We start from the raw sequence: 115,343 nt of genomic DNA on the forward strand, positions 1-115,343 counted from the left end.
CGCGATGGTTAACGAATCATGCATCACATACCTCTAAATAAAACTATCATTCTGTTAATAAGTTAATAATTAGCGCTAATTGCGCCAGGAAGCAACCGGTTTCTGCCTCTGAAAAGTACCAGATGGTACAGGGTAAAATCATTATCAATTGATTTATAAAGAATAAAAATTATAAGTGTAAATTTATTGTTAATCACATCACAAAATATTCACTTCTGTTTGCCAAACGTTTCCGCAAAGCATAAAAGATGATCATTAACATATTAATGAAATATCTTCGATTCCGAAATCAGCAGCAAAGGAGTGGTGAATGAAAGGTACCATCTTCGCCGTAGCGCTTAACCATCGCAGCCAGCTTGATGCCTGGCGTGAAGCGTTTCAACAGGCCCCCTACAAAACGCCGCCGAAAACCGCGGTCTGGTTTATCAAACCGCGCAATACCGTGATCGGCAACGGCGAGAACATCCCTTACCCGCAGGGCGAAACCGTACAGAGCGGCGCGACCGTGGCGCTTGTCGTCGGTAAAACCGCGCGCAAAGTGGCCGCAGAAGAAGCCGCCGCTTATATTGCAGGGTACGCGCTGGCTAACGACGTCAGCCTGCCGGAAGAGAGCTTCTATCGTCCGGCAATCAAGGCCAAATGCCGCGACGGCTTTTGTCCGATTGGCGAACTCGCGCCGGTCAACAACGTCGATAATCTAAATATCATCACCGAAATCAACGGTCGCGAAGCGGACAGCTGGAACACCGCTGACCTCCAGCGCTCCGCCGCCGAGCTGCTGAGCGCCCTGAGCGAATTCGCCACGCTCAACCCTGGCGACGCCATTCTGATCGGTACCCCGCATAACCGCGTCACGCTGCAACCCGGCGATCGCGTGCGCATTCTCGCCGAGGGCTTCCCGGCGCTGGAGAACCCGGTGGTCGCAGAAGGAGAGCTGGCATGAAACAAGCACGCATTGAATGGCAGGGACAGCAGCACGATGTTCAGGTTGATGAACGCGACCAGGTTCGCCTGGCTGACGGCAGGCTGCTAAACGAGGGCGAATTCCGCTGGTTGCCGCCCGCCGACGGCACGCTGTTCGCGCTGGGCCTGAACTACGCCGATCACGCCAGCGAGCTGGAGTTTAAGCCGCCCACCGAACCGCTGGTGTTTATCAAAGCGCCGAACACCTTTATCGGCCACCAGCAGGAATCGGTACGCCCGGATAACGTCGAGTACATGCACTACGAAGCCGAACTGGTGGTGGTGATCGGCAAAACCGCGCGTAAAGTCGCCGAAGCCGACGCCATGGAGTACGTCGCCGGGTATACCGTCTGCAACGACTACGCCATCCGCGACTATCTGGAAAACTACTATCGCCCCAATCTGCGGGTGAAAAGCCGCGACACCCTGACGCCGATCGGCCCATGGATCGTCGCGAAAGAGTCGATCCCGGATCCACATAACCTGGCGCTGTGCACCTGGGTCAACGGCGAGCTGCGCCAGCAGGGCACCACCGCCGATCTGATCTTCAGCATTCCGTTCCTGATCGCTTATCTCAGCGAGTTTATGACCCTGCAACCGGGCGACATGATCGCCACCGGTACGCCTAAAGGGCTGTCGGACGTGGTGCCGGGCGATGAAGTGATCGTCGAAGTGGAAGGCGTCGGTCGCCTGGTCAACCGTATCATCAGCCAGCAAGCGTATGAGGAGAAGCTGTCATGAAAAAGATAAACCACTGGATCAACGGCAAAAACGTCGCTGGCGCCGAGTATTTTCATACCACCAACCCGGCAACCGGTGAAGTGCTGGCGGAAGTCGCCTCCGGCGGCGAAGCCGAAGTCAATCAGGCGGTAGCGGCGGCAAAAGAGGCGTTCCCGAAATGGGCCAATCTGCCGATGAAAGAGCGCGCGCGTCTGATGCGTCGTCTTGGCTCTCTGATCGACCAGAACGTGCCGGAGATCGCCGCTATGGAGACCGCCGACACTGGCCTGCCGATCCACCAGACCAAAAACGTGCTGATCCCACGAGCGTCGCATAACTTCGAATTTTTCGCCGAAGTGTGCCAACAGATGAACGGCAAGACCTACCCCGTTGACGACAAGATGCTCAACTACACCCTCGTACAGCCGGTCGGCGTGTGCGCGCTGGTATCGCCGTGGAACGTGCCGTTTATGACCGCCACCTGGAAGGTTGCGCCGTGCCTGGCGCTGGGCAACACCGCGGTGCTGAAAATGTCCGAGCTGTCGCCGCTGACCGCTGATCGTCTGGGCGAACTGGCGCTGGAAGCGGGCATTCCGGCGGGCGTACTGAACGTGGTTCAGGGCTACGGCGCGACGGCGGGCGATGCGCTGGTGCGCCACCACGACATCCGCGCGGTGTCGTTTACCGGCGGTACCGCCACCGGGCGCAATATCATGAAAAACGCCGGGCTGAAAAAGTACTCCATGGAGCTCGGCGGCAAATCACCGGTGCTGATTTTTGAAGATGCCGATATCGAGCGCGCACTCGACGCCGCGCTGTTCACCATCTTCTCGATCAACGGCGAACGCTGCACCGCCGGCTCGCGCATCTTTATTCAGCAGAGCATCTATCCCGAATTCGTCAAACGTTTTGCCGAACGCGCGAACCGCCTGCGCGTCGGCGATCCGGCCGATCCGAACACTCAGGTGGGAGCCCTGATCAGCCAGCAGCACTGGGAGAAGGTTTCCGGCTATATCCGCCTCGGTATTGAAGAGGGGGCAACCCTGTTGGCAGGCGGCCCGGATAAACCGACCGATCTGCCTGCGCATCTGCAAAGCGGTAACTTCCTGCGCCCGACGGTGCTGGCGGACGTCGACAACCGCATGCGCGTCGCCCAGGAAGAGATTTTTGGCCCGGTAGCCTGTCTGCTGCCGTTTAAAGACGAGGCGGATGGTCTGCGCCTGGCCAACGATGTGGAATACGGCCTCGCCTCTTATATCTGGACCCAGGACGTCAGCAAAGTGCTGCGTCTGGCGCGCGGCATCGAAGCCGGAATGGTGTTCGTCAACACCCAGAACGTCCGCGACCTGCGTCAGCCATTCGGCGGCGTGAAGGCCTCCGGCACCGGCCGCGAAGGCGGCGAATACAGCTTTGAAGTATTCGCTGAAATGAAAAACGTCTGCATCTCGATGGGCGACCATCCGATCCCAAAATGGGGAGTCTGATATGGGAAAGTTAGCGTTAGCAGCAAAAACCACTCACGTACCGTCAATGTATCTTTCTGAACTGCCGGGTAAAAATCATGGCTGCCGTCAGGGAGCCATTGATGGGCATAAAGAAATCAGCAAGCGCTGTCGTGAACTGGGCGTCGATACGATTATCGTTTTTGATACTCACTGGCTGGTAAATAGCGCCTATCACATTAACTGCGCTGATCATTTTCAGGGCGTCTATACCAGCAACGAGCTTCCACATTTTATCCGCGACATGACCTACGACTACGACGGCAACCCGGAGCTGGGCCAGCTTATCGCCGACGAAGCGGTCAAGCTGGGCGTGCGCGCCAAAGCGCACAACATCCCGAGCCTGAAGCTAGAGTACGGCACGCTGGTACCGATGCGCTACATGAACGCCGATAAGCATTTCAAAGTGGTCTCTATCTCGGCGTTCTGCACCGTTCACGATTTTGCCGACAGCCGCAAGCTGGGCGAGGCCATTCTTAAGGCTATCGAGAAATATGACGGCACCGTGGCGGTTCTGGCCAGCGGTTCGTTGTCGCATCGCTTTATCGACGATCAGCGTGCGGAAGAAGGTATGAACAGCTACACCCGCGAGTTCGACCATCAGATGGACGAGCGCGTCGTGAAGCTGTGGCGTGAAGGTAAGTTCAAAGAGTTCTGCACCATGCTGCCGGAGTACGCCGACTACTGCTACGGCGAAGGCAATATGCACGACACGGTGATGCTGCTCGGCCTGCTGGGCTGGGATAAGTATGACGGCAAGGTGGAGTTTATTACCGAACTGTTCGCCAGCTCCGGTACCGGCCAGGTCAACGCCGTGTTCCCGCTGCCGGAACACGCCTAAGGAGAACACAGAATGCCGCATTTTATCGCCGAATGTACCGATAACATCCGCGAACAGGCCGATTTACCGGGTCTGTTCAGCAAAGTGAGCGAAGCGCTGGCGGCGACCGGCATCTTTCCCATCGGCGGCATTCGCAGTCGCGCCATCTGGCTGGATACCTGGCAGATGGCCGACGGTCAGCACGATTACGCCTTCGTGCATATGACGCTGAAGATTGGCTCCGGACGCAGTCAGGAGAGCCGTCAGGACGTGGGCGATATGCTGTTCGCGCTGATTAAAGCCCATTTCTCCGCGCTGATGGAGAGCCGCTATCTGGCGCTGTCGTTTGAAATCACCGAGCTGCATCCGACGTTGAATTACAAACAGAACAACGTGCACGCACTGTTTAAATAAGGCGCGCTCGGTCAGTCCCCTCACCCCTTTGGGGGAGAGGGTTAGGGTGAGGGGGGCTCTCTGCGGCCTGATGCCCTCACCCCGGCCCTCTCCCACAGGGAGAGGGGGAAAACCACCCCGGCTTCCGGCACATAACACAAAGCGACACGAACCGTAGGCCGGGTAAGACGCACTCGCGTCGCCACCCGGCGCAGCAGCACCGAACGACGTAACAGGAAGCAACTATGCTCGATAAACAGACCCATACTCTGATCGCTCAACGGCTGAACCAGGCGGAAAAACAGTGCGAACAGATCCGCGCTATTTCGCTGGATTATCCAACGATCACCATCGAAGACGCCTACGCCGTACAGCGCGAATGGGTCAACCTGAAAATCGCCGAAGGGCGCGTGCTGAAGGGTCACAAAATTGGCCTGACCTCAAAAGCGATGCAGGCCAGCTCGCAAATCAGCGAACCGGACTACGGCGCGCTGCTCGACGATATGTTTTTCCACGACGGCGGCGATATTCCCACCGACCGCTTTATCGTCCCGCGCATCGAAGTGGAGCTGGCCTTCGTGCTGGCAAAACCGCTGCGTGGCCCGAACTGCACGCTGTTCGACGTCTACAATGCGACCGACTACGTGATCCCGGCGCTGGAGCTTATCGACGCCCGCTGCCACAACGTTGACCCGGAAACCCAGCGCCCGCGCAAAGTCTTCGACACCATCTCCGATAACGCCGCCAACGCCGGAGTGATCCTCGGCGGTCGCCCGATTAAACCCGACGAGCTGGATCTGCGCTGGATCTCCGCCCTGCTCTATCGCAACGGCGTGATTGAAGAGACCGGCGTCGCCGCAGGGGTGCTCAATCATCCGGCCAACGGCGTGGCCTGGCTGGCAAACAAGCTCGCACCATACGACGTTCAACTGGAAGCCGGACAGATTATTCTCGGCGGCTCCTTTACTCGCCCGGTTCCGGCGCGCAAGGGCGACACCTTCCACGTCGACTACGGCAACATGGGCTCGATTAGCTGCCGCTTTGTTTAAGGGGAACATGATGAATAACGCCTTTAAAGACGCCTTAAAATCCGGTCGCCCGCAGATTGGTCTGTGGCTGGGACTCACCAGCAGCTACAGCGCCGAGCTGCTGGCCGGTGCCGGGTTCGACTGGCTGCTGATCGATGGCGAACATGCGCCGAATAATGTGCAAACGGTACTGACCCAGCTCCAGGCAATCGCCCCCTACCCCAGCCAGCCGGTGGTGCGTCCGTCGTGGAACGACCCGGTGCAGATTAAACAGTTGCTGGACGTTGGCGTACAAACCCTGCTGGTGCCGATGGTGCAGAACGCCGACGAAGCGCGGCTGGCGGTGAAGGCTACTCGCTATCCGCCTGCAGGCATTCGCGGCGTCGGCAGCGCCCTGGCCCGCGCCTCGCGCTGGAACCGCATTCCCGATTACCTCCATCAGGCCAACGACGCGATGTGCGTGCTGGTGCAAATCGAAACTCGCGAAGCCTTGAAAAACCTGGCGCAAATTCTCGACGTTGAAGGCGTGGACGGCGTGTTTATCGGCCCGGCCGATCTCAGCGCCGACATGGGCTTTGGCGGCAATCCGCAGCACCCGGAAGTGCAGGCCGCCATCGAACAGGCTATCGCGCAGATTCGCGCAGCGGGCAAAGCGCCGGGGATCCTGATGGCTAACGAACAACTGGCAAAGCGTTATCTGGAACTTGGCGCGCTGTTTGTCGCCGTCGGCGTCGATACCACCCTACTGGCGCGTGGTGCCGAAGCGCTGGCGGCACGATTTGGCGCGGAAAAAACGACCAACGGTTCGTCAGGCGTCTACTAACGCCGGGTGGCGCTACGCTCCTACAACAACATCGAACCGTAGGCCCGGTAAGCGCAGCGCCGCCGGGCAAACAGCAGTACCCTACAAAATTCCCATTAGAGGAAAAGACAATGAGCGACACATCATCAGCACTCCCGGAAGCGCAAGATCCTGCCAATCAGCATAAACAGCTAACGGCGCAGCAGCAGTCGGTTATCAACAAGCTGTTCCGCCGCCTGATCGTATTTTTGTTCGTGCTGTTTATCTTCTCGTTTTTAGACAGGATCAATATCGGCTTTGCTGGGCTGACCATGGGGCAGGATCTGGGCCTCAACGCCACCATGTTCGGCCTTGCCACCACCCTGTTTTACGCCACCTACGTGATTTTCGGCATCCCCAGCAACGTGATGCTCAGCATCGTCGGCGCTCGCCGCTGGATTGCCACCATCATGGTGCTGTGGGGCATCGCCTCTACCGCCACCATGTTCGCTACCGGGCCAAACAGCCTCTACATCCTGCGGATGCTGGTGGGGATCACCGAGGCCGGTTTCCTGCCCGGCATCCTGCTGTATCTGACCTTCTGGTTTCCGGCCTTTTTCCGCGCCCGCGCCAACGCGCTGTTTATGATAGCGATGCCGGTAACCACCGCGCTGGGCTCTATCGTCTCCGGCTATATTCTGTCGATGGACGGTATGTTAAACCTGCACGGCTGGCAGTGGCTGTTCCTGCTGGAAGGCTTCCCGTCGGTGCTGCTCGGCATTATGGTCTGGTTCTGGCTCGATGATTCGCCGTCGAAGGCCAAATGGCTGACGGCAGAGGACAAAAAGTGCCTGCAGGAGATGATGGATAACGATCGCCTGACGCTGGTACAGCCGGAAGGGGCGATCAGCCATCACGCCATGCAGAAACGCAGCCTGTGGCGCGAAGTATTTACGCCCATCGTGCTGATGTACACCCTGGCGTACTTCTGCCTGACCAATACCCTCAGCGCGATCAGCATCTGGACGCCGCAGATCCTCAAAAGCTTTAACGAAGGCAGCAGCAATATCACTATCGGCCTGCTGGCGGCGATCCCGCAGATTTGTACCATTCTGGGGATGATCTACTGGAGCCGCCACTCAGATAGACACCAGGAACGAAAACATCACACCGCCCTGCCGTTCCTGTTCGCCGCTGCGGGCTGGCTACTGGCGTCGGCCACCGATCACAGCCTGATCCAACTGTTGGGGATCGTGATGGCCTCCACCGGATCGTTTAGCGCAATGGCCATTTTCTGGACTACCCCGGATCAGTCGATCAGCCTGCGCGCCAGAGCGATCGGTATCGCGGTGATCAACGCCACCGGCAATATCGGATCGGCCATCAGTCCGCTAATGATCGGCTGGCTGAAAGATGTTACCGGCAGCTTTAGCAGCGGCCTGTGGTTCGTCGCCGCCCTGCTGGTGATTGGCGCGATGATTATCTGGGCTATTCCGATGAAAGGATCGCGTCCTCGCGCGACGCCGTAAGGAGCCGCTATGTGCCAGAGTCCTGTCACCAATATCGATATCAACAAAGAGTACGATGAGAGTCTTGGGACGGAAGATGTGCATTATCAGTCGTTTGCGCGCATGGCGGAGTTCTTCGGTCGTGATATGCAGGCGCACCGTCACGACCAGTATTTTCAGATGCACTTTCTTGATACCGGGCAGATTGAGCTGCAGCTCGACGAGAGTCGCTACTCGGTGCAGGCGCCGCTGTTTGTCCTGACGCCGCCCTCGGTGCCGCACGCGTTTATCACCCAGTCCGATAGCGACGGCCACGTGCTGACGATACGGGAGGATCTGGTCTGGCCGCTGCTGGAGGTGCTCTACCCTGGCACGCGGGAAGCCTTCGGCCTGCCGGGCATCTGCCTGTCGCTGGCCGACAAGCCCGAAGAGCTGGCGGCGCTGGCGCACTACTGGCGGCTGATTGAACGCGAATCGACCGCGCAGTTGCCGGGGCGCGAACACACCCTGATGCTGTTGGCGCAGGCAGTGTTCACTCTGCTGCTGCGCAACGCAAAGCTTGACGATCATGCCGCCAGCGGGATGCGCGGCGAGCTAAAGCTGTTCCAGCGTTTTAACCAGTTGATCGATAGCCACTACCACCTGCACTGGACGGTACCGGATTACGCCAGCGAGCTGCATCTGACCGAATCCAGGCTGACCGATATCTGTCGCCGCTTCGCCAACCGCCCGCCAAAGCGACTGATTTTCGACCGGCAGCTGCGCGAAGCCAAGCGGCTGCTGCTGTTCTCTGATAGCGCAGTCAACGAGATAGCCTGGCAGCTGGGCTTTAAAGACCCGGCCTATTTCGCCCGCTTTTTTAATCGTTTAGTGGGCTGCTCGCCGAGCGCGTTCAGAACGCAAAAAGTGCCGGTGTCATGATCCCCCTCACCCCGGCCCTCTCCCCAAAGGGGCGAGGGAGAAAACCAGATAGGCGCTGTATTAAATGCTGCATCGATCGGTCCCCTCTCCCCAAAGGGGCGAGGGAGAAAACCAGAGCGGCGCTGTATTAAATGCTGCACCGATCGGTCCCCTCTCCCTATGGGAGAGGGCCAGGGCGAGGGGCAATCGTACGCTATAACAAACCAAACGGCACTCGGATCACATAACTCAACCCCGCCCGAAAAGTACCCACCGTTGACCTAAAAGTCTCTTCACGAAAGCCGCGTTAACCGCTTCAATTGAACAACAAAAACAAAACATAAATTTAACATCACTTTCCGATTAATACTGAAGAGGTCATCCCTATGAAACCTGAAAATTTCCGTGCAGACGCTAAACGCCCGTTAACCGGTGAAGAGTACCTGAAGAGCTTACAGGACGGCCGCGAGATTTATATCTACGGAGAGCGCGTTAAAGATGTGACTACGCATCCGGCTTTTCGTAACGCCGCCGCCTCCGTCGCGCAAATGTACGACGCACTGCACAAGCCCGAACTACAGGACACCTTGTGCTGGGGCACCGACACCGGCAGCGGTGGCTACACCCACAAATTCTTCCGCGTGGCGAAAAGCGCCGACGACCTGCGCCAGCAGCGCGACGCCATCGCCGAATGGTCGCGCCTGAGCTATGGCTGGATGGGCCGTACCCCGGACTACAAAGCTGCCTTCGGCTGCGCATTAGGCGCGAATCCGGCGTTTTACGGCCAGTTCGAACAAAACGCCCGCAACTGGTACACCCGCATTCAGGAAACCGGCCTGTACTTTAACCACGCCATTGTTAACCCGCCGATCGATCGTCATAAGCCAGCAGACGAAGTGAAAGACGTCTATATCAAGCTGGAGAAAGAGACCGATGCCGGGATCATCGTCAGCGGTGCGAAAGTCGTCGCCACCAACTCGGCGCTAACCCACTACAACATGATTGGCTTCGGCTCGGCGCAGGTGATGGGTGAAAACCCGGATTTCGCACTGATGTTCGTCGCGCCAATGGACGCCGAAGGGGTCAAACTTATCTCCCGCGCCTCCTATGAGCTGGTGGCCGGAGCCACCGGATCGCCATACGATTATCCGCTCTCCAGCCGCTTCGACGAGAACGATGCGATCCTGGTGCTGGATAACGTGCTGATCCCATGGGAAAACGTGCTGATTTATCGCGATTTCGATCGCTGCCGTCGCTGGACCATGGAAGGCGGTTTCGCCCGCATGTATCCGCTGCAGGCCTGCGTACGTCTGGCGGTGAAGCTCGATTTCATCACCGCCCTGCTGAAGCGCTCGCTGGAGTGCACCGGCACCCTGGAGTTCCGTGGCGTGCAGGCCGAGCTTGGCGAAGTCGTGGCCTGGCGCAATATGTTCTGGGCGCTGAGCGATTCGATGTGCGCCGAAGCGACGCCGTGGGTCAACGGCGCGTATCTGCCGGATCACGCCGCGCTGCAAACCTATCGCGTGATGGCTCCAATGGCCTACGCCAAAGTCAAAAACATTATCGAGCGCAGCGTCACCAGCGGCCTGATCTACCTGCCGTCCAGCGCCCGCGATCTCAATAACCCGCAGATCAACGAATACCTGGCGAAATATGTGCGCGGATCGAACGGCATGGATCACGTCGAGCGCATCAAGATCCTCAAACTGATGTGGGACGCCATCGGCAGCGAATTTGGCGGCCGCCATGAGCTGTATGAGATCAACTACTCCGGCAGCCAGGATGAAATTCGCCTGCAGTGCCTGCGCCAGGCGCAAAGCTCCGGCAACATGGACAAAATGATGGCGATGGTCGACCGCTGCCTGTCTGAGTACGACCAGCACGGCTGGACGGTGCCGCATCTGCACAACAATACCGATATCAACATGCTGGATAAGCTGCTGAAGTAATTCGCAGCAGGAGGTCACAATGCAATTAGATGAACAACGTCTGCGTTTTCGCGATGCCATGGCCAGCCTGTCGGCCGCGGTTAACGTCATCACCACCGAAGGCGAGGCGGGCCGCTGTGGCATCACCGCCACCGCAGTCTGCTCGGTAACCGATACGCCGCCGTCGGTGATGGTCTGCATCAATGCCAATAGCGCTATGAATCCGGTGTTCCAGGGCAACGGCAAGCTGTGCATCAACGTGCTAAACCACGAGCAAGAGGAAATGGCTCGCCACTTCGCCGGAATGACCGGCATGACGATGGATGACCGCTTCGGCCTCTCCTGCTGGCAGAAAGGGACGCTGGGTCAGCCGGTCCTGAAAGGCTCACTGGCAAGTCTCGAAGGCGAGATTAGCCAGGTGCAGACCATCGGCAGTCATCTGGTTTATCTGGTGGAAATCCGCAACATTACCCTCAGCCAGCAGGGCCACGGGCTGATTTACTTCAAGCGCCGTTTCCATCCGGTAATGATGGAGATGGAAGTGGTGGCGTAGTTCGCCCACACTTCGCGCTAAAAAAACGTGTGTTGCATAAACACAAATCCCCTGACGATATCGCCAGGGGATTTTTCGTGTTATCCGGTACGTTGGAATATAAAGATTATCGCTCCGCAATCTTTACTTTATTTCGTGGAAGGGATTTTCTCCGCGTTTTACGATGGCAAAAAAATTGTATACGGAAAATACTATATCTCCATCGTCCTCCATAAATACCGCCTTATTAAGGAGTCGGAGGGCGTCATCAAAATAATTCCAGTTCCAACCCCATCCGCTACCATAGCTTTCACCAATATGTAAGTGCTCAAGATCGCAGAAGTCACCGCCTTCTATGTGAATAAATTCTCCTGAGTCTGACTTACGGGGCATATGGTGGTCATATGCCAGAATATAGGCAGTAGTGAGTTGGCCTTTTATCTCCAACGACCCGTCGTTATGCTCTCCGTAAATGCCGTATTTTATATTGGCGTTACCTTGTATTAACGTGTGGCCGTCGCCAGAGTAGAGATAATCGCAGGTGAGATCTTTCGTGACTGAAAGGACCGGCAGGTCGATAGTGACATCGCCTTCAACAACGAGGTTACCATCTATCAGGATGCCATAAAGATCATTTTTCCAGGTTATACCTTCGAACTGTCTCTCACACCATTCTTCATCGAGGTTTTCTTTAATATGAACATTTCCCTTATACAGCAACAGGCAGTCTTCATCTTCGTAGTAACCATCAGGGAATAAATATTTCCCTTTTATATCTTTGATAAGAACAATTTTCTTTTCGGGGATCGATTCTTCAACCTGGGTAATACTCAATTTACCTTCAGCAGTCAATTTTTTGAAATGGGCGGTAATTTTTGCTGCTTTTTGCAGAAAAGCCGTTTCCTGCTCTGAAAATTGCATAGTTCCCGTGTCAAAGTTATTTTTCCAGTCCTGATACTCCTTTTGTTTCTTGATATCAGAAAAATCAGAGAAGTTGGGTAGTTGTTGCAGGCAAGCAAAAACAATTTTAAAAGCTTCTTCTTTTCGACCCAATTTAAGTAAGATACGGACTTTAGTATCGAAAGCGTAAAAGTAATCAGGGCTGTCAATATAGTTACAGCCAAGAGATATTGTTTCCAGCGCGCGTTCTAGTTCATCGATACTATCTGAGTGTTCGTAGGAATACCATGCTATATTGTTTGTCGCATAGCGGATCACCTCTTCATAAAACTGCCCTGTATCGGTATAATGAAATATAGCACCAGTACTTATGGTGTCAGCCATCAACTCCATACATTTTTTAGCCTGCGACAGCGCCTTTTCCGACTCACCAAAATTGGAGTAAATCCATAATGCCTGATAATTAGCATATAAAAAGTCGTATTCCTCATCCTTGCTTACATTATATGCAGCTATTCCTGCCAGATATTTCTTCAATGCATTATTTGAGGCATCGCCTTCTTCCTGCTGAATAGCAAGAGCTTGTTTGATATAATTCTTTAACATTTTTGCATCCATTCATATTTTATAAAACATCACGTTCTTGATATTACTAATAGATTAAAGCTTAAGCACTTAATATTTCATTTTAAGCATTATTTATTGTTAAAAATCATTTTCATATGCTGTAATAAATGACCATGTATAAGCTGACTAATTACTATCCCTATCGATATCAATACAGCCTTATGACTTTGACGTTCATATTCAACCTCTATAAAAACCTGCCAGCCATATTTACGTGATCCCAATCACATATTCACACCCACTCGCACTCATCCCCAACCGCTTACCCCCGCAAGTGACCGCTTAACCCCACATACAACCACTCACAGATTTACCCAACTTTACGCGCGCAAAGATCTGGCAAGATCGTCCCCAGCATAGCGAATCAATACCTCCTCAAACCCTAACTTAAACCCAAACGGCTTCGGCCCATTATTCATCTCAATAAGCCAGGTTTTACTATGGATACTAAAAAGTTATTCAAGCACATACCCTGGGTGATTCTTGGAATCATCGGGGCATTTTGCCTCTCGGTTGTCGCACTGCGTCGTGGTGAGCACGTAAGTGCGCTGTGGATCGTAGTGGCGTCGGTTTCCGTCTACCTTGTCGCCTACCGTTATTACAGCCTGTACATCGCGCAAAAGGTAATGAAGCTCGACCCTACGCGCTCCACACCGGCGGTGATTAACAATGATGGTCTGAACTACGTCCCGACTAACCGTTACGTGCTGTTCGGCCACCACTTTGCCGCTATCGCCGGTGCCGGTCCGCTGGTGGGCCCGGTGCTCGCGGCGCAGATGGGCTACCTGCCGGGTACCTTGTGGCTGCTGGCAGGCGTGGTGTTGGCAGGGGCGGTGCAGGACTTTATGGTGCTGTTTATCTCCTCGCGCCGTAACGGTGCTTCACTGGGTGAGATGATCAAGCAAGAGATGGGGCCGGTACCTGGCTCAATCGCGCTGTTCGGTTGCTTCCTGATTATGATCATCATCCTCGCGGTACTGGCGCTGATCGTAGTAAAAGCGCTGGCAGAAAGCCCGTGGGGCGTGTTCACCGTCTGCTCAACCGTACCGATCGCGCTGTTTATGGGGATCTACATGCGCTTCCTGCGTCCAGGGCGCGTGGGGGAAATATCGGTTATCGGTATCGTCCTGCTGGTGGCTTCCATTTACTTCGGCGGCGTGATTGCCCACGACCCGTACTGGGGCCCGGCGCTGACCTTTAAAGACACCACTATCACCTTTACCCTGATCGGCTACGCGTTTATCTCCGCGCTGCTGCCGGTGTGGCTGATTCTGGCACCACGTGACTACCTCGCCACCTTCCTGAAAATCGGCGTTATCGTCGGCCTGGCGCTGGGTATCGTTATCCTCAACCCGGACCTGAAAATGCCGGCAGTGACCCAGTACATTGATGGTACCGGTCCGCTGTGGAAAGGCGCGCTGTTCCCGTTCCTGTTTATCACCATTGCCTGTGGCGCGGTCTCTGGTTTCCACGCGCTGATCGCTTCCGGCACCACGCCGAAGCTGCTGGCTAACGAAACCGACGCCCGTTTTATCGGCTACGGCGCGATGCTGATGGAGTCCTTCGTGGCGGTGATGGCGCTGGTAGCGGCATCAATTATCGAACCGGGCCTCTACTTTGCGATGAACACCCCGCCAGCAGGCCTTGGCATCACCATGCCGAACCTGCACGAAATGGGCGGCGAGAACGCCGCACTGATTGCCGCACAGCTCCGCGACGTGACCGCTCACGCAGCGGCGACCGTCAGCTCCTGGGGCTTTGTGATTTCACCTGAGCAGATCCTGCAAACGGCGAAAGATATCGGCGAACCGTCGGTACTGAACCGCGCAGGCGGCGCGCCGACGCTGGCGGTCGGTATCGCTCACGTATTCCACAAAATCATGCCGATGGCGGATATGGGCTTCTGGTACCACTTCGGTATTCTGTTTGAAGCGCTGTTTATCCTCACCGCGCTGGATGCCGGTACTCGTGCAGGCCGCTTTATGCTGCAGGATCTGCTGGGCAACTTCGTACCGTTCCTCAAGAAAACCGACTCGCTGGTGGCGGGCATTATCGGCACTGCGGGCTGCGTCGGGCTGTGGGGCTACCTGCTGTATCAGGGCGTAGTTGACCCGCTGGGCGGCGTGAAGAGCCTGTGGCCGCTGTTCGGTATCTCTAACCAGATGCTGGCCGCCGTGGCGCTGGTGCTTGGCACCGTGGTACTGGTCAAAATGCAGCGCACCAAATATATCTGGGTCACCGTGATCCCGGCCGCATGGCTGCTGCTGTGCACCACCTGGGCGCTGGGTCTGAAACTGTTCAGCACCAACCCGCAGATGGAAGGTTTCTTCTTTATGGCTCAGCAGTATAAAGAGAAGATTGCTTCCGGCGGCGAACTCACCGCGCAGCAGATTGCTAACATGAACCATATCGTGGTGAACAACTACACCAACGCAGGTCTGAGTATTCTGTTCCTGGTGGTGGTCTACAGCATCATCTTCTACGGCGTCAAAACCTGGCTCAACGTGCGCAACAATAAAGTGCGCACCGACAAAGAGACCCCGTACGTGCCGGTACCGGAAGGTGGCGTGAAGACCTCTTCGCATCACTAAACCTGATGCCGGATAGCGCAACGCCTATCTGGCCTACAGAACGAGCATTAACGTAGGCCGGATAAGGCGCAAGCCGCCATCCGGCTTTATTCGTTACATGGAACCTATATGTTTGGTAACTTAGGTCAGGCTAAAAAGTACCTCGGTCAGGCGGCAAAAATGCTGATTGGCATTCCGGACTATGACAACTACGTTGAGCATATGCAGACCAACCATCCGGATAAACCATACATGACCTACGAAGAATTCTTTCGCGAACGCCAGCAGGCCCGCTACGGCGGCGATGGCAAAGGCGGCGTACGCTGCTGTTAATGGAGGCAACAATGGCACCGATTGCAGTTACCCTGCTGACCGGCTTTCTTGGCGCAGGCAAAACCACCCTGCTGCGCCATATTCTCAACGAAGAGCACGGTTTTAAAATCGCCGTTATCGAAAACGAATTTGGCGAAGTTGCCGTTGACGATCAGTTGATTGGCGATCGCGCGACGCAGATTAAAACCCTGACTAACGGCTGTATTTGCTGTACGCGTTCGAATGAACTGGAAGATACCCTGCTCGATCTGCTCGACAGTCGCGATCGCGGGGAAACCGATTTTGACCGTCTGGTGATTGAGTGCACCGGCATGGCCGACCCCGGCCCGATTATCCAAACCTTTTTCTCCCACGATGTGCTGTGCGAACGCTATCTGCTGGATGGGGTGATTGCGCTGGTTGACGCGGTGCATGCCGATCAGCAGATGAATCAGTTCACCATCGCCCAGTCGCAGGTGGGCTATGCCGATCGCATCCTGCTCACCAAAACTGACGTGGCAGGCGACAGCGACAAGCTCCGCGAACGGCTGACGCGCATTAACGCCCGCGCGCCCATTTACACCGTGACTCACGGCGACATCGACCTGAATCTGCTGTTTAACACCAGCGGTTTTATGCTGGAAGAGAACGTGGTCAGCAGCAAACCGCGCTTCCACTTTATGACCGACAAGCAAAACGATGTTTCGTCGATTGTGGTGGAGCTGGATTACCCGGTGGATATCAGCGAAGTGTCGCGAGTGATGGAAAATCTGTTGCTCGACTTTGCCGAACAGCTGATGCGCTACAAAGGGATGCTGTGGATTGATGGCGAACCAAACCGCCTGCTGTTTCAGGGCGTCCAGCGGCTATATAGCGCCGACTGGGACCGTCCGTGGGGCGATGAGCCGCCGCACAGTACGCTGGTGTTTATCGGTATCAATCTGCCGGAAAAGCAAATTCGTACGGCGTTTGCAGGATTGCGTAAGTAACCCTTTGATTGCTGACAGAGTACAGCACTATTGGAATCACCCGGCGGCGCTTCGCTGGCACGGGCCGACAAAAAATCATAACCTGATGATATTGTGATTTTTATAAGCCGGGCAAGGCGCTAGCAGCCGCCCGGCAGAAATGTGAGCACTATGGAAAACCTGCCTGATGGCAGGTTTTTTGTATTCACACAGTTATTTATGCACCACTACCAGTTTCTGATTCACAAACTCTTTAATCCCCAGATCGGAAAGCTCACGGCCAAATCCGGAACGTTTGACGCCGCCAAACGGCAGCTCCGGCGCAGTATCGGTTAACCAGTTGATATAGACCATCCCGGTTTCGATCCGCGACGCCATCCGTTTCGCCCGTTCGATATCCTGGGTGAATACTGCGCCACCCAGGCCATAGTGCGAATCGTTAGCCAGTTTCACCGCCTCATCGTCATCTTTCACCACGTAAATTTGCGCCACCGGGCCAAAAAACTCTTCAAAATATGCCGGATTATCGCGGGTGATGCTGGTCAGAATAGTCGGCTCGAAAAAGCTACCTTCCCGCTGCGCGGGTTTGCCGCCCAGGTGCAGTTTGGCGCCATTTTTCACCGCCTCATCCACCTGTTTGGTCAGGGTTTCCAGCGCGTCTTTTGAGGAGAGCGGACCCAGCGTCGTGCTCTCGTCTAGCGGATCGCCCATCTTCACCTGACGGAACGCATCGGCAAATTTGCTGAGGAACTGGTCAGCAATTTTTTCATGGAGAATAAAGCGTTTTGCGGCAGTACAGACCTGTCCAGCGTTGTTGAGTCGGGCCTGAACACCAATCTTCACCGCTTTCTCCAGATTTGCGTCGTCGAGTACCACAAACACATCGTTACCGCCCAGTTCAAGCGTCGCTTTCTTGATGTATTTAGCCGCCTGCGCTGCTACCACGCTCCCGGCTTTTTCCGAGCCGGTCAGCGCCGCGCCCTGTACCCGATCGTCGGCGATAATCTTCGCCACCTGATCCTGAGAAATAAACAGATTAGTCCACGCCCCTTCTGGCACACCGGCTTCACGCACCAGATGAGCAAAAGTTTCCGCACAGTGCGGAACGATGCTGGCATGCTTGGCGATCACCGGATTCCCCGCCGCCAGATTTGGTGCCAGTACGCGCATTAGCTGGTAATAAGGGAAGTTCCACGGCTCTACGGCCATCAGCACGCCGACAGGATGGTGTTCGACCCACGCCTCGCCCAGCTCTGACTGATACTTCACCGGGGCCAGAAACTGTTTCGCGTTGTCGGCGTAGTAGCGGGCAATTTGCGCGCACAGCTTAACCTCGCCGCGGCTTTGCTCGATGAGCTTCCCCATCTCCTGGCTGGCGATTTTGGCCAGTTCGTCCACCCTGCTGTCAATCAGATCAGCCAGCTTACGCAGCACCGGCAGCCGCTGATCAATATCCCCTTTCGCCCATTCGGAATGATAAAGCGCATCTGCTTTTTGCAGCGCCGCCTCCACGTCCGCATCGCTGTGAGCGGGATACTCTTTGATGAGTTGGTTGTTCGCAGGATTCACCGTCTGGTAAGCCATATCGTATGTCTCCTTGTTATCGCTATTAATACAGTCATAAATGCTGCACTGGATATTAAGGGTAGTCGAGATGGCCAGGGATGAGTGTAAACTCAGGTATATCCGGAATTTTCCAGGAAAAGAATAACGATAATCACCGGACAGACTTTCTCCGGGGAACTCAACAGAACAGTAATGGATTAGTGATTATTGACCGTGATATCCGCTTCCGGCAGACCGGTAATTCTCAGCACCGTGTCCAGCGCCATGCCATCAGCAAGCATGGTTCGGGCAATGCGTAACGCTTCGGCGCGCTGGCCTTCTTCAACCCCTTCAAGGCGGCCCTCAAGCCGACCTTCCCGCTTGCCCTGCCTGCGCCCCACTTCACGTAATCTTTCGGCGATAGTCATTAACTTCTCCTTGTGCTGCGGCACCCGCTGGGCCACTTCGCGGATAAACCTACCCAAACGAAGCGCTTTGCTTGAGTGAATAAGATAATTAAACAGCGTTTTTAACTGCCTGTCATTAGCGTATCCGCTAAGCAAAATGGTCGTCAGATATTCAACAATACCCAGCAGATCGCGCTGGCGAATATGCTTTTGCATCAGCTCCAGCAACGCGATTCGTCGATGCTGCACAATTTCATCATCAGGTACAACCGTAATGTCCACCAGCGGAAATGGCGCAACATACAGCTGCTTCGCCAGCGCCGGGTCGGCAAACTTATCGAGCCAGGATAGCGAATAAGGATAGGGCGTCACCACGCCGTGATAAAAAAGAATCGGCACCACCAGCGGCAGCGTTTTATGCCCGTTATCCAGATGACGCTGCATGGCGGCGATAGCGTAGCGCATCAGCCTGAACGCCATGTGCGCATCGGGTGAGCTTTGATGCTCTATGACGACGTAGATATAGCCCTCGCCCGATGCGGTTTTCAGCCGCCAAAGAACGTCAGAGTAGTAAGCCCGCAGGCTCTCCTCAATAAAGCAGCTGGATTCCAGCGTTAACGAATCCAGGTCGCAAAGCTTTCTTAATGCGGGCGGCAAATGAATATCAAGAAAATCCCGCGCGGTATCGGCATGACGTAAAAACTGTTTGAAGACCGCATCATGCGGTGTCGACGTAGTACCCTTTTCCATGGTTATCCGCCTGCGTGAGAAATCCTGCCGCCACTCTACTGCGGTATTTCTCTCGCAACACGCCCTGATTTCGACGTTTAGGAGCCGCGGCGAAAGATATCTTCTCCCGGCTGCAAACGCGGCATTTTTATCGAAGGCGACTCGCATTTCTTCCTCGGCCTACAGGCGTGTTATAAACGAGTATCCCTCTACCAAGGAGACCTCCGTGAGCCATACGCGTGATATCCCGCAAACCTTCTGGCGTGACGAGCAGTTTCCCTGGCTTGAGCTGCGCAGCACCTGGCGCAGCCGTCAGGCCTATAAACGTCATCGCCATCCGCAGCTCTCGGTGGGAGCGATTATCGAAGGGGAAACACGCTGTATCTGCAACGGACGAGAGTCTCTTCTGCGCCCAGGTGAGCTGATTATTATCCCCGCGCAGGCGCCTCATAGCTGTAATCCGCTTAACGGCCAGCCGCGCAGCTATCATATGCTTTACCTTGATATCTCTTGGTGTCGACTACAGTTGGGAAACATTCCTCACCCGGCCCAATTGACAACACCGCAGTTAGTCATTCGCGACGCTGGGCTCTTCTCCCAGTATCAGCAGATTGTCGCGATGATGTGCCAACAGCAAACAACGGCGCTGTCCACCAGCATCGCGCGATTGCTCCAGGCTCTGCCCCTACACCCTGCCGTACCGCAGGCGTTAAGCAGAACCAGCTCACAGCTATTCAGCCGCCTGGCAACCAATCTGCAAGAACCGCCGACGCTGGATAGCCTCGCCAACGAGTTCGCCTTGCGTAAAGAGACGCTGATCCGCGCCTTCAAGCACGATACCGGCCTGACGCCCGCCAGTTTTATCAATATGGCGCGCATCGAGTTCGCCAAAACGCGCCTGCGCGCCGGGGATAATATTGCCGACGTTGGCTATCAGGCCGGATTTGCTGACCAGAGCCACTTTCATAAGACTTTTGTCAGCTACACCGCCGCCACGCCGCGCCAGTATGCGCAGGGCCGATCAATATCAGACAATAATTAGCCTCCGCGCTGGCGTAGGGTGATCTCAGGTTATTACTGAGGTTGCTATGGACATACTCGCTACGCTCTTCCCTCCCGCCTTCCCCGCGCTGGCGCTCTCCCATTTCGTCGCCCTGCTGAGCCCCGGCCCGGATTTTTTCCTGCTGGTAGGCTACGCCATCCGCTATCGCCTGCGCGGCAGCATCGGCCTGTGTATCGGGATCGCCGCCGGTAACGGGCTATATATTGTGCTGGCGATTATCGGCTGGGGGATCCTGCGCCACGCGCCGCTGCTGTTTACGATCATTGAATTGCTGGGCGCGGCATATTTACTGTGGATTGGCAGCCTGCTGCTAAGAAGTCGTCCGGCGACGCTGGATTTACACAGCGCCGCAGCATCTCGCCCGTCGCTGACAAAACAGCTTGTGCTGGGGATCGGTTCATCGTTGCTCAACCCGAAGAACGCCCTGTTTTATCTGGCGCTGATGACCTCGCTGCTGGGTCCGAACGTGACCCTGGTACAGCAGACCACCAGCGGAATCTGGATGACCAGCATGGTGCTGCTGTGGGATGTCTTACTGGTCTCGTTGATTGCACTCCCGTCGGTACAGCGTCGCCTTTCCGCCGTCGTCTGGCGAGTAGAGCGGGTCGCGGGCGGGATATTAATGGCGTTTGGCTGCTGGATCGTGTGGCAGTTTATTTTTAATTAGAATTTCGCCGCCATTGGATAATTACAAAGCCTCGCCGTTCTCTATTAGAAAACTAACGAGGCTTGAATCTATCACCATCTGAAATGGTTATTATTTTGGACTATTTGCTGTCATCATATCCATCGGTACAAATATCCATTGCTGAGCTTCCGAACCATTATACTCATACAGAATAATGGGATTGCCCGGTGCAGTACCTCGGTTATTACTATCAATAACAAAGTTCAGGTTTTGTTTACTTCTGATAAAGCGGCGAGTGCTGACTAGATCCCACCGCTGCGTCATTTTATTTGCCCGAACCTGTAGCTCGATGGCAGCACCGGAGCCCATTTGCTCCCTGCGAATGCCTAATAACAGCTCATCACTGGCGACCAGCGAGATCTCACCAGTTTTGTCATCAACCGACCACAAGATTTTATTTAGCGGTGAGGCCGCTGGTAATATAACGACCTGAGCCCCGCTTTGCTGGTCGCTAATACCTAACACCATCTCTTTCTTCGCTGCATATTTGAGTATACCAATCATGTTCAACTCCTTTTATAAAAAGATCAGTGACTGAAGAAAATAAACTTATTAACCATCTCCCTTGAAATAAACAATGCACCATTTATCTTCATATATAATGTGATTAGGATCACCGTTCCATAATTAACCTAAGAAAAATCTCATTATACATTCATGCAATAAATGAATTTAACATTAATTATTTATAAAAAGGATTTAATCTATGTATATTAAATTAACGCTCATATCTCCCCACTCAGCCGAAAAATTTATCATCCTCTGAATAGTGGCAGAACCAAAGGGGCATATTTTACGCATGCGCCGTCAGGTTATATGCTTAAGCTTATGGAAAAAATCGCTGAACTGAAACGCGCCAAACTGCTGGCGCTCTCGCTGCTGCTGATCGCAGTGGCCATTTTTATCACTACCCTCGTGCTGCCGCCGACGCCGTGGGTCGGTGCGCTAAAGGCTATTTCCGAAGCGGCGATGGTCGGCGCGCTGGCGGATTGGTTCGCGGTGGTGGCGCTATTTCGCCGCATTCCGCTGCCGTTCGTTTCGCGGCATACGGCAATTATCCCGCGCAATAAAGACCGGATTGCCGATAATCTCGGCTATTTCGTGCAGGAAAAATTTCTCGATACCCCGTCACTGGTGGCGTTGATTCGCCGTTACGAACCAGCGCTGATGCTGGGTAACTGGTTCAGCCAACCGGAAAACGCTCGCCGAGTGGGCCAGCATCTGCTGCAGGTGATGAGCGGTTTTCTCGAGCTGACCGACGATGCGCGCATTCAGCGCCTGCTGCGCCGGGCGGTACACAAAGCCATCGATAAGGTCGATTTAACCCAAACCAGCGCCATGATGCTGGAGGGGCTGACCCGCGATAACCGTCACCAGAAGCTGCTGGACTCACTGATTAGCCAGCTGATCGCCCTGCTACAGCGCGACAGCTCGCGGGCGTTTATTGCTCGCGGCATTATCCGCTGGCTGGAGACCGAGCATCCGCTGAAGGCCAAAATTTTGCCTACCGAATGGCTGGGCGAGCACAGTGCGGAAATGGTGACCGATGCGGTCAACACGCTGCTTGATGAGGTCAGTCAGGATCGCACGCATCAGATTCGCCAGGCCTTCGATCGCGCGACGCTAAAATTGATCGACAACCTTAAGTCCGATCGGCAGATGGCGGAAAAAGCGGAGAGCATTAAAGCGTATCTGAAGAACGATGAGACCTTTAACCGCTATCTTGGCGAAGTGTGGGCCGACCTGCGCGGCTGGATTAAAAATGACGTCAATAGCGAAGATTCACGCATCAAACAGCGTATTGCCGAAGCCGGGCAGTGGTTTGGCGAAACGCTGCTCCACGATGAGGCGCTGCGCGAGTCGCTGAACGAGCATCTTGAGCAAGCGGCCCATCGGGTGGCCCCGGAGTTTGCCACCTTCCTGACCCGCCATATCAGCGATACGGTCAAAAGTTGGGACTCACGCGATATGTCGCGGCAAATCGAGCTGAACATTGGTAAGGATCTGCAGTTTATCCGCATCAACGGGACGCTGGTGGGCGGCACGATTGGCCTGGTGCTGTGGTTGTTTTCACAAATCCCGTCGCTGCTGCATCTTCATATTTAATGTAAATAATTGTTTAAAATACATATTTATCATGAATACAAATTAACACCTAAAAAGGCATGGATATTTCTGTTGACCCTAAATTTATTGCAGTGTGAAGTGCTGGAATAGTGTGCGCCTGTTAAGCGTGCATCGCAAAACTCAACAAGGAGTTCCCTGATGTTGCAATGGATGACCCGCTTTTTTGCCCGCCATTCCACCACGCTGTTCTTCCCGGCAGCGCTGATCTTGTATGATTTCGCGGCTTACCTGACCACCGATCTTATCCAGCCGGGTATCATCCACGTGGTGCGCGATTTCGACGCAGATGTGGCGCTGGCTCCCGCGTCGATCAGCCTGTATATGGCCGGTGGCATGGCGTTACAGTGGCTGCTCGGGCCGCTCTCGGATCGGATCGGTCGTCGTCCGGTGCTGTTGACCGGCGCGCTGATCTTTACCCTTGCCTGCTTTGCGGCCATGTTCACCACCTCGATGGAGCAGTTCCTCGCGGCGCGCTTTATTCAGGGTACCAGCATCTGTTTTATCGCTACGGTTGGCTACGTCACCGTACAGGAAGCATTCGGTCAGACCAAAGCCATTAAGCTGATGGCGATTATTACTTCGATCGTACTGATTGCGCCGATTATCGGCCCGCTCTCAGGTGCTGCGCTGATGCATTTCGTTCACTGGAAAGTGCTGTTCGGTATTATCGCGGCAATGGGGTTTATTGCCTGGCTGGGGCTACTACTGAATATGCCGGAAACCGTGCAGCGCGGCGACCTTCCCTTTAGCGCCAGCGGCGTGCTGCGTGATTTCCGCGATGTTTTTCGCAACCGAATTTTTCTGTTCGGCGCCGCCGCGCTCTCGCTAAGCTACATCCCGCTGATGAGTTGGGTGGCGGTCTCGCCGGTGATCCTGATTGACGATGGCGGATTGACCACCTCAGAGTTCGCCTGGACCCAGGTTCCGGTCTTCAGCGCGGTGATCGTCGCTAACTTGTCGGTGGCGCGCTGGGTGAAAGACCCGACCCGCCCGCGCTTTATCTGGCGCGCGGTGCCCATCCAGATGACCGGGCTGGCCGTGCTGATCCTCGGTAACCTGCTGTGGCCGCACGTCTGGCTGTGGTCGGTAATAGGGACCAGTTTATACGCCTTCGGCATCGGGCTTATCTTCCCGACGCTGTTCCGCTTTACGCTATTTTCCAACGATTTGCCAAAAGGGACCGTCTCGGCCTCGCTAAACATTGTGATCCTCAGCGTCAGCGCCCTCTCCATCGAAGCGGCGCGCTGGCTGTGGTTTAACGGCGGCAAGCTGCCTTTTCACCTGCTGGGCGTCGTGGCGGGGATCGCAGCCGCCTGCTGCCTGGCGGGATTATTAAATCGCCTTCGCCAGCATCAACCTTCGTCGCTGGCGACAGAGAAATAAACCTGTTTTAGCTATGGTGCTCGCATTTTTGCCGGGTGGCGGCTAGCGCCTTACCCGGCCTACAAAATACTGTGGGGCGTTATTTATCAAGCAATACGAGTAAATCCGGCTTCCAGATCGGCAATCAAATCCCCCACATCCTCCAGCCCGATATGTACCCTCACCAGCGTCCCGCTGAAGTCGACATCCCCCGCCGGGCGAATGCTGTTCAGTTCCTCCGGCTGGTTTGCCAAAATTAACGACTCAAACCCACCCCAGGAATAGGCCATATGAAACAGAGAGAAATTATCGAGGAAATTCGCCATCTGCTCGTCGGTCAGTCTGTTTTTCAGCACAAAGGAAAAAAGACCAGAGCTTCCGGTAAAATCACGCTGGAAATATTCATGGCCCGGGCATTCCGGTAACGCCGGATGGTTGACTCGCGCCACTTCCGGCCTTGCCGACAGCCAGCGAGCAATATGAATACTGCTCTCCTGATGCTGCTTAAGGCGAACGGCCAGCGTACGCAGCCCACGGCTGCCGTTGTAAGCGGTGTCGGCATCCAGCGTTTGCCCCATGAGATATGAATTCTCACGCAGACGATCCCAGCAGCGAGCGTTGGAAACCGCGGTGCCCAGCATCCCATCGGAATGACCAATGGTGTACTTTGTTCCAGCCTGTATGGAGATATCGACGTCATAATCCAGAGCCTTAAACAGCACGCCCGCCGCCCAGGTATTGTCGATCATAATGATAATTTCAGAGTTAACCGCACGGATAGCTTTCACCATGCCGGGCACATCCTGCACTTCCATGGTGATGGAACTGGGCGATTCAAGAAACACCACCCGGGTTTCAGGGCGCAGAAGGTCCACAATACCCGCGCCAATCATCGGATCGTAATACGTGGTCTCAACATTGAATTTACTCAGGATCTTATTGCAGAAATCCTGGGTCGGTTCATAGGCAGCCCCGGTCATCAGGATATGATCGCCGCTTTCGACGAATGCCAGAATCGCGTTAGTCACCGCCGCAGCACCGCAAGGATAAAGCGCGCAGCCCACTCCACCTTCTAAATCACTCATCGCCTTCTGAAACGCAAAGTGGGTATAAGTCCCACGACGACCGTAAAACAGTTCTCCATTAGCGCGATTCGCAGTGGCAAATTTTTTGTCCTTCACGGTATCAAATACCAGCGAAGAGGCGCGCTGAATGACCGGGTTTACCGCCCCCTGAGTGTAGCGTTTGTCACGTCCAGCGACGATCAGTTGCGTTTCGAGCTTGATAGAATCGTTCATAATATCTCCTGTTAACTGCTTAATCCGTATGGAAAACCTACACCGCCGCGACCGGCGAGTTCGCCTCAGCAATCACCTGCTTTTTCCCGGCAAACCTCTCCACTATCTGCGCCGCGTTTAAATCGTGGATCACGTTGATAAGCGTCGCCGGAGCGTCCGTTATCGCCCCCAGCACCACCAGCATTGGGATGGCTTCCATTGGTAGCCCCAGCGTAGTGACAATAAAGATTTCCCCAAGAAATGCGCCACCCGGTACGCCGCCGACGATGATGGCGGAAAGCACGGCGATCAGCATCGTCAGGAAGAACGTCTCAGCGGTGAATTCCATTCCCAATACCGAGTAAATAAAGACAATTTTCAACGCCGCGATCATCGCCACGCCGCCTTTATTCAGGTTGACCAGCAGCGGAATTGAGACGTCGACGATTTCCGGGTTAATCCCCATCGCTTTACCGGCTCGTAGCGTCACGGGTAAGGTTCCTAATGAGGAACAGGTTCCCAGCGCGGTAACTGATGGCTCGATAGCGTTCCGCCAGAAAGCCTTCACCGCTGGAATGCCGCCGCCAATGTACGAATAAAAAATCGAGCCAAAGATGTAATAGACCAGCGTGGCTGCCATAAACAGGCCGATAGCACGGGCAAAGGTCAACAACAGCGCGGAGTCCTGGCTTGCCATCGTCGCAGCGAAATAACAGCCAAGCCCCACTGGCGCGACCTTCATGATGATGGAAACAATCTTCATAATGACGGTGTTGATATCTTCCAACAGCGACGCGATGCGTTTACCCGCCTGCTCCGATTGCCCAATGGCAATACCGGCGATAATCGCCATCACGATCAGCGCAAGAATATTGGACTTAGAGAACAGCCCGATAAAATCGCTAGTGGTGATCATGCTGACAAAGTCCATCTTTCCGCTCCCTGCCTGTACAGACTGAGAGAGATCGATAGTGACGCCTTGCGCTGGGTTATACCAAAGCGCGAGCGCTACAATCCCGGCTGCTGGAATAAACGCCATCGCGATAGAAACAATAAAGATAATTGCCATAATGCGCCCCAGCCTTTTCAGGTCGGTCATACTGGCAATAGAGGACATCACGCTGATACCCACCAGCGGAACGATAATCATAAATAACAGGTTTAGAAATATCTGACCGACTGGCTGCAATTTGCTTGCTAATGCTGGAGCGTAAATACCTAACAGCCCACCAGCAACCAGAGCGGATAAAAGAATAATAGAAGATTTGTAGGGTTCGAGTCGTGTCCACATAACCGGCACCTTTTAATTTAAATTATATTAAATGAGATTAAATTCACAATTTGATGATTTTTTGTCTTTCCTCCCTTCATTTTGTGATGCAACTCACTTAAGTTGTTATTTATTCACTTTAAACGCGTTTTATTTCCTATTAATCAATAATTACATGTTTAAATTGCCAATGTAACCGCCTATTCGTACCGTTTTTGCAAATCACTTGTGAATAAAAGGAAAAAATGAGCGCACAAATATCCCTAAAAAATTTAGAATTTTTTATCAAAATCGTAGACTGTGGAGGATTATCTGAGGCCGCGGCACAGCTCAACGTGTCGCCTTCGGCAGTCAGTAAAAGCCTGGCGGCAATGGAAAACTCGCTAGGAACCACCTTAATTAAACGTACGACCCGCAGTATTACTCTGACCGATGCAGGGCAATATTTGTTTAACCGCGCTAATAAATTACTGCAGGAGTTCGATGAAACGCTCAATACCACTTCCAGCTATGACCAAAATCCGCAAGGGGAATTACGTGTCACATGTTCAATTGCATTTGGTTATTCCCATCTGGTCAACCTGGTTGATAAATACCGCACGAAATTTCCGGATGTGAATCTTTATATCGACCTGAATGATAATTTTATCAATCTGAATGAAACTGATTTCGATATCGCTCTGCGTATCTCGACCGCACCGCCGCAAAACTACGCCATGCGCAAGCTGGTACCGATCCGCTGGGCATACTGCGCTTCTCCGGGTTATCTCGCTAAAAAAGGGATTCCCCAACGCCGAATTGATTTGGCAGGCCACGATTGCCTGGTGTACCCCGGCCTCACGCCAGTGCTGAAAATAGCTGACGAGCAGGATCGCATGCATCAATTGAAACTTCATATGCCTATTCAAGCGAACAGCAGCCTGGTGCTGTTGAAGTCCGTGTTAGAGGATCAAGGCGTCGCATACCTGCCAACTTATTTGATTGGCGGGCATATTCAAAAAGAGGAAATCACGCCGCTGCTGCTTGATGGCACTATTACGTGTGAAACGCACGCCCTGTATGCACTCTATTTTCCCAGCAAATACAGTAATCCGAAGGTGCGTTCATTTATCGATTTTCTGGTTGCGGAATTGGGAACGCTGCCCACATGGGATAACTGGATCCCCGGATGAACGTTTGCGCTCCCCGTCAGTCTTCGACCCTTACCTGATAAACACCAAACGCGCCGGACTACCGGCGCTCCAGCTACTGCTGTTGGCCATCGCGTTGGGGCGGTGCACTTTGGACAGGAAGAGCGTCTCGCGACCTCCTGGAAGCGCGCTACTCCACAGTCCAGGCTTCGCTAAAGCTCTCGTCGGCGAACAGCTCCGTCAGGCCGCTGATCTGTTTAAGGCGCAGTACCTCATCGGCATCCATACCGAGCTCTTCGCCAATGCGCCGATCGTCCCATCCCTGACGGTGCAAATCGCGGACGATATCCGACATCGCCGCGATCTGGTGCTTTCCTCTGGCGCGATTGTGACGAATAGTGGCGGCAATACGTTCTTTCTGCCCCTCGCGTTCAGCATTAATCAGGGTCACCGGAAGATAGCCATGCAGGCGTCGACTCAGCTCCGGACGCGTCTTACCAATCAGGTGGCGATGAAAACCATCCACGACCAGATGCCGCCGCTGCTGGCGGGCCACCACCACCGGTTGGGTGAAACCATCCAGTTCGATGGATCGCTCCAGAAGTTTCTTTTCCACAGTCGCCATCACGTTAGGATTATAGTCATTTGCCTCTACCGTTTTGGACTCGACCCACAGCACGCAGTCAACCGGTTCGCGACAAAACGGGCTGTGCTGATGAATCAGGCTCTTCAGCTCGTTAATCGCTTTGATTTTCAGGTCAAGATCGTCAAACGACTCAAGATATTCGATCACTGTTTTAGCCACATCCGGTGACATCAGAGCGTCCTCCACTCTTTACGTTTATTGCTCATAAGCCGACAGTACCGTTCATAGTGCTTAGGCTGCGTCGGGCTGAATGACAGCATCCGGCACCAGAAATCGTTTTTCAGCAACGTCTTGCAAATCCGCCGCCATGAGGGAACATCGCGATAGCCGAGATCTTTTTCCTGCTCATCGGGGATATCGTCGGGGAAACCACGGGTCTGGTACCAGTGCAGATAGATGGCGATTTTATTGCGGTAATGTTCAGCGGTTTTTTCCGGCATGCTGTCGAGCAGGAAGAGCGCATATTCGCGCCAGCTAAAGTGCGCGGGCTTGCGGATTTTCGTCTTCAGAGCAAAGTAGTCGCCGCTGGCGTTGGCGTAAATCGCGCCGCTATGCGCGCCGCATACTCGTCGGCACATGCGCTCCCACGTCTCCGGCTCCAGAATGTGATACAGCCATAGACCGCGCCGCTGCTCAGGGCCAAAAGGCTCGCAGACGCGCATATTCTTTAGCGGTACTCCGGCGCGATGCATCAGGTCATAAAGCGGGTTGTAGGGCAGCCTCGACTTGTGGTTAAAAATCCAGATATCGCGAGTACGCCAGTCATAGAGCGGATAGCAGGTATAGCTGAACCCCTCAGGCGAGGCGGTCGTCCAGGGCTTATCGTCCTCAAAACGCAGTTTAGTTGGCGAGGTCAGCGCCATATAGCGATGCAGCGACTCATCGGTACGAATGCCGATTAGCGAAGCGAGGCTCCGGCCCGCTGCCAGCCAGTGCGAGAACGCTGGAACAAAAGCTTCAAAGGTCATTTCGGGCTGATAAAAAGGGAAAAAACCGGCGTCGGTGATCGCGTCATCGGGCGGTTGCCTCACCCATTCAACGCCGGCCCGCCAGGCAACCCATTCCGGCTCATGCTGCGATACGCCGCTCACCGTCGTCATGGGCAGCGCCACCCAGTAGAACTGGCTCACCACGTCCTGATAGCGGTCTTTCATATTTTGCACGTGCTGGATAGTTAATAAATACTGCGCTTCCCAATCCACGAACAATACCGCAAACTTTTTCCCTTTTTGACGCGCAACGGCCGCTGCGAGATGAAATAATACCGTTGAGTCTTTACCGCCGGAAAAAGATAAACAAACCTGCTCGAAAGTATCAAATACCCAATCCAGGCGCATCAGAGCAGCGTCAAAAACATTCATATTCAGTTTTACGCGTTTCATCCTTCGCCCCTGATAAATGAATCGCTGTCAGAATATACTTATAGATAAATTCCGTAAGCCAGATGACCTTAAATCAGGTCCATAGATTATTCAAATAGATATCCACATGCTGAAAAAAAGCGAGCGCAACTAAATGTTATTCACATCGAAAAAAGATATTATCCCATTTAAATTCATAAAGTTACGATAACACCCCTTATTATCTTCATTTAACCCGCAAAGATGTGATCTCTATCACATTTACCCCTTGGGATATTGTATCGATATCATCCCTTCCAGGGAGAAAAACATCACACCTTAGCGCAACTGCATCGCCAATATCGGATATAATCCCGACCCTGTTTAACGCTAGCGATATTTATAAAGGAATGCTATGAGCGATATCGATCTCAGCCCGGCACAACGCGATCTTCTGCGCGAGAAGCTATGTAAATACTGCGAAGAGAATTTTGAACTAGAGCTGGAGCAGTTTGACGCCGAGTTTTTCGTCGATTTTATCGCCAAAGAGCTAGGGCCGATGTTTTTTAACGCCGGGATTGATACGGCAATTAGCACCCACGTCGCCTGGAGCGATCGAATTCAGGAAGAGATGGATCTGAAAAAAGTCTATTAGCGCCAACCGTCCAATAGCTCGACATGAGTGGGAGATCAATAAAGACTTACTATTAATATGGTTATAATGCGGGTTCTTTCATCATCTCCCGTGTACGGGGAAGGAAAACCATGTCGCTTATCACCGATCTACCCGCCATTTTTGACCAATTCTCCGAAGCTCGCCAGAAGGGCTTTCTCACGGTCATGGATCTTAAAGAACAGAACATTCCTCTGGTCGGCACCTACTGCACCTTTATGCCGCAGGAGATCCCGATGGCCGTGGGCGCAGTGGTGGTTTCACTGTGCTCCACCTCTGACGAAACGATTGAAGAGGCGGAGAAAGACCTGCCACGCAACCTCTGTCCGCTGATTAAAAGCAGCTACGGCTTTGGCAAAACCGACAAATGCCCCTACTTCTACTTTGCCGACCTCGTCGTCGGTGAAACCACCTGCGACGGCAAAAAGAAAATGTATGAATACATGGCCGAATTCAAAGCCGTGCACGTCATGCAGTTGCCGAATAGCGCCAACGACGACTCCTCCCGCGCGCTGTGGAAAGCAGAAATCCTGCGCCTGCAACGGGCGGTAGAAGACCGCTTCGGCGCGCCGATTACCGAAGCCGCGCTGCGCGACGCCATTATCCTTAAGAACCGCGAACGCCGGGCGCTGGCGAACTTCTACCGCGTCGGACAGCTCACCCCCCCTGCGCTCAGCGGCAGCGATATTTTAAAAGTGGTCTACGGCGCGACTTTCCGCTTCGACAAAGAGGCGCTGATTAACGAACTCAATAGCATGGCCGAGCGGGTTCGTCAGGAATGGCAAGAGGGCAAACGGCTGGAAGCGCGACCGCGCATTCTCATCACCGGCTGCCCGATTGGCGGCGCGGCGGAAAAAGTGGTGAAGGCGATTGAAGACAACGGCGGCTGGGTCGTCGGCTTTGAAAACTGCACCGGCGCCAAAGCCACCGAGCACTGCGTCGACGAAACCGGCGACGTCTACGATGCCCTGACCGACAAATACCTCGCCATCGGCTGCTCCTGCATCTCGCCTAACGACCAGCGCTTAACCCTGCTCAGCCAGATGGTAGAAGAGTACCAGGCCGACGGCGTGGTGGATGTCATTTTGCAGGCCTGCCACACCTATGCAGTGGAATCGCTGGCGATTAAACGCCATGTGCGTAACCAGCACAACATTCCCTATATCGCCATTGAGACCGACTATTCGACAGCGGATATCGGTCAGCTCAGCACCCGCGTCGCGGCCTTTATTGAAATGCTGTAGGGGGCATGAGTGACGTTTACCGTAGGGATTGATTCCGGCTCTACCGCCACCAAAGGCATCCTGCTCCAGGACGGCGCGATCCAGCGCCGTTTTCTCTGCCCGACGCCGTTTCGCCCCGCCGATGCCATCGTTGAAGCGTGGGAAACGCTCTGCGCCGGGCTGGATGAACGCCCGTTTTTAACCTTAACTGGCTATGGCCGCCAGCTGGTGGACTTTGCCGATAAACAGGTGACGGAGATCTCCTGCCACGGTCTCGGCGCCCGTCTGCTGGCACCAGAGACCCGCACGGTTATCGATATCGGCGGCCAGGACAGCAAGGTCATCCAACTGGATGACGACGGCAATCTCACCGACTTTCTGATGAATGACAAATGCGCGGCGGGCACCGGACGCTTTCTGGAGGTTATCTCGCGCACCTTCGGGGCCAGCGTCGAACAGTTGGATAGCATCACTGAAGGCGTCGAGCCGCATGCGATCACCAGCATGTGCACGGTGTTTGCCGAATCCGAGGTCATCAGCCTGCGTTCAGCCGGGGTGCCGCCGGAAGCGATCCTCGCCGGGGTGATCAACGCCATGGCCCGGCGCAGCGCCAATTTTATTGGTCGTCTGTCGGCGCAGGGCCCGCTGCTGTTTACCGGCGGCGTCAGCCACTGCGCGGCATTCGCGCGAATGCTGGAAGGCCACGTCGGCATGGCGGTGCATATCCATCCCGACGCCCAGTTTGCCGGGGCAATCGGCGCGGCGCTGATCGGTTTACGTCAAAGGAGCCGCCGATGACGGAATATCTGTTTTTATTTCACTCAACGGTGGGCGTGGTGCGCACCCGCAAAGCCTTGCAGGCAGCGGGAATGACCTTCCGGGTGAAGGACATTCCGCGCCAGCTGCGCGGCGGCTGCGGACTGTGCATTTACCTGAGCTGTGAATCGGGTGAGGAGCAGCGATGGGTTATTCCAGGCCAGACGGAAGCGATTTTTCGCGTCGAGGACCAGGAATTCCAACCATTGCACTCGTTCCCAGCTCAGCACATTACTGATAGTTGATGGTGAACTCTACCGCCGTATCAGCCTTACCTGCCCGCAGCGTACTTTCATTGTTGCGGGCATAGCGCGCTCTGAGCGGTATCGCGTAGCTGGCGGTGGTTTGCAGCAGCGTCAGGCCAGAGTCGGTCAGCGTATTGGCTTTAGAATTGGTTAACACATTCACGTTATCGCGATTTTGGATCTCCAGACACATACCTTTTGCCATATCGGTATCATCAGTCAGCGCTGCACACTCGCCGCCCGCGGCCAGCGTTTGATAGCCGCTCACCGGGTTAAGCAAAAAACCAATGCTATTCGGCTTATCCGGCCCAGCGATCGTATAATCACCTTTACTTGTCCAACGTATCACCGCCGTCGACGACGAATCCGACGCGTTGCGGTTATAGCGCCCATACATCGGCGGACAGTTCAGCAGATTGATGTTGAAATCCACCCATTCGGTCGTCGTCGATTGCGCAATTGAGTGTTCCCCCATTGGCACCGTCACATCCGGCGTCTGGCAGGTACCGGCAACAACATTCACACTACCTGAGATGTTCCAGCGGTAGCCATAGTCCTGGGTCACACCGGTGGCATTCGTGGCCTGAGCAGAACGAGTAATCGCTGGGTAGTTAAATGCCACCATCCAAACGCCTGGAGATATATCCCCGACTTTCACCAGCAGAAGTTCAAAAGCCTGATCGGAGAAAACCGTGCCAAAGCGCCTCGATTCGGTGTCAGGAATGTTCGTTCGAGTGGTAGAGGAATCCGGCAACCCATATAACGATGTTGAATTATTATTGTAGGTAACAGCGACAACCACACCAATCCCGGAAACCCCTGAACTGTAAACATTGAGCCCCTGGTACTGCCCGACAACAGCAGGCAGTGCGCCCTCAATATTTAATGAATGGACGAGTTGAATTAACTCCCCACCGGCCACGTTCGAAATACAGTCATCAACACCGATGACCTGCGTATCGGCATCAAAAATATACTGTCTGTAAAGTACAGACCCCACGGGTAAATCACGTAATGCCGAAACCATCAGGGCTTTGCCTAAAACCGAGACATTTTGCTCAACGTAAGACGTACGACCAGAATAGTTTTTCGTACAGGTAATGGACGCGAATGAAACAAACGGCAGCAGTAATAACCCTGCCAGCCCCCATCGTAGCCAGCTTTTAGTTGGCATACTTAGTCCTCCCTGGAAATTAGCGGCATTCAGCATTAATGTTTACGATCTCCGACGACGATGCCGGAAGCGAGTAGTTGATGGCGCAGGAATCCTCTTTCTCCGTTCCCCAGCGCACGCGCAGTTGGCCTGAAGCATGAGAAAGCCGGGCAAAAATACGTTGCCCCTGACCGACCACGCCAACCACGTTTTGCTCCGCATCCAGCACATCGGCGCCAAACGGAATTGCCTGAGCGTTAGTCAGTCGAATCATCGCCGCCTGCCCTTGTACGGTATCAAAACGCAGCTTGACCACCGCCCCGCTATAAGGCGCGATTTTCTGACTGGTGTTTTCCAGCTCAACGTTCTCCGAAATACCTTTTGGATCAATCTCAATCAGATTGTTTTGATAGGCATTCAGGTAAGGAACGATAGCGTAGCCAAAGCGGTCGACCGTGACGCCAGGATAACCACTCACTTTTGCCCCCTGAGCGCCTTTAGCCTCGACCAGCGCCATGGTGTCAGCGGTATAAGGGGTCAACGTCACGCCGCCGCTGTGCACAACCGCTCCGCCGCTCATGCCAAAAGAGTAGTTGCTGTAGTGTTTACCTGTTCCCGCCTGCGCCTGGAGCATCGCCAGCGAACTGCGTAACGAGGTATTCAGCGAACCGCTCGTTGAGCCACCGTTATTGGTATTTGATGCTGAAAGGCCATAGCTCAGCGAATTATCTTCCAGCGCCGTGCCGCTCACCCCAAGCTGCTCGCGCACTACGCCGCCGGGATCGTGATTCAGGTTCAGCGACATCTGGCTGAACGGCGTTGAACTGCCGAGCGGGATGCTCAACGTCAGCTGATAGTGGTTTTCATAATCACCATCGCCATTACGGTTACGGCTGACGCTTAGCCCGTAACTCACCCGTCCCAGGCTGTTGTTATAGCCAAACTGGTACTGGCGATCGGTGCCTTGATTGTTGTCCCAGTAATCCTGCTGCCAGGCATTGAGATAAAAATTTCCCCATCCCTCAGGCAGGTTCTGGCTGGCGCTGATGCTCAGGCGGCTTTTTGGACGGTGAATATCCCACGTACTCTCGCCATATTTCTGCGCATCGCGGATCTGCATCGCCGTCATAAAGTCCAGGTATTCTTCGGTCGAATAACGGTACGCCGCGACGTTAAAATTACTGCCCGTCGACATAATAAACTGGCTGTACTTCAACTGATAACTTTGCCCTGACATGCGTTTGCCATAGCCCAGCAAAGGCTTATCCAGCTGAGTTTGCGCCTGAGTGGCGTCAAGAGAGAATGTCCCCACAGGCGTACCCAGTGACATACCCAGGATACCGGCCTGATAATCTTCATTCCCCTGAAGCCCCGCATAGCCGGTAAAAAAATTGTTCAGTCCGCGGCTCCACGTCAGCTCACCGAAAGCAGGCTCACTTTCCACCTGATCTTTACGCAGCTTACCCATCGTCGCGCTGTAGTGGTTAGTGCCAGAACGCAGTAAATTACTGGTCGCCGCGTAGGGGATTATCTGCTGCTGCTCGGAGCCATCCGCTTCCTTAATCACCAGCTGCAGGTCGCCGCCGTAGCCCGTAGGATAGAGATCGTTAATTTCAAACGGACCGGGCGAAACGGCCGTTTCGTACAACAAACGCCCCTGCTGAAAAATTTGCACCTTCGCTGATGTGCGAGCGGTTCCACGCACAACTGGCGCATAGCCACGCTGGGAATCGGGTAGCATCTGCTCCTCATTCGCCAGCTGAATGCCACGAAATGCGAGGGTATCAAACAGCTCACCCCGGGTATTGCGATCCCCAATTGACAGACGGCCTTTTATCGCTGGAATATCGCGCTGGACGTAGGTGTTTAGCGCCTGGTAGTGGCTTCCCACATCATCCTGCCAGCTCCAGTTGCCATTGTGACGAAAATACCAGTTACCCAGGTTAAAACCCGTCGTGATCCCCGTATAGGCGCTGTCGTTTTCCGTTCCCCGATTTTGCTGGTGGTAATAGTTTGCGTTGTAGGTTAGCAGCCCTGCGGTTACACCGTTGTTCCATAACGCCGGGCTGACATAACCGCGTGGATTGCGCATCAGATAAAGCGTCGGGATCTCTAAATCCAGCGTCTGGTTGCCGGTATCAAACTCCATCTTTACCTGCGGAATCATCACCGTCACCGATAGGCAATCGTCATCAGCGCTATCGGCTAAAAGCCTCTGCGCGTCATCACTAAGCTTCTCAACATTCAGCGGTAGCGTGCGCCACGCCCCGGTCGTCAGGCAAATAGCGCCCGAATTAGCAGGCGGCGAACTTTCGCTCACCGTAATATCCTGAAAACCCTGATATTGATTATTAATTCGCAGTTCTACGCGGTATTTACCGGGTACGGCCCTGTTACGTTCGTAATGGGTCAGATTTATTTTTTTCTGGCTACCCTGGCTCATAAACGTGCTATTAAACTGCACTTCATCTGCGTCCTGCGCGACGGCAAAAGGGCTAAAACTCAGAGTAATCGCCATGGCCAACGGCGTCGGTTTAAAATAGCAGGAACGAATCATCAAAAACCCCGTTCTATTCCATTACTGTTTACAGGGCGGCGACGTCAATAAATACCGCAGCAATTTATTTCGTATCGGGACTCACCGGGCGCAATGCACCGTAGTCATTGATAATCATGGGGTACCAGCTAGGGGTCACGCGCTCCAATGTCCAGGTATGAGTTTCACCTGGTGTTAACATGCTGCCTGCCCCTAATCTTTTCTCCCCCTTTTCATCTTCCGAAAAGTAGGCCACCGTCACATGGTACGGCGTAGCATTGTGCGCGGTAACTTTATTTCCCTGGCGCTTCCAGACAACTTTTTCCGGTGCTTCACTCGCATTTTTAATTAATTTTTGTGGGCGATAAAAGAGTTTCAGCCGAGAGCGAAAGGCCATCGATAGCATATTTTTCTCTGCTAGCTCACCTTTCACCGTTGGCGGAATTTCAAGAACATTAAGATAAAAAATAGATTCTTTATCCTGCGGCAATACTTCACCTGTATAGCGAATACGTAGCGTTTGCCCTTTCCCGGCATTAACGCGATTAATCGGCGGGGTTAATACAAACGGCGCGGTTGCCGTATCCGGGGTTGAAGTTGGATCGCCATTATCCACCCAGGACTGGATAAGTACCGGCATACTGCCTTTATTTTCCATCATCACGGTGACTTCCCGCTCGGTTGCCGGGTAAATAACACGCGTTCCGGAGATAACCACTGAGCCCCAGGCAGGAAAGACCGCAGTTATCGCAAACAGCATAGTAAGAATGCTTTTTTTCATTACGGAATCCTTCCTGTTAACCGATGGAATTCCTTCCATCGGTGTTTCACATGTCATCCAATGACGATGAATTTACTGATAGTTAATGCTGAAGCTGACGTTGCTGGTTACAAGACCTGGAGTCGTTGCACCGGTCGCATAGTACTGAACGGCATAAGGCAGAATGGTGGTACCAGTACTCGCCCCGGCAGTATTCGGAATAACAACCGGCGTGTTGGTTGAACTTTGCGAGTTATGGCCCACCTTAATAGCGCTATCGCTTTGAACATCAACCAACTGCAGTTGGACGTTGCCAGCACCGGTTGAAGTGGTATTCACCAGGTTATTGGTAACGCTGTCTACAGTTGCGCCACCTTCAAAGTAAGCGGCCGCCGTAGACGTGGTTACCAGGCCGGTACAACCAGAAAGCTCGATATTAAATTGAGTACGACCACCAGTGGTGCCCGAAGTCGCCAAAGACGCGGTTGAAAGTGTCGGTAATACGACCGTAGCCGGAGATGCTGAACCATCAATAGCAATCTGGCAGGTAGAATCAGTTAAACTACCCTTGAAATTGATTTGCCCATCAGAGGCCTGAGCGCCCGCAGCAACCAGGCAGGAAACCACAGCGGTAGATAATAATAAACGCTTCATATTTAACTCCATGTTAAAAAAGTCCCTGGATAAGGGGATGTCATTTATAAAAAACACTTCCGTTGGAATTTAAACGCCAACATACACGGTCCCATAGCAGTCAATTATTTATTAGCACTGATATAGTAATATTAGTACTGATAAAGTTGCCACCTGGTTTATATATTTACAAAATAAATATCTGCACAACCAACAATCAAGATTGGTAGAGTATTTTTATATTATCAGAGGTAATTCTGTACCCTTTCCCAGGGATTCGCTCAATCATATTCTCGTCAACGCCAGCTAACATCAGGTTTTGCTTTAAGGCTGATATCACCTGCACTAATCTGGAATGTGACGAACTCAACCCATTTTTATCCCAGACATGATGCATAATTTCATTATCGGTAATAACTTCCTTTTGATGTTGCATTAGAAGAAAGAATAAAAGATTAGACATAGTACTACGTAAAGCAATAGGACTATCCCCATGCAACTGACTAGAAACACTAACAATTTTAAGTGGGCTATCGAAACAGAAAATTGCATCATCAATCAGAAAACCAAAAACAGAGAATGACATTCACATATCCTCATATAATTATCCATAATTATATATCAAGTGAATATAATTTTTTTCCCGGCGCAGCCTAATAATAATCTTATTTCCTGAAATGATTATAATCCCAATATTAAAAAAACCTCAAGATCCATTACTTTTAGAGTAAAACACTATTGAAACCAAAAAAATAAAGAGTAAAAAACTGATGAAATTCAGAATTGTGAAGTAAAAAACCAAAACACTTAAAGAATAATCTCAATGAGATAATGCAAAATATTAAAAACATAAAACTTTATTTAGCAAAATAATCAGGATAAAAAACCATTGCAAAAGAATGTAATTTAAAAATCAACAAATTACAAACACATGAAATGCCCGGATAAAAGTATGAACTAAATTCATTTTATGTAACAAAAACCAAAAGCATTCGTATTTATGATTGTTTACCAACCAAATATTCTTTTTATTTATTTAAAATAAGCTCGCTCTTATTCGATATTATTTTAGGGGGAATAAAAAAGACCTCCCCCTTTCATTTCCAACGAAACGTTAAACCAAAACTATTATTCCTAAGCCAAAATACGGATTACTCCGTCATCACAAACCGCGTCGGCGCAAAACAGTTCAGGATTCGATGCACCAGAAAGACCATAGTCAGCGTTGCCACCAGCGCGACGGTCACCGAGGTGATGCGATACAGATCGCTGAATATTAGATCCTGGTCCGGATGCAGGTTCTGGCCGAACATAATGCCGATGGTGGTGATGCTGGCGAAGCCCACGCCCGCGCCGACTTTCTCCATCACATGCAGGCGAGCGCTAAAGGCCAGGCCGAGGCCAATCAGCGGCATCATCAGCACCATATGGTTGCTGAAATCATAGATAACCAGCTGCACCAGCAGAATATAGAGACAGGCCAGCACCACCCCCACCACGCGCCAGATCGAGCTGATCACCGCGCCGCGATAGTGCATCGGGAAGAGAATCAAAATCCCCGCCATCAGCGCCGACAGGGAATCACTCAAATCGCAGACCTGGAAGATAACAAAGATCATCGTCGCCACGCTGCCGGAGAGCAGCGATTCATGGCGAATACGCGCGGCATCTTTTTCAATGCGCGGCGGTGGCTTGCGCGGTTCCACGTCCGGGATAAAGTAGTTCAGCAGCGCGCTGAGGGCCACCGCCATCACGCAGGCCTCCATGTTGGAGAACATCAGCGTGTGCCAGTTGCTGGTGGGATAGCTCATAAAGTTGAGCATCGTGCTCTGACACACCACGCCCATCGAACCCAGCAGAAACAACGGCCCCTGGCTCATAAAGCGAAAACGCATCACATACAGGCCAAACACGACCAGGGTCATAATCACTGGCCACTGCGAAAGATAGCCGACGATCAGCACCATTTCGACGCAGTTCACCGCTGCGCTAAATACAAACTGCCGCGCCACATGACGGTTAAATACCGGCACCAGCGACAGCAGCATCAGCGGGTAAACCACGAAAAAGACGCCGTACTGCACGTCGTAGAAAGTCGAAATGCTCAGCGCGATAGTTCCGGCGACGGCGATGCGCAGCGTCTGGCGAAAATCATTCGCCGTGTAGACGATATTGCCATGCGGGGTAAAGACCCGCGCCAGAGTATTAATAGACATAATGCAGCAGGCTCACCAGATGGATCTGCGCCCCAGCAAAGGTGCGGGCAAACGGGCCATCGCTATTATAGAGCTGCACCGTGGCGCGCGCGCCGGTGGGCAGCGGCTTGTCCAGCGGCTCCTCCAGCGCCACGTGGATACGCATGCGCTGGGCATCGCGCACCCAACGGGTGGACTGCTCAGGCTGCGACAGCTGGCCGTTGACTTCTTCCTGCCCGGCCAGAATCCCGGCATCGCTGCTGGTAACGCGCGCTTTAAAGACTTTACCCGGCAGCGCATCAAATACCACCGCCGCATCGGTATTCACGCCGGTGTGGCGCAGGCTCTTCTCGCGGAAATCGGCAACAATATCGGTGTGATTGCTCACCAGCGCCAGCAGCGGGGTGGCGGCAGTGGCGTACAGTCCGGGATTGAGCTGAAGGTTGCTTACCATGCCGTCAGTTTCAGCGCGAACCTGCGTCCAGCCGAGGTTAAGCTGCGCCTCTTCCAGCGCGTTGCGATACTTTTGCAGCGTCACGTTACGCGCATCATCGCGTTCGCCGCGCTGGATCAGCAGATTCTGGATGCTGGCGCTGAGCGCGCTGACCGACTGTTCGCTGGTCTGCCAGGTGGTGCGCACCTTATCCAGGTCCGACTGGGAGACGTTCTGCATGGTGCTCAGCCGCTGATAGCGGTCAAGCGTAACCTTGTCGTTGCGGGCGGTGTACTGGGCGGTGCGCAGGTTGGCGCGGGCAGAGGCGATCTGCGCGTCCAGCTGCTGGTTGCTCAGCTTCGCCTGCTCAAGAGCGATTTGCGCGGCCTCTACTTTGTTGATAAACGGCGTCGGGTCCAGCTCATAGAGCAGATCGCCCTTCTTCACCTGGCTGTTGTTATGGACATAGACATGGGAGACATAGCCGGAGACGCGCGATGATACCGGCGTGACCACGCGCATCACGGTGGAGTCCGGGGTGAGCGGGATCCAGATATCGGCAACGATAAACCAGGCGAATATCGCCAGGAACGCGGCAATACTCACCCTTACCCAACGGGCAAACTTCTGTTCAGGGGTCATCATAGTTTTTTAGATCTTATTATCTTCTTCGCGGATAGTCCGCAGATTGCAGGCGATGTGATTTAACGTGGCGCTGAAGGTGGCGAGTTCCGCCTCGGGAATGGTTCGGGTGACGCGATTTTGATAAGTCTCAATCACGCGGTTCAGCTCGTCCAGCCTCGAGCGGCCTTCCGCCGTCAGCGTCAGCAGGCGTATGCGTTTGTCATAGGGCGATGTAGAACGCAGCAGATAGCCCTGCTTTTCCAGCTGCGTGAGGGTGCGCATCAGCGGCGGCAGTTCAATGCCCTGCACCTCCGCCAGTTCGCTGACCGAGACGTTATCCCCCAGCTGATGCAGCTGCATCAGCACCGTCCAGCTTGACTGGGTCAGGCCGGTATCGGTAATGGCAGAATCGATAATCGCGCGCCACTGGCGCACCACCATCGCCATGCGCATCCCCATCGGGCGGCGGGCAAACAGGTCGTCTTCGGTCATCTTCTTTTCCTCATTTAACGATAAGGAAAATAATACTTATCATGGTAAGTATCAAGAAACGAAGGATAGAGAAGCATGAAATGATAAATTATGTGAATGTAAATTCCCGATAGAGTATCGGTTTGGTAACCCGGACAGGCGCGTCAAGCGCCGCCTCCGGGAAAACCCCGGTCGCGCTGACGCTTACCGGGGCTACGAACGCGCGCTGGGTGAAAAACCGCACGTTTTAATTGATCTGATCCCGGCGCAATCCGACGTCTCTCAACTGTTCATCGCTCATTCGCCGCAAGATCCGTCGCGTTTGCATCCGAAGCCACCATTTTCTGATCGCCCGCCCTAAAAATACGAAGCCGATAAACGGCTGTTTTGCCCGGTTCTCGTGAAATTCCATCCTCTGCCTCCTCGCCTTGCCAGAGGCTTTATCTTCGCGGATCCGGGGCCAGACAATACAGATTCACAAAACACTTTTCTTTAACATACAGATTGATTAAAACGATATCTGCGTGCGGTTTTCACCGCCTATCTGTACTGGTTTATCCATCTGTATGGCAACAAAAAGGGATACAGCATGACTCGCTACCAACATCTGGCCAATTTGCTGGCTGAACGTATTGAACAAGGTCTGTATCGCCACGGCGAGAAGCTGCCCTCCGTGCGCAGCCTGAGCCAGGAGCACGGCGTCAGCATCAGCACCGTCCAGCAGGCGTATCAGACGCTGGAGCAGCGCCAGCTGATCACCCCGCAGCCGCGATCCGGCTATTTTGTTGCCCCGCAAAAAGCCCTGCCTCCGGTACCGCCGATGTCGCGCCCGGTACAACGCCCGGTGGAGATAACTCAGTGGGATCAAGTGCTGAACATGCTTGACGCCCGCAATGACAAAACCATCATCCCGTTCGGCGGCGGCTCTCCGGACGTATCTCAGCCAAGTTTAAAACCGCTATGGCGCGAGCTCAGCCGGGTGATCCAGCATAATATTATCGACGTGCTGAGCTACGATGAGCTGGCCGGACGCCGCGAACTGCGCGAGCAGATCGCCCGCCTGATGCTCGATGGCGGTTCCGTCGTCACCGCCGACGAGCTGGTGATCACCAGCGGCTGCCACAGCGCGCTGTCGCTAGCCCTGCTCGCGGTGTGTCAGCCCGGCGATATCGTTGCCGTCGAATCCCCTTGCTATTACGGCACCATGCAGATGCTGCGCGGCTTAGGGCTAAAAGCCATTGAGATCCCCACCGATCCGAATAGCGGGATCAGCGTCGAAGCCCTGGAGCTGGCGCTGGAGCAGTGGCCGATCAAAGGGGTCATTCTGGTGCCGAACTGCAACAACCCGTTGGGATTCATCATGCCGGACGCCCGCAAACGCGCCGTGCTGTGTCTCGCCCAGCGCCACGATATCGTGATTTTTGAGGATGATATTTACGGCGAACTGGCGACCGACTACCCGCGCCCGCGCACCATCCACTCGTGGGATATCGACGGCAGGGTCATACTCTGTAGCTCGTTTACCAAAACCATCGCGCCCGGCCTGCGCATCGGCTGGGTCGCCCCGGGCCGCTACTATGACCGGCTTTTACAGATGAAATACGCCGCCAGCGGCACCAACGTCCCCTCAACTCAACTGGCGGCCTCCACCTTTATTCGCGAAGGCCACTATCATCGCCACGTGCGACGAATGCGGCAGATTTACCAGCGCAATATGGAGATCTACACCTGCTGGCTGCGGGAGTATTTTCCCTGCGGCATCTGCGTCACCCGTCCAACCGGCGGCTTTATGCTGTGGGTCGAACTGCCCGAGCAGGTGGATATGGTCTGCGTCGCCAAACAGCTGTGCCGCATGAAGATCCAGGTCGCACCGGGATCGCTATTTTCGGCATCCGGGAAGTATCGCAACTGCTTAAGGATCAACTGCGCCCTGCCGCCGATTGAGAAGCACCGGGAGGTGATGGTGCGGTTGGGGGAAGCGGTGAAGGTGGCGATGGAGTGGGAGGCGGAGTGAGATTATAGGGTGTAGCACTCGGTGAAAGTTGTTTTCCTGCGCTGCATCCAAGTTTTCATTGTTTATTCTCCACCCTCGTCGCCCTACCGTTACATTGCTTGATGGTTCACCCATATCACGAAAAATTGACTTTGCTGTATGCGATAAATTATCGGAAAACCAGGCGGTGATGACGCAAATCGCCAATAACACCCGCGAGCAGGCGATGATGATGCAATATTTGTCGAATCCGGTGCTGGCGAAAGGGTTTGCGCGCGTGGTGTTTGATTTACTGAAAGGGGTCTAATATTAAAAAGGCTGTGATAATTTTCGCAGCCTTTTATTTTTTAACGGATATTTTGCTTTTATTATCAGATGGCACTTTGCTTATCCGGCCTGAGTGTTCCACTCCACCCCTTTAATTTCTGAATAAATATTTCCAGTAACGTTTTTATTATTTTCTATTTTTATCTGGCTTTATTTTTATTTACTGGGTAGATTTACAGTTGTTATTTAGCGCGATGTAACCGTGCGGGAACACGGCCACATCGCTAATCACAATCCCTATCGACTGAGAATAGAGACTATGACTGACGCCGATTCTATTGCAGAACTGATTAAACCTGTAGTGTTTCCTTCGACCTTACGCAGTTATACCGTGTCGTATGTGACGAATTATCCAAAACACGACCGTGTACCCGCGCTGATTTTAAAAGGTCAGTGGCTTGAGAAAGCGGGTTTTACCCCCGGCAGAAAGCTGGAGGTACGGGTCATGGACGAGTGTATTGTGCTCACCGCCAAAGTGATGGAGCCCACGCTCGAGGATGCATTTCATCGTGTGCAGAATCTGTCAAAGCGCAAGCAGCAGCAAATCATGGAGCTGATCGCGATGGTGGAAAGCAGCAAGGGAACCTTCAGTTAACAGCCTAAACTGGCGGCTAGATATGGCCGCCATATGCATTACGCCCCGACTACGATAGCCAATATAAAACACGCTAATAATACCTCGTAAGAATATTAACGAATTGATTTATCAGCAAACATATATCGTTTGTGTTTATAAAATCTTGCGTAATTGCCTTCCCGGCATAATCCCGATACATTCACTGATTCCCCGCCAGGGGAAACTCTAAATATAAAAACACAACAATATAATCGGGATGAATGTCATGAAAATAACCAAAGACCAGGTGGTTTACGCCATGTCGCGGGATAACGCCCCTGTCGCCACCGTAAGTAGCGGTAGTGAAGTGCTGTTCGAAACCTGCGACTGCTTCTCTGATCAAATCACCTCTGCCGATGCCGTATTCAACGAGCTGGACTGGCAGCGTATTAACCCGGCGACCGGGCCGGTGTACGTTGAGGGTGCCGAGCCGGGCGATGCGCTTAAGGTTACGATCAAGCGTATTACCCTGACGGGTCAGCAAGCGGTGATGGTCACCGCGCCGCAGCTGGGCGTGATTGGCGACGAACTCGATGCCCCGAAGGTCACTATCGTTCCCATTGAAAACGACCATGCCGTACTGCCCGGTAACGTGCGCGTTCCGCTCAATCCGATGGTTGGCGTGATCGGTGTCGCCCCGGCTGGTGAAGCCATCTCCTGCGGCACGCCGGATAGCCACGGCGGCAATATGGACTGCAAAATGATTACCGCAGGCAGCACGCTGTGGCTGCCGGTCAACGTGCCCGGCGCGCTGTTCGGACTGGGAGATTTACACGCCGCCATGGGCGATGGCGAAGTCTCGGTCTGTGGTCTGGAAATCCCCGGTGAAGTGCTGGTGGAGCTGACGGTGGTCAAAAACCGCAAGCTACCGCTGCCGATGCTCGAAAACAGCGAAACGCTCTTCACCCTTGCCTCTGCCCTGACGCTTGATGAGGCCGCCGCGATGGCGACTCGCCATATGGCGCACTTTATCGCGGATAACACGTCCCTGACGCTGGCGGAAGCGATCAGCATCCTGAGCATCGCAGGCGATCTGCAAATCTGTCAGGTGGTCGACCCGCTGAAAACCTGTCGTTATGCCTTACCGAAATCAGTGGCTGAACAGCTCTCCCTGCGTATTGAAGGGGAGCAGGCATGAGCGTCGAACAGTTTGGCTATAAGCAGGAGCTGCACCGGGCGCTGACGTTCCGCGACCTGCTGGTCTACGGCATGATTTTTATGGTGCCCATCGCCCCGTTTGGCGTCTTTGGCTATGTCTGGGACGGCGCGCAGGGAATGGTGGCGCTGGCCTACCTCATCGGTATGGTGGCAATGTTCTTTACCGCCATGAGCTACTGGTCGATGTCGCGCGCCTTCCCGGTTTCCGGTTCGGTATACGCGTATGCTCAGCGCGGCATTCACCCCATTGTCGGCTTTTTTGCCGGTTGGCTGATCCTGCTGGACTATATTCTGGTGCCGTCGCTGCTCTATATCGTCAGCGCAGCGGCGCTGGCGCCCATGCTGCCTGGCGTTCCGGGCTGGCTGTGGATCGTCGGCTTTATCGCCATCAACAGCCTGATTAACCTGCGCGGCATTACCTTTACCGCTCGGGCCAATAACACGATTCTGATCGCCGAAATCGTGGTGCTGTCGGTGTTCGTCGTGCTGGGGCTGATCGCGCTCTATTCCGGCGCGGGCGCAGGCCATTTGACGCTCGACCCACTCTATAACGCCGATAAGTTTAGCCTGCCGCTGGTAATGGGCGCGGTCTCTATCGCCGTCCTCTCGTTCCTGGGTTTCGACGGGATCTCCACGCTTTCGGAAGAAACGAAAGGCGGCGTCGATACCGTGGGCAAGGCTTCGCTGGGCGCATTAATGCTGGTGGGTTCGCTGTTTATCCTGCAAACCTGGATTGCCGCCGATCTGGCACAGGGGATGACGTTCAGCAGCCTCGATACAGCTTTTTACGACACCGCTAATCTGGCGGGAGGCAACTGGCTGAAGTACGTCACCATGTGGTCAACGGTGATCTCCTGGGGGATTGCCAACGCGCTGGTGGCGCAGGCTGCCGTGTCGCGTATTCTGTTTGCGATGGCGCGTGATAAGCAGCTGCCGAAACTGCTGGCAAAAGTGCACCCCAGGCTGAAAACGCCTTACGTCAGCACCCTGTTTGTGGCGCTGATTTCCCTGGTTTCCGGCCTTTGGTTCTATGGTGATATCGATAATCTTAGCCGCCTGGTGAACTTCGGCGCATTGATGGGTTTCCTGGTGCTGCATATCGCCGTGATCAACCATTACATCATTCGCAATAAGTCACGCAATCTGGTGATGCACCTGCTGTTCCCGGTGGTGGGCCTGTGCATTATCGGCTTTGTTATCTATGAGATGGACGCTCAGGCGAAGGTGCTCGGGCTGAGCTGGCTGGCGGTGGGTGTCGTCTATTACGTCATGATGCGCCTGGTGCTCAAACGTAATATCGAACTGAACCTGGAAGGGTAGTATCTCCCCGGCTACGGGTTCATAGCCGTCTGCGGACCGGTAGCCCGGACAGGCGCGTCAAGCGCCGCCTCCGGGGAAACAATGCACAATGCAGCTTCAGATTATCTTCCCGGTGGCGCTGCGCTGACCGGGCTACGGGTTCCCAGCCGTCTGCGGAACGGTAGCCCGGACAGGCGCGTCAAGCGCCGCCTCCGGGGAAACAACGCGCAATGCAGCTTCAGATTATCTTCCCGATGGCGCGACTGTTAGTCCTCGCCAAAAAACACCATGCCTTTATAGGGTTTCTCCCGGCAGGCTGCCAGGCGCTGGGCGAGGCTGCCGACGTGCAGCTCCAGCTTGTGGCCATCCGGGTCGAGAAAGTAGTGCGATGCGCCTTCGCTTTTATTCACCTTCCATACCGGGACGCCAGCCGCATTCAAGCGCTCGGCAAAACCCGCAAAATCCTCTTGCGCAATACTAAACGCGTAATGGGTGTAATCGCTCTCCTCTGGCGGGGTGACGCGCCGCTGCGGGTCCAGCGACAGGCACAGCCACAGATCGCCGCAGGAGAGATACGCGCCGGTGTCCCAACGCGCGTGCAGCGTCATCCCCAAAAGCTGCTGATAAAACGCTACGCTCGGCGCCAGCTGGCTGACCGCCAGGGTCAGGTGATTTAATCCGCTTAACATGGCTTATCCTCTAATGACATGACGATTTGCTGGCGCAGCCACCGGTGCGCCGGGTCGCGGTGCCAGCGCTCGTGCCACAGCATCAGCATATCAAACCCGGCCACCGCCAGCGGCGGTTCGACAACCGTCAGGCCGCCTGCTCCACGTACCAGACGCTCCGGTAGCACCGCCACCAGCTCGCTATTGCGCAGCGTCTCCAGCATAAACAGAAAATGTGGCACCGAAAGGACAACCCGCCGCGCCAGCCCGAGGTTCGCCAGCGCGGTATCGGTTGCCGCGCTGAATCCCCCGCCGTCCGGCGAGACGATCACCTGATCCAACTGGCAGAACTGCTCCAGGCTCAATGTAGATTGCAGCGCCGGATGCCCCATCCTACCCGCCAGCACGTAGCGTTCGCGGAACAGCAGACGCTGATGCAACCCCGGCGGCGCGCCGTCATGAGTATGGAAAAACAGATCTACTTCATCGCGATCCGCCTGCTGAATCAACCGCGAGGGCTGTAGCTCGAACACCGCCAGACGGCTGGCCGGAGAAGCAGTACGCAGCGCGTTGAGCGCCGGCAGCAGAATCGCCGATGCCATATAGTCCGTTGCCGCCACCCGCCAGGTCTGCGCCGCCGTCGCCGGGTCAAATGCCTGAACCGGCGCGACCGCCAGCTCCAGCGCCAGCAGCGCATCACGCAGCGGTCCGCGCAGTTCATCGGCGCGGGCGGTAGGCTGCATCCCACGCGGCCCCGGCAGCAGCAGCGGATCGGCGAAAATCTCCCACAACCTCGCCAGCTGAACGCTGACCGACGGCTGCGACAAATTAAGACGCTGCGCCGCCCGGGTGACGTTATTTTCGCTGAGCAGCACGTCGAGGGTGCGCAGCAGGTTGAGGTCCAGACGCTGAATATTAATCATCACTATACCTGTCATTAAAGTAATTGATTTCTACTATAACGCCGCGCCCTCTACTCTGCAGCTCTCCATTGCTCAGAGGTTATTTCCATGAAAGTGTTACTGATTTATGCCCATCCCGAACCGCGTTCGCTTAACGGCGCGCTGAAAGATTTTGCCGTCCAGCATCTGCAAAATGCCGGTCACGAAGTACAGGTTTCCGATCTTTACGCCACGCGCTGGAAGGCGGGATTTGATGCCGATGACAGCAGCGCTTTGCCGGTCGGAGATGCCTGGCGAGCAACGCGGGATTCACAATATGCCTTTGCCCACGGCACGCAAAGCGCGGATATCACTGGCGAACAGGAGAAGCTGCTGTGGGCCGATACGGTGATTTTTCAGTTCCCACTGTGGTGGTTTTCCATGCCCGCCATTATGAAAGGCTGGATTGACCGGGTTTACGCTTACGGGTTTGCTTACGGCGTCGGCGAACATAGCGACAAACACTGGGGCGATCGCTACGGCGAAGGAACGTTTGCGGGCAAACGGGCGATGCTGATCGTCACAGCCGGGGGATGGGCGGAACACTACGCACCGCGCGGGATTAACGGTCCTATCGACGATATTCTGTTCCCCATTCAGCACGGGATGCTGTTCTACCCAGGCTTTGAAGTGCTGCCGCCGCTGGTGTTTTACCGTACCGACAAACTCGATGAACATCGCTTTAATACGCTGCGCGACGAACTGGCTCAGCGGCTGGATACACTCACCGAAACCGCGCCAATTCCCTTTCGCCGTCAAAACCACGGCGACTATCTGATCCCCTCTTTGGCTCTGCGCCCGGAGCTAGCTCCGGGTGAAAGCGGCTTAGGGGTTCATCTACACCATAATTGATCTATACGCGAAATAATTCGGCCTGCGCTAACCCCCGCAGGCCAACTCACGAGGTGGGAAGTTAGCATAAGCTAAAATCGGCCTGCGCCTGCGCCAGCTTTTTCGCGGCCTCTTGCAAAGGCTCGCGCAGCATCGACATCTGCCGCTCAGACTCCAGGCTAAAACGCTGCAGCTCTAACGCACCTTGAGTTAAGACAGCCTCCAGCGCCACCCGCCGTGCGGCGAACTTCGCCTTCACCGCACGGCGGGTACCGCTTCGGCCGCGTTGAAGAAAAAGCGCCGTTCGCAACTGGCCTTCCACTCCAGAACCGCCTGGGCCAGATGATTTCCAAAACCTTTAACTGTTATTAACTTTCGTTTGCTGACATCTGCCGCAGTTTTAATACCGGACGAAAGCAGCGCCGCCTTGCGTGTAGGGCCGACGCCGTGGATCGACGCAGAGGCAATCAGGCATGTTGCGAGAAATTTATTCCGTTGGCGTTCCCGCGCCGTTTTTTGCAGATCGTCAAGCTCTGCCTTTTCCGCTGCCGGCAGACCATCAAGTTCTTCTTTGCGCAGCATCAGCGCCGCGCGTTTGGCCATAAAACCTTCGGGCCCGCAAGAGTGCTGCGCCTGATTGACGAGCTGCCGATACTCATTTTCAGCAAGATCCATCGCCGTACGGCGCTGCCGTACTTCCTCTTTGCGCATCAGCTCACCGATATGTTTTACCCCCCAGACCGCCAGAGCGCCGCCAGTCAGCGACCAGAGCCATCCCTGCGACATATAGAAAACTTTCATCGTCACAACCATTATCACGATGGCAATAAACGCCACCACGAATTGAGCGACGGTAACCGCTTTTTTCCCTGGGATATTCTGCGGTAACGGGCGAGGCGTGACCTGATAATGTAAAGCGGAGGGAAGATTCAACGGCCGCGGCGGCGATGCTGCTGCGATCGCGCCCATCACCCTGGCCATAACAAAATTACCCGCTGACGTTCTAACGGTAACATTCAAATCGATAAAATAGCTTATTCCCTGATCTTCAAGCTCGCACCAGGGGCAGTGGGTTAAATGGCGGGGGAAAACATGCATTGCGGACGCGGCGCATTTTCTTAATTGCTGGCGCAGCTCATCCAGCGCGCTAACCCACTGCTGCGCCGTTGGACGCCCTTTTTCAACCCCTTGTTCGGTGAACGCCAGATGAAACATAGCGGCCAGCGAATGGGGAAGTATCGATATGGGAATCGAGCGCGGAGGCGGCCGAAAGCCTCGCTGCTGGTTATCTTTGGCGTAAGCGTAACGAAAATGCGCGATATCCGATTCCAGCGCATTACCCGCCTCTTTTAACAATGGAATACCGGAATAAGGGTGTCGACCGCCAAACAAAACATGAAAAATAAGCAGCGCCAGACCGAAGTTATCATGATTTGGCGTACGGCTAAAACCGGAGAAGGAAGGTAATGATTGCAGCTCTGGCGGGGTAAAATGCGCCACGCCGACCTCACAAAGGTGCAGCGTGCCCCGTTCATCAATCTGGAACGAATCACTGTCTATCAGGACAACCTTGCTGTCTTTCCCCACCATAAAGCTGTTCTGATTCACATCACCGACAATATGCCCGTGCGCGTGGACAGTTTCGAAAGAGGCGGCGATATTGCGAGCAACATACAGCAAAAAATCCCATGCTGAATCAGGGTAATGCTGCCGCCGATGCGCGGGGCTATAGACCATATGGATCGGCTCTTTTCCTGTGACTTTAGGCATCAGGAAGCCCACCACCTTACCTCCGTGCCCGGCGTGCAAGGTCGTCTGCGGCCAGGCAATATAACTAAATAGCTGCTCGTCTGCTGTTGCCGCCATAAAGCTCAGCTTAGCCTGCTTCAGGTTATCCGGCGGCGTGTGATAAATCTTGGCAACGCTGTCGCGAAAATCCTTAACCTCAAATACCGAGCCTTCACCACCCTTGCCTAACTCCCTCCCCAGCGTCACCGCATCGCCGGTGGATGTATATAAGTGTCCTTTCATGGCACCCACAACGCCAGCGCCAGCGTTTTATCATCATCCGTGCGTTCATTAACCGACGGGCTGCCCAAAAATTCGACCAACAGGTCCGGTAACATTGCCGCTTGCTGCGGTGAAACGCTGGCCATCACGTTGAAAAATGGCGTAAAAAAAGGCTCATGAGGAGTATTGTCCGTAAGATTAAGCGCCAGCCGCTGGATACCGTCGGTAAACGCCGCGACCTTCAGCGCCCGCGCTGGCATGAAATGCGTCTCCAGTACGTTCACCGCGTCTTCATCCGTCACAAACCAGGTCATATTGGCATACTCGCCGGTCATCGGTACCAGCGGAACCTCCAGCCCTTCGCCGCAATCCACGGCTACGCCGCCGTCGCCAATCTGCATGATAAGCGTCGCGTTTTCCATAGAGAGTACGCCCAAAAAGGTGCAGGCATAATCGCGCGCTATCAGTGAGTGGGCTGCGGCCACCGCCAGAATTCGTTCCTTTATGACCAGTACGATATCAACTGCTAACGCTTCATTAAGCTCAAACGCGCCCTGGCGTACTCTGTCAGACAGCCAGGCCGATGCAGCTTCAACGGCCTGTTCCGCCCCTTCACCGCCCCGCTGCGCGCTACCTGCGCCGTCGGAGACAAACAGTGAAAGCAGCGGCTGCCCATCGTTGAGCATATCAACCCTTGCCTGGCTGCAGTCCTGGCAAGGGGTTTGGGTGCTGAGATGAGACGTACCAACCTCGGAACCATAAACCAGACGCCAGCTCACACCGACGCCCAGCCCTTTGGTGATTCGAGGGCGACTTCAGTGCCCGGCGTCGATCGGGAAACGGAACGCAGCGAGCTGGAAAGCCAGCTAAACAGTTCACGGAACTGCAGTCCCTGTAACGATAGCGGCTGCCGTACGCTAATTTTCGCCAGCGTGTTCATATCCGCGCTTTGTACGCCAATGGAGAAAAAGGCGAACTTTTTGGCGGCTTCGCCTTCACTGACCATAGCCGCCGCCGACTGCCAGCTATCCGTCGGCCCGCCGTCGGTGATCAGAAAGACCCACGGGCGATAATATGAAATACCGTTGGCACGATATTCGCGCTTGCGCTCTTCAACCATGTTGAGCGCCTGAGTGATAGCCGCCCCCATTGGCGTATCTCCCTGCGCGTAGAGAATCGGCGGGAAGAAGCTTTCCGCGCTAGTGAACGGTTGTTCCACTTTTACCGGGCCAAACGTCACGATGCTTAAATCCACACGCTTCATCGCCAGCGCATCTGAAAGCAGTTCATCGCGAAAGGTCATCAGACCGGCATTGAGTTCATTGATAGGGCGGCCGATCATCGACCCTGAGACATCCAGCAGCAGTACGCAAGGGCAGCGTGGCTCTGGATTACTGGCAAAATCACTGGTACCAAAGGTAATTTGTTCGCTCATGAGAATTCCTTTCTTTATTTGAGTGGTGTCATCACAACGAGGTGGATAATCCATCCCATACCTAACGTTGGCAGAGGTGATAATAACCTGGGAAATTAAAAAAACAGTAAATAATAAATGGGTTAGCGCAGAGCAGGCGGCGAAGAATACCACCACAATTAATAAGGTGAATTGTGAGCCTCCACGCAATAACCGAATCCCGTCCCGGTGCGCCTCTTCGCATATTGATAGCGATCAAGAATAATCATACCGTCTGGTCGGTATGATTCGGGCCATGAATACAGAAGCCCAACATCGAAAGAAAGACCCCGTCCGTTTATACAAGCAGTTGCTGGAATCAGCGGCCACCATTGCCGGTCGGGACGGCATCGCCGCTCTCTCGCTGAACGCCGTTGCGCGCGAGGCGGGAGTGAGTAAAGGCGGTCTACTGCACCATTTCCCCAACAAACAGGCGCTGATTTTTGCCCTATTTGCTCGTCTGCTGGCGATTATGGAAGAGGCGATCGCCGAGCTGATGGCTGCGGATAATATCTCTTATGGCCGCTTTACCCGTGCGTATTTGCGCTATCTGTCAGCCCCTGAGCTGACGGACACCCAAGAGAGCCGCCAGTTAATGGTGCTGTCGCTGGCCATGCCGGATGAGCCGGTACTGCGAAAATGCTGGCGCGACTGGATGCTTGACCATCTGGCGAAGGGCGATGAGCTGGACAATAGCCATACCGGCACACTGGTGCGCTATGCGGCGGACGGCATCTGGCTATCGGAGTTAACTGAGGGGCGCACGATGAGCGCCGGGCACCGGCAGTCGCTGGTCAGCGATCTGACGAAGATGACGCTTCCTGCGTGAAGCATATATACACTAAATAATTCGCGTTGCAGGAAGGCGGCAAGGGAGCGAATCCCTGGGAGCATAGATAACTATGTGACCAAGGTGAGCGAGCGCAGCCAACGCACCTGCAACGTGAAGTATGACGTGATAGATTGAGGCCGCGATGCGTTATAACATCCATGGCCGTCTTATTTATGATGCAACGGACGGCACACTAACTCTACCGGGAAGCGATGAGGCGGACAGCCAGCTGTCAATTACCGCCAACGCGCTGCTGTGGTTTTTCCTGCGCCATACCGCCGTGGTTAGCCGTGATGAGGTGCTTAAAAAGGTCTGGGATGATAACGGGTTAACTTCGTCGAACAGCAATCTCAATCAGTATCTGAGCATGCTGCGCAAAACCTTTCGCCACTACGATATCGATAACATTATTGTCACCGTGTCGCGCGGCCTGCTGCAGCTCAATCCGGATCTCACCATCGAGATGCTGGACGCTATCCCTGAACCAGCACCGCCGCAGCCCGCTATCGATCCTGAGCCAGACCAAACCGCCGCGCCGCCAGAACAAAAGCCTGTTTCCACGCGGCACGCGCGCGGCACCTGCTGGTATCTCGCCGGAGGCTGCCTGCTGACCATCGCCCTGCTGCTGGTGGTGTGTAGCTTTCTTGGCACCAGCGAGTCGCGCCCCATCATGCTAACGCAAATGAGCCACAGCCAGTGCGAGCTGCTGGCCAGCGATGAGATGCTGCGCTCCGTTGCCGGAACCGCCTATGGCAAGAATTTTGATGCCGTACGCCAGCGCCTGAAGCTGGAGTGCAAACCCGGCGAACGCTTCGTCTTCTTCTATGGCGACCGGCTGGAAACCAACGGCCTGGGTCGCGTATTCCTCGCCCACTGCGCGATGCATGAAGATAACCCGTTCAGCTACTGCGATAACTATTTTTACTATTCATGGAAGCCGCAATGAGACTCGCCCCTCGCCCTTTTTTCGCTCTTTCCAGCCTGGTGTTTATTGCCGCCACTGGGTTCTGTGCCTGGAAGCTGCTGCCCGTAGACAATGGCGGGATCATGAGCTGTTCCACGAAGGCGATTATGCGCTTTGAAAACATGGAAAAAGAGAACGTGAACGGCAATATCCATTTCAATTTTGCCGCCAACGGTAAAGGCTCGATGGTGGTTGAAGGCTATACCGACTCCGCCGCCGGTTGGCTTTATCTGCAACGCTACGTCAAATTCAGCTACTCCAGCAAGCGCATCTCCACCACCGAGCGCCACTACCGCATCAGCAAGTGGGAATCCAGCGCCTCATCCATCGATGAGTCACCGGACGTTATCTTCGACTACTTTATGCGTGAGATGTCGGACAGCCACGACGGCCTGTTCCTCAACGCCCAGAAGCTCAATGAGAAAGCGATTCTGCTCAGCTCCATTAACTCGCCGCTCTACGTCTGTACGCTGAAGTCCGGCAGTAAACTTGACTAAGCTCACACCCTCTTTTCTTGCACCGCTGTTCACTTCGTAAAACCGCACTTTTTGCATTTAGCCTCACCGCCAAAACACGATCTTTCCCGCACTTCACGAAGGGTTAAATTACCCCTCTCCTGCAATAAATTAGCAACCTGTTAACATCTATCGGCTTCCGACTAAATGGTGAAAAAAACGCCATAACCGTCGCCAAATCTTCCCCTCAACTGCAGCACAAACAGATAAATACCAACCTCATACAACCTAAATCACAGAGTAAAAAACTAAAAATACCCGCCTCACGGATTTAAATTTCACTTCACCGCCCACGCCCTATAGTGAACCCCGAACACCGCTTCCGCGTCCTGACGCCGTTACGCGGACGGTTTTCCCGAATCACAAAACCTGTTCTGGAGGAGAAAACATGGGTGATGCATTAGGGCTTATCGAAACCAAAGGTCTGGTGGCCTGTATTGCCGCAGCGGATGCCATGTGCAAATCCGCCAACGTCGAGCTGATTAGCTATGAAAACATCGGCTCCGGTCTGGTCACCGTGATGGTGAAGGGCGACGTCGGCGCGGTGAAAGCAGCAATAGATTCCGGTGTGGAATCCGCGCAGCGCATAGGGGAAGTGGTGACGTCGCTGGTGATTGCGCGTCCACATAACGACATCAACAAAATTGTCATTAAACACAGGGCTTAAGGCCAGGAGAACGCAAATGGGTGATGCATTAGGTTTGATTGAAACCAAAGGTCTGGTGGCCTGCATTGAAGCGGCAGATGCGATGTGCAAAGCCGCCAACGTTGAGCTGATTGGTTATGAAAACGTCGGCTCCGGCCTCGTCACCGCGATGGTGAAAGGCGACGTCGGCGCGGTGAAGGCGGCGGTTGATTCCGGCGTGGAATCAGCGCAGCGCATCGGCGAAGTGGTGACCTCACTGGTTATCGCCCGCCCACATAACGACATCAACAAAATCGTCTCGCATTACAAAATGGCCGAATAACCGGAGAAAACCTGATGAAAGAAGCACTAGGGCTTATCGAAACCAAAGGTCTGGTGGCCTGTATCGAAGCGGCAGATGCGATGTGCAAAGCCGCCAACGTCGAGCTGATTGGCTATGAAAACGTCGGCTCAGGCCTGGTCACTGCGATGGTGAAAGGCGATGTCGGTGCGGTGAATGCCGCCGTGGACTCCGGCGTGGAAGCGGCAAAACGCATTGGCGAAGTCGTCACCTCTCGCGTCATCGCGCGTCCGCATAACGATATCGAAAAAATCGCGGCGCAGCACAAAGCATGACCTGACAGGGCGCGCCCCGTCTCCACTCTTTTAGTCTGATGAAGGATAGACTCATGATTGAACTGGATAACGATTTGCAGTCCCGGCAAAACGCCCGGGAGCTGGTGCGCAATGCCAAAAAGGCGCAGGCGATTCTGGCCACCTTTTCGCAGCAGAAAATCGACGCCATCGTGAAGAACGTGGCCCAGGAAGCGGCGCATCATGCCGAAGCGCTGGCGAAAATGGCCGCGGAAGAGACCGGTTTTGGCAACTGGCAGGACAAAGTGCTGAAGAACCGTTTCGCCTCGCTGCGCGTTTACGACGCCATCAAAGATATGAAGACCGTCGGCATCATTCATGACGATCAGGTGCAAAAGGTGATGGACGTGGGCGTGCCGCTGGGGGTGATTTGTGCACTGGTGCCGTCCACCAACCCGACATCCACTGTTATCTACAAAACGCTGATCGCCCTGAAAGCTGGTAACGCCATTATCTTCTCCCCGCATCCGGGCGCACGCCAGTGCAGCTGGAAAGCGATTGAAATCGTTAAACGCGCAGCCGAAGCGGCGGGCGCTCCGGCAGGCAGCGTCGACGCAATTAGTCAGCTGACCCTCGAAGCCACTTCAGAACTGATGCACAGCAAAGACGTGTCGCTAATTCTGGCCACCGGTGGTGAAGGCATGGTGCGCGCAGCCTACGCCTCCGGCACGCCGACCATCAGCGGCGGTCCGGGTAACGGCCCTGCATTTATCGAGCGCAGCGCCGATATTCACCATGCGGTGAAAGATATCATCACCAGCAAAACCTTCGATAACGGCGTGATCTGCGCCTCCGAGCAGTCAATCATCGTCGAACGCTGCATTTACGACGACGTTCACCGCGAGCTGGAAGCCCAGGGCGCGTACTTTATGAACGAAAGCGAAGCGGCAAAAATGGCGGCCCTGCTGCTGCGTCCGAACGGCGCGATCAACCCGAAAACAGTCGGTAAAACCGCGCTGTATCTGAGCCAGATGGCCGGATTCTGCGTTCCGGCCAGCACCCGCGTGCTGATTGCCGAGCAGACCACGGTATCGCACTCCAACCCCTATTCGCGCGAAAAACTGTGCCCGGTCCTCGGCCTGTACGTGGAAGAAGACTGGAAAGCGGCCTGTCACCGCGTGGTGGAATTGCTGACCAACGAAGGCCTCGGCCACACGCTGGTGATCCACACCCGCAACCAGGACGTTATCCGCCAGTTCTGCCTCGAAAAACCGGTTAACCGCATCCTGATCAACACTCCGGCGGCCCTCGGCGGTATCGGCGCGACCACCAATATTACTCCGGCCCTGACTCTGGGCTGCGGCGCGGTAGGCGGCGGTTCCAGCTCCGATAACGTCGGGCCGATGAATCTGCTCAATATTCGCAAAGTGGGCTACGGCGTGCGCTCCATTGATGAACTGCGCGCCCCGAGCAGCCGCCCGGAACCGCAGCCCACCATCGTCAGTCCGGCAGATAACCCGAACCGCAGCATCTTTGACGACGATCGCTTTAACTCCCCGGCAGCAGCAGCGCCAGTGGCTCACGCCACCAGCAGCGCGGATGACCGTTTTGCTACCGCAGCGACCGCTGGCGCAGACAGCGAGATCAACGAGCAAAACGTGGAGCGAGTCATTCGCCAGGTGCTGGAGCGCCTCGGTAAGTAACACATTGATATAAGGCGATAAAAACAATGATTCTCGCAAAGGTAGTTGGACATGTCGTCGCCACGCAGAAGTGCGATGAGCTACGCGGAAGCAACCTGCTGCTGATCAGCAAATTAGATGATGACCAGCAGCCGATGAAAGACCAGACCTGGGTTGCCGTGGATAGCGTCGGTGCCGGTATGCACGACATCGTGCTGGCGGAAGAGTATCTGGCGCTCAATAAAGACCGCTACAAGGCCATGTCGGTGGTCGCCATTGTCGAGAACGTGTTTCGGGACGCTTAAGGAGTCAATAACCCAATGAGTGAATTTTTGCTGAAACCCCGGATCCGCTTTGGTCAGGACGCGCTTTCTATCCTGAACGAGCTGCCCGCCCGCAACGTGCTGCTGGTCACCGACCAGGCGATGGTCAAATTTGGCCTCGCTGATCGCGTCACGCAGATCTTGCGCTCGCGCGGCATCGCCTTCCAGGTCTGGGATGACGTGGTCGCCGACCCGGATATCGCCACCGTGGTGCGCGGGATGAAACGGATGGATAACAGCTATCCGGATCTGGTTATCGCGCTGGGCGGCGGTTCGGTGATTGATGCAGCCAAAGCGGTTATTTTCGCCCTGGCGCAAACCCGTCCGGACGCTCACCGCGAGCCGCCTTGCTTCGTGGCGATCCCCACCACCAGCGGCACCGGCTCGGAAGTCACCGCCTTTTCGGTAGTGAAGGCCCACGCCGAGAAGCTGGTGCTGGTGGACCCGTCGTTGCTGCCGGATATCGCTATTCTCGACCCGGCGCTGGTGGCCTCGGTGCCGCCGGCAATCACCGCCGATACCGGAATGGACGTGCTGTGCCATGCGCTGGAGGCCTATGTCTCCCGCGCCGCCAGCGACTTTTCCGATGCGCTGGCAGAGAAAGTGGTGCAGCAGGTGTTTCGCTACCTGCCGACCTGTTGGCGCAACGGTCACGATCTGCTGGCACGAGAAAAAATGCACAACGCCTCCTGCATGGCAGGCATGGCCTTCACCAACGCATCACTCGGTATCACCCACAGCCTGGCCCACGCACTCGGCGGCGTTTTCCGCGTCCCCCATGGTCGTGCCAACGCGTTACTGATGGCGGAAGTGGTGGCCTGGAATGCGGATTATCACGGGCTGTGCGATACCGATGCCGCCCGTAAATACGCCCGACTAGCCCATCTGCTGGACCTGCCTGCGGCCACGACCCGCCAGGGCGTCGCCAGCCTGCTGGTCGCCATTCAGGCGCTAAAAGACGAAATGACCATGCCGGTCGGCATTGGTGATACCGGTGTTGATGCGGCTGATTTTGACCGTCGTCTGGCAGAGATGGTCGGCCAGGCGCTGCGCGACAGCTGTACGCCGACGAACCCACGCGCGCCGGACGCTCACGCACTTACCGAACTCTATCGCCGGGCGTGGACCGGCAACGCCGTTCAGGGCCACTGATAACAAGATTTGGAGAACCTTACCCATGGCACACTACAGCTTAACGCCGCGCGTCAAAGTGTTGGCAGAACGTTTACTCTCACAAAAAAGCACCCTGTGCACCGAACATGCCACCACGCTGAGCGCCCTTGATGGCGATATCGCGGGCATTCCCGCCGCCGTCAAACCGGCGCGCCGTTTCTATGAGCTGATGCGCCAATTACCACTGTGCATCAGCGCCGACGAACTGATCGTCGGCAACCAGACCCGTAAGCCACACGGGGCGATTTTCCACGACGAAAGCGCCGCCCAGCGCCCTTCTGCTTTCCAGTTCCTCAACCTGAACAGCGACCTCGATTCGCCGGACTACAAGCTGGTGGTAGAGAAAGGCGTGCTGGCGATTAAACACCAACTGGAAGAGAAAACCCGCGCGCTGGGCAGCGCCGTCAGCCGCAGCGGCATGGACGAAGTTAACGGATGTCGTGCAGCGATTTACGCCTGCGACGCGCTGATGGCGCTGGCGCAAAACCTGGCTAACAGTGCCGAAACGCTCGCTGCTGGCGAAACCAACGCTTACCGCAAGGCGGAGTTATTAGAGAGCGCCGCCATTTTGCACCACGTTCCGGCTCACCCGGCGCGCAGTTTCAAAGAAGCCTGCCAGGCATTCTACCTGTTCCAGCTGGCGCTCCAGTTGGACAACGGCAGCTACGCGGTCAACCCGGAAGGGGCCGACAAAGCCCTGCTGCCTTACTACCAACACGATATCAACAGCGGTGCGCTGTCTCAGCAGCAGGCGTATGAAATCGTCGAGTCTTTGTGGTTCAAATTGGCTGAACTGAGTGAAGTGCGCGCCGCCTGCGCTATCGACGGCTACCCGATGTTCGATGCCATGCTGCACGGCGCAAGCCTTGAGAATGCGCGCATCAACGAACTCTCCGACATGTTCCTCAGCGCCCAGCAAAACCTCAGCGCACTGCATCTGCCGGTACGTCTGTTCAACGGCGCGAAGCTCGTTTCCGCCGCACCGTTCGCCGCCTGTAGCGAAGCGTCGACGGCTGAAGGTTTAACCCCGCGTATGCAGCGCCTGCGCAACCACTACCTGACCGTACGCCCAAGCGTCTCCATCTACCGCGCGCTGGCCTTTACCGAAGTGGTGAAAGCCAACCCAGGGATGCCGACCATTCTGCTGCGCGCCAAAGCCTTCCGCCACGCCTGTGAAACCGCGCCGATTCTGATTCAGGACGACGAGCTGATCGTCGGCCACCCATGCGGCAAGCCGCGTGCGGGCGCGTTCTCGCCGGATATCGCCTGGCGCTGGGTTCGCGACGAGCTCGACACCATGAGCACCCGTCCGCAGGATCCGTTTGAGATCAGCGAAGCAGACAAAAAGACCATCCGCGAAGAGATCGTGCCGTTCTGGGAAGGCCGCTCGCTGGACGAAATCTGCGAAGCCCAGTACCGCGAAGCAGGCGTATGGGCATTCAGCGGCGAAACCTTCGTCAGCGACCTCTCCTATCATCAGATCAACGGCGGCGGCGACACCTGCCCAGGCTACGACGTGCTGCTGTTCACCAAAGGGATGAACGGCATTAAAGCCGATGCCGAGGCGCATCTCGCCAGCCTGAGCATGGAAAACCCGGAAGATATCGACCGCATTTACTACTACAAGGCGGCGATTGAAACCTGCGAAGGGGTCATTAACTATTCTCACCGCATCGCCGCGCGCGCCCGCGAACTGGCAGCTATCGAGCAGAATGCCCAGCGTCGCGCCGAACTGCTGACCATTGCTGAAGTGAACCAGAACGTCCCGGCTAACCCGCCGAAAACTTTGCAGGAAGCGCTGCAAAGTATCTGGACCGTGGAATCACTGTTTGAAATCGAAGAGAACCAGACCGGCCTGTCGCTGGGCCGCGTCGACCAGTACTGCTATCCGATGTTCGAAGCCGATATCCGCGAAGGCCGCCTGACTCACGATAGCGCGCTGGAGATGATGCAGGCGTTTATCATCAAGTGCGCCGAGCTGATGTGGATGTCCAGCGAGCTGGGCGCGAAATACTTCGCCGGTTATCAGCCATTTATCAACCTGACCGTCGGCGGTCAGAAGCGTTCCGGCGGCGATGCCTGTAACGATCTGACCTATCTGATTATGGACGCCGTGCGCTTTGTGAAGGTTTACCAGCCATCGCTGGCCTGCCGTATTCACAACCAGTCGCCGCAGAAGTACATGGAAAAAATCGTCGATGTGGTGAAAGCGGGGATGGGCTTCCCGGCCTGCCACTTCGACGACTCGCATATCAAGATGATGCTGCGAAAAGGCTTCGATTTCGAAGATGCCCGCGACTACTGCCTGATGGGCTGCGTGGAACCGCAGAAATCCGGCCGTATCTATCAGTGGACCTCCACCGGCTATACCCAGTGGCCAATCGCCATTGAGTTCGTCCTGAACCGTGGCCGGATGGTGCTGTTTGACAGCTATCAGGGGCTGGATACCGGCGACCTGCGCGACCTGCACACCTTCGAGGAATTCGACGCGGCGGTGAAAAAGCAGATTGCCCACATCGTGCGCCTGTCGGCTATCGGTACGGTTATCAGCCAACGCGTACACCGCGACGTGGCACCGAAGCCGCTGATGTCGCTGCTGGTGGAAGGTTGCATGGAGCAAGGTAAAGACGTCGCCGCCGGTGGCGCGATGGTCAACCACGGTCCGGGGCTGATCTTCTCCGGTCTGGCGACCTACGTCGACTCCCTCGCCGCGATCCGCAAGCTGGTGTATGAAGATAAAAAATACACCCTTGAGCAGATGCGCGACGCGATGCTGGCGAACTTTGAAGGCTATGAAGACTTGCGCCGCGACTGCCTGAACGCGCCGAAATATGGCAACGATGATAACTACGTTGACCAGTACGCGCTGGACATCACCGAGTGGACCGAGCGCGAGTGCCGCAAGTACCAGATGCTCTACTCGACCCTGAGCCACGGCACGTTGTCTATCTCTAACAATACGCCAATTGGCGAGCTGACCAACGCGACACCGAACGGTCGCCTGGCGTGGATGCCGCTCTCCGATGGTATCAGCCCAACTCAGGGCGCGGATAAGCAAGGCCCGACGGCGGTCATTAAGTCAGTAAGCAAAATGAACGTGGAGACCATGAACATCGGCATGGTGCACAACTTCAAGTTCCTCAAAGGGCTGCTGGATACCCCGGAAGGACGCCACGGCCTGATTACGCTGCTGCGCACCGCGTCGATTCTTGGCAACGGCCAGATGCAGTTCAGCTATGTCGATAACGAAGTGCTGAAAAAAGCGCAGCAGGAGCCGGAAAAATACCGCGACCTGATCGTCCGCGTAGCGGGCTATAGCGCCTACTTCGTCGAGCTGTGCAAAGAAGTTCAGGACGAGATTATCAGCCGTACGGTAATTGAGAAGTTCTGATAAAAAACACGGACGTTTTTGGACACGGATGTCCCGATCGTATTTCTGGAGGTAAATGTGAGCGCAAAACAAGAATTAACCGGGCGAATTTTCAATATTCAGAAATATTCGATTTATGACGGTGATGGAATTCGCACGCTGGTTTTTTTTAAAGGCTGCAATATACGCTGCCCGTGGTGCGCCAACCCGGAAGGGCTTAATAGCCAGTTTCAGGTGATGTTTTCGCAGGATAAATGCATTAACTGCGGTGACTGCGTCAACGTCTGTCCGGCGGGTATTCATTATCGGGCAGAAGAAAATGGCGAAATGAAGCACTTCGTCAACCGCAATAAAGATTGCATCGGCTGTCGCAAGTGCGAAGAAATTTGCACCCAGAGCGCGCTGGATATTATGGGCAAAGATGTCACCGTCAGTGAACTGATGGAGATAATCATGCAGGATTATGATTTTTATATCGCTTCCGGCGGCGGCGTCACCATCGGCGGCGGCGAGATGAGCCTGCAAACCGATTTTGCCGTCGCGCTATTTAGCGAATGCAAAAAGATGATGCTCAATACCGCTGTTGAAACCCAGGGTACAACCCCACTGGCTAATTATCAAAAGCTGGCGCCGGTAACCGATACCTTCCTGTTCGATATTAAGCAAATTAACAGCGAGCACCATAAAGCCTTATTTGGCATTGGCAACGAAGGGATTCGCCGCAATCTGGAATGGTTGGTTGATTCGGGCGCTAACGTGATTGTGCGGATGCCGCTGGTGCGCGGTTATAACGACTCATGGGAAGCCATTACCGGAGCAATTGATTATGTGCAGAAGCTGGCGAAGCGCGGCAATATCCGCCGCATCGACATGCTGCCGTACCACCAGCTCGGGCGCAAAAAATATGAGCGCCTGGAGATGCCCTACCCCATTACCCAGGACCCGACTTATTCCGCCGATGAGTTGAACCGGCTGGAAACGTTCTTCACGCAGTTTGATTTTGATATTCGCTTAGTTCGTCACTAAAGGAGCCGATAATGAAAAGTTTAGGCGTAATTGAAACGCGAGGGTTAGTTGCCGCCGTTCAGGCCGTGGACGCCGCCTGTAAAAGCGCAGGCGTGGCCTGCATCGGCTACCGTAAAGTCGGTTCAGGGCTGGTGAGCGTCTGCTTTGAAGGGGAAATCAGCGCGATTCACACCGCCATCGAGCGCGGCGTGGCCGTCGCTATCGCTATCGATTCGCAGGCCCGCTCGCTGGTGATCGCCCGCCCTGAGCGCAGCGTGGTCGAAGCCCTGAGCAGTTTAAAAGGCCACCCGCCGCGCGCTGAGGTCAAAGTCGACGCGCCGGTTGAAATGAAAGATGAAGTCGGAACTGCTGAGCCGCTCCCGGCAGAAAAAAAGGATGCGGAAGAACCCGTCGCCCCGCCCACAGCGCAGCCCGCACCGGTCCCGTCGGAAGATAAAAACCCGGCGATGAGGAAAGGGAAGAAGGCATGATCGATACTCTGCTACATGAAAAAATCGCCGCCCGCCTGAGCCATGTTTCTCCGGCTATCCCGGTCGGCATCTCTAATCGCCACGTGCATCTGGCGCAGCAGGACGTCGAAGCTCTGTTCGGTAAGGGTTATGCCCTGACGCCGTTTAAGCCGCTGCGCCAACCGGGACAGTTCGCCGCCCAGGAGTGCGTCACCGTGGTTGGTCCGAAAGGCTCGCTCACTAACGTTCGCGTCCTCGGCCCGACGCGCCCGGTTTCGCAGCTGGAAATCTCCCGTGCCGACTGCTTTACCCTCGGCGTCAAAGCGCCGGTTCGCGAATCGGGTCAACTAGAGAACGCGGGCAGCGCATTGCTGATAGGCCCCGCTGGCCACGTTGAACTGCGCTCTCAGGTGATCTGCGCCTGGCGGCATATTCATATGTCACCGCAGGACGCCCGCCAGTTGAACGTCGCTAACGGTCAAAAGGTCAGCGTGCGCAGCGACGGCGAGCGCCAGCTGACTTTCGATGAAGTGGTGGTGCGGGTGCGCGAAGACTTTGCGCTGGAGTTTCATATTGATACCGAAGAGGCCAACGCCGCCGGATTGAAAAACGGCGCGCAGGTCACGCTCATCGGTTAACGGAGGCCCGCCATGACTGACCAACAGATTGAATGCCTGGTTGAACGCATACTCCAGCGCCTGAAACCGCCGGTACTGGTAATGGTGGCCGCCGCGACGGGATATCGGCATGCCATTCGCCAGCGGCTGGCGAGCTGCGGCGAAAGTCTGCATCTGGCGCTGGATAGCGGGATTGAAGACGGCGAGCAGTGGCAGGCTCTCGGTAAAACGCTGTCTGCGGCCGACTGGCAAGATACGCTGCCTTCGGTCCCGTACAAAGCGCTGCTGCTGCCGTTTCTCGATTATCCGCTGGCAGCAGATCTGGTGAATGGCTCCCTGCACAGCCCGCTTGCCCGGCGCATGCATGACGCCCTGCTGAGCGGCCTGCCGGTGCTGGCCCTGCGCTACCATTGCGACCCTGCCAGCGAACTGAACCAACTGCTGGGCGCGCAGCCGAACTCCGCTTACGCCGGGCATATGCAGGCCACGCTGGCCCGCCTGGCGGACTGCGGCGTCACGCTGTGTACCATGAATGAGCTGCTGGAAAGACTGGCGTCAGGTAGCGAAGCAGCACCGGTACTGACGAGTACCACGCGGCGTTATCTCACTGTCACAGACGTGGTGAATAATCCGGCGCTGGCCTGCGCACCCGAAGCTCAGTTGACCGATGCCGCTATCGATTTTTTAAAAAACAGAAAAAAAGAACCTTACCTTAAATAGTAAACCCGGAGTTTAATTTATGTCTTCAAAAACAAAGTGTTGGCTATGGATGTTGTTGGTTATTGTTTCCGAAACCTCAGCCACGTCCACGCTCAAAATGTTCGGTAGCAGCGAAGGTACCACCAAAATACTGTTGCTCGGGCTGCTGATTGTTCTCTATTGCACCTGCTACTACTCGCTATCGCGGGCGGTCAAAGATATTCCTGTTGGCCTGGCCTACGCCACCTGGTCCGGCACCGGCATTCTGGTCGTCTCCACCCTGGGTATGGCTTTCTACGGTCAGCATCCGGACACCGCCGCCATTATCGGCATGGCAATCATCGCCAGCGGCATTGTGATCATGAACCTGTTTTCCAAAATGGGCAGCGAAGAGAGCGCGGAAGCGCCTGCTGAGCCGGTCGCTTCATCTATGGACAAAAAAGTCGCCAACTAACAGGAAAGGAAAAGCATATGTTTAATCTCGGATTTTTATGGCTGGCACTGTCTATCGGCTCCGAAATCACCGGTACGTCCATGATCAAAAAGACCAATGGCTTTAGCAAGTTGGCCCCGTCGGTGCTGGTGATTTGCGCCTACGGTCTGTGCTATTTCGCCCTCACCCGCGCGATGAGCACCATTCCGGTGGGAGTCGCCTACTCGCTGTGGTGCGGCTTTGGCATCGTCGGCGTCACAATTTGCTCGATGATCCTCTATAAACAAAAACCGGATATCCCGGCAATCCTCGCAATGGTGCTGATTATTTCCGGCGGCATCATTATGAACGTCTTCTCCAGCATGTAACGAGATTCGGGCTGCTTTGAGCGAACACGCAAAGAAGCAGTCCGAAAACGCCTACAACGTCGTCAAATAGTCGTTAACGCTTCGGAAATTCTCCTTATGATTGGTACAAACTCCCTCCTGCCACAGCGGCTGCAAATCCTTAAGGATGCGTACCTGTCGGCAAAACCCAGCATTACGATCAACAGAGCGCTGGCCTATACCGAAGTATTCAAGAGCCATCCCGAACTGCCGAGGAATTTACTGCGGGCAAAAGGTTTTCGCCGCGCCTGCGAAACCGCACCGCTGCTTATCCAGGATCGCGAGCTGATTGTCGGTCACCCCTGTGGTAAACCGCGCGCAGGCTCCTTTTCGCCGGATACAGCGTGGCAATGGGTCGCGGATGAATTAGAAACTATCGGTACCCGGACGCAGGATCCCTATTTTATCAGTGAAGAAGATAAACGGATGATGCGGGAGGAGCTATTCCCTTTCTGGCAGGGTAAATCTCTGGCCGAAGAGTGCGAAAAAATAATACGCAAAGAGAATGAAGAGTTATGGGAATTTGGCGCACAGGCAACCATTAGCGACCTGACTTACCATATTACCAGCGGCGGCGGCGACACCAGCCCAGGTTATGACAATATCTTATTCCCAAAAGGGATTTACGGCTTAAAAAGAGAAGCGGAGCTCTCTCTCGCTGAATTATCCCCAGAGAATAAACAACACCAGGATAAAATCGCTTTCTACCAGGCGGCGATAGAGTGCTGCGAAGGCATTTTAACCTATGCTGCCAGGCTCTCAGCCCATGCCCTTGAACTCGCAGCAAAAGAAACCGACCCAAAGAGAAAAGACGAATTAAAATCGATCGCGGCGGTGAATGCCCGCGTGCCCGCGCATCCTCCTGAAACATTCCATGAGGCATTGCAGGCAATATGGACGATTCAATCGCTATTTTTACTGGAAGAGAACCAGTGCAGCACCTCACTCGGACGCATTGACCAGTATGTTTATCCGTACGGTGATGCTTCCAATTAGTAGAACATGTGTTTTTCAATAAACGTCCCGATGACTTTTTCGTGGATCTCTACTGAACGCGAGAAGCAGATTGTTTTACGAGCCAAGCGCTTAATGCGGGTGCGCAGCGTCAGGTTATTGCGCTCAATCCGTTGGGTGAATATTTTTCCGGTCAGATGCTTATCCTTCGGCACCTCCCGGCCATAGCTGCCCCAGTCGTCGCTGGTGATCATGCCGATGTTGAATGGCGTAAGCAGTGCCAGTAGTTCCCGGCAGGTTTCATCGGTACGGGGACCAAAAGTGTAGGCCAGTACACCCCCTGTTTTGGTGTTATACGCGTACCAGAGCCAGTGTTGCCGGGCTTTACTGCCAACGAAACTCCATTGCTCATCAAGTTCGCAGATAAGCGCCACATCAGCATGAGCAACGGGCGAAGACGTTATTCGCTTTGGCGTGAGTTTTTTAAAGTCCGGATGACGGTGTTAATGCCAATTTTCAGTGTTCTGGCGGTATCGCGAACCCCGGCGCCATTGAAGGCCATTTCAGTGATCAGCTCTTTAATGCCCGGCTTACGGGCCTCATAAGTGTAAGTGAGCTGAAAAACGCGGTGGCAGTCACGGCAGCGAAATCTGTCATGGCCTTTAGGGTTCTGACCATGGCGGTAGACCTGTGCAGACTGACAACGAGGACAATGAATGTTAACGCTGGCCATGAAAGAACCTCAAAAGCCCGCATTATACATCAGATTCAACTAATTAGAGGCATCACCATCCGTACTTTGCCGCAGGAATAGCCTCAGGCAAAATGGATAACCAGCAGGCGCTGGAATTAATGGGCTGTTTCATTATCAAGTGCTCCGAAATGATTTGGTATACTCCAGGTGCGACAGCCAAGTATTTCGCGGGTTATATGCCATTCATTAATATGACCGTTGGCGGTCTGAAAAGAGAAGGCGGTGACGGCACTAACGACCTGACATATCTTATTATGGAAGCGGTTGAAAAAGTGAAGGTTTATCAGCCATCCCTCGCCTGTCGGATCCATAATCAATCTCCGCAACGTTATTTAGATAAGATTGTCGATATTATTAAAACTGGCATCGGCATGCCCGCGTGTCATTTTGACGATGCGCATATAAAAATCATGCTCAGAAAAGGCTTCGATTTTGAAGATGCCCGCGACTACTGCCTGATGGGCTGCGTGGAACCGCAAAGATCGGGGCGCATCCACCAATGGACTGCTGGCGGTTTTACCCAGTGGCCTATTACCCTTGAAATGGCGCTCAACCGCGGCGTACTCAAATCTTATGGTGACAAGCGCTGGCTGGATACCGGTGATGTTGATGCTCTGGCGACCTGGGACGAATTTGCCGCCGTGGTCAAGCACCAGCTTGATTACCTGATCGAGATGAACGCGATAGGCACCAATATCATTCAGGGCGTCTTCCGCGACATCACCCCTACGCCGTATATGTCTCTCTTCGTTGATGGCTGCATGCAAAACGGGCAGGACGTCACCGCCGGAGGCGCAGTGTTGTATGACGGGCCAGGAACAATTTTCGCTGGTCTGGGCACTTTTGTGGACAGCATGGCGGCCATTAAGAAACTGGTGTATGACGACAAAAAATATACCCTGGCCGAACTCAGGAAAGCGCTCGATGCAAATTGGGAAGGATATGAACATATCCGACGCGATTGTAAACATGCGCCTAAATATGGCAATGATGATAGCTATGCCGATGATATTGCCGTAGATATTGTTGATTACACTGAAAAGAGAATGAATCAGCATCGCTCCCTTTATGCCAGACATATCCACGGAACGCTGTCACAATCGTTTAATACTCCGCTGGGTGGCATGATCGGCGCAACGCCGGATGGTCGAGAGGCTTTTGCGCCGCTCTCTGATGCCATGAGCCCAACCCAGGGTGCCGATACCCAGGGCCCTACGGCGGTCATCAAATCCGTCTCCAGAATCAACGTCGAATCCATGAGCCTGGGGATGGCGCATAACTTTAAGCTCAGCCAAAGCGCGCTGGATACTCCGGAAAGTCGCAATGGCATTATTACTCTGCTGCGGACGGCCTCGGTGATGGGAAATGGGCAGATGCAGTTTAACTGTATTGATAACGCAACTCTGGTTAAAGCACAGAAATGTCCGGAACAATATCGTGACCTTATCGTTCGCGTCGCGGGCTATAGCGCGTTTTTTGTTGAGCTTTGCAAAGACGTGCAGGATGAGATTATTAGCCGTACCGTAAATCATTAAAAACTCAATGGGAATTAATCCTCAATAACCACGATGGCTTTAAAAACACAAAATGTTATAACAAAGCCTGCTATTTAAAAAAACAAGACCAGCGTCAAAGTTTAAGACTACGCTTATCTATAAATAATATTTTGTGATTTTAATCGTGGTTATTTTCTCATTTTTCTTTATTTTTATCACACCCCATCACACACAGAGGACGATGTAATGACGCAAAAATCGATTTATCGCCTCATTGCCCAGGGTGGCCTGGACGACTGGTATAATTTGGATCATCGTATCTCCAACGACTTCCCTCGTTAATTCTCCGCTGCTGCCTGCTCCCTAAAAAATTTATATCAACACTGCGTTTAGTCGCTATTTGTTGCGCCTGTCATTTGTCGCCGAATAGCCAAACGCGGCACAGCATCCCCATGGAGAAAATAAATGAAACGTATTCCTGAGCCGTTCCGTATTAAAATGGTCGAAAACATTCGCATGACCACCTTTGACGATCGCGTCAAAGCCCTGGAAGAAGCGGGATATAACCCGTTTTTACTCAATAGTCAGGATGTTTATATCGACCTGCTGACCGACTCCGGTACCGGAGCAATGAGCGACCATCAGTGGGCTGGCCTGATGATGGGCGACGAGGCTTATGCCGGGTCGCGCAACTATCAGCACCTGTGCGAAAAAGTCAAAGAGATCATTGGCTATCCGTATACCATTCCGACCCACCAGGGGCGTGGCGCAGAGCAGATCCTGTTTCCGAGCTTGATTGCCCGCCGCAAGTCGGCGCATCCGGTATTTATTTCCAACTTCCACTTCGACACCACCGCTGCCCACGTCGAGCTTAACGGCGCGAAAGCGATTAACGTGGTGACGCCAAAAGCCTTCGATACCACCTCGTGGTACGACTGGAAAGGTAATTTCGATATTGATTTGCTGAAGGCGACCATTGCCGAACACGGCGCGGAAAACGTCGCGGCGATTATTACTACTGTTACCTGTAATAGCTCCGGCGGACAGCCGGTATCGCTGGCCAATATGCGCGAGGTGTATCAAATTGCCCGCCAGAATAATATTCCAGTGGTGATCGACTCCGCCCGCTTCTGCGAAAACGCCTGGTTTATTAAACAGCGCGAAGAGGGCTACGCGGATAAATCGGTGAAAGAGATTATTCTCGAGATGTACGAATACGGCGATATGCTGACGATGTCCGCTAAGAAAGACCCGATGGTCAATATCGGCGGGCTATGCTGCTTCCGCGATGATGAAGACTTATTTAACGAAGTGCGCATCCGCTGCGTGCCGATGGAAGGCTTCGTCACCTACGGTGGTCTGGCGGGACGCGATATGGAAGCACTGGCTATTGGTCTGGAAGAAGGAACCAACGAGGACTACCTCGCTTATCGCATCAATCAGGTGGAGTACCTCGGCGAACGCCTGCGCGAAGGCGGCATTCCGATTCAATATCCGACCGGAGGTCATGCGGTATTCGTCGATGCCAAACTGCTGCTGCCGCATATCCCGGCAGAACAGTTCCCGGCCCACGCGTTGAATAACGAGCTGTACCTGGAGGCGGGTATTCGCAGCGTGGAAATCGGCTCCCTGCTACTGGGCCGCGACCCGGAAACCGGTAAGCAGAAAGCGTCGCCGATGGAGCTGCTGCGTCTGACCATTCCTCGCCGGGTTTATACCAACGATCATATGGACTATATCGCTGATGCGCTGATTGCCGTTAAGTCCCGCGCCGCAAATATTAAGGGTCTGACCTTTACCTATGAACCGCCTGTACTGCGCCACTTCGTCGCCAGACTGAAACCGGTGAAATAACCCAAGCCCTCGGCGCTCTCGCGACGGGAGCGCCTTAAACTTCAAATAACGACTAATTAGCTCAATCACTCGGGTTGTGCCTGGGTAGCCGTTTGCCCGCAGCCCGTTACTTAGAGCCTATCCCAGTAGGCGTAATTGGCGCCGACAGTTTGAACACGGCCAGCGCGCAAGAACCGGAGCGTACACGTAGTACGTGAGGATTCTGAGCACTGCCCAGGTTCAAAATGGCAAGCAAAATAGCCCTAATGGGATAGGCTCTTAATAGATAGCCACGTGAGGAATAACCTTATGGCTACATTATCGGTCTCAAAAGCGGTCTCAAAAAATACACCGTCGCTGATTGGCGGAGCGATGATTATCGGTGGTACCATTATTGGCGCAGGTATGTTCTCTTTACCGGTCGTCATGTCTGGTTCCTGGTTTTTCTGGTCGCTGCTGGCGCTTATATTTACCTGGTTTTGTATGCTGCACTCCGGATTAATGATTCTGGAAGCAAACCTGAATTATCATATTGGCGCCAGCTTCGATACTATTACTAAAGATTTACTGGGTAACGGCTGGAATATTATTAATGGTCTCACCGTCGCCTTCGTATTATATATTCTGACCTACGCCTATATATCCGCCAGCGGTTCGGTTATCCAGCATACTTTTGCGCAAATGAATCTCGCGGTACCGGCGCGCTTAGGCGGCCTGGCGTTCGCACTGGTGGTCGCCTTTATTGTCTGGCTGAGCACCAAAGCGGTAAGCCGGATGACCACTATCGTGCTGGGCGCCAAAATCCTCACCTTCTTTATGACCTTCGGCGGGCTGATGTGGCACGTCGAGCCCGCGATTCTGTTTAACCGCTCGGAAGCCAATGCGTCATATTTGCCCTACGTGCTGATGACGCTGCCGTTCTGCCTGGCTTCATTTGGCTATCACGGTAACGTCCCCAGCCTGATGAAGTATTACGGTAAAGATCCGCTAATCATTCGTCGCTGCCTGCTGCTTGGCACACTGATGGCGCTAGTGCTGTATATCATCTGGTTGGTCGGTACCATGGGCAATATTCCGCGCCCGGCGTTTATCGATATCGCCGAGAAAGGCGGCAATATTGACGTACTGGTGCAGACCCTAAGCGGCCTGCTGAACAGCTCCACGCTGGACTTACTACTGACCGTCTTTTCCAACTTCGCCGTCGCCAGTTCGTTTCTGGGCGTGACTCTCGGCCTGTTCGATTACCTGGCGGATCTGTTTAAGTTCGACGACAGCCCTAAGGGGCGTTTTAAAACCGCGCTGGTTACCTTTGTGCCGCCGATTGTCGGTGGGCTGCTGTGGCCAAACGGCTTTATTTACGCCATCGGCTTCGCCGGTCTCGCCGCCACCGTTTGGGCTGCTATCGTTCCCGCTCTTCTGGCACGAGCCTCACGAAAACGGTTTGGTAGCCCGAACTATCGGGTATGGGGTGGCAATGCCATGATTATCCTGATTTTATGCTTCGGAGGCGCTAACGCGATAATTCATATCTTATCCAGTTTTAACCTGCTGCCGGTTTATCGCTAAATAAAAAACCGCTTTTACTGCTACTGCTTTTCGTGGCAGGATAAAAAGATGAACAGAAACGTTGTCGTAACTCACCCTTGTCGTTGGTGGCTGCCTGCATAACAGGCGGCATGATTTAACGTTTCCCATATTCAGAGCCGCCGGAAGGCGGCTTTGTTGTTTCTGAGTGGCGCCTTTCGGCTTAATCACAGCATAAGGAGTCACTCATGAGTACGACACAAACTATTCTGACCGGCGACCGTCCAACCGGCCAGCTGCACCTCGGCCACTACGTCGGTTCCCTGCGCCAGCGCGTGCAGCTCCAACATGATCACCAGCAATTTATCCTTGTTGCTGATCTGCAGGGGCTGACCGATAACGGCAGCAATCCGCAAAAAATCAGCAGTAACATCTTTGAAGTGATGGCGGATTATCTGGCCGTCGGCATCGACCCACAAAAGACGACCATCTGTCTGCAATCGGCCCTACCGGCGCTGGCGGAGCTCAGCGCGCTATATATGAATATCGTCACCGTCGCCCGCGTTGAGCGTAATCCGACGGTCAAAAACGAAATCGCCCAGAAGGGATTTTCCCGCTCGCTACCGGTGGGCTTTTTGGCCTATCCCATCAGCCAGGCTGCCGATATCAGCGCCTTTAAAGCCGAACTGGTGCCGGTTGGCGACGATCAGCTACCGATGATTGAACAGACCAACGAGATCGTGCACAAAATGAATAGCCTGACGACGACGCCGATCTTACAGCACTGCAAAGCGCTACTCAGCGATGTCAGCCGCCTGCCGGGCATCGACGGCAATGCAAAAATGTCGAAATCGCTGGGAAATACGCTCACGCTTTCAGCCAGCAAAGAGGAGATCCACCGCGCGGTCAGCGCCATGTACACCGATCCGAATCACCTGCGAGTTGCCGATCCGGGCCAGATTGAAGGTAACGTGGTCTTTACTTATCTCGACGCCTTTCATCCCGATAAAACGTTGGTTGCGGATATGAAAGCACACTATCAGCGTGGTGGTCTTGGGGACCGACAGTGCAAGAATGAGCTGGAGTCCTGTTTACAGGAGCTGCTGGCACCGATACGCGAACGCCGGGCGACCTATATTCAGGATAAAGGCATGCTGCTGGAACTACTGCGCCGGGGAAGCGAACGGGCACACCAGTTGACTCAACAAACGTTGCATGAGGTAAAACGAGGTCTGGGGCTGCCGGTGCTGTTTTGAGAGTCAGAGATATCTTCGCAGGCTCCACGAGCTCGCAGCCTGATGCGGCTATCTCCCCGGTGGCGGCTGACGCCTTACCGGGGCTACGGATTCCCAGCCGTCTGTGGACTGGTAGCCCGGACAGGCGCAACGCGCCGCCTCCGGGAAGAACTCAGCCGCTTAATTGCCGTCGCCTTCATGCATCTTCACACAATTTCGCCCATCACGTTTGGCGACATACAGCGCGCTGTCGGCGTCGCGCAGCAGCAGGTTGTAATCCGGATGACCGGTGTGGACGGCGTAGCCAATGCTGGCGGTGATCGAAATTTCGGTCTCAGCACCGACGCTAAACGCCAGTTGGCTGATTTTTTTACGCAGCCGCTCGAGGATAGTAAAGGCTTCCGCCGCGCCGGTTTCCACCAGCACCAGCAGAAACTCCTCACCGCCGTAGCGGAAAATGTAGTCACTGGAACGAATGTTATCGCTGAGCAGCTCCGCAACGTGCTTGATCGCCCGGTCACCGACCATATGACCCCAGCTGTCGTTAATTTCTTTAAAGTGGTCGATATCAATGATCGCCACCGTCATCGGCAGCTCATACTCCATCGCCAGCGTCACTTCATGCTTAAGGACTACCGGTAGGTAGCGACGGTTCAGCAGGCTGGTCAGCGTATCTTTGCCGCTTTGCATCTGCGACAGGCTGCTAAACAGAACCCCAAGCTGGCTACCAATCTGCTGACAATGGATATGGATACCCTGTAGCAGACTTTGCGTATTTTTATACTCTGAATCGTCTGCCGAAGATTTCCAGGCGGATAACAGGGCATCCACCTTGCTAATTAAGTCGGCGATTTCCTGCATTTGCGGATTTTTATTAAAATAACGCACGCATTTATGGCGGAACCACAGGCCAAATTCTGACTCAGATAATAACGCTCCGTTAATATCTGTCTTATTATCGCTGACGATATTAAAAATAGCGGTATTTTCCCACCCAGAGAGCGAAGCCTGCTGCTTACCATATTCCAATGGCACATTATCCATCAGGCTATACAGGCGATAAGCCTCTTCATTTTTCGTCGCCCGATAGTGCGATAGGGTATAGGCGTGGCACATCATCTCGACCGCCATATTAATAGCCATGATGGCGTAGTAGATGGCGGCGACGCTGGTATCACGGTCAATCTCGCTATCGCGGATATTTTCAATCAGCCCGGCCTTAAGCTGCCGCGCGCCGCGCAGGACGGCCTCAGCCGGAATGCCAATTCGCGAATGGATGCTGCCGATCAGGTACTGCCGCTCCGCCAGCGCCTGCAGATTTTCCTTCTCGCTCATCAGGATATCTCTCACACACCCAGCGAGCGAGCTACTTAGCCGCTCCTGGACTAAATCATAGGTAAGGTGCCTGGCGATGTCCGGATCCTGAAAAATAAAGTCATAAAAACGGGTCGCTAACGCCTCCGCCTGCTGATCGGCAATATTTTTAAGAACTGCCTTCACTTCCGGCGTCAGGCTGTCGTACAGCGGCAACCATTCCTTAAAAATAATGGAGATATATTTCTGGCTTTCATCTTTCATTTGAATAAAGCGCTCGCCTGGCGTTAGTGTATTTTCAGGGCCGAAGATCATACAACAGTTCTCCGGGAGCAACCAGATTAAAAATGCGACAGCCCCCCACCAATAATACCCTCTGGTTATTAGCATTGAGAAATGGCTTATAAGTATGATGATTTAATGAAGAACGATGAAGATTGTATGAGCAAGGCCCGGAGCATTAACCCCAATAAGCATCATGGGTAATATTGCCTCACCGCGCCTCAGCTGTTTTTTTATGTTAACTCTGCGACAAGTCCATGTTTTGTATATGGACATATTCATTGCGGGTGTTAGTATTGCATTGACGGTAGCAATAGATATGCGTGTTTCATTTAAGGCGAGGATTGCTGATGATGACCACATTAATCGCACCTCTTTATGACTGGCCAGTAGCGTCGCAGGACGTCATGCGCCGGTTGGCCTTATCCCCCATCCCTTCTTTTCCTGGAAAGACGATACTTCGCTACGCGGAGGAGAAACGCGCACCACTCAGCAAACGGAGCAAAGCGAGTCGCGTATGGACAAAATCAAACGGCGTTGGACAGGATACGTTATTGGTTTACTGGTGGTCATTGCCGCCGCGGCATGGTGGATGTTGCGCCCACCAGGGCTTCCGGCAGGCTTTGCCAACAGCAACGGTAGAATCGAGGCGACCGAAGTCGATATAGCCACCAAAACCGCCGGTCGTATCGACTCGATTCTGGTCAAAGAGGGACAGTTTGTGCGTCAGGGCGAAGTCTTAGCCCGCATGGACATCCGCGTTCTCAATGAACAACGGCTGGAGGCCGCCGCGCAAATTAAGGAAGCGGAAAGTTCGATTGCCGCAGCAAAAGCGCTGCTCGATCAGCGTCAAAGCGAAATGCGCGCTGCCGAGGCGGTCGTGAAGCAGCGGCAGGCTGAACTCAATTCCGCCGCCAAACGCCATGTCCGTTCCAACACCCTGTCGCAGCGTGGCGCGGTCTCCGCTCAACAGCTTGATGATGACCAGGCGGCGGCGGAAAGCGCCAGGGCTGCTCTGGAATCAGCGAAAGCGCAGGTCTCTGCGGCCAGAGCAGCCATTGAGGCAGCCCGCACCAGTATTATTCAGGCGCAAACCCGCGTTGAGGCAGCTCAGGCTACCGAGCGGCGGATTATCGCCGATATCGACGATAGCGAACTGAAAGCGCCACGTGATGGCCGCATTCAGTATCGCGTTGCCGAACCGGGAGAAGTGCTGGCGGCGGGCGGTCGGGTGCTGAATATGGTCGACCTATCTGATGTCTATATGACCTTCTTCCTGCCGACCGAACAGGCGGGCCTTTTGGCGCTCGGCAGCGAAGCACGCATTATCCTTGATGCCGCACCGAATCTGGTTATTCCTGCCAATATCAGTTTTGTCGCTAGCGTGGCGCAATTTACCCCCAAAACGGTGGAAACCAGCGATGAACGGCTGAAGCTGATGTTCCGCGTCAAAGCCCGCATTCCGCCGGAGCTGCTGGAACAGCACCTTGAGTATGTGAAAACCGGCCTGCCCGGCATGGCCTGGGTGCGTCTGGATAGCCAGAAGGCGTGGCCTGAAGCGCTGATGGTGAGGTTGCCGCAATGAAAACCGTCGCCCGTCTGGAAAACGTGAGCCAGCACTTTGGCACGACCACCGCGCTAAAGGATATTACGCTGAACATTCCCGCCCGCTGTATGGTGGGCCTGATCGGGCCAGACGGCGTCGGCAAGTCCAGCCTGCTCTCGCTGATTTCCGGCGCGCAAGTCATTGAGCACGGTAACGTGATGGTGCTCGGCGGCGACATGAGCGATGTGCGTCACCGCCAGGACGTGTGCCCGAAAATCGCCTGGATGCCGCAGGGGTTGGGGAAAAACCTCTACCACACCCTGTCGGTCTATGAAAACGTCGACTTCTTCGCTCGCCTGTTTGGTCATGATAAAGCCGAGCGCGAAAACCGAATCAATGAGCTTTTGCAAAGTACCGGTCTGGCACCGTTTCGCGACCGTCCAGCGGGGAAGCTCTCCGGCGGAATGAAGCAAAAGCTTGGCCTGTGCTGCGCGCTCATTCACGACCCACAGTTGCTGATCCTTGATGAACCAACCACCGGCGTCGATCCCCTCTCCCGCGCGCAGTTTTGGGATCTGATCGACAGCATTCGCCAGCGCCAGCCGGAGATGAGCGTGCTGGTCGCCACCGCCTATATGGAAGAGGCTGAACGTTTTGACTGGCTGGTCGCCATGAATGCGGGAGAAGTTCTGGCGACCGGCAGCGCAGAAGAGCTAAAAGTGCAAACGGCGAGCCAGACGCTGGAGCAGTCATTCATCGCCCTGCTTCCCGAAGCCCAGCGCCTGGCGCATAAAGAGGTGATCATTCCACCGCGCAACGCAGAGGAGAGCGAAATCGCCATTGAAGCTCGCGGCCTGACGATGCGCTTTGGCAATTTTGTCGCCGTTGATCACGTGAACTTTCGTATCGCCCGCGGCGAAATCTTCGGTTTCCTCGGCTCCAACGGCTGCGGTAAATCAACAACCATGAAAATGCTGACCGGGCTGCTGCCGGCCAGCGAGGGCGAGGCCTGGCTATTTGGCCAGCCGGTCGACCCGAAGGATATTGAAACCCGCCGCCGCGTCGGCTATATGTCGCAGGCCTTTTCCCTCTACAGTGAACTGACCGTTAGGCAAAACCTCGAGCTACATGCCCGGCTGTTCCATATTCCGGATGCGGAGATCCCCGGCCGGGTCGCCGAAATGAGCCAGCGTTTTATGCTGCAAGACGTTGAAGACACCCTGCCCGCCTCGCTGCCGTTAGGTATTCGGCAGCGGCTATCGCTGGCGGTCGCGGTAATTCACCGTCCGGAAATGTTAATTCTTGATGAACCCACCTCTGGCGTCGATCCCGTGGCCCGAGATATGTTCTGGCAGCTGATGGTCGATCTGGCCCGTCAGGATCGGGTGACAATCTTTATCTCCACCCACTTTATGAATGAAGCCGAGCGCTGCGATCGCATTTCGCTGATGCATGCTGGCAAAGTGCTGGCCAGCGATACGCCGCAGGCGCTGGTCGAACAGCGCGGGTCGGCCAGTCTCGAAGAGGCCTTTATCGCCTGGCTACAGGAGGCAGCAGATGCCGCACAGCCGCCAACTGCTGAGGCTGCGCCGATTCCCATGATTGAACACAAAACCGAAACCATTGCTCCGCGTCAGGCGTTTAGCTTGCGCCGCCTGTTTAGCTACAGCCGTCGCGAAGCGCTGGAGCTACGTCGCGATCCGGTACGATCGACTCTGGCATTGCTGGGCACGGTGATCCTGATGTTTATTATGGGCTATGGGATCAGTATGGACGTCGAGGATCTGCGATTTGCGGTACTCGACCGCGATCAAACCGTCAGCAGCCAGGGCTGGTCGCAGAATATCGCCGGTTCACGCTATTTTATCGAACAGCCGCCGCTGCAAAGCTACAGTGAACTGGATCGGCGGATGCGCAACGGCGAGCTAGCGGTGGCTATCGAAATTCCGCCTAATTTTGGCCGCGACATCGCTCGGGGAACGCCAGTGCAAATCGGCGTGTGGGTTGATGGCGCAATGCCAAACCGGGCGGAAACGGTGCGCGGCTACGTGCAGGCGATGCATTTGGCCTGGCTTCAGGAGATGGCCGGTCGCCAGGCCAGCCCCAATCGCGATACCTCGCTGATTTCTATTGAAACCCGCTATCGCTATAACCCGGACGTGAAGAGTCTGCCGGCGATTGTTCCAGCGGTTATTCCGCTGCTGTTGATGATGATCCCGGCGATGCTCAGCGCGCTCAGCGTAGTGCGTGAGAAAGAGCTGGGCTCGATCATCAATCTGTACGTGACGCCGACCACCCGCAGTGAATTTCTTCTGGGCAAACAGGTGCCGTATATCGTGCTGGGGATGTTTAACTTCTTTCTACTATGTGCACTGTCGGTGTTTGTCTTTGGCGTACCGCATAAAGGGAGCTTCCTGACGCTTACGCTGGCCGCACTGCTCTATGTCACTATTGCCACCGGGCTTGGCCTACTGATCTCAACCTTTATGAAAAGCCAGATTGCGGCGATTTTCGGTACCGCGATTATTACGCTTATCCCGGCGACGCAGTTCTCGGGGATGATCGATCCCGTCGCGTCTCTGGAAGGGCCGGGCCGCTGGATTGGCCAGATTTATCCAACCAGCCACTTTCTGACCATTGCGCGAGGAACGTTTTCCAAAGCGCTAAATCTGACGGACCTGTGGGCATCCTTCATACCACTGCTTATTGCGGTTCCGCTGGTGCTGGGCCTGAGCGTGTGGCTGCTGAAAAAACAGGAGGGATAATGCGCGGATTACGCAATATTTATAATTTAGGCATGAAAGAGCTACGCAGCCTGCTTGGCGATAAGGCGATGCTGACATTAATTGTCTTCGCCTTTACCGTCTCGGTTTACTCCTCCGCTACCGTTATGCCGGGGTCGTTACATTTAGCCCCTATCGCTATTGCGGATATGGATAAATCGCAGCTCTCATCGCGCATTATCAACGGTTTTTATCGTCCCTGGTTTTTACCCCCTGAGCTGATTACCGCTGATGAAATGGACGCAGGGCTGGATGCCGGGCGATATACATTCGCGATTAATATTCCCCCTAATTTTCAGCGTGATGTTTTAGCCGGACGCCAGCCGGAACTGCAGGTAAACGTTGACGCGACGCGAATGAGCCAGGCGTTTACCGGCAATAGCTATATCCAGAATATCGTCACTGGTGAGGTGAATAGCTTTGTCGCCCGCTATCGGGATAACAGCACGTTGCCAGTCGAGCTAGCCGTCAGGATGCGTTTTAACCCGAATCTGGAACAGGAACGTTTCGGGGCCGTAATGGCGATTATCAACAATATTACTATGCTGGCCATCGTGCTTACCGGTTCGGCGTTGATACGTGAACGAGAGCATGGAACCGTGGAGCACCTGCTGGTGATGCCGGTGACGCCGTTTGAAATTATGATGGCAAAGATCTGGTCAATGGGTTTGGTGGTGCTGGTCGTTTCTGGATTATCGCTTATATTGATGGTCCAGGGAGTGTTGCAGGTGCCGATTGAAGGCTCTATACCGCTGTTTATGCTTGGAGTAGCCCTGAGCCTGTTTGCTACTACCTCAATTGGAATATTTATGGGAACCGTGGCCCGCTCGATGCCGCAGTTAGGGCTGTTGATGATTCTAGTGCTGCTACCACTTCAGATGCTATCCGGGGGATCAACGCCACGAGAAAGTATGCCGCAGGCGGTGCAGGACATCATGCTCACCATGCCGACAACTCATTTCGTCAGCCTGGCGCAGGCAATTCTGTATCGAGGCGCAGATTTTGCGATTGTCTGGCCGCAGTTTCTGACGCTGCTGGCTATCGGTGGCGTATTTTTTACTATTGCACTGCTGCGTTTTCGTAAGACTATCGGCGAGATGGCCTGAGTTTATGCCGCTACCGCTGGTAGCGGCTATCGATTTATTTATTGCGGTTCATAAAGCGACGCAGTAGCCAGGTAAATCCCATAGCCATGCTGAACAGAATGACCAGCAGCAGCACCCAGCAGACCGAGATTCGCAGTAACGTACTCATCGTCATAAATGGCTGAAGATACACGGTAAATGAGTGCTCAACAGGTTTTCCCAGCAGCATCATTATCCCATCAGCTAACCAGACAAGCGCCCGACAAACCAACCAGATGATAGCTGGCCAACAGAGCAAAATCAGAAAGGTGAAGCGCTCTTGTATATATTTTATAAGTTGACGCAAAGGAGACCAGTTGATCAGAATTTTCATTTATATTCTCATATTGCCAGCCGGTAACATGCATTATTCGTCTGAAGACGTTACCGGGTTAGCTTCCATACAGGCAATGCACCCTATATTTTTATCAAATTTGAATTAACTTAAACCAGATCGAGTTAACAAAGTGTTAAGAACACTAAGTCATTTGCCTGAAAAAGTCCAGCCATTATAGCCATTACCAGGTATAGAATGAGAATATCGCATCAGTTTGTTAATATAATTACATTAACGCAACTGAATATTTTAATAAAACTTATGATGAATTTAATTTAGACTAAGCATTAAGAAATGGGTTTATATTTACTTAAATTATATTAATAAAATTTAAATAATAAATAAAACAGTCCTCGCTCAATGAGTTTATTCATTTCATTACTTATTGGGCGATTATTTTCCGATAAAAATGATGTTGAAGTAAAAATTTCCCTTAATCGTAACTACTAACGATAACCTTTCGAGTTAAATCTCCTGGAACATTAACTGTTTTGGTGACTACACCACGTGAAATAGAAGAAACATATTTCGCATCAACAGGATACAAGTCATGACCGCATAACTGTCGCAGTTGCCCGGCAACAATATCAGTATGACAGGTAAGTGATACAACTTGCCCAGTGATGGTGAGTGTTGCGGTATCAGCAGCAAAAGTTGCTGAACTCACTCCATGAGCTAAAGTCAAAATCCCAATCAGCGCCATTTTCATTGGTTTTGTAGCTCGTAACAGGATAGTAATAGAAAGATAGAAGTAAAGTGATGATAAAACCAGACGTTATAAGGAATATAGTCGTGCTGTAGTGCCAGATAAAACATTCATGCCACCAACTGGCTTGAAGATTCCTCATACCATAAAAACGCAAAAAGCCCATCCGTCAGGATGGGCTCTTCACTTATTTGATGCCTGGCAGTTCCCTACTCTCACATGGGGAGACCCCACACTACCATCGGCGCTACGGCGTTTCACTTCTGAGTTCGGCATGGGGTCAGGTGGGACCACCGCGCTATCGCCGCCAGGCAAATTCTGTTTATCTGTATCAAGCTGAAATTCTCTCAATTCCGCCAAAACATCTTCGGCGTTGTAAGGTTAAGCCTCACGGTTCATTAGTACCGGTTAGCTCAACGTATCGCTACGCTTACACACCCGGCCTATCAACGTCGTCGTCTTCAACGTTCCTTCAGGACTCTCAAGGAGTCAGGGAGAACTCATCTCGGGGCAAGTTTCGTGCTTAGATGCTTTCAGCACTTATCTCTTCCGCATTTAGCTACCGGGCAATGCCATTGGCATGACAACCCGAACACCAGTGATGCGTCCACTCCGGTCCTCTCGTACTAGGAGCAGCCCCCCTCAATTCTCCAGCGCCCACGGCAGATAGGGACCGAACTGTCTCACGACGTTCTAAACCCAGCTCGCGTACCACTTTAAATGGCGAACAGCCATACCCTTGGGACCTACTTCAGCCCCAGGATGTGATGAGCCGACATCGAGGTGCCAAACACCGCCGTCGATATGAACTCTTGGGCGGTATCAGCCTGTTATCCCCGGAGTACCTTTTATCCGTTGAGCGATGGCCCTTCCATTCAGAACCACCGGATCACTATGACCTGCTTTCGCACCTGCTCGCGCCGTCACGCTCGCAGTCAAGCTAGCTTATGCCATTGCACTAACCTCCTGATGTCCGACCAGGATTAGCTAACCTTCGTGCTCCTCCGTTACTCTTTAGGAGGAGACCGCCCCAGTCAAACTACCCACCAGACACTGTCCGCAACCCGGATTACGGGTCCACGTTAGAACACCAGCCATTAAAGGGTGGTATTTCAAGGATGGCTCCATGCAGACTGGCGTCCACACTTCAAAGCCTCCCACCTATCCTACACATCAAGGACCAGTGTTCAGTGTCAAGCTATAGTAAAGGTTCACGGGGTCTTTCCGTCTTGCCGCGGGTACACTGCATCTTCACAGCGAGTTCAATTTCACTGAGTCTCGGGTGGAGACAGCCTGGCCATCATTACGCCATTCGTGCAGGTCGGAACTTACCCGACAAGGAATTTCGCTACCTTAGGACCGTTATAGTTACGGCCGCCGTTTACCGGGGCTTCGATCAAGAGCTTCTCCTTACGGATAACCCCATCAATTAACCTTCCGGCACCGGGCAGGCGTCACACCGTATACGTCCACTTTCGTGTTTGCACAGTGCTGTGTTTTTAATAAACAGTTGCAGCCAGCTGGTATCTTCGACTGATTTCAGCTCCGTGAGCAAGTCACTTCACCTACCATCAGCGTGCCTTCTCCCGAAGTTACGGCACCATTTTGCCTAGTTCCTTCACCCGAGTTCTCTCAAGCGCCTTGGTATTCTCTACCTGACCACCTGTGTCGGTTTGGGGTACGATTTGATGTTACCTGATGCTTAGAGGCTTTTCCTGGAAGCAGGGCATTTGTTACTTCAGCACCGTAGTGCCTCGTCATCACACCTCAGCGTTGAATGACGTTCCGGATTTACCTGGAACATCCGCCTACATGCTTAAACCGGGACAACCGTCGCCCGGCTAACATAGCCTTCTCCGTCCCCCCTTCGCAGTAACACCGAGTACAGGAATATTAACCTGTTTCCCATCGACTACGCCTTTCGGCCTCGCCTTAGGGGTCGACTCACCCTGCCCCGATTAACGTTGGACAGGAACCCTTGGTCTTCCGGCGAGCGGGCTTTTCACCCGCTTTATCGTTACTTATGTCAGCATTCGCACTTCTGATACCTCCAGCAACCCTCACAGGCCACCTTCAACGGCTTACAGAACGCTCCCCTACCCAACAACGCATAAGCGTCGCTGCCGCAGCTTCGGTGCATGGTTTAGCCCCGTTACATCTTCCGCGCAGGCCGACTCGACCAGTGAGCTATTACGCTTTCTTTAAATGATGGCTGCTTCTAAGCCAACATCCTGGCTGTCTGTGCCTTCCCACATCGTTTCCCACTTAACCATGACTTTGGGACCTTAGCTGGCGGTCTGGGTTGTTTCCCTCTTCACGACGGACGTTAGCACCCGCCGTGTGTCTCCCGTGATAACATTCTTCGGTATTCGTAGTTTGCATCGGGTTGGTAAGTCGGGATGACCCCCTAGCCGAAACAGTGCTCTACCCCCGAAGATGAGTTCACGAGGCGCTACCTAAATAGCTTTCGGGGAGAACCAGCTATCTCCCGGTTTGATTGGCCTTTCACCCCCAGCCACAAGTCATCCGCTAATTTTTCAACATTAGTCGGTTCGGTCCTCCAGTTAGTGTTACCCAACCTTCAACCTGCCCATGGCTAGATCACCGGGTTTCGGGTCTATACCCTGCAACTTAACGCCCAGTTAAGACTCGGTTTCCCTGCGGCTCCCCTATACGGTTAACCTTGCTACAGAATATAAGTCGCTGACCCATTATACAAAAGGTACGCAGTCACCCAACAAGTGGGCTCCTACTGCTTGTACGTACACGGTTTCAGGTTCTGTTTCACTCCCCTCGCCGGGGTTCTTTTCGCCTTTCCCTCACGGTACTGGTTCACTATCGGTCAGTCAGGAGTATTTAGCCTTGGAGGATGGTCCCCCCATATTCAGACAGGATACCACGTGTCCCGCCCTACTCTTCGAGTTCACAGCCTGTGCGTTTTTGTGTACGGGAGTATCACCCTGTACCCTGCGACTTTCCAGACGCTTCCACTAACACACAAACTGATTCAGACTCTGGGCTCCTCCCCGTTCGCTCGCCGCTACTGGGGGAATCTCGGTTGATTTCTTTTCCTCGGGGTACTTAGATGTTTCAGTTCCCCCGGTTCGCTTCGTTAAGCTATGTATTCACTTAACGATAGTGTGACGGATCACACTGGGTTTCCCCATTCGGAAATCGTCGGTTATAACGGTTCATATCACCTTACCGACGCTTATCGCAGATTAGCACGTCCTTCATCGCCTCTGACTGCCAGGGCATCCACCGTGTACGCTTAGTCGCTTAACCTCACAACCCGAAGATGTTTCGTAAAACACTTCGTGCTGCAAAAATTTGAGAGACTCGAACACACCATCATGCTGTTCTTATTTACGGAGAACAGACGCAGCGTGTCGTTTCAATTTTCAGCTTGATCCAGATTTTTAAAGAGCAAATATCTCAAACGTAACTCACTGAGTTAGTTTTGAGATATCGGTGGGTTGTGTCTTTCACTCACAGCCAGCAAGTGGCGTCCCCTAGGGGATTCGAACCCCTGTTGCCGCCGTGAAAGGGCGGAGTCCTAACCGCTAGACGAAGGGGACACGAGGTGTCGCGACTTCGCAGCCGTCTTGCTTCTTTACATTCATCAGACAATCTGTGTGAGCACTACAAAGGCAGGTTCTTTAAGGTAAGGAGGTGATCCAACCGCAGGTTCCCCTACGGTTACCTTGTTACGACTTCACCCCAGTCATGAATCACAAAGTGGTAAGCGCCCTCCCGAAGGTTAAGCTACCTACTTCTTTTGCAACCCACTCCCATGGTGTGACGGGCGGTGTGTACAAGGCCCGGGAACGTATTCACCGTGGCATTCTGATCCACGATTACTAGCGATTCCGACTTCACGGAGTCGAGTTGCAGACTCCGATCCGGACTACGACATACTTTATGAGGTCCGCTTGCTCTCGCGAGGTCGCTTCTCTTTGTATATGCCATTGTAGCACGTGTGTAGCCCTACTCGTAAGGGCCATGATGACTTGACGTCATCCCCACCTTCCTCCAGTTTATCACTGGCAGTCTCCTTTGAGTTCCCGGCCGGACCGCTGGCAACAAAGGATAAGGGTTGCGCTCGTTGCGGGACTTAACCCAACATTTCACAACACGAGCTGACGACAGCCATGCAGCACCTGTCTCAGAGTTCCCGAAGGCACCAAAGCATCTCTGCTAAGTTCTCTGGATGTCAAGAGTAGGTAAGGTTCTTCGCGTTGCATCGAATTAAACCACATGCTCCACCGCTTGTGCGGGCCCCCGTCAATTCATTTGAGTTTTAACCTTGCGGCCGTACTCCCCAGGCGGTCGACTTAACGCGTTAGCTCCGGAAGCCACTCCTCAAGGGAACAACCTCCAAGTCGACATCGTTTACAGCGTGGACTACCAGGGTATCTAATCCTGTTTGCTCCCCACGCTTTCGCACCTGAGCGTCAGTCTTTGTCCAGGGGGCCGCCTTCGCCACCGGTATTCCTCCAGATCTCTACGCATTTCACCGCTACACCTGGAATTCTACCCCCCTCTACAAGACTCTAGCCTGCCAGTTTCGAATGCAGTTCCCAGGTTGAGCCCGGGGATTTCACATCCGACTTGACAGACCGCCTGCGTGCGCTTTACGCCCAGTAATTCCGATTAACGCTTGCACCCTCCGTATTACCGCGGCTGCTGGCACGGAGTTAGCCGGTGCTTCTTCTGCGAGTAACGTCAATCACTGCGGTTATTAACCACAATGCCTTCCTCCTCGCTGAAAGTACTTTACAACCCGAAGGCCTTCTTCATACACGCGGCATGGCTGCATCAGGCTTGCGCCCATTGTGCAATATTCCCCACTGCTGCCTCCCGTAGGAGTCTGGACCGTGTCTCAGTTCCAGTGTGGCTGGTCATCCTCTCAGACCAGCTAGGGATCGTCGCCTAGGTGAGCCATTACCCCACCTACTAGCTAATCCCATCTGGGCACATCTGATGGCAAGAGGCCCGAAGGTCCCCCTCTTTGGTCTTGCGACGTTATGCGGTATTAGCTACCGTTTCCAGTAGTTATCCCCCTCCATCAGGCAGTTTCCCAGACATTACTCACCCGTCCGCCGCTCGTCACCCAGGGAGCAAGCTCCCCTGTGCTACCGCTCGACTTGCATGTGTTAGGCCTGCCGCCAGCGTTCAATCTGAGCCATGATCAAACTCTTCAATTTAAGTTTGATGCTCGTGAATTAAACTTCGTAATGAATTACGTATGTTCACTCAGAGACTTTGGTATTCATTTAGCGTCTTGCGACGTTTAGAATCCATGTCACTTTGAGTGCCCACACAGATTGTCTGATAAATTGTTAAAGAGCAGTGCAACGCGGCTTTCGCTCACCGTTGCGAGGTGGCGTATATTACGCTTTCCTCTTTCAGAGTCAACCTCTTATTTTCAGGTTTTTCTCTTCAACCGACCCGGTTGTTTGTGTGAAGTGATTCACATCTGCCGTGTCAGTGGGAGCGCATTATAGGGAGCTCCCCGGATATAGCAACCCTTAAAATACAAAAAACTTATCAAGCGTTCATAATTTGAACTTCCAGAGTGAAGCCATATCGATAAAAGCAAAGAAAACCCAGGCTCCATGCGGCCTGGAGAGATTCATCGTCAAACATGAATTTTCGCGAAAATTAACGCTAATCTCGTTTCCCCCCTCCAGACCTCCCTTTTCTTTTCTTATGTCGTTACCTCAAGTGATGAATTAAGCAACACCCTTGACCCATGACAAAGCAGCGCGAGGTCGCGGCTTTCTATAATCAGGCCCGTTTCTTCTTATTGGTGTGAACCTATGGCTTATCAACTCAACATTAACTGGCCCGAGTTTTTAGAAAAGTACTGGCAAAAGCAGCCGGTAGTATTAAAGAAGGCTTTCACGGACTTCATCGATCCGATTACGCCAGATGAGCTGGCAGGGTTGGCCATGGAGCCGGAAGTCGATAGCCGACTGGTGAGCCTGACGAACGGGCAATGGCAGGCCAGCAACGGTCCATTTGAACATTTTGATGGTCTCGGCGAAACGGGCTGGTCATTGCTGGCGCAGGCCGTAAATCACTGGCACATGCCTGCTGCTGAACTGGTTCGTCCTTTCCGCGTGCTGCCGGATTGGCGCTTAGACGATCTTATGATCTCTTTTTCCGTACCAGGTGGCGGCGTTGGCCCGCATATCGACCAGTACGATGTCTTTATTATTCAGGGTATGGGTAGCCGGCGCTGGCGCGTGGGTGACAAACTGCCGATGCGTCAGTTCTGTCCGCATCCCGCGTTGCTGCATGTTGATCCGTTCGCACCGATTATTGATGAGGATCTGGAGCCTGGCGATATTCTGTATATTCCACCGGGATTCCCGCACGACGGTATTACCCATGAAACGGCGCTGAACTACTCCGTCGGCTTCCGTGGCCCTAATGGCCGCGATCTGATCAGCAGCTTTGCCGATTATGCGCTAGAGAACGATCTTGGCGGCGAGCACTACAGCGATCCTGATTTAACCTGCCGTGAGCATCCGGGCCGGGTAGAAGAGTATGAGCTCGAACGTCTGCGCGACATGATGATCGAGATGATTAGCCAGCCGGAGGACTTCAGGCAGTGGTTTGGGCGCTTTGCCACCACACCGCGTCACGAACTGGATATTGCGCCTGCTGAACCGCCTTTTGAAGAAGAAGAGATTGTCGATGCGTTAATGGGCGGTGAAATGCTCACTCGCCTGAGCGGCCTGCGCGTATTGCACATCGGCGATAGCTTCTTTGTGAATAGTGAGCAACTGGAGCCTACAGAACCCAATGCCCTGGATGCGCTTTGCCGCTATACCCTTTTGGGCAAAGATGAACTGGGTGAGGATGCGCTGCGCAATCCAGCCTTTATTGCCGAGCTAACCCGTTTGATTAACCAGGGCTACTGGTTTTTCGACGAATAGTATTTCAACATCAGTTCATATATAGAAGGCGCGAATAACGCGCCTTCTTCTTTTATATCGCTATAGCATCATTTTCCGAGCAAAGTCTCGTACTGCGCCTGGAACTGTGTCGCGTTCCATGAACCATCAAACAGGGTGTATGTGATATATCCTTTATTCAACCAGCCTGAGTCATTATCCCCTTCTGCTGGTTTCATCGCTTCCGGGTTCATCGTCTGTTTTGCCGTTCCGTCCGCCAGCAGTTCATAGCCAATCTGCGGCGCAGGGTATTGTTCATTCTCAATATAATGAACGCCTTTGATTTCAGCCGACGGCAGCGGCGGATAGTTGATACTCAACCCCGATCCCTGTGGCAAAATTGGACTACCCGGTTTATGAGCGGCATTAAGTTTATCCACCAGCGTAACGACATAATCCACCGAGTCAGGCCAATATTTATGAGTACTCGGCCACTTGTTTTTCATCTCTTCTTCTGTGAATCGATAGCCGATGCTGTCGGCAATCGCCGGGAAACCGTAGCGCAAGGCGCGAACCGCCGCGCTCACAGTACCGGAGTTAACCTGTGCCATGCCGGTATTAGGACCATCATTGACGCCCGAAATCACCAGATCCGGCGGCGCATCTTTCAGCACGCCCCACAGGCCAAAATCCAGCGCATCAGCGGGTGTTCCGGGGAAGCAATAGCGCTTGTCAGCAGCTTTTTTAACGTCAAAAACTTTCCCCGTCTTAAAGGTGATTGCCGAACCGATACCGCTCTGGTTGGTTGCCGGGGCCACCATCCAGACGTCATACCCTTTTGCCGCCAATTTTTCCTGCAACGAAGTGGTGCCAACAGACTGACAACCATCGTCATTAACCAGCAGTATTTTCAGCGGTTTTTCAGCAGCCTGTACTGAGGCGGCGGATAGCGCCAGAATGGCGGCAGTCAGGATTTTCGTTCTCATATTCATTCCTTATTGGGTAGCAGAGATATTTCTTAGGCGCAAAAAAAAACCTAAGCCCCCTGCCGCAAGCCAAATTGGCGTACAGGGGGCTTAGGTTTTGCCTGTGGTCAGTAACAATCCCAAAGTGAAGGAAAAATAACGCCTGATGAGTGAAGAGTCCAGCGTATGACGCTGTATTTTGTGACAGACTTCAAGCACTGAATGTTATTTCAATAAAAAACCACCAATTAATCCGAAATTTAATCATGAGAAACTTCTCAATCACAAAATCAACTCCATGAAGATGATCACATTTATTGACATCAATAATCACAAGGGATGTTTTTTAGAATATTTGGTGATACCGTAGTCGATGTTGGATTGTTACTGTTAAAGAACAGGCGAAACCTACGTCAGAAAGTTCGAGCACGCATGATGTTATTTATGCTTCGCATCGGATATCTGAGGTAGGTTTTTTTTTGCTTATAAAAAGACCATGCAAATGGAGAATAATATGAAGAAGTGGCTAATCGCATTAATGATGACGGCAGGAGCGGCAACCTGTTCCGCCGCTGAGGTCAAAAATGATGACGGCGTAAATATCTATTTTGCCCGCCATGGCAAAACGTTGCTGAATACTTTCGATCGCGTTCAGGGTTGGGTAGATTCACCGCTTACCGAAGACGGTATCCGCGTCGCACGCTATCTTGGCGAAGGGTTAAAAGACATTCCATTTGATAGCTTCTATTCCAGCGATGCCGGACGCCAGCGGGAAACCATGCAGGTAATCCTTAAGCAAGCCGGAGTGAGTAATTACCAACTCACTGAACTAAGCGGCCTGCGCGAAGCGTTCTTCGGCGGTTTCGAAGGTGGCTATAACAAAGATATGGCCGACGCAGGGGCAAAACAGTTGGGTCTTAAAGATGGCGCCGCGCTTTTCAGCCAAATGAAGGCCGGCACTCTATCTGTTGATACCAACCAGAATGCACTAGCGGCTGCCGACCCTAAAGGGATGGCGGAAGATTATCAGCAGGTCAAAACGCGTACTCAGGCAGCCCTGCATACAATCGTTGAAAACGCGCAGGCCCGCGGTGATAAAAACGTGCTGGCGATTTCATCCGGCACTGCAATGCAGATAATGATTTCAGATTTAACGGACGATAGCGCGAAAAACAAACCACTCGCCAATGCTGCCGTGGTTAAAATTGTTTATAAAGACGGAAAATATACCGTTCCTGAAATCGGCACCATGAAATATGTCGAAGCCGGAAAACAATCTCTCGATAAAAATAAAACCAGCATTTAGTTATTCATTACTGCAGGCTGCAGGCGAAATTGTCTCGCCCGGATCGCTGCGTCCCTACTCTGGGGTTTATTATGAAAATCAATACAATTACAGTCGCCATTATGATGCTGGTTATTCCCACCAGCGTCTGGTCCTCCACGACCAAAAACAGCATTCAAGAACGCGATATGGTTAATACCGTGCTCGATGACCCGTTATTTAGCCAGTCGCACATGTCCTTATCTTTTAAAAACTACTGGAAATATCTCAAGGAAGAAGAAACCGAGCCGAAAAAGGTCCATAACGCCTGGGGTCAGGGCGTCGCAGTGTGTAGTGGATCGGTAATTCAGGACACCTCGAAATCCTGTTAATGTTAAAACAGTGAAAATGAGGTGATGCATGATCAAAACTCGTCGGACTAAACGTACCTTTTCCCCGGAGTTCAAGCTTGAAGCTATCGAACAGGTGGTTAAATACCAGCGTGATGTCAGAGAAGTCGCGCTGGCACTCGAGCTCAACCCTGACCATTTGCGTAAATGGATACGGTTGTATAAGCAGGAACTTCAGGGTATTGAGCCCGCTGGTAATGCTATTACCCCTGAACAACGCGAAATTCAGCAGCTTAAAGCGCGGATAAAGCGCCTTGAGATGGAAAAAGAAATACTAAAGCAGGCTGCCGTGCTGATGAGCGAAATCCCCGGGAAGCCGTCGCGCTAATCACACGGCTGAAAGCAAAGTGGCCAGTGCGGGTTCTTTGTCATTTATTCGGTATTCACCGTAGCGTTTATTACGCGCAGGTGAAGCGTCCTGTTAATGTGCAAAGAATTGAATTACGAAGTCGGGTGAGGGCTTTCCATGCTCTCAGTCGTGGCGCAGCCGGTAGCCGGGCAATCAGTCAGATGTTGCGCCAGAGTGGCGTTGATGCAGGCCGGTGGCTGGCACGACGACTGATGCGGGAATGCGGGCTGACAAGTCGACAGCCGGTTAAACATCACTACCGGGTAAACGAAGACAAAAGTCCGCCATTGCCAAATTTACTGAACCGGCAATTTAACCCCGCCGCACCAAACCGCGTCTGGTGCGGCGACATCAGTTTTATTCGCCTGCAGGACAAATGGTGTTATCTCGCGCTCGTTGTTGATTTATATTCACGGCGGATTATCGGTTCAGCCCTCTCATTAACCGCTGATGCTGAGTTGGTGTGTAGGGCTTTGCGTAATGCACTGGAAACACGACCGCGTGATGGCCGCCTGCTGTTTCATTCAGATCAAGGTGTTCAGTATAAAAGCAATAAATACAGAAAGTTACTCTGGCGTTATGGGGTAATGCAAAGTATGAGTCGCAGAGGGAATTGCCTGGATAATTCGCCGATGGAAAGAGTCTTTCGCAGCCTTAAAAGTGAATGGCTTCCGAAAGGTGGTTATGGTGATTTTAGCCATTCGGTACGCGATATAAGCCAGTGGATTAATGGTTATTACAACGTTTATCGACCTCACACGAACAACGATGGTTTACCGCCTTGCTTACATGAAGAAAAGTGGAAACAGGTTATCCCGGTGTCCTGATTTTGTGATCCACTACAGTGGATTACCAGTCAGGTTATTTTGCCGATATTATCGGTTTTGATGCCACCTACTACGGGGCGATGAAACTCGGTGCCAGCGATTACTTTAACTCCCGTGGCGTACTCTACAATGACGGCAACGGTAATAAAAAAAGCAACGCCGAAGGTTTTTCAAAAATTGGCCAACGCAACGTCAAGCTGCAATACCGCCTGGAAGACGTCAACCTGAATGCCCGTTGGGGCTGGCAGACGATGAAAAACTACGGCGTCATCTCCAACTCCACCCGCCTCTCACCGACGACCTATTTAGGCTGGACCGGCGCGGTGAACTATGGTCCGTTTACGCTACGTGGTGCGTACATCGAAAGCTCGATGGATCGCAACTCGCCGGATAAGAAACGCTTTCAGACCAATAGCGGACAATATATTAACCACATCACCAGCGGCGATATTCTGTGGCAAAGCGAGCTCTTGAACATGCAGTACGCCTATGGTGAAAGCGATAACTATCTGCGCCGCCATATCCTGTTCACTAATCTTAAGCCGATGAAAGCACTGAATATTGGTACCCAGGTGTACGCCACCCATGCGCTGGATGAGTACAAAAACATGCCGGCCAATAAGCGTGATTTTGACGACGACGCCTGGCATATCGCTATGGACGTTAAGTGGCAGGCCGACAACTGGAGCACCAAATGGGGCCTGGGCTATACCGATGCCAATAAGGCTAATGAAGTGGGATTCTATCCACGTCACATGAGCAAAAACTCGCGCGGCACCTTTACCTCAATGGCCTATGCAGGTAATGACTATATGCGCGACGGCGAACTGGTGCTCTCCAATATGTCGGATTACAACCTGACGCCAGAACTGGCTATCGGCCTGGCCGGTAACATTGCCCAGTTTAACTACCGTGGCAACCATGTTCGTACTGGCGAAATCAACGCCTTTAGCCGCTGGGTGCCAACGCATCCGAGGTTGAAAAACCTCACCGTCTGGGCGATGTTCGGACCGGGCTGGTCTTATAAAATGAATGGCAAAACCCCGGTGCTGACCGACGGTCATTACAGCCGGGCCAACTCGCTCTCCTCGGAAGTGATTATCGAATATAAGTTTAATCTGTTCTGATATGCTCGCCCCGCCGCCATTGGCGGGGCAAACCTTCACAAATTACTTCTTCACATCATTGAGTTCATCGTTATAGCTTTCCCGCGTCACGCATACGCAGAGAATGGTAATCAGCGCCATACAGGCAAGGAACAGCGAGATAGGCCACGACTCGCCGCCGGACCACACCAGCAGCAAAGTGCCAATCATCGGCGTTAAGCCGCCAACAATATTCGCCAACTGGAAGCCTAACGACACGCCGGTATAGCGCACGCTGGTGTCAAATAGCTCCGAAAAGAAAGCGGGTTGAACGCTGAACATCATCCCCAGCCCAATGGAATAACAGAAGGTGGTGGCGAACATAAACATTTTCACCGAGCCAGAATCGATCATCCAGAACAGTGGGAAGGCAAAGATCAGCGTGATGGCAGCCCCTGCAAGATACACCGGGCGACGGCCAATTTTATCGGATAGCCAGCCAAAGAATGGGAAGGTAAAGATACCAACGAAGCTAGCTAACAGTAGGCCATTTAGCGCCGTTTCACGGGTGAAGTTCAGCTCTCTGGTGACGTACGACATGAAGAACGCCACCGTCAGCCAGCCCAGCACAATCTCCCCCATGCGCATGCCCATCGCCAGGAACACCGCTTTGCGATGGTGCTTAAGCACGGCAAGAATCGGAAACTGTTGTTCCGCCGCTTTCGGCGCGTTCTGCTGCTGTTTCTGATTTTCCTGGAATACCGGCGTCTCTTCAATGCGCGAACGGATAAACATGCCGACAAACAGCAACGCGATACTTAGCAGGAAAGGCACGCGCCAGCCCCAGGACATCAGGTCATCTTCCGGCAGCATCACCACCAGCGCAAAAACGGCAGTCGCAATAAACAATCCAAGCACGTTACCTAACTGGACAAAAGTGCCAAAAAAGCCACGACGATTGCGTGGTGCATATTCGGTGATAAGCGTGGTCGCCCCGCCCCACTCGCCGCCGATGGCGAATCCCTGACAAAGACGCAGAAAAATCAAGATCAGCGGCGCGGCGTTGCCGATGGTGTCATAGCTGGGAATTAAACCAATGCAGAACGTCGAAATTCCCATAATCATCAGCGATAGCACCAGCGATTTTTTACGGCCAATTTTATCGCCGTAGTGGCCAAAAACGATGGCCCCGATGGGTCGGCTCACAAAGGTGATCGACAGCGTCAGGAAGGATACCAGCAGCGCCATCAGCGGTGAGAGATTGGGGAAAAAGAGCGACGGGAACACCAGCGCGGCGGCGGTACCGTAAATAAAAAAGTCATAGAACTCGATGGTTGTGCCGGATAAACCCGAGCCTAGCACAGTGATCAGCTTTCTTCGTTCATGCTTTTGTAGCGATGTTTGTTCGTCTTTTGCAGGGGCAATGGCTGGCGAGGTAAGCATAGTCATCATTAAATCCTCTGTCCTGAATCATTATTGTTAAATCGGGCGGCGCCTGGCTAACAGCAGTGGCGAAGGGAAAATCGCCAGCAAGCTAACTCGAATTAGCTAATTATAACAAGATACAGAGATTCACAACGTGAATGCTAAAAGAGTGTGACCCGGATCGGTTAAATTTTAACACTCATGCAAATCACCGTTGCCGGTAAGACGATCTAAAAAATGACATAACCCATTAAAAATAAATGAAATGTCCGTTAATTAGTGATCAAGAATAACCAACCCACTTCTCTTCACCCTTTTTTCCCCACCTTCTCAACGCTTTTACAGGCATTTATCCCCCACACTCAGAAAAAATTAAATAAAAATTTAAATATCAATAACTTAACAAAACAATATTGATTGCCATCACAAAATCCCGGTAAAGGGTTTGTCCCTGTCTTTTTTTTACCCTAATTTGCTAATTCGAGTTAGCTAATGAAATCAGCAACCAAAGAAGCGGCTGATACGGCACGAAACCATGCGCAGCACGATGAACGATAACTAAGCTACCTATCCCCTACAGGAGAAATTCACATGTTGAATTTAACGTTACCCGCGGAAGCCGAGTTTATTACCCCGAAATCAGGCGAAGTTTTGATGGTCACCAATGCGGATCTCCGCGAACCGGCTAACGTCACCTGCTGGCCCACGCAAAAATTATTTGAACAGCGTCTGGAAGCGGCGCTGGAAACATTAGGCTACCGCCTGCGCCGCGCCCATCCGGTCAATGAGAGCCGCGGTCACGGGTTTATCAGCAGCCAGAAGGAAGGTAGCGATCTGTTCGCCCAAATCGATCCGGATGCGCCGGTTATCATCCTGCTGACCGCCTGGCAATACTCTCACCATCTTGCCCCTTCGCTGGTGCATCATCGCGGCCCCATTTTGCTGCTCGCCAATTTCGATGGCACCTGGCCGGGCCTGGTCGGCATGCTCTGCATGGCCGGATGCCTCACCAGCCTTGAGCGTAACTACTCGCGGCTATGGTCCGAAACCTTTGCCGATGACGCGTTTATTCGTGGCTTAGAGACCTGGCTGCGCGATGGCCATCTCAGCCATAAGCTCGGCTATCTGCACCCGGTCGCCCCCAGCGCGCCGCTGCTGGCCAGCGAAGCCGGGCAGATCGGTGTCAAAGTTGGGCAGTCGATCCTCAAACATAAAGCCATTGTCGGCCTGTTCGACACCTTCTGTATGGGGATGATCAACGGCGTGTTCCCGCAAAAAGCAATGATCGACGTGGGGATGCCGGTGGAGTCGCTGTCGCAATCGGCGCTGCTGGTTGAGATGAATAAAGTACCGGCCGCCCTGCGCGAAGCCTGCCTCGACTGGTACGAAACCCGCGGAATGCAGTTCAAATTCGGCCCTGACAGCGCGCAGGATCTCACCCGGGAGCAGGTGCTGGAACAGTGCGCAATGATGATCGCTATGGCGCGTTTCGTGAAGCGATTCGGGCTGACGGCGGTTGGCGTGCAGTATCAACAGGGGCTCAAAGACAGCTGTGCGGCCTCTGATTTTGCAGAGGGTGCTATCGGCAACGCCGAACGCTTCCCGATCCCGGATGAGCACGGCGAGATTATCTGCCCTGACTCACCAATCCCCTGCATCAACGAGGTGGATATGGGCAGCGCCATCCCGCAGGTAATGCTGGCGAAGCTGCTCGGCGCGCTGGGTATGGAGAGCGAAACCACCCTCCACGATATCCGCTGGGGTAGCGAATACAACGGCACATTTTATTGGGATCTGGAGATCTCCGGCGCGGTCCCGTTCGCCCATCTGAAAGGCGGGATCGCCGGAGCCACCGGCTATCGCCAGCCGCCAATGTTCTTCCCCTACGGCGGTTCAACTATCGCCGGACAGGGCAAAGCCGGGCGCTTTATCTGGGCGCGCGCGCACTATGAAGGCACTCAGGTGATCCTGCACATCGGCACCGGCACCGCCGTCGAACTACCGCATGACGAATTCGAACGCCGCCGCAAGGCGACAAACTACGAGTGGCCGCTACTCAACGCCGTTCTCGACGGGGTTTCGCGCGACGATTTAATGGCGGGACACCAAAGCAACCATCTCAGTCTGGCTTACGTAGAGGAGGAGGTTTTATCCGAAGTGCTGAACGCCTTTATTGCCCAGGCGCTGACGCAAAATATAAAAGTCTTTATCGCAGGCGATGCTCATTTATTAATGAAATAAAAACTGATTCGCTTATGTAATTTTTACGTTGTTAGCGATCCTGGCAAACATCCGCTTAATTCGCCTCTTTATCGCCCATAAAGAGCGGGTCAACGCGCATCTGTCCGGGCGGGCCTTTTGCTTGCCCGGACGAGAGAGGATTATATGTATCAGCAGCAACATATTGAATTTATTATCCAAAAGGCAAAGAAACGACTCGACCTACAGGAAGCCCCCGGCTGTACCAAAGCGGGATGGCTCATGATCACCGCATTATTAATCGAGTCATGGGATATTTATTCCATGGCGTTTATTTTATTCGCCCTGAAAGACATTTATGAACCCAGCAGCTGGCTGCTCGGTTTTACCGCCGCCGGTACTCAGCTTGGCGCAGTTATCGGCGCGCTGCTCGGCGGCTGGCTGACCGACAAACTCGGACGGCGCAAAATTTTCCTCTGGTCGATGATTCTGTTCGCGATTTTCGCCGTTCTTCAGGGCCTGGCGCCCAATATGTACTGGCTGGCGATTATTCGCTGCCTCGCAGGGATCCCAGTGGGCGCGGACGTGGCCAACGGCTTTACCTACATCATGGAAGTCATGCCGAAAGGCAAGCGTGAAGTGATGGCGAACCGCTGGCAGTTTATGTTCGCGCTGGGGATTATCGCCGCTATCCTGCTGGTCACTGCTCTGGTCGCGCTTGATGTTCATCCGGATATGATCTGGCGTATCGTGCTGGCGGTTCCGGCCATTCCTGCCTGTCTGCTGCTGTTTATGCGTCGTGAGCTACCGGAAACTCCAGCGCGGTTTGTGGAACGCGGCCGCTTTATCGAAGCTAAAAAAGCCTCCCGCGAATATTACGGCGAACAAGATGGCCGCCTGCTGGACGACATTCTGCCCAACGAAAACGTCGCTATCGCCGACCCGACGCTCAAAGAGACGTTGCACGATCTGTTCCGCCGCCCGTTTACCCGCCGCACAACCCTGTTCGGCTGGTTCTCCTGCGCCGTACAATCATTTGAGAACTATGCCTTCTCGTTCTTCCTGCCGCTGATCCTCGTCACCATCGGTATTTCCGGGCAGATCCAGAACAACCTCGCTCTGCTGGCGGTGAACTGCATCGCCGCGCTCTCGGCGTTCGTTGGCCCACTGCTGCTGCCGACACTCGGCCATAAAGGGCTGAGCAAATACGGCTTCCTGCTGGTGACCATTGGTATCTCGATTTCGGCGTGGGGCGTCTATAGCAGCAGCTTCGCTTTTATCATCTTCGGCGCAGCGCTGATGCTGTGGGGCCACTACTGGGACTCTGAAAGCGGGATGACGGTGATCTCTCTGGTGGCAAAACCGCGCTACCGCGGCGTGGCTTCCGGTATCGGCTACACCATCGTCAAGGTCACCGCCTTCGTCACGACTCTGGTATTCCCGGCCCTGTTTGAGGCAGTCGGCGTGCCAGTCGCCTCAATGATTATCGCTATCGCGCCGTTCTGCGCCTTCCTCGCCTCCATTTTCCTGCTACCGGAAGTCTTTGGTCATGCGGTGGGCGACGAAAACGATCAAGAACATGACGCCAGCCCGGCAATCGCCCTGCAGGGTCATGAATCCCCGGCCTCAACCTCTAAACATTAATCGCCCGGGCCGCAGGTGCGGCCCCCGCTGAACACATAAAGGAAGGAATCAGATGAACAGCACAAAAATGCCCGTGATTGAAAATATCGAACTGATGACCGCCCGCGTCCCGCTGCCGGAAGGTCCGTGGGGGGATCAGATTCACCACGTTACCGATATCGAAGTGGCGATTGTTGATGTCTACGGTTCAAACGGCCACGTCGGTACCGGTTTTAGCCACACTTCCGGCTGGTGCGGAAAAACCATCTCCGCGCTGATTGCTGAGATTATCCCGGACGTGATCGGCCAGCCGCTCTCGCCGCGCGGCCTGTGGCATCGTTCATATAAACATATTCACGACGTCGGCGGCGCAGGCGTCACCACCCATGCTCTGGCGGCGCTGGATATCGCCTACTGGGATCTGTTGGGCAAAACGCTTAACACGCCAATCATCGACATTATTGGCCGCGTGCGCGATCGCGTTCCGCTGTACGGCAGCGGCATCAACTTGCATCTGTCTATCGAAGAAGTGATCGACCAGGTCAAACGCTGGAAAAGCACCGGCTACCTGGCGGTGAAAGTGAAAGTCGGCAAACCGACGCTGGAAGAAGACGTGGAGCGCCTGCGTAAAATTCAGGAAGCGGTGCCGGGATTTCCGCTGGCGGTGGACGCCAACCAGGGCTGGAACTTCCCGCAGGCGCTACGCGCGTTCAAGCTGTTCGAGCCGCTCAACTTGTTATGGATTGAAGAGCCTCTGCCCTCCGACGATATCACCGGCCATCTCAAGCTTCGGGAACGCAGCACTACGCCTATCGCGCTGGGCGAAAACGTCTATAACTTAAACCAGTTCACGCAATACATCGAGAGCGGCTGTGCGGATTACATCCAGGCGGATCTCGGACGCGTCGGCGGGATCACTGGTTATCTGGATATCGCCGCCGTCGCCCGCGCGCACAACCTGCCGATGACGCCGCATTTTGTCATGGAGCTCAGCGCCAGCCTGCTGGCGACGGTACCGAATATCTCTTACGCCGAAATGACCGACGGCGGACGCTGGAAAGATCTGCGCATTATCGCCGAAGCGGGCGAAGAGGTGGACGGCTACTACGTGCCGAGCGAACGACCGGGCCACGGCATCATTCTCGATCGTGACTATCTCGCAACACACAAAATCTAACCACTCAGTGATGGGGAAAGGACAATGGAAGACACGTTATTCTCAGTTAAAGACAAGGTCATCATCGTGACCGGCGGCCTTGGACAGCTGGGGGCGCAGTACGTGAAGACCTTACATGAGCGCGGCGCAAAGGTGGCGGCGCTAGCCACCCGCGTCGATGCCGCACGTATCGATCGCGTGCTGGGGGCGATAAAGGACTCCGACCGCCTGCTGTGCGCGGAAGTGAATATTACCGACAAAGCCAGCATTAACCGGGTTCTTGATAGCATCGAAGCGAAATGGGGCGTGCCGGATGGTCTGGTGAATAATGCAGGTGTTGATACCCAGCCCAGCGCGCCGCCGGAAGTTTCCGGCCCGTTTGAGGAGTTTCCGGAAGAGGTATTCCGCGAGGTGGTGGAAGTGAACCTGGTCGGCACCTTCCTGATGACCCAGCAGGTTGGCAAGCGCATCAAACAGGCCGGCAAAGGCGGCTCGATTATCAACGTCGGATCGATCTACGGCGTGGTCTCCCCGGTGCAGGATATCTATAGCTACAAAAAAGAGGACACCGGCATTCCGTTCGTTAAACCAGTAGCCTATTCGGCGGCAAAGTCCGGGCTGTATAACTTTACCCGCTACTGCGCCACCTACTGGGGCCGCGACGGCATTCGCGTCAACACCCTGACCCTTTCCGGCGTTGAGCGTAGCGACCAGGATCCGCGTTTTCAGAAAAACTACACCAACCGCATTCCGATTGGACGGATGGCAAAACCGCATGAGTACAACGGTGCGGTGGTGTTCCTGCTCTCCGACGCGTCGGTCTATATGACCGGCTCCAACGTCGTCGTGGATGGAGGCTGGACCGCATGGTAAACGATAAATGGCAGGTTTTTCGCGGCATTATCTCCGCCGTGGTGACGCCGATGCATGCCGACGAATCGGTAAACTATGCGGCGCTGGACACCCTCGCCCGTGCCCAGTTGGCGCGTGGTGTTGAAGGCTTTTACTGCTGCGGCTCCTCCGGGGAGGGGCCGTTACTGCGTTTCGATGAGCGCAGGCAGGTGCTGGCAACGCTGGTACAGGCGACGGAGGGCAAAGTTCCGGTAATTTCCCACGTCGGAACGCCCCGCACCCGGGATGCCGTCGAGCTGGCAAAAAGCGCCGAGCAGAACGGGGCCAGCGCGGTATCGCTGGTTCCTCCCTACTACTACAAATACAGCCGCGAGGAGATTATCGCCTACTACCGTCGGGTACTGGACGCCATTTCGATTCCGGTGATTTTGTATAATATTCCGCAGTTTACCGGCGTCGAGCTTGACCATCATACCGCCGAAGCGCTGCTCGGCGACGAGCAGGTACTGGGGGTTAAACATACTTCGCATAACCTCTATTCGCTGGAGCGGATGATCGCCCGCTATCCGGACAAAGTGTTCTTTAACGGTTTCGATGAGATCTTCCTTTCCAGCCTCGCGGCGGGCGCGACGGCCACAGTCGGCACCACGGTCAACCTCCAGCCGGAGCTGTTTCTCGCTCTGCGCAGCGCGTTTAAGCAGGGCGATATCGCCCGGGCGCAGCGCTTACAGCAGCAGATTAACGAAGTCGTGGAAAACCTGGTGGCGCGCGGCGTGTTCCAGTCGGCGAAGTATCTTGCCGGTAAAGAGACTGTCGATACCGGGCCAACCCGCGAGCCGTTTGTGGCGCTGACGGCGGCGCAGAAAGGGGAACTGGATGAACTCTATCTGCGCTTACGGGGGTATATCGCCGATGCCCGGCAATGACAGGCTATGTACCCAGAGCCGCCTGAACGATAGCGCCGTTTGCCTGCAGGTGGCGCTATTTTTACAGGAGACCGAAGGCGATGCACAGACCCGGGGGCTGGCGATAGCGGTGGTGGGGCCGGAGGGCGAGCTTATCGCCTTTGGCGCACACGCTCGCTGTCCGCCGCTGCCGCGTCAGCTGGCCCAACGCAAAGCCTGGACAGCCCTGAGCTTTCGCCGCCCAACGGCAAGGCTTGCGGAAGAAGTCAGCGTTGGTAGCCTACGGCTGGAAGTATTTAACGACCGGCAACTGCTGGCAATGCCGGGCGGTGTGCCGGTGATGCTTGATGGGCTGGCGATAGGCGGCGTCGGGGTTAGCGGCCTGCTGCCGGAGTTAGACGCCGAGCTGGCAGCACAGTTTGTTCAGCGGCTGATTGCGTAATCGTTCCCGGAGGCGGTACTGCGTACCTGTCCGGGCTACACGTCATATGTCAGCTCCGACGCTCTTTTCCCCCTCTCCCTTCCAGGGAGAGGGCCGGGTTGAGGGTCTGTGCGCGCTCCGCTCTCCACCGCCAGGAAAGCGTCCACACTCACGCTTAACCGCACTGCTTTTCCACCGACAAAGGGCGGTGAATCAGCGTCATCGGCACCGTGATCTTCACGTCGGCATTCTCGCCCTGCAGCTTCTGCTGCATCAGATGAAACGCGTGCTGGGCCCAGGCGTCCTCGTCCTGACGCATCGACCACACCGCATTCGGCAGGAAACCTAACATCTGATGTTCATCGAAGGTCCCTATTGGAATATCCGACGGAATAAAACCATAGGTTTCCCGCAGCGCGCTTAGCGTCCCCTCCAGAATCGGCAGCGATGAGGCGATAAACGCCTTCGGCGGCTCCCGATGCTGGCGGAGAAAATCGAGCATCAGCTGTTTACCCTCTTCCTGACGGTTATGGCTGGCCGATAAAATCCACTCTTTCCCGGCTGGCAGCTCGCTAAGATAACCCTGCAAACGGCGCTGGATAGACGGCTGCTGGGTATCCCCGGCGATAAAAAAAATCGGCGAGACGTCTACAGCCTGAGTCATCGCCTGCACCAGTTTTTTACTGCCGTTGTAGTTATCACTCACCACCAGCGATACGTCGCTCTCACCAAAATCGCGGTCGAGCAGCACCAGCGGCCGCTTGCGCGCTACCTTCTGATGATGCAGCTGTGTCTCCCGATTAGAAGGCACGACAAATAATCCATCAACATTGCGCGCCAACAGCCCTTCAACCAGGCTGTTTTCATGCTCGCTGTCGCTGTAGGTACAGGCGATCATCAGTTGATACCCTGCCTGGCGGCAGCAGGCTTCCAGCTTTTCCGCCAGGGTGGAGAAAAACAGGTTCGACAGGCGCGGGATCACCAACCCTAAGGTCTCGGTTTTATTGAGCTTCAGACTGCGGGCGATGTGGTTAACGACCAGCCCGTTCTCAGCGATATAGTCATTAATACGCTGCTGCGTTTTGGCGCTGATGCGGTACTGCTCAGCTTTACCCCCCAGCACCAGCCGCACGGTAGTAATCGAGATTTCCAGCGCTCTGGCGACTTGCTCAACAGTTTTGGCCATAACATCATTTTCCATAACGAACAGAACTGCTTAATCATAAACTAATTCGAGTTAGCAATACATTAGATGGGCTGTTATTTTGAACAAGGCGTCGACCTGCTGAGGCAATGACGTTATCGATATACAGTGGCGATCGCCTTATCCTCCAGCACTGACTTTGATAAATGTGCCGGAGGGAATGATTTCCGCGTTATTTCAGCGCGTTACTTTCCAGGTTTAACATCTGCGACCCAAGTGGGGAGATCCCATGTCCCACCCATGCGTAAATATCGACACATTCCGGTCGTCGCTTCGCGGCTTTTGCGGAACGTTGTGCCATCCCACACCCAGTTTGCCATTCCCCAGCAATCACCGAGGCCGCGCCCTTTCTGGCCCAGAAAAATCTCACCCTCGCCATAATCAGAACCAGAGATAGTGATGAGCTCCGGTTTCCCCTCAAGCTTGCTGTCAATGACCCAGTAACCGTGCCCCGTGTTATATGCCGCCCGCCAGCAAGGCGCAGAAATCAGCGAGTGGGCGTCATCAAGCGGCATCAGACTGATAATTTCTGCCTCCTGCCCCTCCTCTGGCTGGATGAGATCGCACCAGTCATCTTTGTTCAGCGTTGCCAGTAATTTTGGCTTCAGCACCGCCAGTTCAGGCGCTGTCAACGCTCTTTCCTGAGCCTTCTCAGGCTTAACCTGGTAAATCACTGGCGCGGGAACGGCGGCCCGGACGCTGCTCTCCGGTTTATCACCTTTTTTGGTCAGCGCGCCCGGCGTACCGATTCGCCCCTGAACATCGTCCATTTTCAGCAGCACCGCATAAGCGCCATCGCCGGAGAGCACAAACGGGTCCGGACCGCCTTTAAATTCAATTTTTCCACTGCCTTTGACCGCATTGATGATTTCGACAGTTTGTTTGTCCGACAGTGGCCAACTCTCTTTTCCAGGCTTCACTTCGCCCGCTGGCTGGTCATTGATCCACAGCGTCAGCTTGTCAGGATAAACATCGCTATCGGTAATCTCCGCCAGCATAAGTTCCCCAGACACCGCAGTCCCCGCTCCGGCCTGACGGGTCAGCAGCACTGAACCACCAGCACCTTCGTCGGGACTGTATCCCGCCGCCCGGCAGGTCAGCGTGTTATCACAGACCACTTCCCAGTCTTTATGGCTGAATGAAACGCCGCTTTTTTCCGCCAGCGCGGGGGCGCTGAGTACGGCTAATGTCAGTAGTCCTGCCCTAATTCCCTTTTTCATACCATTTCTCCCTATCGGATAATTTTCCGTAGTCTGAACAATGCCCGTGACGGAGAGAAGTTTTTTCCCTTCTCTTTTATTCTTTTCAGACAATATCAGAGGTTGCAGGTCCCTTTGTCCTTCATCAAACATTCTCACATCACGATCGGTCCAGAGTGTTGGGTGGGAATATATTCTTTGGCATCATCCAATATCATTTGATTATCAAAAAATATCATCCGGCGTGATGTTTAATCATCTTGTGATATTTCACTCTGTCGCCTTTTTCTGGTTGTTTTTATTCTCTCACTTCATCTTTCAAATTCATTTATGAATTGCGACATTTTGTTATTAACAGCGCCTTTCTGCTGTTTATGAATTTGGATTCACATTCGCTATCACGTTATAAATAAAATGAAGATATATAGATTTTTGTGCCTGTTGCCATTGTTATTTTTAGGGCTAGCGTGCGCCGCTGGCACATCCGCTATCGATAATTGTGAAGTGGGCTGCCCGACCGGCGGAAGCGCACAGACGCTGGTTCGCGAAGCCTATACGCTGAATAACAACAGCCGCAGCAAATTCGCTAATTGGGTGGCGTATAAAATCACCAAAGCCAGCCAGGCTAGCGGACGCTCGCGCAGTTGGAAGCGCGATCCGGATTTACCCGCCGCAGATACGTTAGCCCCTGCTGCCTATAAAGGGGCAAGCACGGCGCTGACGGTCGATCGCGGGCATCAGGCCCCGCTCGCCGGGCTGGGCGCAAGCGCGGACTGGCAGACATTAAACTACCTTTCCAATATTACGCCGCAGGAGTCCGGGCTGAATCAGGGAGCATGGGCAAGGCTGGAGGATAAGGAGCGCGCTCTTGCCGAGCGCAGCGACGTCACAGCAGTCTGGTCCGTAACCGGGCCGCTGTTCGAACGGCATATTGCCACCCTGCCCGCCGCGCCCGACGTGGAGATCCCTAGCGGCTACTGGAAGATTATTTTTATCGGTTCCAGCCCGGATAAAGGCGAATACGCGGCGTTTTTACTGGATCAGGCGACGCCAAAAAGCGCCAGTTTTTGTGATTATCAGGTAACGGTGGAAGAGATTGAGCAACGAACCCATCCGGCGCTCTCTTTTTGGTCTACCCTGCCGCCGGAGATTGCCCAAAGCCTGAAGACCCATAAAGGTACGCTGGCGAAGAAATTGGGCTGCTCTTGATTTGATATTTTCATCCTGATTCAGGTATTAAATTTGTATTATTGTTCGAGACTATTTTTTGGTTATTTAAGCAATATCAGGAAAGGTATTTACCGTTGGAGCTAAATAATCGGGTTACGTATTTCATTCATTCTTAACATGCGGTTAAAGGCGTTTATTATGTTCGATTAAATTCTGGACTTTGCGTTTATTACTGGTTAGGTTTACAGGTGTTATTTAGCGCGGTGCGAATGTGTTGGCGCACACCCGCACCGCTGATCACAATTACTATTTACAGAGAATAGCAACCATGACTGATATCGATTGTATTGTAGATTCGTTTGATCCTGAAGTGTCGCCGAAGAATAAGCGTCAGTTGACGGTGAGTTATGTGAGACGTTTGCCAGATCGTAGCCGTATTCCGGCGGTGATCATGAAAGGCGAGTGGCTAGCGGCGGCAGGATTTACGACCGGCACCAAAGTAGCTGTGCGAGTGATGAACGGCTGTATCGTGTTGACGACAATCGAGCCAGAACCGGAACTGGAAGCCGCGATGCGCAAAGTGGAGAAGCTGTCGGCCAGGAAACAGAAGCAGGTCAGAGAGTTTATCGGGGTTATTGGGGGACGGGGTTAGAGAGATTATTATCACAATGAGATTTCGTGTCTTATAGACTGAATGAGGAAACCGATCATGGAAACTTATCGACTACATCGCGGCAGGCTTATCGACCATATCCAGCTCATTGTAAATGATTTCGAGGCCAGCAAAGCGTTTTATACAGCCGTACTGGCGGTTCTTGAGATCCCTATCGTGAATACCTACGACGATTACTTTTGGGCTGATGAACTTGTTGTTTCATCAATAAAAAGTCCAGGGTCTGCCGGTAAACCGACAGGACGCCATCATCTGGCTTTCCAGGCCAGGGGCCGTGAAACGGTGGATGCTTTTTACCAGGCGGCGCTGGCACACGGCGGGCGTGATAACGGAGCGCCCGGAGAGCGAACCTATCACCCCGGATACTACGCGGCCTTCGTACTCGATCCCGATGGTAACAATATTGAAGCGGTTTACCACGGAGAGGCTGAACGCAGTGCGGAATCAGTAGAGATTAGTTTCAGCCTTTGAGCAGGACGGCCTCTGGACAGGGGCCGTATTGGGCGGATGGCATTAAGTCAGACCAGGAATTCGCCATATCGAAGCCCTCATAATAATGAGGGCTACATAAAATTAATTCAGTGTTGTAGATTCATTACTTATTCATTTTATTAAGGAATAAATATGGGAGCCATTAACGAGATAGATATTGCAAAGCTGGTATTGCTACCCGCGATTTTATATGTGGCTAAAAAGATCATCGACTGGGCGGGAAAGGTGATGTCCAGCCCGCCAGCGAAGCGAATAATTCGCTTTGAAAAGGTTCCTATTGAAACAAAAATAGAGGTGCTGAATAAAATCGCGGAGATAGCAAACGCTGAAATACTCGACACCAAGATCTCAAGGACGCATCAGACGGTACAAATAAAGTTTTTGTATGAGCAGATCGGGATTACTCTCCCTGTCTGGCACGCCCATAAGCTGATAGCTTTTATCGCTGATAAAAATATCGGCTCATATGATGTACGATTAATGAGTTTCCTTAAAAACCCATCCTTATATCGTTGTGAAGAAAAGCATTTTTCTGTAGATGCTAAAAAAATAAAAAATTTCCACATCGTTAGCGGAGTTTTCTGGCTAATTTCAATAGTCATTTTTGCTTGCGCCTGGTGGACAACAATACAATCGTTACTGGCCAGCGGGGGCGTAAATTCGGTTATCGCTTTTTCACTGTTTTACTTTATTTCCGCTATTGTGGTCACTGGCTTTATCTTTAGCCAGATTGGGGATACCTGGCAAAGCACCAGATTCGCCAGGCTGTTTGAAAGGTGGTGTGAGGATGAAGCGTAGGTAGATAGTGTTGAGGGTGCTGTGCTAACCACATCGGAGCCAGAAGAACAGATACCTCAATAGGAGGTTTTCAAATGATGAAATGCAGATACAAAAAAGATTTTTAGTGGACTGATTGGGTGATTTGGTGCGAAGACCGCACCGCAATTTACGCCATAACCAATTGAAATTAATTTGTTTATAAAAACAAGAAACCACATTGTATACTCACATGTATACTCAACGCGATTCCCTGAGAATACATCTAGCTAAAAACTACTCTTCATCTTCTTCCACAGGCTCCAGCGCGTCAAGTACGACTCGTACCATGGCAATAGAACCAATACGGATAAAAGCATCTTCTCCATCTTCGTCGGTTAACATATAACGATCTGTGGTTTCAGGCTCGCAGTCCAGTTTGTCAAAGAACGCATTCAACTGACAGATATCATCCGCCTCTTCGTTTTGCGGCGCATCAGGCTCAACACTCAGCGGAATCACAGGGCCACCGTTCACCAAGGTGATATGGACATTAAAATAATCGTCTTCGTAATCATCATCTTCTTCAGCAACGATTGGCGGTAGACCATCAGACAAGAACTGGTGAAATACCACTTCACGCATATTTAACGCATAACGATACTGATCCGAGTCAAAGACAAAGAACCGCTCTACATTCGGGCTAGCTGTTTCCTGAAAATAATAATAAAACCTCCGCTTATCAGCAGCAGAAATGGGCAACAATAAATAATCCTGCTGCCCATGTAGCCAGAGTTTTACGATCCAGAGACCGCTATCCATTTCAATACCGCTTGTAGCTATCTCCTCAAGATCATCATCGGTTTTACGGCGCTTCTTGTGAAAGTCGTTAATCAACCGATCGCTTTCCGGGAATACGATGTTTAAAGGCTTATCCAAAGCATTGCATATTGCCTGTGCAGTGCCCAGCTTTGCTGCGACCTTTCCGGTTTCGATGCGTTGGATTTGCTGTTGGCTGGTGCCGACCATATACGCCAGCTCGCGCTGCGTAATCGACAGTTGAGTACGAAGCTGTTTGATGTTGTTCTGTAACATGGCATCACTCTTCTCATGAGGTTGATGGCTGACATTAAAACACAAAAACGCGTAAATACACATAAACGTGTTTTCAGATAGGAATTTGTCATAAGTGTGGAAGATTTAAAAGGCCATCACCCAAAAGAGAAGACCTTTTACACTTACTTAGCAGCCAGCATCCCCGGATAGTGTTGGGCGATGATGTCATTCAGCTTATCGACCAGTTCCGGTCGCTTAAAAGTGATATGTGCCGTTCCCTTCTGAAAGTATTTGATGGCAAACATCTCGTCCTCGTAACGATTGCTGTGCCTGTTCTCATGGATATGATCGCCGAGTCGACGAGTGACGTCGGCACGGTTGTCGGGAACTGGTTTCCCGTCCAGAAGCATCAGCATACGTTCAAGATCCGCTAACCGGTCACGTTGCCAGCCCCAGTTAAGCCCAAATCCCCAACGGTCGAATTTGACCAGTCCCGTCACAATGATTTTCGCGCCAAACTTACAGGGGCTGTTCGTCCTATAGTCCCAGCTTAAGCCTTTGAACACATTGATCACTCCGCGCTCAAACACCGCCCCCTTGTTCAGATGCAGTTGCTCAAAGGTGCTCATAATATTCTCTTCGCTGACAGCCGGAATGTCGTCCTTTTCCAGGCTGTTGTACCACTGCTCACGGGCTGCAGCATCCATCAGACTGAGCATCCCTGACTTCTTCATGAGGTCTCGCCATATACCGCGATCGAGATTGCGGGTAATGGCTTTCATCGCCACTTCTGGTTTTTCCATCAACCAGCAGCCGCAACGGAAGTTCTGCTTCATCGCCCAGTCCAGCGCGGTTTTTCCGCCGATACTGTGGGTCAGCGTTGAAATATCGTCAAGCTGCTGTATCAACGTTTCAATCTGCGCCAGCGCGGCATTACGTCCGGTGACGATGCGCTCAATGCTGGTGGAACAAATCACGTCGGTGTGACCGGTTAATACTTCGGGTGCGGTGAGAGTAAGTTCTGACATTGTTTATTTCCTTTATATAAAGCAAAGCGCCAGCCGATGAGGGCTGGCGCTTGTATGTGCGTGATGAGTAGGGTGCGAAGGCTAATCTGTACCGGCCTGTTGCAGAAGCTGAAGATGACGAAGATCGCGAACATCCCTGAGCGCCTGTTCAATCCATGGCAACAGCGCCGCTGAATCTGTGTTGTTTTCATTGTTATCGAAGATGATGTTGTCCTGCAGCCAGTCGATCAGAATATTAAGGGCGGTTTCAGTGGTTAATGGTGGCATGAAAATACCTTGTGATTACCGGGGATGCATCACCAGTCAAAGGTGGTAAAGCCGGGCAGCACTTCACCTGAAGCATCAAAGTGGATGATGTCAGCGGAATAGCGACGCATAAGCGTCACCACTAACCGGCGACAGGCCTTTGATAACCCCATTCGCTTCAGCTCCAGGACCGGGTATAAGCGGGCGTTCAGCCTGAGCAGATAGCCGTAGCCGGTGTACAATATCCAGTCGCTGTTGCTGCCGTCATGTCGCTGAAGAGAGGTCTGGTCCAGAATAGTGTTATCCTGACGGGTAATATGCGCGGTACTGCACTGGATGCCGTTAATGCGCGTGACAGGCGGCAGTGGATCTTCAACAACCAGCTTCCCGGGCTCGTCAGCAACGCGAAGTGAATAACCGTTGTCACAGACCACATCAATCAGCGCAGCCAGTTCGATACCGTCGATATCGACGGCGATCCGGCCCATGTTGAGGGCCAGTACGTTGAGGGTATCGGCCTCCACGGTGAGGGACAGCTTCATGGCTGCACCTCACGGTATTTACCGGTGGTGATGTCGGTCACCGTTCTGTAGTCATTGCGGGTCATCAGCCCGGTGGCTTTGCGGGCGCGGAGAATATCGATACTGCTGATAAGCGGCGACTGTGTTTCTGCGCTGAAACCGGGACGATCGGTGCGCACCAGATCGTACTTTTCCACGATAACATTCACGGCATCGCACAGTGAGATACCCGCGTCGATATGCTCCTGAATCACGCCATCGTGACCAAATGGCGTGTCGTTAAGCGTCAGACCGTAGTGACGATCCAGCAGGTGACTCAGAAGCTGCTGCCAGATATCCACCTGTGACGGGCGTGGCGAAGCCTCCTGCGTGGAGGATAGCGGTTGGGTTTGCATAGTGGGATCTCTTTGTTGATGGGTTAAAACAAGGGAAAGTCGTGCGAAGGTTTACGCGGTTGCTGCAGGCGTTGGATAAATCGCAATATAAATGTAGCCATGCGAGCCGAGTGAATCGGCTTCGCAGGTCAACCCTTTTGCGTAGAGCGTAACGCCGTGCTGATGGTGAGGATTGAGTTCACCGGAAACCAGCATCAATTCCAGCTGTTTGAGTAGTACCGGAAAGGCCTGGTCAAGATGGCGTAAATCCGCCTCGCTGAACTGACCGGTGATGCTGGCGCGGTCGGCGAGATAGTGCACCTGGTTGCCCTCCTGCACCAGTCGTGCGCCAAAGCACGGTGTGACGGTGGGCTTAAGGCCCCACCAGGGTTCAGCGATATCGTGGTTTACTGCCGGTATCTCATTCGACAATTTAGCTTTCCTTAAATTAACGTTAATTGAGCGTGACACTGCGCAGGACGACATACGGGCCGCTGCGGTCCTGACGGCGCTCTGCAAAGACGGCGAGTACACCGCTGATATCCTGGACTTCCCGCCCGGTATAGTGGCAGACGCTGCCGGACCATTTGTATTTGCCTGTACAGAAGCGAAACAGCCGGGACTGCGGATACTGGCGGTATATCGCCATCGCCTGACGTTTACTGATAATTTTCATCGGGTTATTTTCCTGTTGTGCTATAGCCAGCCACGCTCTGCAAACGAGGTGATTTCCATACCACCCACCACCAGGTGATCCAGCAGACGGATATCCACCAGTTCCAGCGCCCGCTGAATACGCATAGTGACCTGACGATCGGCCTGACTGGGCTCCGCCTCCCCGGAGGGATGGTTATGTGCCAGCACGGCAGCTGCTGCGTTATACCTGAGACCGGATTTCACCACTTCGCGGGGATGGACCTGCGTATGGTTGATGGTGCCGGTGAAGAGGGTTTCGTGGGCTATCAGGCGATGCTGGTTATCAAGAAAGAGGACGGTAAATTCTTCCCGCTCCAGTGACGCAAGCTGCAGACGTAGCCAGTCGCGGACGGCATGACTGGAGGTAAATGGCGCGCCTGGCTCACGTAGCTGGCACGCCAGCAGGGTTAAGGCTTCCCGAACCTTCTGCTGGTCGGCAGGGGCTAATTCACGGGCAAACAACGGTAACTGTAGTTCCATAGCGGCTGACCTCAGTCGATGATGTGCATGATGGCGTTGCATTCCGCGTGGTTGAGCGCGTAGTCCCGCAGACGGTAATAGTGCTCTGTCATGGCGTCGCATTCAGTGCGGCTGGCGTGATGGCTGTAGGCAATGAGGCAGACCGCAATCCCGGCAGCCTCTGCGCTCATCTCCGCGTCATTTCCGTTCATAGTGTTAAATAGCGACCAGAGTTCATCACTCTCCGCGTCCGGTGCCATAAATGCGCCGCCATTGCTCAGCGTATAAAACTGCCAGATACCCCCGCAGTAGTCTGCGCATAAGCGGTCCATCCACGCGAAGATGGTCGGCTCAAGGATTATCCACTGCGGTATGCTGCCGAAGTACTGCGGCCAGAAGCTGATGCGGTTCTCATCGGTGACCGGTGTGGCGACAATCTGCTGCAGAGCTGCAACAGGAACGGTTGCTTCAGGGGTAAACAGTGGCTGTGTTTTGTCGGTCATTTATCTATTCCTCATTGGGGTAGTTTAGGAGCATAAAAAAGCGCCACAGGCGGTGAGCCCGGGCGCTGTCATTTATTTCATGCGCTATTGCTGATTTGTGTCGCGCGGTTCAGGGGGATACTTAATATTGGGGCACCCGGCCTCAGATCGGGAAAAACAGATGTGTCATATAGCCGTCGCTAACCTCCGTACCGGCATTTTTTTATCGGTTTCTGACGCCGTGGTTGACCTGATAGCGGTTAAACCACGGCGTTGGCTTCAACATTCCACGCTCCCCAGATCAACTGATTATCGCTGTCGCGAATGGCCAGTCGAAAGTGTGTCCCCTGGTCATCTTCAATCGCGACGTTCTGGTACGCCGCCACGATGACCTCAGCCTGCCTGTGGGGAAACGCGCCTTCGGGCAGTAACGGACTGTCGGTGTTGTGCATCGTCATCTCCTGATAAGCGTCATAAAACAAAATGCCCCGCTCAGTGTGCGGGGCATCAATGGGTGACGTATGTGGCGATGCGTTGCAGTATCTGCTCTATCAGCGCTGCGATTAAGGCACCTGCGAGCAGGGCTGCCGTCTGTCTGGCGATATAAATACTGTCCTCGTCGTAGCCTTTTTCGCGAAAATGGTCTTCCACAAGTTGTTGTGCTTTGCTGCTGGCACACCACGTCAGTGCCCGCTCCAGCGTAGCGAGCAGTATTTTGAGTAATGTCATTGAGTCAGTCTCAGGGAACCCGGTGTGGGGTATCGGCGTATACCCCACACCGGGTTAAGATGAAAGGAACGGATTACCCGGCGGTGAGCGTTGTACAGCCGGACATATCGGCAAGGACTTTGTGGACGTTGCCGGTTGAAGGGGCAAAGTGCCCGACCTTGTTATCGTTGACGTAAATATCAAATGAGGTTGCTTTGCTGATGGCCTCAATAAACGACAGCCAGTCGTTGTCACCGTTACGCCAGCCCAGGGATGACGGCAACGGATACTGCTGGTCACTCGTCACAACGGTCATGACGGTTTTTTCATCCTGTGAATCAGCTTCTGTACCGTCCGGCAGGGTGAGCATGACGTGGTGCTGCAGGATATTCTGGTCGTCAGGGTTGCCGGTACAGCTCAGATTCAGCATCACCTTTTCCGGACTGGTGATGATGTATTCGGTGACGCCCATACCAAAACCGCTACTCCACATATTGGGGACTGCCTGTGCGGTTATGGTAAAGGCCATTAATCCTGCGGGCAGGATGGTGTGAATAAATCGCATGGTGCTGCTCCTTTAATTATCAGGGGTAACGATTGCCGGGTCCGCCATGTGCTATACAAGCTGTTTGCTCACGATAATCAGTCCCGCCAGCCAGCCAATGCACTGCGGTCCCACAAGCCAGAACAGACGGGCTTTGAGCAGACCGGTCATCCTGTAGTGGATCACAAAATCAGGACACCGGGATAACCTGTTTCCACTTTTCTTCATGTAAGCAAGGCGGTAAACCATCGTTGTTCGTGTGAGGTCGATAAACGTTGTAATAACCATTAATCCACTGGCTTATATCGCGTACCGAATGGCTAAAATCACCATAACCACCTTTCGGAAGCCATTCACTTTTAAGGCTGCGAAAGACTCTTTCCATCGGCGAATTATCCAGGCAATTCCCTCTGCGACTCATACTTTGCATTACCCCATAACGCCAGAGTAACTTTCTGTATTTATTGCTTTTATACTGAACACCTTGATCTGAATGAAACAGCAGGCGGCCATCACGCGGTCGTGTTTCCAGTGCATTACGCAAAGCCCTACACACCAACTCAGCATCAGCGGTTAATGAGAGGGCTGAACCGATAATCCGCCGTGAATATAAATCAACAACGAGCGCGAGATAACACCATTTGTCCTGCAGGCGAATAAAACTGATGTCGCCGCACCA

At 53.6% G+C, this 115,343-nt stretch carries 109 protein-coding genes, 1 tRNA gene, 3 rRNA genes and 4 pseudogenes (2 of these 117 running past the window's edge); 68 read left to right on the forward strand and 49 right to left on the reverse strand.

Translation table 11 applies throughout. The features are described from left to right. Positions 1–24 carry the beginning of a homoprotocatechuate degradation operon regulator HpaR gene (hpaR, locus tag AC07P6_RS26180; RefSeq protein WP_478315019.1) on the reverse strand. Its footprint begins 417 nt before the window's first position, so only the first 24 of its 441 coding nucleotides appear in the window; it begins with the start codon at positions 22–24; its stop codon lies off the left edge, out of view. Positions 25–310: 286 nt separating this feature from the next. On the opposite strand from hpaR, the gene AC07P6_RS26185 reads away from it, so the two are divergent. The 11 genes from AC07P6_RS26185 (at position 311) to AC07P6_RS26235 (ending at position 11,096) form a co-directional block, all read left to right on the forward strand. Then, positions 311–943: a fumarylacetoacetate hydrolase family protein gene (locus AC07P6_RS26185; RefSeq protein ID WP_181483744.1), complete on the forward strand. Its 633-nt coding sequence runs from the start codon at positions 311–313 to the stop codon at positions 941–943. Then, positions 940–1,704 carry a fumarylacetoacetate hydrolase family protein gene (locus AC07P6_RS26190; protein WP_478315020.1) on the forward strand — a complete coding sequence of 255 codons (765 nt, stop codon included), beginning with the start codon at positions 940–942 and terminating at the stop codon, positions 1,702–1,704. Before AC07P6_RS26185 ends, AC07P6_RS26190 begins: the two co-directional genes overlap by 4 nt. Beyond that, the gene (gene hpaE, locus AC07P6_RS26195) at positions 1,701–3,167 is read left to right on the forward strand and encodes a 5-carboxymethyl-2-hydroxymuconate semialdehyde dehydrogenase (RefSeq protein ID WP_478315021.1); all 1,467 of its coding nucleotides are present in this window, start codon (positions 1,701–1,703) and stop codon (positions 3,165–3,167) included. The genes AC07P6_RS26190 and hpaE overlap by 4 nt, the downstream gene beginning before the upstream one ends. Position 3,168: 1 nt before the next feature. Further along, positions 3,169–4,026: a 3,4-dihydroxyphenylacetate 2,3-dioxygenase gene (gene hpaD / locus AC07P6_RS26200; RefSeq protein WP_110272737.1), complete on the forward strand. Its 858-nt coding sequence runs from the start codon at positions 3,169–3,171 to the stop codon at positions 4,024–4,026. Positions 4,027–4,038: 12 nt separating this feature from the next. Then, complete coding sequence (locus AC07P6_RS26205) at positions 4,039–4,419, forward strand: 5-carboxymethyl-2-hydroxymuconate Delta-isomerase (protein WP_478315022.1); 381 nt, start codon at positions 4,039–4,041, stop codon at positions 4,417–4,419. Positions 4,420–4,643: 224 nt separating this feature from the next. Continuing rightward, positions 4,644–5,447, forward strand: coding sequence for a 2-oxo-hept-4-ene-1,7-dioate hydratase (hpaH, locus tag AC07P6_RS26210; RefSeq protein ID WP_478315023.1), 804 nt, complete (start codon positions 4,644–4,646; stop codon positions 5,445–5,447). 10 nt (positions 5,448–5,457) lie between these two features. Continuing rightward, on the forward strand, positions 5,458–6,249 hold the full coding sequence (gene hpaI / locus AC07P6_RS26215; RefSeq protein ID WP_478317096.1) for a 4-hydroxy-2-oxoheptanedioate aldolase: 792 nt from the start codon (positions 5,458–5,460) through the stop codon (positions 6,247–6,249). Between the two features lie 110 nt (positions 6,250–6,359). Next, positions 6,360–7,736, forward strand: coding sequence for a 4-hydroxyphenylacetate permease (gene hpaX, locus AC07P6_RS26220; protein ID WP_478315024.1), 1,377 nt, complete (start codon positions 6,360–6,362; stop codon positions 7,734–7,736). A 9-nt stretch (positions 7,737–7,745) separates the two neighbouring features. Further along, positions 7,746–8,636 carry a 4-hydroxyphenylacetate catabolism regulatory protein HpaA gene (gene hpaA, locus AC07P6_RS26225; RefSeq protein ID WP_478315025.1) on the forward strand — a complete coding sequence of 297 codons (891 nt, stop codon included), beginning with the start codon at positions 7,746–7,748 and terminating at the stop codon, positions 8,634–8,636. A 365-nt stretch (positions 8,637–9,001) separates the two neighbouring features. Continuing rightward, on the forward strand, positions 9,002–10,564 hold the full coding sequence (gene hpaB, locus AC07P6_RS26230) for a 4-hydroxyphenylacetate 3-monooxygenase, oxygenase component (RefSeq protein WP_478315026.1): 1,563 nt from the start codon (positions 9,002–9,004) through the stop codon (positions 10,562–10,564). Between the two features lie 19 nt (positions 10,565–10,583). Further along, positions 10,584–11,096 (forward strand): 4-hydroxyphenylacetate 3-monooxygenase reductase subunit, encoded by a 513-nt coding sequence (locus tag AC07P6_RS26235; protein ID WP_304255690.1) that lies wholly within the window; start codon positions 10,584–10,586, stop codon positions 11,094–11,096. Between the two features lie 123 nt (positions 11,097–11,219). Here the strand turns inward: AC07P6_RS26235 and AC07P6_RS26240 are convergent, their stop codons facing one another. After that, positions 11,220–12,581 carry a hypothetical protein gene (locus AC07P6_RS26240; RefSeq protein ID WP_478315027.1) on the reverse strand — a complete coding sequence of 454 codons (1,362 nt, stop codon included), beginning with the start codon at positions 12,579–12,581 and terminating at the stop codon, positions 11,220–11,222. A gap of 461 nt (positions 12,582–13,042) precedes the next feature. Here AC07P6_RS26240 and btsT point away from each other — a divergent pair, with 461 nt between their 5' ends. The 3 genes from btsT to yjiA all read left to right on the forward strand — a co-directional run bounded on the left by btsT (position 13,043) and on the right by yjiA (position 16,473). After that, positions 13,043–15,193 (forward strand): pyruvate/proton symporter BtsT, encoded by a 2,151-nt coding sequence (gene btsT / locus AC07P6_RS26245; RefSeq protein ID WP_110272745.1) that lies wholly within the window; start codon positions 13,043–13,045, stop codon positions 15,191–15,193. A gap of 108 nt (positions 15,194–15,301) precedes the next feature. Continuing rightward, a complete protein-coding gene (locus tag AC07P6_RS26250; RefSeq protein WP_112215127.1) occupies positions 15,302–15,505 on the forward strand; it encodes a YbdD/YjiX family protein in 204 nt (67 codons plus the stop codon). Positions 15,506–15,516: 11 nt separating this feature from the next. Continuing rightward, positions 15,517–16,473: a GTPase gene (yjiA, locus tag AC07P6_RS26255; protein ID WP_478315028.1), complete on the forward strand. Its 957-nt coding sequence runs from the start codon at positions 15,517–15,519 to the stop codon at positions 16,471–16,473. 192 nt (positions 16,474–16,665) lie between these two features. Here the strand turns inward: yjiA and AC07P6_RS26260 are convergent, their stop codons facing one another. Next, entirely contained in the window at positions 16,666–18,036 is a 1,371-nt protein-coding gene (locus AC07P6_RS26260; RefSeq protein ID WP_478315029.1) for an NAD-dependent succinate-semialdehyde dehydrogenase, read from the reverse strand. A 179-nt stretch (positions 18,037–18,215) separates the two neighbouring features. Next, positions 18,216–19,154 (reverse strand): Rpn family recombination-promoting nuclease/putative transposase, encoded by a 939-nt coding sequence (locus AC07P6_RS26265; protein WP_478315030.1) that lies wholly within the window; start codon positions 19,152–19,154, stop codon positions 18,216–18,218. Between the two features lie 205 nt (positions 19,155–19,359). On the opposite strand from AC07P6_RS26265, the gene AC07P6_RS26270 reads away from it, so the two are divergent. Beyond that, complete coding sequence (locus tag AC07P6_RS26270) at positions 19,360–20,175, forward strand: AraC family transcriptional regulator (protein ID WP_478315031.1); 816 nt, start codon at positions 19,360–19,362, stop codon at positions 20,173–20,175. Between the two features lie 46 nt (positions 20,176–20,221). Continuing rightward, positions 20,222–20,863, forward strand: coding sequence for a LysE family translocator (locus tag AC07P6_RS26275; RefSeq protein WP_478315032.1), 642 nt, complete (start codon positions 20,222–20,224; stop codon positions 20,861–20,863). A 90-nt stretch (positions 20,864–20,953) separates the two neighbouring features. On the opposite strand, the gene AC07P6_RS26280 is transcribed toward AC07P6_RS26275, so the two are convergent. After that, positions 20,954–21,388 (reverse strand): RICIN domain-containing protein, encoded by a 435-nt coding sequence (locus tag AC07P6_RS26280; protein ID WP_478315033.1) that lies wholly within the window; start codon positions 21,386–21,388, stop codon positions 20,954–20,956. Positions 21,389–21,700: 312 nt separating this feature from the next. Between AC07P6_RS26280 and AC07P6_RS26285 the strand changes: the two genes are divergently transcribed. Both AC07P6_RS26285 and mdtM read left to right on the forward strand, forming a co-directional pair. Then, positions 21,701–22,990, forward strand: coding sequence for a DUF445 domain-containing protein (locus AC07P6_RS26285; RefSeq protein WP_478315034.1), 1,290 nt, complete (start codon positions 21,701–21,703; stop codon positions 22,988–22,990). Positions 22,991–23,149: 159 nt separating this feature from the next. Then, on the forward strand, positions 23,150–24,394 hold the full coding sequence (mdtM, locus tag AC07P6_RS26290; RefSeq protein ID WP_478315035.1) for a multidrug efflux MFS transporter MdtM: 1,245 nt from the start codon (positions 23,150–23,152) through the stop codon (positions 24,392–24,394). Between the two features lie 86 nt (positions 24,395–24,480). Here the strand turns inward: mdtM and metC are convergent, their stop codons facing one another. Next, entirely contained in the window at positions 24,481–25,671 is a 1,191-nt protein-coding gene (metC, locus tag AC07P6_RS26295) for a cystathionine beta-lyase (RefSeq protein WP_478315036.1), read from the reverse strand. A gap of 37 nt (positions 25,672–25,708) precedes the next feature. Further along, entirely contained in the window at positions 25,709–26,941 is a 1,233-nt protein-coding gene (locus AC07P6_RS26300; protein ID WP_142512599.1) for a dicarboxylate/amino acid:cation symporter, read from the reverse strand. Between the two features lie 224 nt (positions 26,942–27,165). Here AC07P6_RS26300 and AC07P6_RS26305 point away from each other — a divergent pair, with 224 nt between their 5' ends. Next, a complete protein-coding gene (locus tag AC07P6_RS26305) occupies positions 27,166–28,092 on the forward strand; it encodes a LysR family transcriptional regulator (protein ID WP_287855513.1) in 927 nt (308 codons plus the stop codon). 148 nt (positions 28,093–28,240) lie between these two features. Here the strand turns inward: AC07P6_RS26305 and AC07P6_RS26310 are convergent, their stop codons facing one another. Beyond that, entirely contained in the window at positions 28,241–28,867 is a 627-nt protein-coding gene (locus tag AC07P6_RS26310) for an IbrB-like domain-containing protein (RefSeq protein ID WP_112215137.1), read from the reverse strand. Beyond that, complete coding sequence (locus AC07P6_RS26315) at positions 28,867–30,078, reverse strand: phosphoadenosine phosphosulfate reductase (protein WP_304255672.1); 1,212 nt, start codon at positions 30,076–30,078, stop codon at positions 28,867–28,869. The genes AC07P6_RS26310 and AC07P6_RS26315 overlap by 1 nt, the downstream gene beginning before the upstream one ends. A gap of 373 nt (positions 30,079–30,451) precedes the next feature. On the opposite strand from AC07P6_RS26315, the gene AC07P6_RS26320 reads away from it, so the two are divergent. The 4 genes from AC07P6_RS26320 to AC07P6_RS26335 all read left to right on the forward strand — a co-directional run bounded on the left by AC07P6_RS26320 (position 30,452) and on the right by AC07P6_RS26335 (position 32,993). Further along, positions 30,452–30,691 carry a DUF2164 domain-containing protein gene (locus AC07P6_RS26320; RefSeq protein WP_304255670.1) on the forward strand — a complete coding sequence of 80 codons (240 nt, stop codon included), beginning with the start codon at positions 30,452–30,454 and terminating at the stop codon, positions 30,689–30,691. Positions 30,692–30,801: 110 nt separating this feature from the next. Then, complete coding sequence (locus tag AC07P6_RS26325; protein WP_478315037.1) at positions 30,802–31,953, forward strand: double-cubane-cluster-containing anaerobic reductase; 1,152 nt, start codon at positions 30,802–30,804, stop codon at positions 31,951–31,953. Positions 31,954–31,962: 9 nt separating this feature from the next. After that, entirely contained in the window at positions 31,963–32,730 is a 768-nt protein-coding gene (gene yjiL, locus AC07P6_RS26330) for a putative 2-hydroxyacyl-CoA dehydratase activator YjiL (protein ID WP_478315038.1), read from the forward strand. Beyond that, a complete protein-coding gene (locus AC07P6_RS26335; RefSeq protein WP_478315039.1) occupies positions 32,727–32,993 on the forward strand; it encodes a putative Se/S carrier protein in 267 nt (88 codons plus the stop codon). The genes yjiL and AC07P6_RS26335 overlap by 4 nt, the downstream gene beginning before the upstream one ends. Here the strand turns inward: AC07P6_RS26335 and AC07P6_RS26340 are convergent. From AC07P6_RS26340 to AC07P6_RS26380, 9 genes are all read right to left on the reverse strand, one after another. Then, complete coding sequence (locus AC07P6_RS26340; protein ID WP_478315040.1) at positions 32,980–34,167, reverse strand: fimbrial protein; 1,188 nt, start codon at positions 34,165–34,167, stop codon at positions 32,980–32,982. The two genes, AC07P6_RS26335 and AC07P6_RS26340, sit on opposite strands and share 14 nt — an antisense overlap. Positions 34,168–34,186: 19 nt before the next feature. Next, complete coding sequence (locus tag AC07P6_RS26345; RefSeq protein WP_478315041.1) at positions 34,187–36,703, reverse strand: fimbria/pilus outer membrane usher protein; 2,517 nt, start codon at positions 36,701–36,703, stop codon at positions 34,187–34,189. A 64-nt stretch (positions 36,704–36,767) separates the two neighbouring features. Further along, entirely contained in the window at positions 36,768–37,463 is a 696-nt protein-coding gene (locus AC07P6_RS26350) for a fimbrial biogenesis chaperone (protein ID WP_434660283.1), read from the reverse strand. Between the two features lie 72 nt (positions 37,464–37,535). Continuing rightward, positions 37,536–38,096 (reverse strand): fimbrial protein, encoded by a 561-nt coding sequence (locus tag AC07P6_RS26355; RefSeq protein WP_434660285.1) that lies wholly within the window; start codon positions 38,094–38,096, stop codon positions 37,536–37,538. 196 nt (positions 38,097–38,292) lie between these two features. Beyond that, a complete protein-coding gene (locus AC07P6_RS26360; protein ID WP_434660286.1) occupies positions 38,293–38,661 on the reverse strand; it encodes a winged helix-turn-helix domain-containing protein in 369 nt (122 codons plus the stop codon). Between the two features lie 565 nt (positions 38,662–39,226). Further along, the gene (locus tag AC07P6_RS26365; protein WP_478315042.1) at positions 39,227–40,291 is read right to left on the reverse strand and encodes a DUF2955 domain-containing protein; all 1,065 of its coding nucleotides are present in this window, start codon (positions 40,289–40,291) and stop codon (positions 39,227–39,229) included. Continuing rightward, complete coding sequence (locus AC07P6_RS26370) at positions 40,281–41,348, reverse strand: HlyD family secretion protein (RefSeq protein ID WP_434660289.1); 1,068 nt, start codon at positions 41,346–41,348, stop codon at positions 40,281–40,283. Before AC07P6_RS26370 ends, AC07P6_RS26365 begins: the two co-directional genes overlap by 11 nt. A 6-nt stretch (positions 41,349–41,354) precedes the next feature. Continuing rightward, positions 41,355–41,819 carry a MarR family winged helix-turn-helix transcriptional regulator gene (locus AC07P6_RS26375; protein WP_434660290.1) on the reverse strand — a complete coding sequence of 155 codons (465 nt, stop codon included), beginning with the start codon at positions 41,817–41,819 and terminating at the stop codon, positions 41,355–41,357. Positions 41,820–42,045: 226 nt separating this feature from the next. Then, positions 42,046–42,210, reverse strand: a complete 165-nt coding sequence (locus AC07P6_RS26380; RefSeq protein WP_304255649.1) for a DUF1127 domain-containing protein — start codon at positions 42,208–42,210, stop codon at positions 42,046–42,048. Between the two features lie 177 nt (positions 42,211–42,387). Between AC07P6_RS26380 and AC07P6_RS26385 the strand changes: the two genes are divergently transcribed. The 4 genes from AC07P6_RS26385 (at position 42,388) to AC07P6_RS26400 (ending at position 47,212) form a co-directional block, all read left to right on the forward strand. Then, positions 42,388–43,812, forward strand: a complete 1,425-nt coding sequence (locus tag AC07P6_RS26385; protein ID WP_478315043.1) for an aminotransferase-like domain-containing protein — start codon at positions 42,388–42,390, stop codon at positions 43,810–43,812. Between the two features lie 565 nt (positions 43,813–44,377). After that, positions 44,378–44,713 (forward strand): SymE family type I addiction module toxin, encoded by a 336-nt coding sequence (locus tag AC07P6_RS26390; protein ID WP_181483777.1) that lies wholly within the window; start codon positions 44,378–44,380, stop codon positions 44,711–44,713. A gap of 247 nt (positions 44,714–44,960) precedes the next feature. Next, positions 44,961–45,872 (forward strand): acetamidase/formamidase family protein, encoded by a 912-nt coding sequence (locus AC07P6_RS26395; protein ID WP_182236007.1) that lies wholly within the window; start codon positions 44,961–44,963, stop codon positions 45,870–45,872. Next, on the forward strand, positions 45,869–47,212 hold the full coding sequence (locus AC07P6_RS26400) for an APC family permease (RefSeq protein ID WP_181483779.1): 1,344 nt from the start codon (positions 45,869–45,871) through the stop codon (positions 47,210–47,212). The genes AC07P6_RS26395 and AC07P6_RS26400 overlap by 4 nt, the downstream gene beginning before the upstream one ends. A 245-nt stretch (positions 47,213–47,457) precedes the next feature. Here the strand turns inward: AC07P6_RS26400 and AC07P6_RS26405 are convergent, their stop codons facing one another. Next, positions 47,458–47,880: a FosA family fosfomycin resistance glutathione transferase gene (locus tag AC07P6_RS26405; protein ID WP_478315044.1), complete on the reverse strand. Its 423-nt coding sequence runs from the start codon at positions 47,878–47,880 to the stop codon at positions 47,458–47,460. Beyond that, positions 47,874–48,782, reverse strand: a complete 909-nt coding sequence (locus AC07P6_RS26410; protein WP_478315045.1) for a LysR family transcriptional regulator — start codon at positions 48,780–48,782, stop codon at positions 47,874–47,876. Before AC07P6_RS26410 ends, AC07P6_RS26405 begins: the two co-directional genes overlap by 7 nt. Before the next feature lie 87 nt (positions 48,783–48,869). On the opposite strand from AC07P6_RS26410, the gene AC07P6_RS26415 reads away from it, so the two are divergent. Further along, positions 48,870–49,652, forward strand: a complete 783-nt coding sequence (locus AC07P6_RS26415; protein WP_478315046.1) for an NAD(P)H-dependent oxidoreductase — start codon at positions 48,870–48,872, stop codon at positions 49,650–49,652. A gap of 61 nt (positions 49,653–49,713) precedes the next feature. Here AC07P6_RS26415 and AC07P6_RS26420 read toward each other — a convergent pair whose 3' ends face one another. The 4 genes and pseudogenes from AC07P6_RS26420 to AC07P6_RS26435 form a co-directional block, all read right to left on the reverse strand. Next, positions 49,714–49,890 carry a hypothetical protein gene (locus AC07P6_RS26420; protein ID WP_478315047.1) on the reverse strand — a complete coding sequence of 59 codons (177 nt, stop codon included), beginning with the start codon at positions 49,888–49,890 and terminating at the stop codon, positions 49,714–49,716. A gap of 619 nt (positions 49,891–50,509) precedes the next feature. Next, positions 50,510–51,662: pseudogene (locus AC07P6_RS26425) on the reverse strand (helix-hairpin-helix domain-containing protein); the annotation flags it as partial. Continuing rightward, the gene (locus tag AC07P6_RS26430; RefSeq protein ID WP_478315048.1) at positions 51,659–52,420 is read right to left on the reverse strand and encodes a PP2C family serine/threonine-protein phosphatase; all 762 of its coding nucleotides are present in this window, start codon (positions 52,418–52,420) and stop codon (positions 51,659–51,661) included. The pseudogene AC07P6_RS26425 and the gene AC07P6_RS26430, both read right to left, overlap by 4 nt. Then, positions 52,417–53,076, reverse strand: coding sequence for a vWA domain-containing protein (locus AC07P6_RS26435; protein WP_112215159.1), 660 nt, complete (start codon positions 53,074–53,076; stop codon positions 52,417–52,419). The genes AC07P6_RS26430 and AC07P6_RS26435 overlap by 4 nt, the downstream gene beginning before the upstream one ends. 262 nt (positions 53,077–53,338) lie before the next feature. Here AC07P6_RS26435 and AC07P6_RS26440 point away from each other — a divergent pair, with 262 nt between their 5' ends. The 17 genes from AC07P6_RS26440 to AC07P6_RS26520 all read left to right on the forward strand — a co-directional run bounded on the left by AC07P6_RS26440 (position 53,339) and on the right by AC07P6_RS26520 (position 67,778). Continuing rightward, positions 53,339–53,923 (forward strand): TetR/AcrR family transcriptional regulator, encoded by a 585-nt coding sequence (locus AC07P6_RS26440; RefSeq protein WP_434660317.1) that lies wholly within the window; start codon positions 53,339–53,341, stop codon positions 53,921–53,923. Positions 53,924–54,068: 145 nt separating this feature from the next. Continuing rightward, positions 54,069–54,872, forward strand: coding sequence for a winged helix-turn-helix domain-containing protein (locus AC07P6_RS26445; protein WP_434660319.1), 804 nt, complete (start codon positions 54,069–54,071; stop codon positions 54,870–54,872). After that, on the forward strand, positions 54,869–55,387 hold the full coding sequence (locus tag AC07P6_RS26450; RefSeq protein WP_478315049.1) for a FidL-like protein: 519 nt from the start codon (positions 54,869–54,871) through the stop codon (positions 55,385–55,387). Before AC07P6_RS26445 ends, AC07P6_RS26450 begins: the two co-directional genes overlap by 4 nt. 406 nt (positions 55,388–55,793) lie before the next feature. After that, the gene (locus AC07P6_RS26455; protein ID WP_110277400.1) at positions 55,794–56,072 is read left to right on the forward strand and encodes a BMC domain-containing protein; all 279 of its coding nucleotides are present in this window, start codon (positions 55,794–55,796) and stop codon (positions 56,070–56,072) included. 16 nt (positions 56,073–56,088) lie between these two features. Further along, a complete protein-coding gene (locus tag AC07P6_RS26460; RefSeq protein WP_112215164.1) occupies positions 56,089–56,373 on the forward strand; it encodes a BMC domain-containing protein in 285 nt (94 codons plus the stop codon). Between the two features lie 14 nt (positions 56,374–56,387). Continuing rightward, entirely contained in the window at positions 56,388–56,666 is a 279-nt protein-coding gene (locus AC07P6_RS26465) for a BMC domain-containing protein (RefSeq protein WP_002442217.1), read from the forward strand. 53 nt (positions 56,667–56,719) lie between these two features. Next, positions 56,720–58,327 (forward strand): acetaldehyde dehydrogenase (acetylating), encoded by a 1,608-nt coding sequence (locus AC07P6_RS26470; RefSeq protein WP_478315050.1) that lies wholly within the window; start codon positions 56,720–56,722, stop codon positions 58,325–58,327. Between the two features lie 26 nt (positions 58,328–58,353). Continuing rightward, entirely contained in the window at positions 58,354–58,611 is a 258-nt protein-coding gene (locus AC07P6_RS26475) for a EutN/CcmL family microcompartment protein (protein WP_110277403.1), read from the forward strand. A gap of 15 nt (positions 58,612–58,626) precedes the next feature. Next, entirely contained in the window at positions 58,627–59,781 is a 1,155-nt protein-coding gene (locus tag AC07P6_RS26480) for a 1-propanol dehydrogenase PduQ (RefSeq protein WP_478315051.1), read from the forward strand. Positions 59,782–59,806: 25 nt separating this feature from the next. Further along, the gene (gene cutC, locus AC07P6_RS26485) at positions 59,807–63,193 is read left to right on the forward strand and encodes a choline trimethylamine-lyase (RefSeq protein ID WP_478315052.1); all 3,387 of its coding nucleotides are present in this window, start codon (positions 59,807–59,809) and stop codon (positions 63,191–63,193) included. A 57-nt stretch (positions 63,194–63,250) separates the two neighbouring features. Then, positions 63,251–64,198, forward strand: a complete 948-nt coding sequence (gene cutD, locus AC07P6_RS26490; RefSeq protein WP_478315053.1) for a choline TMA-lyase-activating enzyme — start codon at positions 63,251–63,253, stop codon at positions 64,196–64,198. 11 nt (positions 64,199–64,209) lie between these two features. Continuing rightward, positions 64,210–64,668: a BMC domain-containing protein gene (locus AC07P6_RS26495; protein ID WP_478315054.1), complete on the forward strand. Its 459-nt coding sequence runs from the start codon at positions 64,210–64,212 to the stop codon at positions 64,666–64,668. Next, entirely contained in the window at positions 64,665–65,285 is a 621-nt protein-coding gene (locus tag AC07P6_RS26500) for a phosphate propanoyltransferase (protein ID WP_434660331.1), read from the forward strand. Before AC07P6_RS26495 ends, AC07P6_RS26500 begins: the two co-directional genes overlap by 4 nt. Before the next feature lie 12 nt (positions 65,286–65,297). Further along, entirely contained in the window at positions 65,298–65,984 is a 687-nt protein-coding gene (locus AC07P6_RS26505) for a hypothetical protein (protein WP_478315055.1), read from the forward strand. A 19-nt stretch (positions 65,985–66,003) separates the two neighbouring features. Beyond that, complete coding sequence (locus AC07P6_RS26510; protein WP_110277410.1) at positions 66,004–66,417, forward strand: DMT family transporter; 414 nt, start codon at positions 66,004–66,006, stop codon at positions 66,415–66,417. Between the two features lie 17 nt (positions 66,418–66,434). After that, on the forward strand, positions 66,435–66,764 hold the full coding sequence (locus tag AC07P6_RS26515; RefSeq protein WP_102804055.1) for a DMT family transporter: 330 nt from the start codon (positions 66,435–66,437) through the stop codon (positions 66,762–66,764). Positions 66,765–66,860: 96 nt separating this feature from the next. Then, positions 66,861–67,778, forward strand: a complete 918-nt coding sequence (locus AC07P6_RS26520) for a pyruvate formate lyase family protein (RefSeq protein WP_478315056.1) — start codon at positions 66,861–66,863, stop codon at positions 67,776–67,778. Here AC07P6_RS26520 and AC07P6_RS26525 read toward each other — a convergent pair. Then, a protein-coding gene (locus tag AC07P6_RS26525) for an IS1-like element IS1N family transposase (protein ID WP_087786203.1) occupies positions 67,775–68,469 on the reverse strand; the annotation gives its coding sequence in 2 pieces (ribosomal slippage) (positions 67,775–68,223 and positions 68,223–68,469; 696 coding nt in all). The two genes, AC07P6_RS26520 and AC07P6_RS26525, sit on opposite strands and share 4 nt — an antisense overlap. A gap of 56 nt (positions 68,470–68,525) precedes the next feature. On the opposite strand from AC07P6_RS26525, the pseudogene AC07P6_RS26530 reads away from it, so the two are divergent. The 5 genes and pseudogenes from AC07P6_RS26530 to trpS form a co-directional block, all read left to right on the forward strand. Further along, positions 68,526–70,025: pseudogene (locus AC07P6_RS26530) on the forward strand (pyruvate formate lyase family protein); the annotation flags it as partial. 207 nt (positions 70,026–70,232) lie between these two features. Beyond that, complete coding sequence (tnaC, locus tag AC07P6_RS26535; RefSeq protein WP_004098218.1) at positions 70,233–70,328, forward strand: tryptophanase leader peptide; 96 nt, start codon at positions 70,233–70,235, stop codon at positions 70,326–70,328. Positions 70,329–70,451: 123 nt separating this feature from the next. After that, positions 70,452–71,840, forward strand: coding sequence for a tryptophanase (tnaA, locus tag AC07P6_RS26540; protein ID WP_434660335.1), 1,389 nt, complete (start codon positions 70,452–70,454; stop codon positions 71,838–71,840). A gap of 288 nt (positions 71,841–72,128) precedes the next feature. Further along, complete coding sequence (mtr, locus tag AC07P6_RS26545) at positions 72,129–73,385, forward strand: tryptophan permease (protein WP_434660337.1); 1,257 nt, start codon at positions 72,129–72,131, stop codon at positions 73,383–73,385. Positions 73,386–73,591: 206 nt separating this feature from the next. Further along, the gene (gene trpS, locus AC07P6_RS26550; protein ID WP_434660338.1) at positions 73,592–74,599 is read left to right on the forward strand and encodes a tryptophan--tRNA ligase; all 1,008 of its coding nucleotides are present in this window, start codon (positions 73,592–73,594) and stop codon (positions 74,597–74,599) included. A 159-nt stretch (positions 74,600–74,758) separates the two neighbouring features. On the opposite strand, the gene AC07P6_RS26555 is transcribed toward trpS, so the two are convergent. After that, positions 74,759–76,156 carry a GGDEF domain-containing protein gene (locus tag AC07P6_RS26555; RefSeq protein ID WP_478317098.1) on the reverse strand — a complete coding sequence of 466 codons (1,398 nt, stop codon included), beginning with the start codon at positions 76,154–76,156 and terminating at the stop codon, positions 74,759–74,761. A gap of 535 nt (positions 76,157–76,691) precedes the next feature. On the opposite strand from AC07P6_RS26555, the gene AC07P6_RS26560 reads away from it, so the two are divergent. From AC07P6_RS26560 to AC07P6_RS26570, 3 genes are read left to right on the forward strand one after another with little or no spacing between them, the layout of a single operon-like run. After that, a complete protein-coding gene (locus AC07P6_RS26560) occupies positions 76,692–77,759 on the forward strand; it encodes an HlyD family secretion protein (protein WP_304255609.1) in 1,068 nt (355 codons plus the stop codon). Continuing rightward, entirely contained in the window at positions 77,756–80,485 is a 2,730-nt protein-coding gene (gene rbbA / locus AC07P6_RS26565; protein WP_478315057.1) for a ribosome-associated ATPase/putative transporter RbbA, read from the forward strand. Before AC07P6_RS26560 ends, rbbA begins: the two co-directional genes overlap by 4 nt. Beyond that, positions 80,485–81,609: an ABC transporter permease gene (locus AC07P6_RS26570; RefSeq protein ID WP_181483802.1), complete on the forward strand. Its 1,125-nt coding sequence runs from the start codon at positions 80,485–80,487 to the stop codon at positions 81,607–81,609. The genes rbbA and AC07P6_RS26570 overlap by 1 nt, the downstream gene beginning before the upstream one ends. 34 nt (positions 81,610–81,643) lie before the next feature. Here the strand turns inward: AC07P6_RS26570 and AC07P6_RS26575 are convergent, their stop codons facing one another. From AC07P6_RS26575 to AC07P6_RS26600, 6 genes are all read right to left on the reverse strand, one after another. Beyond that, entirely contained in the window at positions 81,644–81,961 is a 318-nt protein-coding gene (locus AC07P6_RS26575; RefSeq protein ID WP_478315058.1) for a hypothetical protein, read from the reverse strand. A gap of 436 nt (positions 81,962–82,397) precedes the next feature. Further along, the gene (locus AC07P6_RS26580) at positions 82,398–82,673 is read right to left on the reverse strand and encodes a DUF2574 family protein (RefSeq protein WP_182235963.1); all 276 of its coding nucleotides are present in this window, start codon (positions 82,671–82,673) and stop codon (positions 82,398–82,400) included. A gap of 193 nt (positions 82,674–82,866) precedes the next feature. Then, positions 82,867–82,982, reverse strand: a 5S ribosomal RNA gene (gene rrf, locus AC07P6_RS26585). Positions 82,983–83,047: 65 nt separating this feature from the next. Further along, positions 83,048–85,955: ribosomal RNA gene (locus AC07P6_RS26590) — 23S ribosomal RNA — on the reverse strand. Between the two features lie 218 nt (positions 85,956–86,173). Beyond that, a tRNA-Glu gene (locus AC07P6_RS26595) sits at positions 86,174–86,248 on the reverse strand. An 87-nt stretch (positions 86,249–86,335) separates the two neighbouring features. Continuing rightward, positions 86,336–87,877, reverse strand: a 16S ribosomal RNA gene (locus tag AC07P6_RS26600). Together the 16S, 23S and 5S rRNA genes with 1 tRNA gene alongside form the textbook arrangement of a ribosomal RNA operon. A gap of 615 nt (positions 87,878–88,492) precedes the next feature. Here AC07P6_RS26600 and AC07P6_RS26605 point away from each other — a divergent pair. Beyond that, positions 88,493–89,617 (forward strand): ribosomal protein uL16 3-hydroxylase, encoded by a 1,125-nt coding sequence (locus tag AC07P6_RS26605; RefSeq protein ID WP_478315059.1) that lies wholly within the window; start codon positions 88,493–88,495, stop codon positions 89,615–89,617. Positions 89,618–89,685: 68 nt separating this feature from the next. Here AC07P6_RS26605 and surE read toward each other — a convergent pair whose 3' ends face one another. Then, positions 89,686–90,561: a 5'/3'-nucleotidase SurE gene (gene surE, locus AC07P6_RS26610; protein ID WP_478315060.1), complete on the reverse strand. Its 876-nt coding sequence runs from the start codon at positions 90,559–90,561 to the stop codon at positions 89,686–89,688. A gap of 493 nt (positions 90,562–91,054) precedes the next feature. Here surE and AC07P6_RS26615 point away from each other — a divergent pair, with 493 nt between their 5' ends. From AC07P6_RS26615 to AC07P6_RS26630, 4 genes and pseudogenes are all read left to right on the forward strand, one after another. Then, complete coding sequence (locus AC07P6_RS26615) at positions 91,055–91,846, forward strand: histidine phosphatase family protein (protein WP_478315061.1); 792 nt, start codon at positions 91,055–91,057, stop codon at positions 91,844–91,846. Between the two features lie 71 nt (positions 91,847–91,917). Continuing rightward, positions 91,918–92,196, forward strand: coding sequence for a hypothetical protein (locus tag AC07P6_RS26620; protein WP_478315062.1), 279 nt, complete (start codon positions 91,918–91,920; stop codon positions 92,194–92,196). Between the two features lie 28 nt (positions 92,197–92,224). Beyond that, positions 92,225–93,390, forward strand: a protein-coding gene (locus AC07P6_RS26625; RefSeq protein ID WP_478315063.1) for an IS3-like element ISKpn37 family transposase whose coding sequence is annotated in 2 segments (ribosomal slippage) — positions 92,225–92,489 and positions 92,489–93,390 — 1,167 coding nt in all. Because the reading frame shifts where the segments join, the coding sequence is not laid out codon by codon here. A 17-nt stretch (positions 93,391–93,407) separates the two neighbouring features. Next, positions 93,408–94,517: pseudogene (locus AC07P6_RS26630) on the forward strand (OprD family outer membrane porin); the annotation flags it as partial. A gap of 42 nt (positions 94,518–94,559) precedes the next feature. On the opposite strand, the gene AC07P6_RS26635 reads toward AC07P6_RS26630, so the two are convergent. Next, positions 94,560–95,924: an MFS transporter gene (locus AC07P6_RS26635; protein ID WP_112216418.1), complete on the reverse strand. Its 1,365-nt coding sequence runs from the start codon at positions 95,922–95,924 to the stop codon at positions 94,560–94,562. Between the two features lie 567 nt (positions 95,925–96,491). Here AC07P6_RS26635 and AC07P6_RS26640 point away from each other — a divergent pair. The 6 genes from AC07P6_RS26640 to AC07P6_RS26665 all read left to right on the forward strand — a co-directional run bounded on the left by AC07P6_RS26640 (position 96,492) and on the right by AC07P6_RS26665 (position 103,077). Then, positions 96,492–98,141, forward strand: a complete 1,650-nt coding sequence (locus tag AC07P6_RS26640) for a signal transduction protein (protein WP_478315064.1) — start codon at positions 96,492–96,494, stop codon at positions 98,139–98,141. Positions 98,142–98,285: 144 nt separating this feature from the next. After that, positions 98,286–99,743 (forward strand): MFS transporter, encoded by a 1,458-nt coding sequence (locus tag AC07P6_RS26645; protein ID WP_478315065.1) that lies wholly within the window; start codon positions 98,286–98,288, stop codon positions 99,741–99,743. A gap of 52 nt (positions 99,744–99,795) precedes the next feature. Continuing rightward, complete coding sequence (locus AC07P6_RS26650; RefSeq protein ID WP_478315066.1) at positions 99,796–100,899, forward strand: mandelate racemase/muconate lactonizing enzyme family protein; 1,104 nt, start codon at positions 99,796–99,798, stop codon at positions 100,897–100,899. A gap of 24 nt (positions 100,900–100,923) precedes the next feature. After that, positions 100,924–101,751, forward strand: a complete 828-nt coding sequence (locus AC07P6_RS26655) for an SDR family oxidoreductase (protein ID WP_434660352.1) — start codon at positions 100,924–100,926, stop codon at positions 101,749–101,751. Beyond that, on the forward strand, positions 101,745–102,656 hold the full coding sequence (locus AC07P6_RS26660; protein WP_478315067.1) for a dihydrodipicolinate synthase family protein: 912 nt from the start codon (positions 101,745–101,747) through the stop codon (positions 102,654–102,656). Before AC07P6_RS26655 ends, AC07P6_RS26660 begins: the two co-directional genes overlap by 7 nt. Next, a complete protein-coding gene (locus AC07P6_RS26665) occupies positions 102,643–103,077 on the forward strand; it encodes a GlcG/HbpS family heme-binding protein (RefSeq protein ID WP_478317100.1) in 435 nt (144 codons plus the stop codon). The genes AC07P6_RS26660 and AC07P6_RS26665 overlap by 14 nt, the downstream gene beginning before the upstream one ends. A gap of 154 nt (positions 103,078–103,231) precedes the next feature. Here AC07P6_RS26665 and AC07P6_RS26670 read toward each other — a convergent pair whose 3' ends face one another. Beyond that, entirely contained in the window at positions 103,232–104,242 is a 1,011-nt protein-coding gene (locus AC07P6_RS26670; RefSeq protein ID WP_478315068.1) for a LacI family DNA-binding transcriptional regulator, read from the reverse strand. A gap of 203 nt (positions 104,243–104,445) precedes the next feature. Next, the gene (locus AC07P6_RS26675) at positions 104,446–105,480 is read right to left on the reverse strand and encodes a DUF1176 domain-containing protein (RefSeq protein ID WP_478315069.1); all 1,035 of its coding nucleotides are present in this window, start codon (positions 105,478–105,480) and stop codon (positions 104,446–104,448) included. A gap of 483 nt (positions 105,481–105,963) precedes the next feature. Here AC07P6_RS26675 and AC07P6_RS26680 point away from each other — a divergent pair, with 483 nt between their 5' ends. From AC07P6_RS26680 to AC07P6_RS26695, 4 genes are all read left to right on the forward strand, one after another. Continuing rightward, a complete protein-coding gene (locus AC07P6_RS26680) occupies positions 105,964–106,668 on the forward strand; it encodes a DNA/RNA non-specific endonuclease (RefSeq protein WP_478317102.1) in 705 nt (234 codons plus the stop codon). A 289-nt stretch (positions 106,669–106,957) separates the two neighbouring features. Then, positions 106,958–107,281 (forward strand): endoribonuclease SymE, encoded by a 324-nt coding sequence (gene symE / locus AC07P6_RS26685; protein WP_478315070.1) that lies wholly within the window; start codon positions 106,958–106,960, stop codon positions 107,279–107,281. Between the two features lie 57 nt (positions 107,282–107,338). After that, on the forward strand, positions 107,339–107,773 hold the full coding sequence (locus AC07P6_RS26690) for a VOC family protein (protein WP_478315071.1): 435 nt from the start codon (positions 107,339–107,341) through the stop codon (positions 107,771–107,773). Between the two features lie 153 nt (positions 107,774–107,926). After that, entirely contained in the window at positions 107,927–108,592 is a 666-nt protein-coding gene (locus AC07P6_RS26695) for a hypothetical protein (protein WP_478315072.1), read from the forward strand. Positions 108,593–108,847: 255 nt separating this feature from the next. Here AC07P6_RS26695 and AC07P6_RS26700 read toward each other — a convergent pair whose 3' ends face one another. The 13 genes and pseudogenes from AC07P6_RS26700 to AC07P6_RS26760 form a co-directional block, all read right to left on the reverse strand. Next, positions 108,848–109,645, reverse strand: coding sequence for a helix-turn-helix transcriptional regulator (locus tag AC07P6_RS26700; RefSeq protein ID WP_047684029.1), 798 nt, complete (start codon positions 109,643–109,645; stop codon positions 108,848–108,850). Positions 109,646–109,788: 143 nt separating this feature from the next. Further along, complete coding sequence (locus AC07P6_RS26705; protein WP_047684026.1) at positions 109,789–110,634, reverse strand: DUF4942 domain-containing protein; 846 nt, start codon at positions 110,632–110,634, stop codon at positions 109,789–109,791. Between the two features lie 81 nt (positions 110,635–110,715). Next, positions 110,716–110,901 carry a DUF957 domain-containing protein gene (locus AC07P6_RS26710; protein ID WP_047684023.1) on the reverse strand — a complete coding sequence of 62 codons (186 nt, stop codon included), beginning with the start codon at positions 110,899–110,901 and terminating at the stop codon, positions 110,716–110,718. Positions 110,902–110,930: 29 nt separating this feature from the next. Continuing rightward, positions 110,931–111,422 carry a DUF5983 family protein gene (locus tag AC07P6_RS26715; protein ID WP_047684020.1) on the reverse strand — a complete coding sequence of 164 codons (492 nt, stop codon included), beginning with the start codon at positions 111,420–111,422 and terminating at the stop codon, positions 110,931–110,933. Continuing rightward, complete coding sequence (locus AC07P6_RS26720; protein WP_040246536.1) at positions 111,419–111,796, reverse strand: TA system toxin CbtA family protein; 378 nt, start codon at positions 111,794–111,796, stop codon at positions 111,419–111,421. Before AC07P6_RS26720 ends, AC07P6_RS26715 begins: the two co-directional genes overlap by 4 nt. 51 nt (positions 111,797–111,847) lie before the next feature. Next, entirely contained in the window at positions 111,848–112,207 is a 360-nt protein-coding gene (locus AC07P6_RS26725; protein ID WP_040246534.1) for a type IV toxin-antitoxin system YeeU family antitoxin, read from the reverse strand. Between the two features lie 22 nt (positions 112,208–112,229). Next, positions 112,230–112,451 carry a DUF987 domain-containing protein gene (locus tag AC07P6_RS26730; RefSeq protein WP_040246532.1) on the reverse strand — a complete coding sequence of 74 codons (222 nt, stop codon included), beginning with the start codon at positions 112,449–112,451 and terminating at the stop codon, positions 112,230–112,232. 20 nt (positions 112,452–112,471) lie between these two features. Beyond that, on the reverse strand, positions 112,472–112,951 hold the full coding sequence (gene radC, locus AC07P6_RS26735; protein ID WP_040246529.1) for a RadC family protein: 480 nt from the start codon (positions 112,949–112,951) through the stop codon (positions 112,472–112,474). 11 nt (positions 112,952–112,962) lie between these two features. Further along, positions 112,963–113,433 (reverse strand): antirestriction protein, encoded by a 471-nt coding sequence (locus tag AC07P6_RS26740; protein ID WP_134897158.1) that lies wholly within the window; start codon positions 113,431–113,433, stop codon positions 112,963–112,965. Between the two features lie 202 nt (positions 113,434–113,635). Further along, positions 113,636–113,864: pseudogene (locus AC07P6_RS26745) on the reverse strand (DUF905 family protein). Between the two features lie 55 nt (positions 113,865–113,919). Next, on the reverse strand, positions 113,920–114,141 hold the full coding sequence (locus tag AC07P6_RS26750; RefSeq protein ID WP_047684010.1) for a hypothetical protein: 222 nt from the start codon (positions 114,139–114,141) through the stop codon (positions 113,920–113,922). A 73-nt stretch (positions 114,142–114,214) separates the two neighbouring features. Then, entirely contained in the window at positions 114,215–114,685 is a 471-nt protein-coding gene (locus AC07P6_RS26755; RefSeq protein ID WP_094963531.1) for a hypothetical protein, read from the reverse strand. Positions 114,686–114,854: 169 nt separating this feature from the next. Then, positions 114,855–115,343, reverse strand: a protein-coding gene (locus AC07P6_RS26760; protein WP_478315063.1) for an IS3-like element ISKpn37 family transposase; it runs 677 nt beyond the window's last position. Within the gene, positions 114,855–115,343 belong to an annotated coding region that runs on past the window's edge; the region does not span the whole gene.

The organism is Klebsiella sp. GFKo11 (assembly GCF_056490265.1).

Bases quoted from the DNA above. Each gene is read 5' to 3' on its own strand.
- AC07P6_RS26185 (WP_181483744.1), top strand. From the start codon at position 311: ATGAAAGGTACCATCTTCGCCGTAGCGCTTAACCATCGCAGCCAGCTT.
- AC07P6_RS26190 (WP_478315020.1), top strand. From the start codon at position 940: ATGAAACAAGCACGCATTGAATGGCAGGGACAGCAGCACGATGTTCAG.
- hpaE (WP_478315021.1), top strand. From the start codon at position 1,701: ATGAAAAAGATAAACCACTGGATCAACGGCAAAAACGTCGCTGGCGCC.
- hpaD (WP_110272737.1), top strand. From the start codon at position 3,169: ATGGGAAAGTTAGCGTTAGCAGCAAAAACCACTCACGTACCGTCAATG.
- AC07P6_RS26205 (WP_478315022.1), top strand. From the start codon at position 4,039: ATGCCGCATTTTATCGCCGAATGTACCGATAACATCCGCGAACAGGCC.
- hpaH (WP_478315023.1), top strand. From the start codon at position 4,644: ATGCTCGATAAACAGACCCATACTCTGATCGCTCAACGGCTGAACCAG.
- hpaI (WP_478317096.1), top strand. From the start codon at position 5,458: ATGAATAACGCCTTTAAAGACGCCTTAAAATCCGGTCGCCCGCAGATT.
- hpaX (WP_478315024.1), top strand. From the start codon at position 6,360: ATGAGCGACACATCATCAGCACTCCCGGAAGCGCAAGATCCTGCCAAT.
- hpaA (WP_478315025.1), top strand. From the start codon at position 7,746: ATGTGCCAGAGTCCTGTCACCAATATCGATATCAACAAAGAGTACGAT.
- hpaB (WP_478315026.1), top strand. From the start codon at position 9,002: ATGAAACCTGAAAATTTCCGTGCAGACGCTAAACGCCCGTTAACCGGT.
- AC07P6_RS26235 (WP_304255690.1), top strand. From the start codon at position 10,584: ATGCAATTAGATGAACAACGTCTGCGTTTTCGCGATGCCATGGCCAGC.
- AC07P6_RS26240 (WP_478315027.1), bottom strand. From the start codon at position 12,581: ATGTTAAAGAATTATATCAAACAAGCTCTTGCTATTCAGCAGGAAGAA.
- btsT (WP_110272745.1), top strand. From the start codon at position 13,043: ATGGATACTAAAAAGTTATTCAAGCACATACCCTGGGTGATTCTTGGA.
- AC07P6_RS26250 (WP_112215127.1), top strand. From the start codon at position 15,302: ATGTTTGGTAACTTAGGTCAGGCTAAAAAGTACCTCGGTCAGGCGGCA.
- yjiA (WP_478315028.1), top strand. From the start codon at position 15,517: ATGGCACCGATTGCAGTTACCCTGCTGACCGGCTTTCTTGGCGCAGGC.
- AC07P6_RS26260 (WP_478315029.1), bottom strand. From the start codon at position 18,036: ATGGCTTACCAGACGGTGAATCCTGCGAACAACCAACTCATCAAAGAG.
- AC07P6_RS26265 (WP_478315030.1), bottom strand. From the start codon at position 19,154: ATGGAAAAGGGTACTACGTCGACACCGCATGATGCGGTCTTCAAACAG.
- AC07P6_RS26275 (WP_478315032.1), top strand. From the start codon at position 20,222: ATGGACATACTCGCTACGCTCTTCCCTCCCGCCTTCCCCGCGCTGGCG.
- AC07P6_RS26280 (WP_478315033.1), bottom strand. From the start codon at position 21,388: ATGATTGGTATACTCAAATATGCAGCGAAGAAAGAGATGGTGTTAGGT.
- AC07P6_RS26285 (WP_478315034.1), top strand. From the start codon at position 21,701: ATGCTTAAGCTTATGGAAAAAATCGCTGAACTGAAACGCGCCAAACTG.
- mdtM (WP_478315035.1), top strand. From the start codon at position 23,150: ATGTTGCAATGGATGACCCGCTTTTTTGCCCGCCATTCCACCACGCTG.
- metC (WP_478315036.1), bottom strand. From the start codon at position 25,671: ATGAACGATTCTATCAAGCTCGAAACGCAACTGATCGTCGCTGGACGT.
- AC07P6_RS26300 (WP_142512599.1), bottom strand. From the start codon at position 26,941: ATGTGGACACGACTCGAACCCTACAAATCTTCTATTATTCTTTTATCC.
- AC07P6_RS26305 (WP_287855513.1), top strand. From the start codon at position 27,166: ATGAGCGCACAAATATCCCTAAAAAATTTAGAATTTTTTATCAAAATC.
- AC07P6_RS26310 (WP_112215137.1), bottom strand. From the start codon at position 28,867: ATGTCACCGGATGTGGCTAAAACAGTGATCGAATATCTTGAGTCGTTT.
- AC07P6_RS26315 (WP_304255672.1), bottom strand. From the start codon at position 30,078: ATGAAACGCGTAAAACTGAATATGAATGTTTTTGACGCTGCTCTGATG.
- AC07P6_RS26320 (WP_304255670.1), top strand. From the start codon at position 30,452: ATGAGCGATATCGATCTCAGCCCGGCACAACGCGATCTTCTGCGCGAG.
- AC07P6_RS26325 (WP_478315037.1), top strand. From the start codon at position 30,802: ATGTCGCTTATCACCGATCTACCCGCCATTTTTGACCAATTCTCCGAA.
- AC07P6_RS26335 (WP_478315039.1), top strand. From the start codon at position 32,727: ATGACGGAATATCTGTTTTTATTTCACTCAACGGTGGGCGTGGTGCGC.
- AC07P6_RS26340 (WP_478315040.1), bottom strand. From the start codon at position 34,167: ATGCCAACTAAAAGCTGGCTACGATGGGGGCTGGCAGGGTTATTACTG.
- AC07P6_RS26345 (WP_478315041.1), bottom strand. From the start codon at position 36,703: ATGATTCGTTCCTGCTATTTTAAACCGACGCCGTTGGCCATGGCGATT.
- AC07P6_RS26350 (WP_434660283.1), bottom strand. From the start codon at position 37,463: ATGAAAAAAAGCATTCTTACTATGCTGTTTGCGATAACTGCGGTCTTT.
- AC07P6_RS26355 (WP_434660285.1), bottom strand. From the start codon at position 38,096: ATGAAGCGTTTATTATTATCTACCGCTGTGGTTTCCTGCCTGGTTGCT.
- AC07P6_RS26360 (WP_434660286.1), bottom strand. From the start codon at position 38,661: ATGTCATTCTCTGTTTTTGGTTTTCTGATTGATGATGCAATTTTCTGT.
- AC07P6_RS26365 (WP_478315042.1), bottom strand. From the start codon at position 40,291: ATGTCTATTAATACTCTGGCGCGGGTCTTTACCCCGCATGGCAATATC.
- AC07P6_RS26370 (WP_434660289.1), bottom strand. From the start codon at position 41,348: ATGATGACCCCTGAACAGAAGTTTGCCCGTTGGGTAAGGGTGAGTATT.
- AC07P6_RS26375 (WP_434660290.1), bottom strand. From the start codon at position 41,819: ATGACCGAAGACGACCTGTTTGCCCGCCGCCCGATGGGGATGCGCATG.
- AC07P6_RS26380 (WP_304255649.1), bottom strand. From the start codon at position 42,210: ATGGAATTTCACGAGAACCGGGCAAAACAGCCGTTTATCGGCTTCGTA.
- AC07P6_RS26385 (WP_478315043.1), top strand. From the start codon at position 42,388: ATGACTCGCTACCAACATCTGGCCAATTTGCTGGCTGAACGTATTGAA.
- AC07P6_RS26390 (WP_181483777.1), top strand. From the start codon at position 44,378: ATGACTGACGCCGATTCTATTGCAGAACTGATTAAACCTGTAGTGTTT.
- AC07P6_RS26395 (WP_182236007.1), top strand. From the start codon at position 44,961: ATGAAAATAACCAAAGACCAGGTGGTTTACGCCATGTCGCGGGATAAC.
- AC07P6_RS26400 (WP_181483779.1), top strand. From the start codon at position 45,869: ATGAGCGTCGAACAGTTTGGCTATAAGCAGGAGCTGCACCGGGCGCTG.
- AC07P6_RS26405 (WP_478315044.1), bottom strand. From the start codon at position 47,880: ATGTTAAGCGGATTAAATCACCTGACCCTGGCGGTCAGCCAGCTGGCG.
- AC07P6_RS26410 (WP_478315045.1), bottom strand. From the start codon at position 48,782: ATGATTAATATTCAGCGTCTGGACCTCAACCTGCTGCGCACCCTCGAC.
- AC07P6_RS26415 (WP_478315046.1), top strand. From the start codon at position 48,870: ATGAAAGTGTTACTGATTTATGCCCATCCCGAACCGCGTTCGCTTAAC.
- AC07P6_RS26435 (WP_112215159.1), bottom strand. From the start codon at position 53,076: ATGAGCGAACAAATTACCTTTGGTACCAGTGATTTTGCCAGTAATCCA.
- AC07P6_RS26440 (WP_434660317.1), top strand. From the start codon at position 53,339: ATGATTCGGGCCATGAATACAGAAGCCCAACATCGAAAGAAAGACCCC.
- AC07P6_RS26445 (WP_434660319.1), top strand. From the start codon at position 54,069: ATGCGTTATAACATCCATGGCCGTCTTATTTATGATGCAACGGACGGC.
- AC07P6_RS26450 (WP_478315049.1), top strand. From the start codon at position 54,869: ATGAGACTCGCCCCTCGCCCTTTTTTCGCTCTTTCCAGCCTGGTGTTT.
- AC07P6_RS26455 (WP_110277400.1), top strand. From the start codon at position 55,794: ATGGGTGATGCATTAGGGCTTATCGAAACCAAAGGTCTGGTGGCCTGT.
- AC07P6_RS26460 (WP_112215164.1), top strand. From the start codon at position 56,089: ATGGGTGATGCATTAGGTTTGATTGAAACCAAAGGTCTGGTGGCCTGC.
- AC07P6_RS26465 (WP_002442217.1), top strand. From the start codon at position 56,388: ATGAAAGAAGCACTAGGGCTTATCGAAACCAAAGGTCTGGTGGCCTGT.
- AC07P6_RS26470 (WP_478315050.1), top strand. From the start codon at position 56,720: ATGATTGAACTGGATAACGATTTGCAGTCCCGGCAAAACGCCCGGGAG.
- AC07P6_RS26475 (WP_110277403.1), top strand. From the start codon at position 58,354: ATGATTCTCGCAAAGGTAGTTGGACATGTCGTCGCCACGCAGAAGTGC.
- AC07P6_RS26480 (WP_478315051.1), top strand. From the start codon at position 58,627: ATGAGTGAATTTTTGCTGAAACCCCGGATCCGCTTTGGTCAGGACGCG.
- cutC (WP_478315052.1), top strand. From the start codon at position 59,807: ATGGCACACTACAGCTTAACGCCGCGCGTCAAAGTGTTGGCAGAACGT.
- AC07P6_RS26495 (WP_478315054.1), top strand. From the start codon at position 64,210: ATGAAAAGTTTAGGCGTAATTGAAACGCGAGGGTTAGTTGCCGCCGTT.
- AC07P6_RS26500 (WP_434660331.1), top strand. From the start codon at position 64,665: ATGATCGATACTCTGCTACATGAAAAAATCGCCGCCCGCCTGAGCCAT.
- AC07P6_RS26505 (WP_478315055.1), top strand. From the start codon at position 65,298: ATGACTGACCAACAGATTGAATGCCTGGTTGAACGCATACTCCAGCGC.
- AC07P6_RS26510 (WP_110277410.1), top strand. From the start codon at position 66,004: ATGTCTTCAAAAACAAAGTGTTGGCTATGGATGTTGTTGGTTATTGTT.
- AC07P6_RS26515 (WP_102804055.1), top strand. From the start codon at position 66,435: ATGTTTAATCTCGGATTTTTATGGCTGGCACTGTCTATCGGCTCCGAA.
- AC07P6_RS26520 (WP_478315056.1), top strand. From the start codon at position 66,861: ATGATTGGTACAAACTCCCTCCTGCCACAGCGGCTGCAAATCCTTAAG.
- tnaC (WP_004098218.1), top strand. From the start codon at position 70,233: ATGACGCAAAAATCGATTTATCGCCTCATTGCCCAGGGTGGCCTGGAC.
- tnaA (WP_434660335.1), top strand. From the start codon at position 70,452: ATGAAACGTATTCCTGAGCCGTTCCGTATTAAAATGGTCGAAAACATT.
- mtr (WP_434660337.1), top strand. From the start codon at position 72,129: ATGGCTACATTATCGGTCTCAAAAGCGGTCTCAAAAAATACACCGTCG.
- trpS (WP_434660338.1), top strand. From the start codon at position 73,592: ATGAGTACGACACAAACTATTCTGACCGGCGACCGTCCAACCGGCCAG.
- AC07P6_RS26555 (WP_478317098.1), bottom strand. From the start codon at position 76,156: ATGAAAGATGAAAGCCAGAAATATATCTCCATTATTTTTAAGGAATGG.
- AC07P6_RS26560 (WP_304255609.1), top strand. From the start codon at position 76,692: ATGGACAAAATCAAACGGCGTTGGACAGGATACGTTATTGGTTTACTG.
- rbbA (WP_478315057.1), top strand. From the start codon at position 77,756: ATGAAAACCGTCGCCCGTCTGGAAAACGTGAGCCAGCACTTTGGCACG.
- AC07P6_RS26570 (WP_181483802.1), top strand. From the start codon at position 80,485: ATGCGCGGATTACGCAATATTTATAATTTAGGCATGAAAGAGCTACGC.
- AC07P6_RS26575 (WP_478315058.1), bottom strand. From the start codon at position 81,961: ATGAAAATTCTGATCAACTGGTCTCCTTTGCGTCAACTTATAAAATAT.
- AC07P6_RS26580 (WP_182235963.1), bottom strand. From the start codon at position 82,673: ATGAAAATGGCGCTGATTGGGATTTTGACTTTAGCTCATGGAGTGAGT.
- AC07P6_RS26605 (WP_478315059.1), top strand. From the start codon at position 88,493: ATGGCTTATCAACTCAACATTAACTGGCCCGAGTTTTTAGAAAAGTAC.
- surE (WP_478315060.1), bottom strand. From the start codon at position 90,561: ATGAGAACGAAAATCCTGACTGCCGCCATTCTGGCGCTATCCGCCGCC.
- AC07P6_RS26615 (WP_478315061.1), top strand. From the start codon at position 91,055: ATGAAGAAGTGGCTAATCGCATTAATGATGACGGCAGGAGCGGCAACC.
- AC07P6_RS26620 (WP_478315062.1), top strand. From the start codon at position 91,918: ATGAAAATCAATACAATTACAGTCGCCATTATGATGCTGGTTATTCCC.
- AC07P6_RS26635 (WP_112216418.1), bottom strand. From the start codon at position 95,924: ATGACTATGCTTACCTCGCCAGCCATTGCCCCTGCAAAAGACGAACAA.
- AC07P6_RS26640 (WP_478315064.1), top strand. From the start codon at position 96,492: ATGTTGAATTTAACGTTACCCGCGGAAGCCGAGTTTATTACCCCGAAA.
- AC07P6_RS26645 (WP_478315065.1), top strand. From the start codon at position 98,286: ATGTATCAGCAGCAACATATTGAATTTATTATCCAAAAGGCAAAGAAA.
- AC07P6_RS26650 (WP_478315066.1), top strand. From the start codon at position 99,796: ATGAACAGCACAAAAATGCCCGTGATTGAAAATATCGAACTGATGACC.
- AC07P6_RS26655 (WP_434660352.1), top strand. From the start codon at position 100,924: ATGGAAGACACGTTATTCTCAGTTAAAGACAAGGTCATCATCGTGACC.
- AC07P6_RS26660 (WP_478315067.1), top strand. From the start codon at position 101,745: ATGGTAAACGATAAATGGCAGGTTTTTCGCGGCATTATCTCCGCCGTG.
- AC07P6_RS26665 (WP_478317100.1), top strand. From the start codon at position 102,643: ATGCCCGGCAATGACAGGCTATGTACCCAGAGCCGCCTGAACGATAGC.
- AC07P6_RS26670 (WP_478315068.1), bottom strand. From the start codon at position 104,242: ATGGCCAAAACTGTTGAGCAAGTCGCCAGAGCGCTGGAAATCTCGATT.
- AC07P6_RS26675 (WP_478315069.1), bottom strand. From the start codon at position 105,480: ATGAAAAAGGGAATTAGGGCAGGACTACTGACATTAGCCGTACTCAGC.
- symE (WP_478315070.1), top strand. From the start codon at position 106,958: ATGACTGATATCGATTGTATTGTAGATTCGTTTGATCCTGAAGTGTCG.
- AC07P6_RS26690 (WP_478315071.1), top strand. From the start codon at position 107,339: ATGGAAACTTATCGACTACATCGCGGCAGGCTTATCGACCATATCCAG.
- AC07P6_RS26695 (WP_478315072.1), top strand. From the start codon at position 107,927: ATGGGAGCCATTAACGAGATAGATATTGCAAAGCTGGTATTGCTACCC.
- AC07P6_RS26700 (WP_047684029.1), bottom strand. From the start codon at position 109,645: ATGTTACAGAACAACATCAAACAGCTTCGTACTCAACTGTCGATTACG.
- AC07P6_RS26705 (WP_047684026.1), bottom strand. From the start codon at position 110,634: ATGTCAGAACTTACTCTCACCGCACCCGAAGTATTAACCGGTCACACC.
- AC07P6_RS26710 (WP_047684023.1), bottom strand. From the start codon at position 110,901: ATGCCACCATTAACCACTGAAACCGCCCTTAATATTCTGATCGACTGG.
- AC07P6_RS26715 (WP_047684020.1), bottom strand. From the start codon at position 111,422: ATGAAGCTGTCCCTCACCGTGGAGGCCGATACCCTCAACGTACTGGCC.
- AC07P6_RS26720 (WP_040246536.1), bottom strand. From the start codon at position 111,796: ATGCAAACCCAACCGCTATCCTCCACGCAGGAGGCTTCGCCACGCCCG.
- AC07P6_RS26730 (WP_040246532.1), bottom strand. From the start codon at position 112,451: ATGAAAATTATCAGTAAACGTCAGGCGATGGCGATATACCGCCAGTAT.
- radC (WP_040246529.1), bottom strand. From the start codon at position 112,951: ATGGAACTACAGTTACCGTTGTTTGCCCGTGAATTAGCCCCTGCCGAC.
- AC07P6_RS26740 (WP_134897158.1), bottom strand. From the start codon at position 113,433: ATGACCGACAAAACACAGCCACTGTTTACCCCTGAAGCAACCGTTCCT.
- AC07P6_RS26750 (WP_047684010.1), bottom strand. From the start codon at position 114,141: ATGACATTACTCAAAATACTGCTCGCTACGCTGGAGCGGGCACTGACG.
- AC07P6_RS26755 (WP_094963531.1), bottom strand. From the start codon at position 114,685: ATGCGATTTATTCACACCATCCTGCCCGCAGGATTAATGGCCTTTACC.